The sequence below is a fragment of the Marvinbryantia formatexigens DSM 14469 genome, assembly GCF_025148285.1.
Taxonomy (GTDB): domain Bacteria; phylum Bacillota; class Clostridia; order Lachnospirales; family Lachnospiraceae; genus Marvinbryantia; species Marvinbryantia formatexigens.
Map to the genome: position 1 here is coordinate 4434900 of NZ_CP102268.1, position 115343 is coordinate 4550242.

The 115343-nt window shown below is 50.9% G+C and carries 106 protein-coding genes, 1 tRNA gene, 3 pseudogenes and 1 riboswitch (2 of these 111 cut by a window edge); of the genes and pseudogenes, 13 read left to right on the plus strand and 97 right to left on the minus strand.

Annotated features, from left to right (window positions below):
- The 3 genes from NQ534_RS20720 to NQ534_RS20730 all read right to left on the minus strand — a co-directional run.
- A protein-coding gene (locus NQ534_RS20720) for a DUF6462 family protein (protein ID WP_006861757.1) crosses the window boundary here: on the minus strand, positions 1 to 37 show its 5' end (the start). Its footprint begins 152 nt before the window's first position; the window shows 37 of its 189 coding nt (coding positions 1-37); it begins with the start codon at positions 35 to 37; the stop codon falls past the left edge of the window.
- 302 nt (positions 38 to 339) lie between these two features.
- Positions 340 to 585 carry a helix-turn-helix domain-containing protein gene (locus NQ534_RS20725; RefSeq protein WP_006861755.1) on the minus strand — a complete coding sequence of 82 codons (246 nt, stop codon included), beginning with the start codon at positions 583 to 585 and terminating at the stop codon, positions 340 to 342.
- The gene (locus tag NQ534_RS20730) at positions 569 to 1009 is read right to left on the minus strand and encodes a sigma-70 family RNA polymerase sigma factor (protein WP_006861754.1); all 441 of its coding nucleotides are present in this window, start codon (positions 1007 to 1009) and stop codon (positions 569 to 571) included. Before NQ534_RS20730 ends, NQ534_RS20725 begins: the two co-directional genes overlap by 17 nt.
- 516 nt (positions 1010 to 1525) lie before the next feature.
- Here NQ534_RS20730 and NQ534_RS20735 point away from each other — a divergent pair.
- Positions 1526 to 1897, plus strand: coding sequence for a helix-turn-helix domain-containing protein (locus tag NQ534_RS20735; RefSeq protein ID WP_006861751.1), 372 nt, complete (start codon positions 1526 to 1528; stop codon positions 1895 to 1897).
- A gap of 126 nt (positions 1898 to 2023) precedes the next feature.
- On the opposite strand, the gene NQ534_RS20740 is transcribed toward NQ534_RS20735, so the two are convergent.
- From NQ534_RS20740 to NQ534_RS20845, 22 genes are all read right to left on the minus strand, one after another.
- A complete protein-coding gene (locus NQ534_RS20740) occupies positions 2024 to 3025 on the minus strand; it encodes an MATE family efflux transporter (protein WP_006861750.1) in 1002 nt (333 codons plus the stop codon).
- Entirely contained in the window at positions 3022 to 3717 is a 696-nt protein-coding gene (locus NQ534_RS20745) for a DUF4405 domain-containing protein (protein WP_006861749.1), read from the minus strand. The genes NQ534_RS20740 and NQ534_RS20745 overlap by 4 nt, the downstream gene beginning before the upstream one ends.
- Before the next feature lie 18 nt (positions 3718 to 3735).
- Complete coding sequence (locus NQ534_RS20750; protein WP_006861748.1) at positions 3736 to 4470, minus strand: flavodoxin; 735 nt, start codon at positions 4468 to 4470, stop codon at positions 3736 to 3738.
- Between the two features lie 47 nt (positions 4471 to 4517).
- Complete coding sequence (locus NQ534_RS20755; RefSeq protein WP_006861747.1) at positions 4518 to 5297, minus strand: flavodoxin; 780 nt, start codon at positions 5295 to 5297, stop codon at positions 4518 to 4520.
- 264 nt (positions 5298 to 5561) lie between these two features.
- A complete protein-coding gene (locus NQ534_RS20760) occupies positions 5562 to 6413 on the minus strand; it encodes an aldo/keto reductase (RefSeq protein ID WP_006861745.1) in 852 nt (283 codons plus the stop codon).
- Positions 6414 to 6429: 16 nt separating this feature from the next.
- Entirely contained in the window at positions 6430 to 7179 is a 750-nt protein-coding gene (locus tag NQ534_RS20765; RefSeq protein WP_040783047.1) for a C39 family peptidase, read from the minus strand.
- Positions 7180 to 7192: 13 nt separating this feature from the next.
- Positions 7193 to 7951: a carboxymuconolactone decarboxylase family protein gene (locus tag NQ534_RS20770; protein WP_006861743.1), complete on the minus strand. Its 759-nt coding sequence runs from the start codon at positions 7949 to 7951 to the stop codon at positions 7193 to 7195.
- A gap of 34 nt (positions 7952 to 7985) precedes the next feature.
- On the minus strand, positions 7986 to 9593 hold the full coding sequence (gene ptsP, locus NQ534_RS20775; RefSeq protein WP_006861742.1) for a phosphoenolpyruvate--protein phosphotransferase: 1608 nt from the start codon (positions 9591 to 9593) through the stop codon (positions 7986 to 7988).
- Positions 9594 to 9628: 35 nt separating this feature from the next.
- Positions 9629 to 9886 carry an HPr family phosphocarrier protein gene (locus tag NQ534_RS20780; RefSeq protein ID WP_006861741.1) on the minus strand — a complete coding sequence of 86 codons (258 nt, stop codon included), beginning with the start codon at positions 9884 to 9886 and terminating at the stop codon, positions 9629 to 9631.
- A 34-nt stretch (positions 9887 to 9920) separates the two neighbouring features.
- The gene (locus NQ534_RS20785) at positions 9921 to 11357 is read right to left on the minus strand and encodes a 6-phospho-beta-glucosidase (protein WP_006861740.1); all 1437 of its coding nucleotides are present in this window, start codon (positions 11355 to 11357) and stop codon (positions 9921 to 9923) included.
- Between the two features lie 15 nt (positions 11358 to 11372).
- Positions 11373 to 13262 carry a beta-glucoside-specific PTS transporter subunit IIABC gene (locus NQ534_RS20790; protein WP_006861739.1) on the minus strand — a complete coding sequence of 630 codons (1890 nt, stop codon included), beginning with the start codon at positions 13260 to 13262 and terminating at the stop codon, positions 11373 to 11375.
- Between the two features lie 257 nt (positions 13263 to 13519).
- Positions 13520 to 14011 (minus strand): permease, encoded by a 492-nt coding sequence (locus NQ534_RS20795; RefSeq protein WP_006861738.1) that lies wholly within the window; start codon positions 14009 to 14011, stop codon positions 13520 to 13522.
- A complete protein-coding gene (locus tag NQ534_RS20800; protein ID WP_006861737.1) occupies positions 14005 to 14601 on the minus strand; it encodes a DUF362 domain-containing protein in 597 nt (198 codons plus the stop codon). The genes NQ534_RS20795 and NQ534_RS20800 overlap by 7 nt, the downstream gene beginning before the upstream one ends.
- 260 nt (positions 14602 to 14861) lie before the next feature.
- Positions 14862 to 15965 (minus strand): cyclophilin-like fold protein, encoded by a 1104-nt coding sequence (locus NQ534_RS20805; RefSeq protein WP_074679830.1) that lies wholly within the window; start codon positions 15963 to 15965, stop codon positions 14862 to 14864.
- Positions 15966 to 16001: 36 nt separating this feature from the next.
- Complete coding sequence (locus NQ534_RS20810; protein WP_006861734.1) at positions 16002 to 17006, minus strand: aldo/keto reductase; 1005 nt, start codon at positions 17004 to 17006, stop codon at positions 16002 to 16004.
- A gap of 36 nt (positions 17007 to 17042) precedes the next feature.
- Complete coding sequence (locus NQ534_RS20815; protein ID WP_006861733.1) at positions 17043 to 17789, minus strand: TraX family protein; 747 nt, start codon at positions 17787 to 17789, stop codon at positions 17043 to 17045.
- A gap of 58 nt (positions 17790 to 17847) precedes the next feature.
- Positions 17848 to 18849 carry an aldo/keto reductase gene (locus tag NQ534_RS20820; RefSeq protein WP_006861732.1) on the minus strand — a complete coding sequence of 334 codons (1002 nt, stop codon included), beginning with the start codon at positions 18847 to 18849 and terminating at the stop codon, positions 17848 to 17850.
- A 30-nt stretch (positions 18850 to 18879) separates the two neighbouring features.
- A complete protein-coding gene (locus NQ534_RS20825; protein ID WP_006861731.1) occupies positions 18880 to 19416 on the minus strand; it encodes a flavodoxin family protein in 537 nt (178 codons plus the stop codon).
- Positions 19417 to 19439: 23 nt separating this feature from the next.
- Entirely contained in the window at positions 19440 to 19739 is a 300-nt protein-coding gene (locus NQ534_RS20830; RefSeq protein WP_006861730.1) for an aldo/keto reductase, read from the minus strand.
- A gap of 3 nt (positions 19740 to 19742) precedes the next feature.
- The gene (locus NQ534_RS20835) at positions 19743 to 20318 is read right to left on the minus strand and encodes a flavin reductase family protein (protein ID WP_006861729.1); all 576 of its coding nucleotides are present in this window, start codon (positions 20316 to 20318) and stop codon (positions 19743 to 19745) included.
- Position 20319: 1 nt separating this feature from the next.
- The gene (locus NQ534_RS20840; protein WP_006861728.1) at positions 20320 to 20670 is read right to left on the minus strand and encodes a MerR family transcriptional regulator; all 351 of its coding nucleotides are present in this window, start codon (positions 20668 to 20670) and stop codon (positions 20320 to 20322) included.
- A 102-nt stretch (positions 20671 to 20772) separates the two neighbouring features.
- On the minus strand, positions 20773 to 21651 hold the full coding sequence (locus tag NQ534_RS20845; RefSeq protein WP_330371614.1) for a LysR family transcriptional regulator: 879 nt from the start codon (positions 21649 to 21651) through the stop codon (positions 20773 to 20775).
- A 184-nt stretch (positions 21652 to 21835) separates the two neighbouring features.
- Here NQ534_RS20845 and NQ534_RS20850 point away from each other — a divergent pair.
- Positions 21836 to 23207, plus strand: a pseudogene (locus NQ534_RS20850) (transposase).
- Positions 23208 to 23847: 640 nt separating this feature from the next.
- Positions 23848 to 24231: a plasmid mobilization protein gene (locus NQ534_RS20855; protein WP_006864506.1), complete on the plus strand. Its 384-nt coding sequence runs from the start codon at positions 23848 to 23850 to the stop codon at positions 24229 to 24231.
- A gap of 69 nt (positions 24232 to 24300) precedes the next feature.
- Here the strand turns inward: NQ534_RS20855 and NQ534_RS20860 are convergent, their stop codons facing one another.
- The 4 genes from NQ534_RS20860 to NQ534_RS20875 form a co-directional block, all read right to left on the minus strand.
- Positions 24301 to 24885, minus strand: a complete 585-nt coding sequence (locus tag NQ534_RS20860; RefSeq protein WP_006864505.1) for a hypothetical protein — start codon at positions 24883 to 24885, stop codon at positions 24301 to 24303.
- Positions 24882 to 25067 carry a hypothetical protein gene (locus NQ534_RS20865; protein ID WP_040785514.1) on the minus strand — a complete coding sequence of 62 codons (186 nt, stop codon included), beginning with the start codon at positions 25065 to 25067 and terminating at the stop codon, positions 24882 to 24884. Before NQ534_RS20865 ends, NQ534_RS20860 begins: the two co-directional genes overlap by 4 nt.
- A 344-nt stretch (positions 25068 to 25411) precedes the next feature.
- The gene (locus tag NQ534_RS20870) at positions 25412 to 26146 is read right to left on the minus strand and encodes a hypothetical protein (protein WP_040785511.1); all 735 of its coding nucleotides are present in this window, start codon (positions 26144 to 26146) and stop codon (positions 25412 to 25414) included.
- A gap of 155 nt (positions 26147 to 26301) precedes the next feature.
- On the minus strand, positions 26302 to 26793 hold the full coding sequence (locus tag NQ534_RS20875; RefSeq protein WP_040785508.1) for a GNAT family N-acetyltransferase: 492 nt from the start codon (positions 26791 to 26793) through the stop codon (positions 26302 to 26304).
- A gap of 259 nt (positions 26794 to 27052) precedes the next feature.
- Between NQ534_RS20875 and NQ534_RS20880 the strand changes: the two genes are divergently transcribed.
- The gene (locus NQ534_RS20880) at positions 27053 to 28417 is read left to right on the plus strand and encodes an MATE family efflux transporter (RefSeq protein WP_040785505.1); all 1365 of its coding nucleotides are present in this window, start codon (positions 27053 to 27055) and stop codon (positions 28415 to 28417) included.
- Here NQ534_RS20880 and NQ534_RS20885 read toward each other — a convergent pair.
- The 11 genes and pseudogenes from NQ534_RS20885 to aspS all read right to left on the minus strand — a co-directional run bounded on the left by NQ534_RS20885 (position 28387) and on the right by aspS (position 41733).
- Positions 28387 to 29073, minus strand: coding sequence for a winged helix-turn-helix transcriptional regulator (locus NQ534_RS20885; RefSeq protein ID WP_050778389.1), 687 nt, complete (start codon positions 29071 to 29073; stop codon positions 28387 to 28389). The genes NQ534_RS20880 and NQ534_RS20885 overlap by 31 nt on opposite strands.
- 358 nt (positions 29074 to 29431) lie before the next feature.
- On the minus strand, positions 29432 to 30448 hold the full coding sequence (locus tag NQ534_RS20890) for an ABC transporter permease (protein WP_006864497.1): 1017 nt from the start codon (positions 30446 to 30448) through the stop codon (positions 29432 to 29434).
- A gap of 52 nt (positions 30449 to 30500) precedes the next feature.
- A pseudogene (locus NQ534_RS20895) lies at positions 30501 to 31196 on the minus strand (ABC transporter ATP-binding protein); the annotation flags it as partial.
- A gap of 3 nt (positions 31197 to 31199) precedes the next feature.
- Positions 31200 to 32411 (minus strand): COG1470 family protein, encoded by a 1212-nt coding sequence (locus NQ534_RS20900; RefSeq protein WP_040785501.1) that lies wholly within the window; start codon positions 32409 to 32411, stop codon positions 31200 to 31202.
- Positions 32412 to 32758: 347 nt separating this feature from the next.
- The gene (gene nrdD, locus NQ534_RS20905) at positions 32759 to 34891 is read right to left on the minus strand and encodes an anaerobic ribonucleoside-triphosphate reductase (RefSeq protein ID WP_006864493.1); all 2133 of its coding nucleotides are present in this window, start codon (positions 34889 to 34891) and stop codon (positions 32759 to 32761) included.
- A 157-nt stretch (positions 34892 to 35048) separates the two neighbouring features.
- Positions 35049 to 35312, minus strand: a complete 264-nt coding sequence (locus NQ534_RS21940; RefSeq protein ID WP_074680149.1) for a hypothetical protein — start codon at positions 35310 to 35312, stop codon at positions 35049 to 35051.
- Positions 35287 to 36573: a hypothetical protein gene (locus tag NQ534_RS20910; protein WP_143115845.1), complete on the minus strand. Its 1287-nt coding sequence runs from the start codon at positions 36571 to 36573 to the stop codon at positions 35287 to 35289. Before NQ534_RS20910 ends, NQ534_RS21940 begins: the two co-directional genes overlap by 26 nt.
- Positions 36574 to 36748: 175 nt before the next feature.
- Positions 36749 to 38185 (minus strand): Asp-tRNA(Asn)/Glu-tRNA(Gln) amidotransferase subunit GatB, encoded by a 1437-nt coding sequence (gatB, locus tag NQ534_RS20915; RefSeq protein WP_006864491.1) that lies wholly within the window; start codon positions 38183 to 38185, stop codon positions 36749 to 36751.
- Positions 38186 to 39658, minus strand: a complete 1473-nt coding sequence (gene gatA, locus NQ534_RS20920) for an Asp-tRNA(Asn)/Glu-tRNA(Gln) amidotransferase subunit GatA (protein WP_176944207.1) — start codon at positions 39656 to 39658, stop codon at positions 38186 to 38188.
- 25 nt (positions 39659 to 39683) lie between these two features.
- Complete coding sequence (gatC, locus tag NQ534_RS20925; RefSeq protein WP_006864489.1) at positions 39684 to 39977, minus strand: Asp-tRNA(Asn)/Glu-tRNA(Gln) amidotransferase subunit GatC; 294 nt, start codon at positions 39975 to 39977, stop codon at positions 39684 to 39686.
- 10 nt (positions 39978 to 39987) lie between these two features.
- Positions 39988 to 41733 (minus strand): aspartate--tRNA ligase, encoded by a 1746-nt coding sequence (gene aspS / locus NQ534_RS20930; protein ID WP_006864488.1) that lies wholly within the window; start codon positions 41731 to 41733, stop codon positions 39988 to 39990.
- Between the two features lie 698 nt (positions 41734 to 42431).
- Here aspS and asnA point away from each other — a divergent pair.
- Positions 42432 to 43442, plus strand: coding sequence for an aspartate--ammonia ligase (asnA, locus tag NQ534_RS20935; protein WP_006864485.1), 1011 nt, complete (start codon positions 42432 to 42434; stop codon positions 43440 to 43442).
- A 132-nt stretch (positions 43443 to 43574) separates the two neighbouring features.
- Positions 43575 to 44543, plus strand: a complete 969-nt coding sequence (locus NQ534_RS20940) for an HAD family hydrolase (protein WP_074680146.1) — start codon at positions 43575 to 43577, stop codon at positions 44541 to 44543.
- 119 nt (positions 44544 to 44662) lie between these two features.
- Here NQ534_RS20940 and NQ534_RS20945 read toward each other — a convergent pair whose 3' ends face one another.
- The 6 genes from NQ534_RS20945 to NQ534_RS20970 form a co-directional block, all read right to left on the minus strand.
- Positions 44663 to 45733 carry a branched-chain amino acid aminotransferase gene (locus tag NQ534_RS20945; protein WP_006864565.1) on the minus strand — a complete coding sequence of 357 codons (1071 nt, stop codon included), beginning with the start codon at positions 45731 to 45733 and terminating at the stop codon, positions 44663 to 44665.
- Between the two features lie 317 nt (positions 45734 to 46050).
- Positions 46051 to 47385: an NADP-specific glutamate dehydrogenase gene (gdhA, locus tag NQ534_RS20950; RefSeq protein WP_006864567.1), complete on the minus strand. Its 1335-nt coding sequence runs from the start codon at positions 47383 to 47385 to the stop codon at positions 46051 to 46053.
- A 369-nt stretch (positions 47386 to 47754) separates the two neighbouring features.
- Complete coding sequence (locus tag NQ534_RS20955; protein ID WP_074680143.1) at positions 47755 to 48744, minus strand: SH3 domain-containing protein; 990 nt, start codon at positions 48742 to 48744, stop codon at positions 47755 to 47757.
- Between the two features lie 40 nt (positions 48745 to 48784).
- A tRNA-Arg gene (locus tag NQ534_RS20960) sits at positions 48785 to 48857 on the minus strand.
- Positions 48858 to 49217: 360 nt separating this feature from the next.
- Positions 49218 to 49394, minus strand: a complete 177-nt coding sequence (gene rpsU / locus NQ534_RS20965) for a 30S ribosomal protein S21 (protein ID WP_006864570.1) — start codon at positions 49392 to 49394, stop codon at positions 49218 to 49220.
- 142 nt (positions 49395 to 49536) lie between these two features.
- Positions 49537 to 50574 carry a zinc-dependent alcohol dehydrogenase family protein gene (locus NQ534_RS20970; RefSeq protein ID WP_040785608.1) on the minus strand — a complete coding sequence of 346 codons (1038 nt, stop codon included), beginning with the start codon at positions 50572 to 50574 and terminating at the stop codon, positions 49537 to 49539.
- Between the two features lie 460 nt (positions 50575 to 51034).
- On the opposite strand from NQ534_RS20970, the gene NQ534_RS20975 reads away from it, so the two are divergent.
- Positions 51035 to 52168 (plus strand): ROK family protein, encoded by a 1134-nt coding sequence (locus NQ534_RS20975; RefSeq protein ID WP_006864572.1) that lies wholly within the window; start codon positions 51035 to 51037, stop codon positions 52166 to 52168.
- An 80-nt stretch (positions 52169 to 52248) separates the two neighbouring features.
- On the opposite strand, the gene NQ534_RS20980 is transcribed toward NQ534_RS20975, so the two are convergent.
- The 32 genes and pseudogenes from NQ534_RS20980 to NQ534_RS21135 all read right to left on the minus strand — a co-directional run bounded on the left by NQ534_RS20980 (position 52249) and on the right by NQ534_RS21135 (position 81431).
- Complete coding sequence (locus NQ534_RS20980; RefSeq protein WP_040785606.1) at positions 52249 to 52605, minus strand: SpoVA/SpoVAEb family sporulation membrane protein; 357 nt, start codon at positions 52603 to 52605, stop codon at positions 52249 to 52251.
- Positions 52606 to 52670: 65 nt separating this feature from the next.
- The gene (gene spoVAD / locus NQ534_RS20985; protein ID WP_040785613.1) at positions 52671 to 53681 is read right to left on the minus strand and encodes a stage V sporulation protein AD; all 1011 of its coding nucleotides are present in this window, start codon (positions 53679 to 53681) and stop codon (positions 52671 to 52673) included.
- A gap of 232 nt (positions 53682 to 53913) precedes the next feature.
- Complete coding sequence (locus NQ534_RS20990; RefSeq protein WP_006864575.1) at positions 53914 to 54855, minus strand: ABC transporter permease; 942 nt, start codon at positions 54853 to 54855, stop codon at positions 53914 to 53916.
- Entirely contained in the window at positions 54855 to 55988 is a 1134-nt protein-coding gene (locus NQ534_RS20995; RefSeq protein WP_006864576.1) for an ABC transporter permease, read from the minus strand. The genes NQ534_RS20990 and NQ534_RS20995 overlap by 1 nt, the downstream gene beginning before the upstream one ends.
- Positions 55981 to 57549: an ABC transporter ATP-binding protein gene (locus NQ534_RS21000; protein WP_006864578.1), complete on the minus strand. Its 1569-nt coding sequence runs from the start codon at positions 57547 to 57549 to the stop codon at positions 55981 to 55983. Before NQ534_RS21000 ends, NQ534_RS20995 begins: the two co-directional genes overlap by 8 nt.
- A gap of 186 nt (positions 57550 to 57735) precedes the next feature.
- Positions 57736 to 58929 (minus strand): BMP family lipoprotein, encoded by a 1194-nt coding sequence (locus NQ534_RS21005; protein ID WP_006864579.1) that lies wholly within the window; start codon positions 58927 to 58929, stop codon positions 57736 to 57738.
- Positions 58930 to 59143: 214 nt separating this feature from the next.
- On the minus strand, positions 59144 to 60232 hold the full coding sequence (locus tag NQ534_RS21010; protein ID WP_006864581.1) for a PDDEXK nuclease domain-containing protein: 1089 nt from the start codon (positions 60230 to 60232) through the stop codon (positions 59144 to 59146).
- A 95-nt stretch (positions 60233 to 60327) separates the two neighbouring features.
- A pseudogene (locus NQ534_RS21015) lies at positions 60328 to 60453 on the minus strand (type I restriction-modification system subunit M N-terminal domain-containing protein); the annotation flags it as partial.
- A gap of 357 nt (positions 60454 to 60810) precedes the next feature.
- A complete protein-coding gene (locus tag NQ534_RS21020; RefSeq protein WP_074680141.1) occupies positions 60811 to 62973 on the minus strand; it encodes a complex I subunit 5 family protein in 2163 nt (720 codons plus the stop codon).
- 18 nt (positions 62974 to 62991) lie between these two features.
- Positions 62992 to 64467: a complex I subunit 5 family protein gene (locus tag NQ534_RS21025; RefSeq protein WP_006864668.1), complete on the minus strand. Its 1476-nt coding sequence runs from the start codon at positions 64465 to 64467 to the stop codon at positions 62992 to 62994.
- A 15-nt stretch (positions 64468 to 64482) separates the two neighbouring features.
- Positions 64483 to 65961: a complex I subunit 5 family protein gene (locus NQ534_RS21030; protein ID WP_006864669.1), complete on the minus strand. Its 1479-nt coding sequence runs from the start codon at positions 65959 to 65961 to the stop codon at positions 64483 to 64485.
- An 18-nt stretch (positions 65962 to 65979) separates the two neighbouring features.
- A complete protein-coding gene (locus NQ534_RS21035; protein ID WP_006864670.1) occupies positions 65980 to 67491 on the minus strand; it encodes a complex I subunit 5 family protein in 1512 nt (503 codons plus the stop codon).
- A complete protein-coding gene (locus tag NQ534_RS21040; protein WP_006864671.1) occupies positions 67491 to 67868 on the minus strand; it encodes a sodium:proton antiporter in 378 nt (125 codons plus the stop codon). The genes NQ534_RS21035 and NQ534_RS21040 overlap by 1 nt, the downstream gene beginning before the upstream one ends.
- A gap of 3 nt (positions 67869 to 67871) precedes the next feature.
- Complete coding sequence (gene mbhE, locus NQ534_RS21045; RefSeq protein ID WP_006864672.1) at positions 67872 to 68843, minus strand: hydrogen gas-evolving membrane-bound hydrogenase subunit E; 972 nt, start codon at positions 68841 to 68843, stop codon at positions 67872 to 67874.
- A complete protein-coding gene (locus tag NQ534_RS21050) occupies positions 68836 to 69093 on the minus strand; it encodes a hydrogenase subunit MbhD domain-containing protein (RefSeq protein WP_006864673.1) in 258 nt (85 codons plus the stop codon). The genes mbhE and NQ534_RS21050 overlap by 8 nt, the downstream gene beginning before the upstream one ends.
- A complete protein-coding gene (locus tag NQ534_RS21055) occupies positions 69093 to 69470 on the minus strand; it encodes a cation:proton antiporter (protein ID WP_006864674.1) in 378 nt (125 codons plus the stop codon). Before NQ534_RS21055 ends, NQ534_RS21050 begins: the two co-directional genes overlap by 1 nt.
- The gene (locus NQ534_RS21060; RefSeq protein WP_006864675.1) at positions 69457 to 69822 is read right to left on the minus strand and encodes an MrpF/PhaF family protein; all 366 of its coding nucleotides are present in this window, start codon (positions 69820 to 69822) and stop codon (positions 69457 to 69459) included. The genes NQ534_RS21055 and NQ534_RS21060 overlap by 14 nt, the downstream gene beginning before the upstream one ends.
- A 1-nt stretch (position 69823) precedes the next feature.
- Positions 69824 to 70291 carry a Na+/H+ antiporter subunit E gene (locus NQ534_RS21065; RefSeq protein WP_006864676.1) on the minus strand — a complete coding sequence of 156 codons (468 nt, stop codon included), beginning with the start codon at positions 70289 to 70291 and terminating at the stop codon, positions 69824 to 69826.
- 162 nt (positions 70292 to 70453) lie between these two features.
- Complete coding sequence (locus NQ534_RS21070; protein ID WP_074680138.1) at positions 70454 to 70906, minus strand: SpoVA/SpoVAEb family sporulation membrane protein; 453 nt, start codon at positions 70904 to 70906, stop codon at positions 70454 to 70456.
- A gap of 1 nt (position 70907) precedes the next feature.
- Entirely contained in the window at positions 70908 to 71321 is a 414-nt protein-coding gene (locus tag NQ534_RS21075) for a stage V sporulation protein AB (RefSeq protein ID WP_006864258.1), read from the minus strand.
- The gene (locus NQ534_RS21080; protein ID WP_006864257.1) at positions 71318 to 71971 is read right to left on the minus strand and encodes a stage V sporulation protein AA; all 654 of its coding nucleotides are present in this window, start codon (positions 71969 to 71971) and stop codon (positions 71318 to 71320) included. Before NQ534_RS21080 ends, NQ534_RS21075 begins: the two co-directional genes overlap by 4 nt.
- Positions 71972 to 72043: 72 nt before the next feature.
- On the minus strand, positions 72044 to 72760 hold the full coding sequence (sigF, locus tag NQ534_RS21085; protein WP_006864256.1) for an RNA polymerase sporulation sigma factor SigF: 717 nt from the start codon (positions 72758 to 72760) through the stop codon (positions 72044 to 72046).
- Positions 72761 to 72773: 13 nt separating this feature from the next.
- Positions 72774 to 73220, minus strand: coding sequence for an anti-sigma F factor (gene spoIIAB, locus NQ534_RS21090; protein WP_006864255.1), 447 nt, complete (start codon positions 73218 to 73220; stop codon positions 72774 to 72776).
- 11 nt (positions 73221 to 73231) lie between these two features.
- Positions 73232 to 73567 carry an STAS domain-containing protein gene (locus NQ534_RS21095; RefSeq protein ID WP_040785302.1) on the minus strand — a complete coding sequence of 112 codons (336 nt, stop codon included), beginning with the start codon at positions 73565 to 73567 and terminating at the stop codon, positions 73232 to 73234.
- A gap of 333 nt (positions 73568 to 73900) precedes the next feature.
- Positions 73901 to 75466: a tetratricopeptide repeat protein gene (locus NQ534_RS21100; RefSeq protein WP_050778383.1), complete on the minus strand. Its 1566-nt coding sequence runs from the start codon at positions 75464 to 75466 to the stop codon at positions 73901 to 73903.
- A gap of 12 nt (positions 75467 to 75478) precedes the next feature.
- Positions 75479 to 75625, minus strand: a complete 147-nt coding sequence (locus tag NQ534_RS21105; protein ID WP_006864251.1) for a hypothetical protein — start codon at positions 75623 to 75625, stop codon at positions 75479 to 75481.
- Entirely contained in the window at positions 75622 to 77001 is a 1380-nt protein-coding gene (locus NQ534_RS21110; RefSeq protein ID WP_322790981.1) for a bifunctional folylpolyglutamate synthase/dihydrofolate synthase, read from the minus strand. Before NQ534_RS21110 ends, NQ534_RS21105 begins: the two co-directional genes overlap by 4 nt.
- A 145-nt stretch (positions 77002 to 77146) precedes the next feature.
- A complete protein-coding gene (locus tag NQ534_RS21115) occupies positions 77147 to 77791 on the minus strand; it encodes a CatA-like O-acetyltransferase (RefSeq protein ID WP_040785300.1) in 645 nt (214 codons plus the stop codon).
- A gap of 123 nt (positions 77792 to 77914) precedes the next feature.
- Positions 77915 to 78655 (minus strand): amino acid ABC transporter ATP-binding protein, encoded by a 741-nt coding sequence (locus NQ534_RS21120; RefSeq protein WP_006864248.1) that lies wholly within the window; start codon positions 78653 to 78655, stop codon positions 77915 to 77917.
- A complete protein-coding gene (locus NQ534_RS21125; RefSeq protein ID WP_006864247.1) occupies positions 78645 to 79337 on the minus strand; it encodes an amino acid ABC transporter permease in 693 nt (230 codons plus the stop codon). Before NQ534_RS21125 ends, NQ534_RS21120 begins: the two co-directional genes overlap by 11 nt.
- The gene (locus NQ534_RS21130) at positions 79337 to 80125 is read right to left on the minus strand and encodes a basic amino acid ABC transporter substrate-binding protein (protein WP_242655419.1); all 789 of its coding nucleotides are present in this window, start codon (positions 80123 to 80125) and stop codon (positions 79337 to 79339) included. The genes NQ534_RS21125 and NQ534_RS21130 overlap by 1 nt, the downstream gene beginning before the upstream one ends.
- Before the next feature lie 280 nt (positions 80126 to 80405).
- Positions 80406 to 81431: a M15 family metallopeptidase gene (locus tag NQ534_RS21135; protein ID WP_050778382.1), complete on the minus strand. Its 1026-nt coding sequence runs from the start codon at positions 81429 to 81431 to the stop codon at positions 80406 to 80408.
- Positions 81432 to 81745: 314 nt separating this feature from the next.
- Between NQ534_RS21135 and NQ534_RS21140 the strand changes: the two genes are divergently transcribed.
- Entirely contained in the window at positions 81746 to 83206 is a 1461-nt protein-coding gene (locus tag NQ534_RS21140) for a lipopolysaccharide biosynthesis protein (RefSeq protein ID WP_006864243.1), read from the plus strand.
- A gap of 316 nt (positions 83207 to 83522) precedes the next feature.
- Here NQ534_RS21140 and NQ534_RS21145 read toward each other — a convergent pair whose 3' ends face one another.
- From NQ534_RS21145 to NQ534_RS21205, 13 genes are all read right to left on the minus strand, one after another.
- Positions 83523 to 84707: an ATP-grasp domain-containing protein gene (locus NQ534_RS21145; RefSeq protein ID WP_040785298.1), complete on the minus strand. Its 1185-nt coding sequence runs from the start codon at positions 84705 to 84707 to the stop codon at positions 83523 to 83525.
- The gene (locus NQ534_RS21150; protein WP_006864240.1) at positions 84604 to 85647 is read right to left on the minus strand and encodes a glycosyltransferase; all 1044 of its coding nucleotides are present in this window, start codon (positions 85645 to 85647) and stop codon (positions 84604 to 84606) included. The genes NQ534_RS21145 and NQ534_RS21150 overlap by 104 nt, the downstream gene beginning before the upstream one ends.
- 76 nt (positions 85648 to 85723) lie before the next feature.
- On the minus strand, positions 85724 to 88804 hold the full coding sequence (locus NQ534_RS21155; RefSeq protein ID WP_006864239.1) for a YfhO family protein: 3081 nt from the start codon (positions 88802 to 88804) through the stop codon (positions 85724 to 85726).
- A 3-nt stretch (positions 88805 to 88807) separates the two neighbouring features.
- The gene (locus tag NQ534_RS21160) at positions 88808 to 90946 is read right to left on the minus strand and encodes an RNA degradosome polyphosphate kinase (RefSeq protein WP_006864238.1); all 2139 of its coding nucleotides are present in this window, start codon (positions 90944 to 90946) and stop codon (positions 88808 to 88810) included.
- 12 nt (positions 90947 to 90958) lie between these two features.
- The gene (locus NQ534_RS21165) at positions 90959 to 92476 is read right to left on the minus strand and encodes a Ppx/GppA phosphatase family protein (RefSeq protein WP_006864237.1); all 1518 of its coding nucleotides are present in this window, start codon (positions 92474 to 92476) and stop codon (positions 90959 to 90961) included.
- A 37-nt stretch (positions 92477 to 92513) separates the two neighbouring features.
- Positions 92514 to 93827, minus strand: a complete 1314-nt coding sequence (locus NQ534_RS21170; RefSeq protein ID WP_006864236.1) for an ATP-binding protein — start codon at positions 93825 to 93827, stop codon at positions 92514 to 92516.
- Positions 93824 to 94969, minus strand: a complete 1146-nt coding sequence (gene pheA, locus NQ534_RS21175) for a prephenate dehydratase (protein ID WP_006864235.1) — start codon at positions 94967 to 94969, stop codon at positions 93824 to 93826. Before pheA ends, NQ534_RS21170 begins: the two co-directional genes overlap by 4 nt.
- Positions 94966 to 95781 carry a 2-amino-4-hydroxy-6-hydroxymethyldihydropteridine diphosphokinase gene (gene folK / locus NQ534_RS21180; RefSeq protein WP_006864234.1) on the minus strand — a complete coding sequence of 272 codons (816 nt, stop codon included), beginning with the start codon at positions 95779 to 95781 and terminating at the stop codon, positions 94966 to 94968. Before folK ends, pheA begins: the two co-directional genes overlap by 4 nt.
- Positions 95774 to 96580 (minus strand): dihydropteroate synthase, encoded by an 807-nt coding sequence (folP, locus tag NQ534_RS21185; RefSeq protein WP_006864233.1) that lies wholly within the window; start codon positions 96578 to 96580, stop codon positions 95774 to 95776. The genes folK and folP overlap by 8 nt, the downstream gene beginning before the upstream one ends.
- Entirely contained in the window at positions 96577 to 97059 is a 483-nt protein-coding gene (locus NQ534_RS21190; RefSeq protein ID WP_006864232.1) for an HD domain-containing protein, read from the minus strand. Before NQ534_RS21190 ends, folP begins: the two co-directional genes overlap by 4 nt.
- A 2-nt stretch (positions 97060 to 97061) precedes the next feature.
- Entirely contained in the window at positions 97062 to 97616 is a 555-nt protein-coding gene (folE, locus tag NQ534_RS21195; protein WP_040785307.1) for a GTP cyclohydrolase I FolE, read from the minus strand.
- A complete protein-coding gene (locus NQ534_RS21200) occupies positions 97598 to 98902 on the minus strand; it encodes a bifunctional folylpolyglutamate synthase/dihydrofolate synthase (protein WP_040785306.1) in 1305 nt (434 codons plus the stop codon). The genes folE and NQ534_RS21200 overlap by 19 nt, the downstream gene beginning before the upstream one ends.
- A 5-nt stretch (positions 98903 to 98907) precedes the next feature.
- Positions 98908 to 99456 (minus strand): folate family ECF transporter S component, encoded by a 549-nt coding sequence (locus NQ534_RS21205; RefSeq protein WP_040785296.1) that lies wholly within the window; start codon positions 99454 to 99456, stop codon positions 98908 to 98910.
- 139 nt (positions 99457 to 99595) lie between these two features.
- A riboswitch (THF riboswitch) is annotated at positions 99596 to 99696 on the minus strand.
- Between the two features lie 89 nt (positions 99697 to 99785).
- Between NQ534_RS21205 and NQ534_RS21210 the strand changes: the two genes are divergently transcribed.
- The 3 genes from NQ534_RS21210 to NQ534_RS21220 all read left to right on the plus strand — a co-directional run bounded on the left by NQ534_RS21210 (position 99786) and on the right by NQ534_RS21220 (position 101626).
- Positions 99786 to 100166, plus strand: coding sequence for a putative ABC transporter permease (locus NQ534_RS21210; RefSeq protein WP_006864228.1), 381 nt, complete (start codon positions 99786 to 99788; stop codon positions 100164 to 100166).
- Between the two features lie 111 nt (positions 100167 to 100277).
- Positions 100278 to 101204 (plus strand): aspartate carbamoyltransferase, encoded by a 927-nt coding sequence (gene pyrB / locus NQ534_RS21215; protein ID WP_040785294.1) that lies wholly within the window; start codon positions 100278 to 100280, stop codon positions 101202 to 101204.
- Positions 101198 to 101626: an aspartate carbamoyltransferase regulatory subunit gene (locus tag NQ534_RS21220; protein WP_006864226.1), complete on the plus strand. Its 429-nt coding sequence runs from the start codon at positions 101198 to 101200 to the stop codon at positions 101624 to 101626. Before pyrB ends, NQ534_RS21220 begins: the two co-directional genes overlap by 7 nt.
- A gap of 127 nt (positions 101627 to 101753) precedes the next feature.
- On the opposite strand, the gene NQ534_RS21225 is transcribed toward NQ534_RS21220, so the two are convergent.
- From NQ534_RS21225 to NQ534_RS21250, 6 genes are read right to left on the minus strand one after another with little or no spacing between them, the layout of a single operon-like run.
- Positions 101754 to 102569 carry a hypothetical protein gene (locus tag NQ534_RS21225; protein WP_006864225.1) on the minus strand — a complete coding sequence of 272 codons (816 nt, stop codon included), beginning with the start codon at positions 102567 to 102569 and terminating at the stop codon, positions 101754 to 101756.
- A gap of 30 nt (positions 102570 to 102599) precedes the next feature.
- A complete protein-coding gene (locus tag NQ534_RS21230) occupies positions 102600 to 103091 on the minus strand; it encodes a hypothetical protein (RefSeq protein ID WP_006864224.1) in 492 nt (163 codons plus the stop codon).
- Between the two features lie 22 nt (positions 103092 to 103113).
- Entirely contained in the window at positions 103114 to 103623 is a 510-nt protein-coding gene (locus NQ534_RS21235) for a hypothetical protein (protein WP_006864223.1), read from the minus strand.
- 12 nt (positions 103624 to 103635) lie between these two features.
- Positions 103636 to 104160, minus strand: coding sequence for a hypothetical protein (locus tag NQ534_RS21240; RefSeq protein WP_006864222.1), 525 nt, complete (start codon positions 104158 to 104160; stop codon positions 103636 to 103638).
- Entirely contained in the window at positions 104157 to 110150 is a 5994-nt protein-coding gene (locus NQ534_RS21245; RefSeq protein WP_143115843.1) for a YDG domain-containing protein, read from the minus strand. Before NQ534_RS21245 ends, NQ534_RS21240 begins: the two co-directional genes overlap by 4 nt.
- Positions 110151 to 110194: 44 nt before the next feature.
- Positions 110195 to 112378 (minus strand): LuxR C-terminal-related transcriptional regulator, encoded by a 2184-nt coding sequence (locus tag NQ534_RS21250; protein WP_242655418.1) that lies wholly within the window; start codon positions 112376 to 112378, stop codon positions 110195 to 110197.
- A 557-nt stretch (positions 112379 to 112935) separates the two neighbouring features.
- Here NQ534_RS21250 and NQ534_RS21255 point away from each other — a divergent pair.
- The gene (locus NQ534_RS21255) at positions 112936 to 114663 is read left to right on the plus strand and encodes an IS1634 family transposase (protein ID WP_040785292.1); all 1728 of its coding nucleotides are present in this window, start codon (positions 112936 to 112938) and stop codon (positions 114661 to 114663) included.
- A 624-nt stretch (positions 114664 to 115287) separates the two neighbouring features.
- On the plus strand, positions 115288 to 115343 hold the start of the coding sequence (locus NQ534_RS21260) for an Rpn family recombination-promoting nuclease/putative transposase (RefSeq protein ID WP_006864296.1). The gene runs 799 nt beyond the window's last position; only the first 56 of its 855 coding nucleotides appear in the window; the start codon lies at positions 115288 to 115290; its stop codon lies off the right edge, out of view.

Sequence of the window (115343 nt, forward strand, 5' to 3'; positions counted from 1 at the left end):
AACGAACAAATCTTTTTTTATTTATTTTTTGTTTCACTTCTATATCCTCTCTTTGATTGTTTTGTCAGTTTTCTCCAAATCTCCTGCAGGCGACTGCCGGGCGCAGCCTCATTGGTATCACACCATCCTCTCGGACCGGAGCAGCTTATCTCCGGAAGTCTCATTATCAGAAAACAGTATCCTCGCGCAAAGTGCCGGACACAGGCAGTCATGGCGTATCTGTCACATAGCTCCACTGTTTTCTGCGTCCTGCAGGATAAAATATGAAGTTGTCAAGGTACACCTGCCCTGTTATGAACAGCAGAAACAGAAAGGGATATTTCTGCTGTTCAATCCGGGCTAAATTTCAAATGCTAAAATCTTAGTGATTAACTTTGTTTCAAGCCGTCTCCGCAATGTTTCGTCCACACAGTAATGAACCTGTCTGTTTTCGTCATACATCTTTCTGGTAGACAGTACCGCTATGTAACCTTCATAGTGTTTCAGCACTGCATTGATTGCTCCAATGTCCCCGTTTGAAGCTGCCCTAATTGTCTGGAAAGAAGGCAGATCAAACGCTTCGTCATTTTTACTTTTCCTGCTCATTTTGATATTCCTCCATCATTTCTTTCATCAGTTCCAGCGAGCGTCTACGATGCTCATGGACTGTGCTTCGCACAAGATTCATTGCCCTTGCAATCTCCGCATCGCTCATATCCATGAAATAAGACAGCAGCACTACCTTCTGTTTGCTTTCAGAAAGCGACTGTATTGCCTCCGCAAGTAATGTGTCTTTCACTTCAATGTCATATCCAAGTACCCGGAAACACTTGTTTTCTACTTTGTACCTGTCCACAGTGAAAATACTGTCCAGTTCCTTCTCCGAAAGCTCCGAAAACAATACTTCATGTTTCTGCAGATAGGTAATATGCCGATAATAGTCAGCAGCCTCGCCTTTCAGCGCCAGCTTGCATATCCGGTCAAACTGATTCCGAATCGTCAGTTCATCATTGGAAGAAGATTTCCCCATAAGAGTTCACCTCCTTCCCCTTCCACCAGCACATGGATGAAGTTTCTATCTCCCTTTCATCCATAGTCCCGAATGGGTGATGCCCGATGTTCGGTTCGGGAAGAAAATTTTTTAAAAAATTTTCATATATATAAAATGCGCCCGGACAGGCTAACGAAGCCCATCGGACGCACTTTATAACTGATTCAATTATTACCCCTGCTCTGATATAGGTTTTTACCATAGGTACAAGGGTGTTTGACAGAGCGGCAATCATTAAGATTTTTTTAGCTGTATACCTGACAAACGGCATAACTGCCGCTCATATTTCTTTCTTAAAACCACTCTGCGCTCCGGCAAAATCCCGGAAACAGAAAAAGAGTATTCAAATAACCCTTTCCGGAATTTTGTTTTTTTTAATCCGAAAAAGGACTTGAATGCTCTTTCTAGGTTTTAACCCCCATAAAATACTAAGCTCACACCCTTTTCACTTTTCAAATACGGGTTAATACACTATATTTATGGAGGTGAATAAACATGGATATTCCCAAGACACTCTTTGCAACAATGGTAAAAAATGCCCGGATGGATCGGCACTGGACACAGGAAGAACTTGCGGAAAAGCTCGGCATATCTCTCACTTATCTGGGAGATTTGGAACGCCACAAAGGTACTCCAAGCCTGCCCTTGTTTTGTAAAGCTATGCGGCTATTGAATCTTTCCGCAGATGATTACGTCTATCCAAACGGAAACAGCGATAATTCTACATATAAGCAGTTGCTTCGTCTGCTGACGCACTGCAGCGAACATCAACTTCAAGTTCTTCTGGCAACAGCCACCGCCCTGCTGCAGCCCGACCCATCAGGAAAAGCATTGAACGGTATTAAATACCCCTTTGCATTAAAATAATTCAGCATCTCATTTAAAACAGCCTCCTCATTTTCCTCAAACGATATCAGCAATACCTTTCCCACCAAATCACTCCTTTTATTCTTTAAATGCCCTCCTATTTCTAATATGAAGAATCAATAAATACTATATTACTTCAAAAGCTTTCCATTTTCCTGATTTTTGCCGCCAAATGAAAATAATCGCCCTAATTACCCAATCACATACCATTGCAATCGCATTAAATATATTGTGAATCAGCACAAGCCATACTACAAGTTCCTTTGTTTCCTCTTCCAATGAATAAAATTTCAAAAAAAGAGGAAGCAGTAAAAAAATCAGGATATTCCATATCGTTGAGCTAATCAACGTAATCTTTGTCAGTTTATTAAAATAATAATCAGCACTTTCCGTATCGTGGCTTCCCATACATTGACCGATTACTGTAATAAATACCGGTCCCATTGATAACCCCGCCAAAGCCGCCAGCGACCAGATACTCTGTGCAACTCCGTTTGCCGCAATCTGATAGGTTCCAAAAAGCGCCACAATACTGCTCAAAGCTACCTTAACCAGTTGAAAAATCCCGTTTTCTACGCCGTTCGGTACTGCCACCTTCAAAATACATTTCAACAGCCCTCGATTCCAGTGAAAAATCCACTTCCTTCGATAATGTACTTCGTTTTTTCTTTGAAAACATAAGTATGTAATCATTACCGCCGACACGATACGGGCAATCAGCGACGGCCATGCTACCCCTGCCACCCCCGCTTTCAAAGCAAAAACTCCTACCATATTTCCAATCACATTTATCGCATTGGAAATGAACGATATATACATTGTCGCACTGGTCTTTCCAAGACTTCGATAAACTGCCGCACCGGAATTATATACCGCATGATCCGTCTCCTTTTTTCCAATGTACTGGCTAATCACAACTGCCCCTCCGGAAGCAAGCGCAGTAAAAAGATATATGAATATCGTATTAAACTGATTTACCAGAGAAACTCCCGAAACGGCAGCTTCCCCGGCATAGCTTACCACTAATGTATCCGCAATCCCTACAAGCATAACCAAAAGCTGTTCTAAGAATAATGGCACAATCATTTTTTTCAGATCTTCATTAGTAAACAGATTGTCCTTTTTCATTTCTTCATTTCCTTATGTTTATGCTTTGATACAGATAATTCTCGTAATATTTTTGATGCGTAATAAGCGATAAATACCCAAAATCCCATCATGGACAAATACTCTGCAAAAATCACAGCCGGACTCTTCATATAATCAAGAAAAGCGAACTCCACTCGAAGAAGCATATAGGATAAAATATCTGCCTGATAAAAACAAATCGCTCCATAGCCTGAAATCAGAACGGCAATCAGCCGAAGTAACCATATCCGAAACACAGACTTGCTCTCCCCGCACACTTTTCGGAACATACTGACCACCATTCCCCAATGAAATCCCAGATGGAGGCTCATCAATACAAAACCCCAGTAAGAACCTGCAAGATGCAGCACTCTCGCCAATGCCATCCCCCCGTTAATCGGGAGGAAGGAAAACACATGGCGGGACATTACAATGCCACTGTAACCAAGTACAAGCATTGACACAAGTACGGCAATATTTATCCCCGTCTGAAGGATTCGTAAAAGCGTGTATCTTCCTTTCAGCAAATGTCCATACCACCGTCTGTTCATAAGATTATGCAACAGAAACATCACAAGCATGCCTGCTCCAATCCATTCATGGAGCGTTTCGCCCGTAACCTGATATGCCATCAGCATAAGAAGGCACACTGTCATCAGAAGATCGACAAGCATCTTTATTCTTTTCTTCATAATCGCCTCACCTGTCGCTTATTCTGCACTTACCTCTGCCAGTCCAAAGCTATTTACCCATTCTACAATTTCAGCGTGTGAACTGTCTCCAGACAGCCGTGTTCCCTCAAGCCACTCACCGCCGCTTGTAAGCTGCTCCAGATTTGCAGCACTGGAACCAATGCCGCTTCCACCGGAAGTGCAGAACGGAACTACCGTCTTTCCGGAAAAATCATAGCTTTCCACAAAGGTACTGACAATTCTCGGAGCTTCTCCCCACCAGATAGGATAACCAAGAAATACAACGCGATAGCGCTCCATGTTTTCTACCGAGCCGGAAATTGCAGGACGTGCAGAAGGGTCATTCATCTCAATCGTGCTGCGGCTGTTGTCATTACTATAATCCAGGTCAGCGTCCGTATAAGGATCTTCCGGTACAATTTCGTAAAGATCGGCCCCTGTCGCATCAGATATTACTTCTGCTACACCTTCCGTTGTATTGGTAGCGGAAAAATACGCAACTAACACATCGCTGCTTTCTTCCTCTGTTTCATTTTCCGTTTCTTCTGGCACAAATACATCCGTATTGCTTTCCTGCTCCGGCATTTCCTCTGATATGGGTTCGTCCGTACTGTTTTCCTGCTCTGACGCTTCTTCTGATATGCTGTTTTCCGTATCCACAGGGCTTGTTTCAGCCGTCTCCTTATTACCGGCGCAAGCCATAAGCGATACTGCCATTAAAAGAGTAAGTAAAAGAGCTGCAAATTTTTTCATGATCTTACCTCCGTTTTTTGATAATTGTTCATTATAATTTTAAAATTCTAAATACCATTTGAATCCAGCCAGCTTTCCACTGTCATTTCTGCTGTCGGCACATCAGCCGAATTGAGAGCCAGTCCTTCCAGCAATTCATCCGCATGGCTGGCCTCACGTATCGTGTTATAACTGCTGCCTTCTCCATATCCATCATGAGTACAAAATGGAATTACTGTCTTTCCCGACAAATCATACTCATCCAGAAATGATAGCACAGCCTGTGGAACATCCGTTGCCCAAATCGGATAGCCAATAAACACGATATCATATTGTAAAATATCCAGATCACTCTCCACCAGCGGCGGCAAATATTCTTCATCCATTTCATTATGGTTTAATTCTCGAAGTTCATCAAAATCCACAGGATATGGCTCCCTTGTCCGAATTAAATGCAGATCTCCGCCAACATTTTTCTGAATCATGCGGGCAATGTATTCTGTCGTTCCATATTTTTCTTCATCCACTACAATACTGGCAGAGGTAGTTGCATCCACATCCTCCGGATACTCCGTATTGCCCCAGCGTGAAAAATACACAATTAAAATGCCGCTTTCACTTCCTTCGGCAGAATTCGTATCGACATTTTCTGTTTGTTCCACAGTTGAATCCTCCGTAGATTCCTGTAGCTTCGGTTCCTCTTTTTCACTTTCCTCCGCCAGACTGTTACCACATCCGGTAAAGGAAAAAATGAATACCATTGAAAACAGGGCCACTAAAAATTTTTTCATCGCCAACCTTCCTTTCGTATGTCCTTGCTTACCCGGAATAATATACTGCCCCATCATAATATGCCTCCAGATAGCCGTACATAATAATCTTCATCACCGCTGACTTCCATTTGCCTGTTACTGTAAAATCCGTATATGTTCTCCCCCATAGGTATGTATTTCTATTACTGCGTCCTGTACTGAATTTTCTGTCAATTTAACCATAGTATTCTCTGGATTTTCATTTCCGGCATATGTTCTATTGCAGCACAACAATATGATAGCCACTGCGTATATAATAAATTTTCTATTCATTCTTACTTCTCATTTTATATGGCGATGCTATTGGGTAAATCGAATCTGAAACAGCCGATATACTTCTTCTAATTTTCGTACCTCCAGAATATGATTTTTCTCTGCATCCATCTGCTCAATTATTGTCATTTCTTTATCGCTCAGTTGAAAATCACTGATTTTCCAGTTTTCTCTGATTCTATCTTCATGTATAGATTTCGGAATTGCTATAATTCCATTTTGCCTCATCCACCGAAGAATAACCTGCGCCGGACTTTTGTCATATATTCTGCCAATTTCATGCAGAATACTGTTTGTAAAAATTCCGTTCAGTCCCTCTGCAAATGGCGCCCATGCCATAGCCTTCACATTATAACGGTCCATGATTTCCCGCAACTTTTTCTGCTGGCAAAACGGATGGAGTTCAATCTGATTTACCGCTGGTACGATCTGATTATTTAAAATCAGATCCACCAGCCTGTCCTCTTCAAAATTGCAGACGCCGATTGCTCTTATTTTCCCATCACTGTACAATTCCTCCATTGCCCGCCAGCTTCCATAATAATCTCCGTATGGCATATGAATCAAATATAAATCCAGGTAATCCGTCTGGAGATTTTCCAGTGTCTTAGCGAAAGACTTTTTCGTTTTTTCATACCCGGTGTCCTGAATCCAGACTTTCGATGTGATAAATATTTCGCTCCGCTTAATGCCGCTTTTCCGGACAGCCTCTCCAACTGCTTTTTCATTTCCATAGCAGGCTGCGGTATCAATTAAACGGTATCCCGTTTTTAACGCACACCGTACACTATTTTCGCACTCGTCCAAATCTGTAATCTGGAAAACCCCAAATCCCAACTGTGGCATTTCTACCTTATTATTTAGCTGAATTGTCTCCAACTGACTTCCCTTCTTTCTAATATATAGTTATTGCATTTTTTCCTGTTTTCTCATAAAGACTTTCCATCGTTTGAATGCTCATCTCTAATTTCCCCTGCAGTGGGTCAAAAACGGTCACTTTCTCTTCTGCCAGATTATAACCTCCCAGCAATACACAGTGTTCATTGGCATACCACTGATATTCTTTTCCATCATACTCAGAGTATATCTCCAAAAAAACAGGTTCTTCGTAATACATGGTTGTCCAAATCAATACCGGATTCCCCGCAGCAAGATACTCAAATAATTCTTCAAATGCCGCACCGCTTATGTCATATGCTGACATTTCGCTTTTCTGTTCATCCAAAAATTTATTTGCCGTAGTCACAAGCCCCGGTGGAAAAATACCCGCTCCGTTAGCAGAGTACGGATTTCCCATATATCCCTTTGCAAAATTTTCCGCATCATATACGAGATAATTATCTGCGATTGTTGTTTTATCTATCTCATACCCCAGAAAGCGTAATGCCATCGTAAGTGCTACGCTCTCACATCCGGTCGGCAATTCCGGCGTTTGTATCATTTCTTCTACATCTAGTTGAATTGACTGTGGAAGTTTCTCCTCAGTATCAGAAATTTCCTCTGAATTTATCAGAGCCGACTGCGGATAAAGTTTCTCTGAATAATATGTTTCTTCTGCAACTACACGATTTACGCACTTCGTCCATACCGTTCCTGTGATGCAGAATACGCCAAAGAGGAATAGCAGCATAGGTAGTCTCTTCATTTGTTTCAAAAATTCATTCTCCTTCCAGAATCTCCCCAACCGCATTTAAAGCATCTAATAATCGTGGAAATCCCATATATGGCATAGCGTGAAGCAAAGCTCCAGTAATCGTATCCGGCGTGTTGCCTGCCTTCATCGCTCCTTTCGTATGGCTTTTTATTTGATCTCCTGCGCAGCCTAATGCTGCATGAATTACCAGAATCAGTAATTCCCTCCGCTTTGCATCCAGTCCGGTTCGTGTGGCAAAATCCCCGAAACAGAATTCCGTCAGGAAACGTGGAACTGCCTCTGCATATTCTTCCGTCAGCCATTCATATCTGCCTTTCCATTCGTTTCCGTAGAACTGCTCCTGCACTGCCAGTCCTGCCTGATAGCGCTGGTCATCGGGAATCGTTTCCTGGCTCTGAATCGGCAGCGCAATTTTCTGTTCTGTAAACACCTCGTTGATAACGGCAATGGCATTTAATGTCTTAGGAAAACCGATAAACGGAGCGCACTGGTAAATCGCTTCACGAATTTCTACCGGTGTACAGCCCACATTCAGCGATGCCTGCGTATGTGCTTTTAACTGCGGAAGCGTCTGATTGACAGCAAGAACCACAATCGTAATCAATTCTCTGATCTGATTGTCCAGATCACCTGTATAACATATTTCTCCGAAAATAAACCGCTGTAGGATCCGCATAAATTCCGGATCGGTTCCTTCGTTTTTTACAGGCTCCCCTCCAAATAATTCTTTGAATTTTTCTCTGCATAATTCAATTCGATCCATATTATCCACCTTTTACTTTCCGGCATTTCACTCCTTATGCCCTATCCATCTCTCTTACAATCTTTCTGATTGGCAAAATACATCCCGGAGCAACGGACAACTCGTCAATTCCCATATTGACAAACCGTTCTGTTAATTCTGTATCGGCTCCAAGTTCCCCACAGATTCCAGCCCATATGCCTGCTTTATGGGCATTTGCTACCGTCATCTCAATCAGCCTTAAAACTGCCTCATGATGAGCGTCATAAAACACATCCAGTTTTGCATTCTGCCTGTCAATCGCCAGCGTATACTGCGTCAGGTCATTTGTCCCTATGCTGAAAAAGTCTACTTCCTTTGCAAGTTCATCACTTATGACCGCCGCCGCAGGCGTTTCAATCATGATTCCCTGCTCTACCTTACCATACGGTACTCCAAGCTCTTCCAGATCCGCTTTTACTTCTTCGACAATCTGACGGATTTTTTTGATTTCTTCTTTTGAAATAATCATCGGATACATAATGGAAATATTGCCATAGGCGCTTGCCCGGAAAATCGCACGGAGCTGTGTTTTAAAAATTTCCGGCTGTTCCAGGCAGATACGGATAGCCCGGTAACCCATTGCAGGATTCTCCTCTTTTTCAAGCTGAAAATAATCTGCCTGCTTATCCGCCCCAATATCCAGTGTACGGATGATTACCCGTTTCCCCGCCATTGTTTCCGCTACATTTTTATAAATCTGAAACTGTTCCTCCTCTGTAGGAAATCGGTCTTTTTCCAGATACAGGAACTCACTCCGGAATAATCCGATTCCCTCCGCATCATTCTGCAGCACGGCGGCAAGGTCAGAAACATTGCCCATGTTTGCATACAATTTAATTTTTCTGCCATCTGCTGTAATTGTTTCTTTTCCTTTCAGTGCGGTAAGCAGCGCCTTATTTTCCTGTTCCTGCGTCAGAATCTCCTGATACCTTTCCAGCACTTCCGGCTCCGGCTCCACAATAAATCTGCCGTTTTTCCCGTCCACGATTCCCACTTTTCCATCCCACTCAGGAGATATATTTACCCCCGCAAGTGAGGGAATGTTCATTGTCCTTGCCAGAATAGCTGTGTGGGAATTTGCGGAACCGTGACGGGTAACAAAAGCCAGAAGTTTGTTTTTATCCATCTGGACGGTTTCACTGGGTGCAAGATCCTCCGCTACGAGAATGACCGGTTCTTCTCCCAGTCCATGCTCTTCCCCTGAACCGCTCAGAACAGAAATGACACGTTCTGAAATATCCTTTACATCCGCCGCCCTCGCTTTAAAGTATTCATCCTCCATATCTGCAAATATTCTGGAAAAATTGTCTCCCGTAGTTCCTACCGCATATTCGGCATTTACGCTTTGGGTGTATATCATATTTTTGATGGAATCCAGATAATCTTCATCTTCCAGCATCATTGCATGTACCTCGAAAATTTCCGCATTCACTTCACCAACTTCTTTTAACGCTTTTTGATACAGTCCGGATATTTCCTGAATAGCCTGTTCCTTTGCCTCTTCAAATCTTTTCCATTCTGCATCGGGATCATCAATTCGATACCTTTCAACCTGGCTTTCTTTTTTACCGTAAAAATGGATCTTCCCGATTGCTGTCCCAAGAAATATTTTTTTTCCCATTTAATATTTCCATGACCGATTCCCCCTTTTCGGCTTTATAAATTATTTTCAAAAAAGGTCCGCACTCCTGCCAAAGCGTTCTCTTCATCTTCGCCTTCTACGGAAACCGTCACTTCATCATTCTTTTTGATTCCCATTGCCATCAAAGCCATCAGTTTTCTGGCATCAGCCTTTTTCCCGTTAAAAGAAACTGTAACAGCAGACTGATATTTTTTTGCCTCTTTTACCAACAGTCCTGCCGGTCTTGCGTGAATCCCCACTTCATCGGTAATTACATAATTGAACTCTTTCATTTTGTTTTTCTCCTTTTTGCTTTTTCTTTTTTATTTAGTCATCCAGGTCCATTCCATTGCTCCGGATTACCTTCTGATACCAGTAAAAACTTTTCTTGCGTCTGCGTTTCAGGCTTCCATTTCCCTGATCGTCTTTATCAACATAGATAAAGCCATACCGTTTGCTCATCTCTCCTGTTGACGCACTGACCAGATCAATGGGGCTCCACATGGTATATCCCATCAAAGGAACTCCGTCCTCCGTAACCGCCTCAATCATGGAGCGGATATGTTCCCTCAGATAAGCAATCCGGTAATCATCCTCGATGGTTCCGTCCTCTTTTATCGTATCTTTTGCGCCAAGTCCGTTTTCCACGATAAACAGTGGCTTCTGATACCTGTCATACAAATCGTTCATAGTAACACGAAGTCCCAACGGATCAATCTGCCATCCCCACTCGCTCGCCTCCAGATGCGGGTTTCTCACCGTCCGGAACGCATTGGCTGCCATCCGGTTGGCGGACACTTCCGGATCAGCCGTATCACAACGGCTGCAGTAATAGCTGAACCCGATAAAATCTACTGTTCCGGCCGCCAAGGTTTCCTTGTCTCCCGCCTCCCAATCAAGGGTAATGCCATCCCTTTCCATCCATTTCAGGGCATAATTGGGATATGCGCCTCTGCTCTGCACATCAATGAAGAAATAATTCCCCCGCTCCGTCTGCTTCGCCTGCCATACATCCTTCGGATTGCAGGTATAAGGGTAAAAGCTCCCCCCGGCAAGCATACAGCCTATCATGCAGTCTTCCATCATTTCATGCGCCAGCCGGACAGCTCTGGCACTGGCAAGCAGTTCATGATGGGCGCAGATATATTTCAGATTTTTTATATCCTCCCCCTCCTCTGCCACTAAACCGCAGCTTGTAAAAGGAAGGTGGTTCAGCATATTAATTTCATTGAAGGTAATCCAATATTTTACCTTCTTCCCATACCGCTGGAATATCGTGCGGCAAAACTTCATAAAGCATTCAATCATCCTCCTGTCCTTCCATCCTCCGAACTCTTTTACCAGAGCAATCGGCAGGTCGAAATGGCAGATTGTAACCAGAGGCTCTATCCCGTATTTTTTACATTCATCAAAAACCTCGTCATAAAACCGCAGCCCCTCTTCGTTTGGTTCTTCTTCCAGCCCGGTAGGATATATACGTGTCCAGCTAAGGGACAGGCGGAAACATTTAAATCCCATCTCCGCAAAGAGTGCAATATCCTCTTTATAATGATGGTAAAAATCAACCGCTTCGTGGCTCGGATAAAGATGCTCTTCATCACAATCAAGCATAATCTTTTCTCCCTTTGCCACTGGCATCCGGTCAACTCCATACGGTACAACATCAATCAGGCTTACGCCTTTTCCTGACTCGTTCCATCCACCTTCGCACTGGTTCGCCGCCGTAGCGCCGCCCCACAAAAAATCTTCCGGTAAACCTTTCATTTCTTTTCCTCCTCTTTACCTGACATTAAGCACTGTATCTTCCGGTGACACAGTTCCCGGTGAACCTGCTGTCACCGTTTCATAATCATCACTGTTTGTCACAATTACTGCTGTTACAACAGGGTATTTCTCCGCTATTTTTTCCAGTTCAAAATCCATGAGTTTCTGTCCGCAGGTCACTTTATCTCCTTCTTTCACACAAGGGGAAAAGCCTTCTCCCTGCAATGCCACCGTATCCAGTCCCACATGAATCAGCAGTTGGATTCCCTCCTCACTTTCAATTCCGATTGCATGCCCTGTATCGGCTACCGAAACAACTGTCCCTTCAAACGGGGCATATACCTTTCCTTCTTCCGGAAAGATACCACATCCCTGGCCCAAAACGCCTTCTGAAAATACGCCGTCTCCAATCTGTTCCAATGTCATCAATTTCCCTTTGAGGGGAGCTTTCACTTCTCCATGTTCCCTGCGAATTTCTTTTCCCGTTTCTATCTGCAAAAATTCCGGCATCTCTTCTCCTTTTTCTGCGGAAATTCCTGTTTCAAATTTCAGGCTGAGAAGATACGTTACAACTGCAGTAACAACAGCCGAAATCACCAGCGCAATACAGATGTTAATCAGACATTCGATGGAATCATCCCCGATATACAGCAGCACTGCCGGAAGTCCGGAAGAACCTGTCGCAAATCTGTGGGTATGTGTCAATCCGGCAAACAGTCCGCCGCATCCGCCTCCGATCATTGCGGCAACCAACGGATATTTTTTCGGAAGATTTACACCGTATAAAACCGGCTCTGTAATTCCCATCAAAGCGGTAATTCCGCCTGATACGGAAAGCTGTTTGATTTTTGCTTCTTTTGTTCTTATAGCTACGACCAGCGCCGCCGTACCCTGTGCAATGTTAGAGCACACGCAGCCCGGTCCAAAGATACTGTCATATCCCAAATCCGCCATCTGCATCACGCCCAGCGGTGCAACTCCGTTATGCAGTCCAAACATTACCATAATCGGCAGGAAAGCTCCTACAAGCACTGCCGGCGCCCAGCTTGCGTTTTCACTGAGGAAGTTGAAGAACACACCCAAATATTCGCCTACCACACTTCCAATCGGTCCCAATACAGCAAGTCCAAGCGTTCCCATCACTAAGAATGTAAGCATTGGTACAAATACCAGCTTTACAGCATTCGGAATATGCTTTTCTAGCCATCGTTCTACATAGGACTGTACCAGAATAACCAGAATAATCGGAATGACTGATGATGTATACAATGTCAGTCTTAACGGAACCACTCCAAATAAATGTACTGCTTCCCCGGCCGCTACCAGTGTTCCCCAGTTTGGATGAAGCATAATCGCTGCAACCGAAGCCGCCAGAATCGGGTTGCATTTTAATTTCTGCGCTTCCGTAAACGCCAGCATGATTGGCAGGAAGTAAAATACACCATCCGCAAAAAAGTTTAATATGTAATAGGTTTGCGATTCTGTGGAAATCAGTCCGAAGACCACCAGCAAAGCCAGTAAAGCCTTTACCATTCCGGCTCCGGACAGCGCCGGGATTACCGGCTGGAACGTGCCGGAAACAAAATCAATAATGACTCCCATCACACTCTTTTTTTCACTTTTTTCCTGTCTGTCTCCCGCCTCTGCTTTCCTCGGTCCAATCAGCTTTTCTATCTCTTCAAAAACATATTTTACGTGTGTTCCGATAATAACCTGGTATACACCGCCGCTGATCATAACTTTTGAGACCCCATCCAGATCTTCCAGCTTCTTCTGATCCGCTTTTTCCTCATCTGCCAGCTTAAAACGCAGTCTTGTCTGGCAGTGATAAACATCATTTACGTTGTCCTTTCCACCCACATATTCCACGATTTTGCAGGCAAGGCTCTCATACTCTTTGCTCATGGTTTTTCCCCTTCACTTTCCTGTAAATTTCTCTTTGCAACACCGATTCAGTACTGATAGTGTTATCATACACAACCTTTCCCGTAATGTCTAATACCTATTATTCATTTTCAGAAATGTGTTTTGAGCATTTCTTGTTTATTCCGTATGGGTAAAAAAGCAGCAGAACCATGAGTTGTCATTTCTGATAATTCATAGCTCTGCTGCTTAGAATCTACGCTTCCTATTGACTTTTACAGGTTACGGTAACATGTACATCATATCATCAGGTTTACTATCAGCCCTGTTGTAAAAGAAAAGAGCATCACAAACGCCAGATATATCCAAAACCGCTTAATACCAAGCACAATTTTCAATGCTCCCAGATTGGTAATTTTAGTAGAAGGACCGGTCAGCATAAAAGCCGCCGCACTCCCCATACTCATCCCATCAAGCAGCCACGCCTGCAAAAGCGGAATTGTTCCTCCACCGCAGGCATAAAGCGGTACGCCGATGGTTGCAGCTATCAGAACGCCCCACGCTTCATTACCTCCAAACAAGTCCGTCATCACATCCTGCGGCACATATCGTTGGAACACTGCTGACAGAATGATTCCAAACAGGAAATACAATCCGGTTGCCCTAATATTTCTTCCGAGGTTTTTCAGAAAACGCAGCATAATATTCGGATCAGTATCCCGGCTTTTCGGTTCCTCGAAACCAGAAAAATCAAAAAATGCTTTATTGTGATAACAAATCCGTATCAGCACCCCTGCGGCAATGTCATGGAGCCGTTTTCATCCTGAATCTGAACATCGGCAATCGCAGTAAATCCATGATCCTTCGCCACCTGATAATGAGCGGCGGTAGATGCCCTCGAACCGCCGTAGGCAGTATTGCACTCTACAATCGTGCCATCCACCGTCTGTACCAAATCAGCAATCAGTTCAGGGCGCAGATAATTGGAGGACGGCGGTTCGCCTGTTGAGAGTTTTACCGCTACTTTTCCAACAGGAGACCATTCCAGTGCCTCATAAATCTCCACCATGGCCTCTGCACTGATGTCGGAAAGATAATACACTGCCGGGGCATCCTCCGAATCTGTATAGTAAGGTAAATCTGCCAGAAATATCTGCGAATCTCCATTCGTTACAATACTGATATTTTCTGATGTTCCCATTTTCTCCGTTTCCTTTTCTCCGTGATTTTCCTCCGGCATATTCCCCTGTGTCTCAAAAGAGCTTTCCGGCTCCAATAAAACAATATTTTCCGACTCTTCTGCCTGCACATTTCCACAGCCAATCAGCGCCCCGGACAGCAGAACCGTCATTGCAGGTATGATTATGCTCCTTCTTTTCATAAAATCCGCCCTCCATTCTGTCAAATGAACAATAAAATTTGCTTTTCCTCAATACATCGCTTCAACATCAGCCAATTTATGATTTCTAACTATTTCACTAATGTACTTTATACCCGGATTCTATATACAAATAAATCAATTCCCACATTTCTTTGCGGCTGGACGATTTTACTTCCTCATAATTGGGATACGCATGAAAACACAGGCTTTTCTTGCTTTTTGACACCCAAAATTCAAGTTGCTCCCTCTTCTGGTCCATACTAATCAGCGCACCTCTCTATGGTCACTTCCGTATAACTGTCCAGATTTTCCAGATATTCTCCGCCTGTTTCTATCCTTCCCAGCGGAATAAGCTGCGGAGAGTTGCGGAAATCCTGATAGAAAAACGCAAGGTTCCCCCAGGGGGCGTAATAGGTCAGATCCCCTGCCTGCGGCGTACACTCTCCCGGCGCATTGCTTAAATCCAGTTCTGAATCCAGATAACTGATTTTTTCCGTACCATTATAGTCCTCAAATCCAATCGTCATTGGCAACCGCTCCAACAAATCATCACTGGCTGAATTTTCATACAGCTCGACAATCATTTCTCCCTCATCCAGAACAAGTCTGATTTTTCTGCTGTCTTCCATTTCTGTTTCCTCCGTATTCTGTGCTGCGGGTAATTCTATCCCCAGGCTGTCAATCCAGTTATCTATTTCCGCCTGCGCCGTATCCATATCCCCACGGTATATACCAATCGGTTCCAATACTTCCGCCGAATCCGGAAGTGCTTCTGTAATATCCCTTACGCCTGCTGCAATTCCCCCGGTTCCATGAGCACAAAACGGTATGACGGTTTTCCCCGAAAAATCATATTCCTCAATAAAGGAAAATACTGCCATCGGTGCAGTATACCACCAGTTAGGGAAGCCCAGAAAAACAACATCGTAATCATCCATATTGTCAACATGCTCTGCCAGCTCCGGACGGGCATTCTCCGCTTTTTCGTCAGAAGCTCTGTCCATACACGCATCATAATCACTGGGATAAGGTTCCGCAGCAACGATGGAAAACAAATCCCCGCCGACACGCTGCTGTATCCACTCCGCTATCTGCGCAGTGTTCCCGGGTGGAAGTACACTGGCGGAAGAGGTTGCGTCCACCCCGCTATAGTCCGCCGTATCCCCGACAGATTCATAATGGGAAAGCGCAGACTGGATTGCCGCTTCCTCATCCTCCACTACCGTATTGTCCGCCCACGTAAAATAAGCAATCAGAATATTCCCCTGCTCCGTTTCATTTTCCGCCCCTTCTGTCTTAGTGCCGCAGGCTGCAAGGGAAAAAAGCATACCTGCCATACAAACCATTGCAACTAATTTTTTCACTTCTGTCACCTCTTTGAATTTATTTATGCCATATCATTATTTCTTTTCATCCAGCAGCATCACCCCGTCTGCAGGATTATGGTCAATCGCCCCTACAATGCGGTGCGGAAGATAAGGTTCTTCCAGATAAGCAATATCCTCCGCAGTCAGTTTTACTGCAAGCGCATCCGCGGCATCGTCAAAATGGCTCGCTTTCGTTGCGCCGATAATCGGAGCGGCAACGCCCTTCGCCCAATGCCATGCAAGAGCAATCTGCTGCATCTTTACCCCGTAACGCCCGGCAAGCTCCTGTACACGCCTGACAATCTGCATATCCTGTTCCTCAGTACGGTCATATTTTCCCATAGCAACCCGGTCTGTTCTGCTGCGCAATGTATCCGTATTCCATTCCGGGCGGGTCAGATGTCCTGCTGCCAGCGGACTGTAAGGCATCAGTGATACTCCCATCTGCCTGCACACCGGAATCAGTTCTCTCTCATCCTCACGGTAAAGAAGGTTATAATGATTTTCCATCGCCTGGAACTGCGCCCAGCCATGATCACGGGCGGCAAGCTGCATATTATAAAACTGATAACCGTACATGGCGGATGCCCCCAGTGCCCGCACCTTGCCGCAAAGAACCAGGTCATCCAGTGCTTCCATTGTTTCCTCCACAGGCGTTTCATAATCAAACCGGTGAATGATATATAAATCCAGATAGTCTGTCCCCAGACGCTTCAGCGTCCCGTCAATCTCCCTGTGGATTGCCTCAGCAGACAGCCTGCCGGGATTAAAATAAACCTTTGAAGCAATTACCACCTTGTCACGGGCAATATTCTTTTTCAGTGCCCGTCCAAGATATTCCTCGCTGGTTCCGCCAGAATAGCCGTTCGCCGTATCAAAAAAATTGATCCCAAGGGAAAGTGCGTGTTTCACAATCTCCTCTGTCCCTGCTTCATCCAGCGTCCAGTCGTGCATAGTTCCAGCTTTACCGAAACTCATGCAGCCAACGCACAATTTCGAGATCTGAATATCTGTCTTTCCTATCGTCGTGTATTCCATCTTGTTGCCCCTTTCTTTTTGTTAATTATATAGGATCTATATCTGCCGCATCAAAAATAAAAGTACAAGATGCAGCGGATAAAACCAGTAATATCCCCACTTTATTATTTTGCTTTTTCTTCCCATTTCCCCGTTATACATGAGAAAGAACGGGATTGCCAGAAAAACTCCCAACCGGCAGGACAACGGCGTATCCACCTGGTACACAGCCAACTGCAGCAGATAACCGCATGCTACTACGGTAAATGAGAGTATTTGCATTCGGATATTCTTATGAAAAATCCCAAAACCCAGAATCCAGAAAACCGCAATATAATTCCAGTCAGCGGAATACGCCAGCAAACAGCAGACGGTAATAATCAGGCATTTTAAACCTTTCGGAAGCCCTTCTTTCTGATATGCAGAAAGCGCTATCAATCCCATAAGCAGGGAAACCATAACGTCTGTTGATTCCCATACGGCAAAAATGTTATGCCCAAAACAAAGGTTGTAAGGAATATGGGATATGACGGCAAACAGTAACAGCCTTCTTATATACCGTTTCAAATCCGATGTATAATGGTAACCTTCAGCAATAAAAAAACACATAATGGGCGATGCGATCCTTCCTGCCATACGGATATACCAGAACCCTGTTGAATTTGCCGGCAAAAATACGGTTGCCCAGTGATCCAATGCCATAGCGCACACTGCAATCAATTTTAATGAATTTGCATTCAAGGATACCCTGTACTGTACCGTTTCCATTTTTGTAAACTCTGCCATTTCATACATTGCATTCATTTGTCAATCTGTCTCTTTCCATTTTCTTCTATTTTCAAAAGTGTGGCTTGAAACCTTCCTAATACCAGTCGTGCTTTTCTCCCCTGTCAAGCGCACGAATCTGCTCCATCTCATCATCTGTCAAAGCGAAGTGATACAGTTCCGTATTTTCCCGAATGTGATCCGGATTACTGGAACCTGGGATTACCACAACGCCTTTCTGCAGATTCCAACGCAGAATTACCTGTGCGGAAGATACATTATGATTCGCTGCGATTTTTGTAATTACCGGATCGCCCAGCAATTCAGCGGTATGTCCCCTGCCTCCCAACGGATACCACCCCTGCATTACAATCCCCATATTCTGAACAAATGGAATAACCTCATTTTCCTGATAGTAGGGATGAATCTCGTTTTGTACGAGCGCAGGCACTATGTCCACCTGGGGGATGAAATCGGTCAGCTCCTCTATATACCAATTAGATAACCCAATGGAACGGATTTTCCCTTCCTCCACAAACTGCTCCATCACTTTATAGGCTTTTACATCGTTGTCATCCGGATGATGCAGAAGCATCATATCCACATACCCAATATCCAGCCTGTCCAGACACGCCTGAATAGATCGCTCCGGATTTTCCATTTCACTGCCGGGATAAAGTTTTGTAATTACAAAAACGTCCTCCCGCTGCACAATGCCTTCGCTGATCGACTCCCGTATCGCCTGCCCTACTGCCTCCTCATTGCCATATGCGGAAGCAGTATCAATTAGGCATACTCCATTAGCCAGGGCGGTTTTTACCGAATCAACACATTCGTCCTCCTGAAGGCTATAAGTTCCCAATCCATTGATAGGCATTTCATAACCGCTGTTAAGCGTCACTGTCTTTGTATCAAAATCAAACTCTGCTTTCATATTGTCCTGGTCATCTGCGAATAATCTTTCTTCTTTTTCCTGTGAACCTCCCGCTTTTTGTTCACTACTGTCTTTCATCTCGTCTGCGCTTATTCTATCTTTTCCATATACAGCCAGACCAAACAGTAACAATACAGCAAGTACCGTTCCAAATATTTTCTTCATTATCCAACCTCCTCGCTGTACGGCCTTTCCCTACAGTAACTTTCTTCCCAGCTCATATGCTTTTTCCGGAAATTCTGACTGCTGTGTCATAAACAGCGTCCCGCATCCTCTTCCGGAAATGATTCCCATATCCTGCAGGTTCAGATACCTGACCAGTGTTTTATAATGTTCTTCCAGTGCGTCAAATGTCCATCCATCGTTATTCCAGGCTGCTGCAAGCAATGCCGATTTCATATGCTTTCTTTGTATGCTTCCGTTAAAAGCACAAAACCTGTCAATCAGAATTTTAAGCTGTGCGGACATTCCATAATAGTAGAGCGGTGTGACAAATACAAGCATATCGGCGCTCAGTATCTCCTTTTTTATCCATTCCATATCATCCTTCTGCACACATGGACCATCGTATCCGCAGGCAATGCACCCTTTGCATGGGTTGATATGACAGTGTGCGGCATCAATGATAACCACTTCATTTCCTGCTTCCTTTGCGCCTTTCGCAAATCTTTCCGCAAGCATATTTGACGACCCTCTTTTATTCGGGCTTCCTTCCAATATTACAATCTTCATTTCCTTCCCCTTCTGTTACAGGTTTACTCCATTATCTTTTCCCAATACCGGACACTTGAAAGTTCCAGCTTATCTGCAGCATTTTCCATACAGAAGATTGTAGAAAGAATCAATTTCTTCCGTTCCGTATCCTTTGTCAGTTCTCCCAGAATGTTTTCAGATACGCCCATCCCATAAACAACTGCCGTATCCCACAGATTCAGTCCATTATCCATTGCTGCCTCATATACTTCCTTTAAGTCTGATGCAGTGTAATGGTTCCCGAATGTCCCATCATTGCCCCATGCCCATGCTCCCAATGCCGCTTTCGGTAAATACTTCATAAATCATTCCTCCTCATCCGTCACGATATTACTTTTGTTTTTTCCCCATCCCATGCAGTTTCCGATCACTTCTCCCGTTCTCAGGTATTCATAGGTTGGCATTTCAAAAAGTACCGGTTTCAAAACACGATAATCAATTTTTCCTTCATCTGTGAGAGCCTCTTCATTCACATATGTATTTGTTATTCCACAGATAAAACTTTCAAATCCCTCTGTACGGTAAACATCTTCTACAAAGCACTCCATAACAACAGGAGATTGTTCAATCATCGGTGTTCCTGTTTCTCCCATACAAAAATCAAACAGTCCCGATTTATCCGCTTTGGCTCCGCTGATACACCCGGCATAATCAGCAAGCGGCAGCAATGCTTCATCTACAATATTGATACTCAGCTTTTGGTTTTCCCGAATCCCTTTATTCGTATAATGGTTCTTTGCAAGGCTGACCATCACACGGTCATGTCCGATAATCCCTACATGCCCTGCCAGTACCCAGTTTGGCTTTCCTTCCACCATTGCCCCTACCACTACCAGCGGCGTGGGATACAGGCCAATGAGTGCTCCTATATTTTTCTTCATATCATTCTTTTCCTTTCTGTGTTTTGTAGCGAAGATAGTCCAGATCTTCCAGCCGTTTTTCCTGGAAATGAATTTCATCCAATGTCTGATCCCGCTTCTGCTTCAGAATCCTCATTCTTTCAGCCGTTGTAACATCCCCACGAAGGTATAATTTCATATACTGTTCGATTTCCTTCTCCTGAAATCCTATATTGTGGAGTGTCATAATCATTCCAAGACGCTGCAGATCCTCGTCATCATACTGCCAGTTCCCCATTACTTTTTTTACCTGGTCGCACAGATTCCACTTTTCATATTCTTTCAGAATTTCCATTGGAATCTGGTACCGCTCGCTTGCTTCCTGAATTGTCATAGACGATTTATCACCCCTGTCTGTAAAATAATTTTATTAAAAAAATAGATGCCCTTCCGGACATCTACAATATAACATTCTTCCTTTCTTCATGTCTAATACCTATTCTAAATTTTCAGAAATGCTCATTTTGTATTTCTTTAAAAAATCAATAAATTTATATACCGCCTGCGACGCAATCTGATTTTTCTTCCACACAATGACTGCCCCTGTTTCTACCGCAGGCGACAGCGGCACAAACCGCAGATTATCATACTCTATCCCAAGATGGAAACAAACAGCGCAGCCTATCCCTCTCTCTACCATCACAGCAGCATTGTTAATCAGGTTATAGGTTCCCGCTATCTGTATCTGGTCAAAATAATGGTCAAACCAGCTCGCCAGTTCGTTCTGAACCATCGGACGTTTTACCATGAGCAGGGGAACCTGCAGCAGATCCTCTGGTCTGATATACTTTTTATCTGCCAGCGCCGAATCCTTCCGAACCAGTATTCCCCATCTTTCACGCCCATCCAAGCGGACAAAATTGTATTTTGATATGTCTACCGGTTCTGTCAAAAGTCCAATATCCAACAAGCCCTTATCCAGACGTTCCTTAATATCGTCTGCATTTGCCGTATAAAAATCATACGAAACCGCAGGGTATTCTTCCCGAAACAGTGAAAGAATCTCTGCCAATTCATGCACGCCTTTTGTCTCGCCGCTCCCGATCACAATCTCGCCGGATATACTTTCTTCTTTATGTTGAAATTCCTTTTCTGTTTTATCCGCCAGCGCAACAATCTCCTGCGCCCTTCTTTTTAAAAGCATACCATCTTCCGTTAAACGGATACTATGATTACTTCTCTGGAACAGTTTAACATCCAGTTCCTGCTCCAGTTGCTGAAGCTGGCGGGAAAGCGTTGGCTGCGTAATATGAAGCAGGTCTGCCGCTTTTGTAATGTTTTCTTCTCTGGCAGCCATTAAAAAATATCTTAACACTCTTATCTCCATGAACGTATCACCTCACTGTGTTAAATATATTAGGCGTTTGCGAAACGCCACAGCCCGCATAAAATCGGGCTTTTTTCTTTGATAAAATAGAACAACTCCTCACAGGTTTGTGGTAAAATTTAAGTGACCAAACAAAAATCAACCATATCCACCTGAAAGGAGTTGTACCTATATGATACCATACAATCAGCTTTCTTTGGCAGATATTTTTTCAGATTGCCAGGAAATTTTTGAATCTGACAGACCTCAGTTTCTGTCCCTCTTACAACAGCACATTGACCTTGATGAAATTGTTCCTGCTTCCTTCCGGAAGCATTTCTATGCATCAACGGGCAGATCCCGTAAATACCCTCTGAACGCTTTTTTATGGGCGCTTATCATCCAGCGGATTTTTTCTGTCCCTACTGACTCCCTGCTCCTTGTTTTCCTTCAGTATTCCCGGCATCTCCGTGAATTCTGTGGTTTCAACAAGGTTCCAGATGCTTCTAAAATCACCCGGTTCAAGCAGGATTTCCTTGAAGATCTGCAGCTCCTTTTTTACCACCTGGTTGATCTTACTGAACCAGTCTGCCAGGCAATCGATTCTGCCAGAGCAGACATAACCATCTTTGATTCCTCTGGCATAGAGGCCTGGGTTACGGAAAACAATCCCAAATATGCCAACCGTATTATCAAACAGCTCAAAGCATATGCAAAGACCATGCATTTTGATCAGAACTATGACCCTTACAAGGCTGCTTACGGCTCCATGCCTTCCCATGCCGCCGCAAATCCCGATATTAAGCAGCTTTACATTGACGGGCATTTCTGTTATGCCTACAAATTTGGCATTGTCCGGCATATCGACCTCTACAATAAGGATTTTTTTGATATGCATCCTGAAATTGTTCTTGAAAAGAAGTCCGGTTCTCCGGATGAGGATAAATCGGTCCATGATGCCAGGCTGCTTATCCCTACTTTACAGGACCTTTTTGCTGCCCATCCCCTCATCAGCCCGGATATTTTTTTAGGAGATGCCGCCTTTGACTCCGCCAGACTTTATAAAGAGCTTCTTTTAGGAGACACCTTTAGCATGGATGCTGACGGTAATGGCATTCACTTTCAAAAAGCCTACATCCCATTAAATTCCCGTTCCGAACTGGAAAACAGTGACTGTTCCGTAAATGAAAATGGGATCCCCTGTTGTCCGGATGACCCATCCCTTCCCATGAAATATGAAGGGACCAGTAAGCGGAAGAACGGCATTGTGCGCTATAAATTCAGCTGTCCAAAAGTCAGATGGGAAAAGAATCCTTCCACAGGAAAATATCACCGTGTCTGTCACTGTGACACTCCCTGCACATCTTCACCATGCGGAAGAATGGTATACCTTTACCCGGAAAAAGACTTCCGTACTTATCCCGGCACTGTGCGTGGGACTGAAGAATGGAACGATACATACAGGATCAGAACCACTGTGGAACGCTCCATCAGCCACTTCAAAGACAGCTTTGGGATCGCCGGCCGCAAGACGCAAAATGAGAAAACGCTTCATGCTGATCTGATCCTGGCCGGCATCACACAGCTTATCGGAGTGATTCTGGCTGATAAGATCGAACAGCATCAGTACATCCGAAGCCTTAAACCCCTAATTGCATAGAAGTTACTATTTTTAAAACAAGTTTTTTCATTTCCCTCAATAAATGCGCCCATTTCCTGTTCAATTCCAACTTATATCATGATCCACCATGTTTTTCCGTTCTTTTCAATCTCAGATATTCTAAACTCCCAAGCTTCGGCACTCATTAGAGCTATATCCGGAACCTGTTTCGCAATTACCTATTAAATATATCATTGCCACTTAAAAGAAACAATTACTTTTTCCCATTTATGTACTCTATTGGTTTTTTTGCAGAAAAACTTCTACACCTCGAAGAGCAAGATTCGCCGCGTATTACAGAAACCCCATTCGGGGATTTCTGCATACCGACAATCTTGATGGGGATTCCGGTCCCCATACCCTCGGATAATGCACATTTTATAAAAATGTGCAAGTTGGCTCCTGTTAAAAACAGTCGCAGCGTGATTCTATCTATCACGAAAATCTCATGATTTTGTTAAAAATATTTTTCTCTACTATCCATATGCTCTTCCCAATCGGCTTATATATGAATACAATTTTACGGAAAGGAAACATGAAATTTTATGGCAAGACCGAGAAAAGAACCAGAAATAACTTACACGCACCACATCAACCTCCGGCTTACAGATGTTCAATATGAAATTATATCTGAGAATGCCCGGCGAGCCGAGCTATCACTCTCCGAATATATACGCCGCCAGTTAATGAAAGGGAAAGTCATTGCAAAATACGAACTTGTGGCAGATCTGCCGGAACTAAAGAAACTGATTTTTGAATTTGGAAAGATTGGGAATAACCTGAATCAGATTGCCCGCCACTTTAATACTGGCGGCATCCATTCACTGGAAATGCGTAAGACAATCGGACAAGGACTTTCTGATATTTTTAAAATGAAAGAAGAAGTGTTGAAAATGGCAGGAGATTTTCAACAGGTCAGAAAAATTTAGTCCTACCTTCTGATAGTATCAAACGTTAAAAAGCCAGAAAGTTCCATTACTCACTTTCTGGCTTAAATGCTAAAAGAAATTAAATAGCTGAATGTACTTTGTATGGTCATTTACGGAATATCTTTCGTTAAATGGCATAAAGCCATTCTTTTCACTCTGGTAGAAATTCAATAGCTTTATCTTATCCTCACATTCCAGAAACACGATTCCCCCGCCAATATCGTGCTGAACCTTCTCCAGAATTTCAAATGTCAGATCCATCAATTCATTTCCATTGATTCCCTTTCCTTCATCCACAGCATAATTTTTCCCAAACTGCGCGATCAGAAAGGCGGATACCGTATAGCTGTCTGATTCCGAATCCAGTATTGCATATCTGCTTATTTTCTTCCGCTTAGAATTGGACAGATTTGCACTGCCAATCTCAACCGCTTTATGGGCCAGTGTAAAAACCGCCGCTATCTTACCATGTTCATTTACCACAAAATATGTAACGGACAGTTTCTTCCTTGCAAACTCAATCGCATTATTTACTACGAATTGTTCAATTTCCGGATTAATCGGACAGGAAAAATCGGAAAGACACTTTTTCAGTTCTGCCTCTCCGATTGCTCCCAGCATATCTAAAATATTTATCGTATCGAACTGTCTCATTTGCCTGTTTCTCCCTTTGCCATCAGCCGCCGGATCGCATCATAATCTGTCAACGGCGGTTTTACTGGTGCAGACGGCTTTCTCTTAGGCTTATTCTCTGAAGCTGCCAGCGCATCAATAAAGGCTTCCGCCTGCTTCGGATCGTCAATACGAACTTTTGCAAAAATACTCGATGTAGCCATAATCGCACCTCCTTCTCCAAATGGCTTATAATAGTATATGCTGAAAAGACAATCAACCATATCATTTGCTTTACTGCCTTTTCTTTAGTTTTATTCTAAATCAGATTTTTCCGGACGTCAACCACCATATTTTTTATTATTTTATGGAATAATGGCATGTCCCGGTTTCATGAATTTCATGCGGATACCAGGAGTGCGTCCCGGTTTAAATATAAAAAACCTTACCGCCGCACCCGGCAGTCTCTGGTCCCTGCACAGGTTCGGCGGTAAGGTACACACACAAAAAGGAGAAAAGGTATTCTATATGAAAAAATTAGTATGCATCTTTATACTCTATGTATATTCTATGACTGCTGCACGACCATAATCTGTACGGCGTTTCCGTCCTCATCCAGCTGAATCGCCAGGATGTCGCCTTCCAGTATATCCGTCAGTGCAAGCTCTTCTGCTTCCGACAGCTCTTCCGTTCCTTCGTCTGCAGTATCCGTCAGCTCCGTGTTTTCTGCGGTTTCTGCTTCTGTTGTATCTTCCGCTGCCGTGCTGTCACTGTCTGTCAGTGTTTCTGTATCATCCGCTTCCTCTGCGGTTCCGTCCTCCTGGGAATCTTCAAGGTCCTTGAGGCTTTCTTTTGCCGTTTCCCAGTCTACCTGCAGAATTGTAACATCCTCCGCTACTGTCACGGTTTTTTCCTCGCCCGTCAGCTCAAGCTCTGGTTCCTGGGCTGTCCCGGAGGTATCGGATGTATCTGCTGATGTGTCGTCTGCCGTCGCGGTATCCGTGGTGTCCTCCGATGCCGCCTCCGTGTCGTCCTCTGCTAAAACGTCCCCGGAAGCGCCGCTCTCTCCGGCATCCGTATCGTCCTCAGGCAATGTTCCGACTGCAATCGTAATACTGTCTTCACCGACCTCCTTTACTTCCCCGATAATTATGTCAGATTTCTCCTGCTCCCCGGTCTCTTCTGACGAAAGAACCGTTTCACTTACTGCTTCTGTATCTTCCTCAGCAAAAGCGCTCACTCCGGATACAGCAAGAGCCAATCCCAAAATTACCGCTATCTGTTTTCTTCTCAATGTTATCAAATCCTTTCCTGCTCCCCCTGCGGGGATTCTTCGTAGCTACTATTTCCTGTCGACACTGATAATATAACAAATAAATATGTCCGGTTTGTGGAGACGAAGTGACTCTTTTGTGGTGATTTTGTTATCTGATTATTAACAAAATATAAATCAGAAAATTACAGTTTTTCGTATGCGATCCGCGGGGAACCGTCCCCGGTGTAAATGATGCCGCATTCCCGGAAACCGTTCTTTTTTATAAGATGCTGCATCACTTTATTGTCCTTGTGGGTATCTATCCGCAAATGCCGGATCTGCTGTTCTGCAAACGTCACAGCCGCACCAAGGATTCCATGTACCGTCCCGTCCCCCGCAACACGGTGTATTGTACCGTAAACCTCATCAGACAGCCATCTGCCCTGCTCTATCCTTGCATAAGTCGGATCTTCTCCAATAAAAAAAGTAAAAACGCCATGAATCACAGCTTTCTCTTTTATCACGTATAGCTGTCCGGCTCTGATATCCTCCGCAACCAGCTCTTCCGGCGGATAACTGTCCTTCCATTGGAACGCATTTCCCGTCTTTTTCATAAATCCGCGCGCATACGCATAAATCTCCAGTATTCCCGGCAGATCCTGCTCTTCTGCCTTAATTATCTCAAATTTCTGCATCTTTTCCCTCCTTATGATATAGCCCCCAATATGATGCCTACGGAATGTTTCTGTGAACGAAGTAAACAATACTGGAATTATAGCATAAATTTCCTCTTCCGTCACCTCTCATTGACCGGATGCTTCTGCTGTGATATAATCCATTTGCTGTGAACGGATTGAACAGTAACATCATCCACGATGTCAGGATTCCGTGAGCGCACAGAGCGCAAAAATCGTGACATCATGGGTATCATTTCAAAAGATAAAGGTGAGGATTATGAAGAAACGCAACTATGAAATCGATATGTGCAGCGGCACCATCATGGATAAGCTGATTACATTTTCACTGCCGCTGATGCTTTCCGGCGTTCTGCAGCTTATGTTTAATGCTGTGGATATTGTGATTGTGGGAAGATTTACCGGAAGCGAGGCGCTTGCCGCTGTCGGCTCCACTTCCGCCCTGATTAATGTATTTACCAATCTGTTTATGGGAGTTTCGCTTGGCAGCAATGTGCTGGCTGCCCGCTTTTATGCGTCCGGAAGGACAAAAGAAATGTCGGAGACGGTACATACCTCGATTCTGTTCGCTCTGATAAGCGGAATTGTCATGGCTGTTATCGGGCTGATTTTTTCCCGCGCCGCCCTGGAGCTGATGGGAACGCCCGCCGATGTCATCGACCATTCCACGCTCTATATGCGGATTTATTTTCTGGGGATGCCCTTTTTTATGCTTTATAACTATGGCGCTTCCATCCTGCGCGCCGTCGGCGATACCAGAAGACCGCTGATTTTTCTGATAATTTCCGGGCTGCTGAACGCCGGGCTGAATATGTTTCTTGTTATCGTGTTCCATCTGGGCGTTGCCGGTGTCGCCATCGCGACCGTTATTTCCCAGATGGTCTCCTGCGTCCTGGTGCTGCGCTGTCTGTGCCGCTCGGAAGGCAGCTATCAGCTCCGCCTGTCAGATCTGACGCTGAAATGGCAGTATCTGAGGCAGATTTTCCAGGTAGGCATTCCCGCCGGCATCCAGAGCACCGTCATCAATTTTTCCAACGTGCTCCTGCAGTCCTCCGTCAATTCCTTCGGCTCCACCGCGATGGCGGGATATACGGCGGCAAATAATATCTTAAGCTTTCTGTATGTGACGGTCAATTCCATCACGCAGGCGTGCATGAGCTTCACCAGCCAGAATTACGGCGTCGGCAATTACCGGCGCATGGACAAGATTCTTGCCGACTGTGTGGTGTTATCCGTCGGCGCCTCGACGGTGCTCGGCTGCGTCGCCTATTTCTTCGGACCGGAGATTTTAACGGTTTATACATCCGACCCGGAGGTCGTGAAATGCGGCACGGAGGTGCTCGCCTTCACCACAACCACCTATTTTCTGTGCGGTCTGATGGACCTGTTTCCGGGACCGATGCGCGGAATGGGCTATTCCGCCGTTCCGATGCTGCTGTCCATCATCGGGACCGTCGGCACCAGAATCGTCTGGATATTCGGCTTTTTCCCGCACAACCGGTCGCTTTCCTTCCTGTTTCTCTCCTACCCGGCGTCCTGGATTTTTTCTATCATTCTGCAGATCATCTGCCTTTATTTTGTCCGCAGAAGGGTTTATCCGGCGTCCGAAAGAAAGCTGCGGTAAAGCGCCTCCCCGGAAATGCTGTAGCCGACTGAGCGCACACAGCGTATCACGCTGCCCAGCCCGCTCTGCTGCCGGATGCTGCTGATATGCGTGTCAATATTGCGCTGGCTGCTGCGCATTCTCGACGGCAGCCGGTCGTTTATGTACTGGCGCGAAACCACGCGGTCCAGGTTTTCCAGCAAAATCAGCAGAATATCAAAATCCACCTGCCTCATCCGCAGCTCGGCGCCATTTCGGCACACGGTTCTGCTGGCGGGGCAGATTTCAATATTCCCGAACACCCAGGTGCGCTCCTGCCAGACTTTCGGGCTGACGCATTCCCGGACTGCCTTGCAGAAGGAAGCGTATTGAAAGGGATACAGTACCCGGCAGCCGGCATTCTCCAGGTCCCGTCCTGCCGTACTCCATTCCCCGGTGGAATCCGGCAGAAAGATTACCGGGAAACGAATGGAAATCACCAGAAATACATCCTTTTTCATCTTCTTCAGCGCTTCCCCGTCCGCCAGAATCAGTATTATACAGTCGTCCCTGCCGCCGTTTTCCCGCAGAAAGCATTCCAGGCTGCGAGTGCGCAGTCCTTCCCGGAAAGCGTATCTCTCAGCCTGTTCTCTCATTTCTTCATCCTGTATTCCATTTATAATTGTCAGTGCGCTCATGGTGCAACCTCCTGCAGATATAAATATATGATGCTTCCGGATTGCAGCGCACAGGCAGTCCTTCCAGGCTTTGCACCATGCATTCCTGCAATCCTGGCATCCAGTATAAAGCAGAAAGCTAAACCCAATTTAAACGCAGACTGTAAATTTGTGGATTCTTTGTGAACCGGTAACCGTTCCGCCAAAGAACCCTGTATGGCACCGTTGATTTCGCACGGCGCGTTACCTGTGAACGTAACCGTTCCGCCGCAGAGCGCCTGTATGGCACCGTTGATTTCGCACGGCGCGTTACCTGTGAATGTAACCGTTCCGCCACAGAACGCCTGTATGGCACAGCAGCGGGACGGTTATGCGGACATTAGCTCGAACGGATTTCCTGCCGCATAAATCCCACGTAGGAGCCGCCGAAGGCTATCAGCATCATCGCAACCAGCGCAACCAGATGCGGCCACACCAGCAGCAGGCTCTGTCCGAGGGACAGATAGCCCGAAATCGCCCCATCAAGCTGACTTACCGTCACCACGTTCACCGTGCGCACACTTGGGCTCATAATCGTCGACACCGCCTCGCTGTAAAGATAATACGGCGATATCCTGTTCAGATTCAGCGTCAGCGTATAGTTGCTCACGGAATTTACCATTGAATTATAGTAATCATCCACCGGATAAATCACGTTTGCAATGATGCTGGCAATCAGGCTCATAAACAGCGCGAAGAAAATCCACAGGGAGATCACCGCCAGCGCCGAGGTCGCCGAATGCCGGCAGAACACGGAAAATAAGATGGACAGTGCCAGCCAGAAAGCGATATACACCACCGTAAACAGAAGGAAAAAGAATATCCTGCCGATTTCCTCCGCCTGCGGCACCAGCCCGGTACTGAGCATTCCGACTGCCCCGATCAGAATCCCCATCGAAAATACCATAATCGTGATAACCGCACTGCCGGCAAGAAATTTTCCGATAATAATGGAATCCCGGTAAATCGGCTGCGCCACCAGCCGGTTCAAGGTTCCGGAGCTGCGCTCGCTGTTGATTGCGTCAAAACCCAGCGTCAGTCCCACAAAGGGACCGAGCAGCGCAATAAAGGTCATAAATGAGGGAATCGATTCCCCGCTTGTGCTGTACAGCTTTAAAAACAGAAAATTGCTGTCGTTCTCCACCGCCTCCGAGAATCCGGACAGCGCCCCGTAGAGGCTGGCAATACAGGTCGCGTAAATCAGTACGAGAATAATAAGGAAGCGCCTGCTCCGCAGATGGTCCGCCAGCTCCTTCCTGAAAAGTGCTTTCAGCCCGGTGCCGCCGCTCACATGTACGGTCTTTTCCGCCGTGCGGGGCATCTTTTTTGTTTTACTTTTTATTGCGATTGTTTTCATCACTCTGCCCTGCCTTTTCAAAATATAGTCTGTAAATCTCATCCAGGTCGGCGCCCTCCTGGTTCACCTGTCTGCCCAGCTCGGCAATCTTTCCGCACGCAATCAGCCTGCCGTTTACGAAAATACCCACCCGGTCGCATATCTGCTGAATCTGGTAAAGCTGATGGGAGGAAATGAGCAGCGTCCGCCCATCCTCGCTGGCAAGCTCGCGCATCAGTGTCAGCAGCTCCCGCATTCCCTCCGGGTCGATGCCGAGCGTCGGCTCATCCATGATGATGACGCGCGGGTCCTTCATCAGTACGTCCGCGATGCCGAGCCTCTGTTTCATACCCTTTGAGTAGGTTCCTGTTTTCTGGTCGCCGTATTCCTTCATACCGACCCGCACCAGCAGGCGCTCGATCCGCTCTTCTATTACTTCCTCCCCAATTCCGTTCAGCCTGCCGGTAAAGCGCAGATTCTGCCTGCCGGTCATATCCGGATAGAATCCGATGTTGTCCGGCATGTATCCGGCAATGCTTTTCACCGCCACCGGGTTGCGCGTGCAGTCAATCCCTTCGATGAACGCCCTGCCGGCGGTCGGCTCCGTCAGTCCGAGCAGCATCAGAATGGTCGTCGTTTTTCCGGCTCCGTTCGGACCGAGCAGACCGAAAATTTCACCTTTGTTGATGGAGAGATTGAGCCCGTTCACCGCAATTTTGCTCCCGTAGTGTTTGGTGAGCCCCTGCATCTCAATCATTTTCTGTTCCATATGCTACCTTCTCCCGTATTTTTTAAATAAAAAGCCAAGTCCGGCGAGCAGTACCACAATAATCGCCACCGCGACGATTCCCCACAGGGTCTGCGTCTTTACCGATACCCGGAACTCCGCCGTCGAGGTCGTCTCATCGTTGCTGACGGTAAGCGAGGTCACATAGTCTCCGGTAATCGCATCGGAGGACGGTTTGATGTAAGCGGTCAGCTCTTTTGTCGCGCCTGCTTCCAGCAGCTCGATATCCGATTCGTCGAAGCGCACTTCCCAGTCGGTCGGTGCCGAGGAGGTCAGATTCAGATTCGTCAGATCCACATTTCCGTTATTGGTGATGCTGATGGTCACCGCCTTCTCCTCGTTCGCGTAAGCATCCAGGCTTAAATTTCCGGTCGGCGTGGACAGCTCCACATCATAGGAGCCGGTAATCGTTACCTTCAGCTCTGTGGACAGTGTCTCGTTTGCGGAAATCGCCGTGCACGGGATGGTATATTCGCCCTCCGTGATGGTCTCTGGCGGCATTACATCCACCGTCAGCCCCTGGCTGGAGCCCGCCTCCACCGTAATGCTCGCCACATGGCTGCTCTCACCGGACGGTGTAAACGATACCTGCCAGCCGCTTTCTGCTTCCGCCGCCAGGCTGTAGGTCTGATCGGTTCCCCGGTTATTCACCAGCGTTGTATCAAAACTGAAGCTCGTTCCGGAAGCCCCCTGCTGCTCCGGATATTCCGAAGTAAAGCTGCTCTGCCCGTTATCCGTCTCCGATACATTCACCTCCAGCTCCAGTGTATCCGAGATACCGCCGCCCGCATCCGCCTTCAGGGTAATGCTGTAGGCGCCCTCCTCCGCCTCATCGGGAAGCGTCAGATTGAAGGTGGCAAGCTCTGAGGAGGCGTCCTCCGATTTATCGTCTATATGTACCTTCGAAATTTCACTGCTGTTGCTCTTAAAATACCCTTCCCAGCCCTCCGGGATTTCTTCCACGGAAAGCGCGGCATCGTAGCTCTCCCCGGAGAGACTTGCAAAATCCAGCCCGAAGCTGACGCTCTCTCCCGCCTTCACCGTAATGCCCGGATAGTCCGTGCTCATGTCGATGCCCGCGCTGTCCTCCTCTGTCTCCGCAGCAAACGCCGTCTGACAGCCTCCCGCTGCCAGCACCCCTGCCAGCATCGCTGCCGCCAGCCTGGCGCAGCCCCTTCTTCTCCATCCGTTTTCCATATCATTTTCCTGCCTTTCTGTAGTTTTATTTAGCCACCCAGCCATGCGGCAGATATCAGAAACAGATATATCATGCCTGCCATCTGAGCAGTTACATTTTTCAGTCCGCGGCGCGCCGCCGGAACCATCCGTAATCCGGCAGCATCCGCAGACCTTTATGAAAAATATTTTAGGGGGATGATATGGAGAATCATTGATAACTACGTAAGACAAGTATAAAAGAAACGCAAACTTTCTAAAAAATATATAAAATTGTCAAAAAATTGCGCGGTAAAAATGCAAAGGACTCCGGCGTCATATATCGTTCCGGAGTCCCTGGCTATATTTTTCTGCAGGAGTCTGCGTGCCTACATGGAGACGCGCTCTGCGATTTCCGCCATTTTTGCGGAGTTGAGCCGGGTATCGCCGTGTACGCGGCTATAGGAGAGATAGCCGTTCATGCGGTCGATTTTGGTGAGATTTTTGGAGCCGCATTTCGGGCACACGTCCATTTCCAGCTCCTGGTGCCCGCAGTCGTCGCAGTAAGCGAGGGAGAGATTGACGCCCTCATAATAACCCAGCTTCATGGCGCGCAGGATAAGACTTTTGATTGCTTCTTTGTTGTAGTCAATCGGGTAGCGCACATACTGAATCTTGCCGCCGTTGCACAGATCCCAGAAGCGCCCCTCCAGATCCTGCTTCTCTATCGGGGAAATATCCTCTGTCACATGGCAGTGGAAGCTGTTGCTCACATACGGACGGTCGGAAACGTTTTCCACGATGCCGTACTGTCTGCGGAACTGCTCCACCTGAAGACCGCAGAGGCTCTCCGCCGGAGTGCCGTAGATGGCGTACAGCCAGCCGTCCTCCTCCTTGAACTCGTTGACCTTTTTGTTGATGTACTGCATGACCTCCAGCGCAAACTGTCCGTCCTCGGCGATGGATTTGCCGTTGTAAAGCTCCTGCAGCTCATTGAGCGCCGTAATGCCGAAGGAGGAGGTCATCGGTTTTAAGAGCGGCTTGATTTTGGCTCCGGGGTCGAGGTGTCCGCCGTAAAAGCCGCCCTCGCAGTAGGCGAGCGGATTTGTCGAAGCGCGCATTTCTCCCAGATATTCGTAGGTGCGGATGTGGATATTCCGTATCATTTCCAGATAATAATCCAGCACCTCATAGAAATCGCGGCTCTCCTGGCGGGATTTCGCCAGGATCATCGGCAGATGCAGGCTGACCGCGCCCACATTGAAGCGTCCGACAAAGACCGGCTTGTCGTCCTTATCCGCCGGATGCATTCCGCCGCGCTCGTACCACGGGCTTAAAAACGCCCGGCAGCCCATCGGACTGATCACGCGGCCATACTGCTTGTACATGCTCGCCACATAGCCCTTGCCGGAGAGGGAAAGCCAGTCCGGATACATGGTCTTTGCGGAGCATTCCAGTCCCGCCTCAAATACATCCGCGCACGGCTTGCCGTCGCCGTGCAGGTTTTCGTCAAACAGAAATACGATCTTCGGGAACAGCACCGGCTTTTTATTGCCCGGCTTTCCCTGTCCTTCCTTATGCACATTCAGCAGGGAAATGCTGCACATCCGCTCAAAATCAGACTGTCCCAGACCTAACGTCATGGTGACAAACGGATAATCCCCGCGGGAGGAGCCGACCGTGTTCAGCTTATACTCGATTCCCTGCCAGCCCTGGTCGTAATCGCGCTTCACCTTATCGAGCGCATAGCGCTTCGCCCGCTCCTGTATGCCCTCCCAGGAGGCATCCGTGTATTTCAGAAATTCCTCCACGTATTTTTTATAGCTTTTCTCCGCGTAGGGCGCCAGAATCTTATCGACCTCCGGCACCGTAAAGCCGCCGTACTGCTGCGCCGCCGTGCTGAGCACGATATCGCCCATCACGTCAAAGGCGGTATCCAGCGTCTTCGGTTCGTTGTACCAGACATTGCCCATCTCAAAGCCGCCCTTTAACACCGAGCCGACATCGAACAGACAGCAGTTCATCGTATCCAGACGCGCGGACTGGTCGTGTATGTAGATATAACCATCCTTGCACGCCTGGCGCTCGTCGCGGGTCATAAAAAACTTCTGGTAAAGATTTTTGTTCAGCTCGTTGAAAATAAGACTGCGCTTTGTCGCCACCAGCGCGCTGTCCGTGTTGGCGTTGCTCTTATCGCCGATGTAGCGAATGGACTGGCTCTTTGTATATACGTCGTCCATCATGTGGATAAAATCCACTTTATAATTGCGATAATCGCGATAGCTCTTCGCGACCGCCGGGCTTACCTTCTCCAGGGCGCTCTCCACGATATTATGCATTTCCTGGATAGTAATGCCCTCTTTCCCCATCTCCTGCGCGCGTCTGGTCGCAAACTCACAAAGCTCCTCTATCTCCTGAGGCGTGAATTTATATAAAGCGCGGGCGGCAGATTTGTTCACTGCGACTACGATTTTCTCTACGTTAAACTCTTCCTCGGTCCCGTCCTTTTTGATTACATACATGTTATTTCCTCCCGTGTAACTATATCTGGTGTATTTTTTCTTACTAGTTTACAAGATGTAGTTCCAGTATAGAGGAAATTCCCTCTTTTGTAAAGAGGGAATTTAAGAAGATTTTATGATGCCAGGGTCAAAAGGTCTGAGCCCACATGAGCTTGCTCTATAGTGGGCGTAAGACCTTGGGACCCGCCCCGATATGAGCATAAAAGTGGGATGTATATCCCACGATATGCGAATAGCGGGTAGGGCGCTGGATGTCCGGTGGACATCCGTTTAGCGCGGACCGGAGCGAAGCGGAGATGTGGAAGTGCGAAGCACGTAACCCTAAAGGACTAGCTACGCGTCGCAATCCGCAGGCATCATATCGGGGGCTTTTGACCTCAATATCATTAAATACTTCATTCAAATGCCGGTCTGGTGTCATCCAGAATTTCATCCGCATCAAAGAAGTCCGTCAGATAGTCGGCGTACATGTATAAATCGTAGCCGTCCAGGGTCCGCCGCGTCTGCCGGACGTAATCCGGCTGCACCTCGATAAAGTCCGCCGTGGTCCAGATGCTGAAAAAGAACTGATAGCCCTTCTCCAGCAGCAGCGCCTGCCGGTCGGTGCCCGCCGTCACCTCTTCGCCGTATGGATAAATCAGCAGATCGGTATCGCCCACCAGAGAGCCGATTTTGTTACTCCACGCATCCAGGTCGTCCTCCAGCTCGCTGACATCCATATCGCTCTCCATCGTGTTGTCGGAAAAACCCTGGCAGGCGATCTGCCACCCGGTTTCCTTCAGCCGGTCCGCTATCGCCGCTATCGTGCTGCCTCCCGTCTCGATGCCATAGCCGAATACGCCCTCATAGCCGGTGACAGAGATAATCCCCTTCGCGCCGCGCAGTGAAAAGTCCGGATGCTCCTCCACAAATTCATCCACGATCGGCACGACGTCGTATGCCCCGACCAGCGTCTGCCCGGAGGCATCCGTGTACTCATTCATCACATTGCCGTTATCGTCCAGCACCATCCGTCCGGAGAAGCCGTCGCCCTCCTGGTAATCATAATAATTTGCCTCCGTAAAGGAAAGCACCATCGGAATCTTTCCCTCCGGAACAGCCGGCGTATTGACGGCAAAGCTGGTTGTCCCGTCCTCATTCTGCACCTCGACCACGCTCTCATGAACATCCATCAGCACATAACCGCGGTCGTAGAGCGACTGCAGAATCGCCTTAAATTCCTCCGTCGTCAGCGCCCAGTAATTATAATAATAGGCCATGTCGTCGTCATCAAACGCGCGCTCCGTGTCCACAATCAGTGACTTCACCGAAAGATGGGCGATATCGCCGCCGTATCCCTCCATCTGTCCGGAAAGGCGCTGATATTCAATCCTGGCACTGATCACGCGGTCGTCCTCCGCATGCTCCTCACTGATTTCGTTCAGCTCCGCCAGCGCCGCCTCGTAATCATAGGATGCGGCAAGCCGCGCCGCCCGCTCCAGATGCCCGGTCAGTTCTTCCTCCGCCGCTTCCTTCTGTTCCTGTATCTCACGCTGTGCCTTCATCTTCGGCGTTTCCACCGGTTCGTTATTTTCATACATGCCAAGCGTGCCGATGCTCTCCGCGATCTGCGCGTTCATCGTCGCGCGGCTGCACCCGGTCAGAACAGACAGAAGGATTATCATCAGTAAAACCGCCTGCACGCTGCGTCTCCCGCAAGGCGGTTCCTTTTTCGCAGGAAAATCCCTCCCGCAAAGCGGTTCCTTTTTCGCTGGAAAATGTTTCCCGTGAAAGAAAACAGATATACGTCTCTTCATGAAAGCTCCCCTTTCTCACAAGATAGTATATCTGCTCTTTGGCAAAAAAACAAGCCCCGGATTATCTGGATAAAATTTCCTTCAGCATTTTATTCACGGCGCCGGGATCCGCCTTGCCCTTCATCGCCTTCATCGTCTGCCCGACAAGGAACCCGATTGCCTTCTCCTTGCCGCCCTTATAGTCCGCAACCGACTGCGGATTTGCAGCGATGACCGCTTCCACCGTGCTGCGCAGCGCGCCCTCGTCATTGACGGTCTTCAGACCGTGCTCCTCCACGTATACCTCCGGGTCGATATCATCCGTAAAGATTTTCTCGAAGACCTCTTTCGCCACGCGGTTGTTCACCGTGCCGGCATCCGCAAGATTTACCAGCTTTGCCAGGTTTTCCGGAGAGAAGCGCAAATCCTCCGGCTCCTGCCCGTTCTCCTTTAAAAGACGCAGCGTCTCGCCCATCAGCCAGTTGGAGACTTTCTTCGGCTTTTTGCAGATGGCGGTCGCCTCCTCGAAGAGATCCGCCAGCCGCTTGGAGGATGTGAGGATACCGGCATCGTACTCCGGAATGGAAAATTCTTCCTTATAGCGCTGCAGCTTTTCCGTGCGCAGCTCCGGCTGTGCGGCGCGCACGCGCGCGATCCACTCGTCGCTGATATACACCGGCGTCAGATCGGGATCCGGGAAATAGCGGTAATCCTGCGCGTCCTCCTTGGAGCGCATCGCGTAGGAGTATTCTTTTGTGTCGTCCCACCGGCGCGTCTCCTGCACCACCGCTTCTCCCGCCTCCAGCAAATCTATCTGACGCTCCCGCTCGTTTTCGATGGCATGGGCGATCGCCTTAAAGGAATTCAGGTTTTTCATCTCGGTGCGGGTACCGAATTTTTCCGCTCCCGCCTCGCGCACGGAAAGGTTGACGTCCGCGCGCATGGAGCCCTCCTGCAGCTTGCAGTCGGAGGCGCCGAGATACTGGATAATCAGACGCAGCTTATCGAGGTAGGCAATTACCTCCTCCGCGCTGCGCATATCCGGCTCTGACACGATTTCAATCAGCGGCACGCCGCTGCGGTTAAAGTCCACCAGAGAGCAGTCCTCCCATTCATCGTGAATGAGCTTTCCGGCGTCCTCCTCCATATGGATTTCGTGAATGCCAATCGTCTTTTTGCCCTTCTCTGTCTCTATCTCGACGCCGCCGTCGTGACAGATTGGCAGATAAAGCTGCGAAATCTGGTAATTCTGCGGATTGTCCGGATAGAAATAATTCTTGCGGTCAAATTTGCAATGCTGGTTGATCTGGCAGTTGGTCGCCAGACCGACAGCGAGCGCATACTCTACCACCTGTTTATTTAAGACCGGAAGCGAGCCGGGCATTCCGGTGCAGACCGGGCAGGTGTGTGTATTGGGCGCTCCGCCGAACTGCGTGGAGCAGCCGCAGAAGATTTTCGTCTTTGTCGCCAGCTCTACGTGGACCTCCAGTCCGATGACTGTCTCATATTGCTTTGCCATTTACTCCACCGCCTTTCCCGCCAGCGCCGGCGCCTCGTAGGTGCGGCTGCACTCAAAGCTGTATGCCGCCCGGATGATTTTTTTCTCCTGGAAGCAGTCGCCAAGAAGCTGCAGCCCAATCGGCAGCCCTTTGCTGTCTCTTCCGCAGGGCACGCTGATGCCCGGAATCCCGGCGAGATTTGCCGAGATCGTATAAATATCGCCAAGGTACATCTGCAGCGGATTGGACAGGCTCTCGCCAAGCTTTGGCGCCGTGGCGGGTGCCGCCGGTCCCAGTATCACATCGTATTTTGCAAATGCCCTGTCAAATGCCTGCTTAATCAGCGCCTTTGTGCGCAGCGCCTTTAAATAATATGCGTCATAATAGCCGGAGCTGAGCACGAAGGAGCCCAGCATAATGCGGCGCTTTACCTCCGGTCCGAAGCCCTCTGATCGACTCTTTTTATACATCTGATGCAGCCCCTCGTATTCCTTTGCCCGGTAGCCGTATTTAATGCCGTCAAAGCGGGAAAGATTGGAGCTTGCCTCCGCCGAGGCGATAGTGTAATATGCCGGAATTGCGTATTCCACAAGGCTTAAATCAAATTCTTCCACCTCTGCGCCCTTCTCCCGCAGTACCTCAGCCGCTGCCAGAATCGCCTGCTTTACCTCCACATCCAGACCGCTGCCCAGATAATCGCGCGGGATCCCGATTTTCATGCCCTTCACATCGTCCGTCAGCGCCGATGTGAAATCACAGTCGTCGCGTTTTATGGAGGTGCTGTCCTTCCTATCCCAGGAAGCGATTACCTCCAGAATCGCCGCGCAGTCGCTCACGTCCTTTGCAACCGGACCAATCTGGTCGAGCGAGGAGCCGTAGGCGATCAGCCCGTAGCGCGATACAGTGCCGTAGGTCGGCTTGATGCCGGTGACACCGCAGAAGGAGCTCGGCTGGCGGATGGAGCCGCCGGTGTCCGAGCCGAGCGCGAAGGAGCATTCGTTTGCCGCCACCGCCGCGCAGGAGCCGCCCGACGAACCGCCCGGCACATGCTCCGGATTCCAGGGGTTCCGCGTCACTCCGTATGCGGAGGTCTCCGTCGTGCTTCCCATCGCAAACTCATCCATATTTGTCTTCCCCAGTACCACGACGCCCGCCGCCTCCAGATTTTCCACCGCCTGCGCCGTGTAGGTCGGCACAAAATTTTCCAGAATGCGGGAGCTGCAGGTGGTCAGCAGACCTTTTGTGCACATATTGTCCTTAATTGCCGCCGGAACCCCGGCAAGCGGACCGGTCAGCTCGCCCGCCTCAATTTTTTTCTGCACCTCTTCCGCCTGCTTCAGCGCGCCCTCCTCGTCGACGGTCACGTAGGCGTGAACAGTGCCCTCTAATCTTTTTATCTGCTCCAGCGCCGCCCGCGCCGCCTCCGGCGCGCTCACCTCGCCCGCCCGGATTTTCTTCGCAAGCGCAAGCGCCGTCATATCCATCAAATTCACATCGGTTCCCCCCTTCTGCATCATACTATTCTACCGTTCTTGGCACCACAAACGCTCCGTCCTTTTCCTCCGGCGCATTTTTCAGCATTGCTTCCCGGTCGTCCCCGTTTGTGACCATGTCCTCGCGGAACACGTTCTGCACCGGGAATACGTGCGACATCGGCTCAATTCCCGTGGTATCCAGCTCGTTTAATTTATCAATATAATCCAGCATTTTTCCCATGTCCGCCTTCGCCTGCTCTTTTTCCTCGTCAGACAGCTCCAGCTTCGCCAGGATACCGACATACTCTATCGTCTCGTCCGAAATGATATTTGCCATAGCTTCTCTCCTAATCTCTCACTTTAATGTGTACCTCGCGAAGCTGCTGCTCCGTGACCGTGCCCGGCGCGCCACACATCAGGTCTTCGGCGTTGCCGTTCATCGGGAAAGCAATGACCTCGCGGATGTTTTCTTCGTTCTTTAAGAGCATCAGCATACGGTCGATGCCCGGCGCCATACCGGCATGCGGCGGCGCTCCGAAGCAGAAGGCATTGTAGAGCGCCCCGAATTTGCTCTTTAAGACTTCTTCATCGTACCCGGCAATCTCGAAGGCTTTTTTCATAATCCGCATGTCGTGGTTGCGCACCGCACCGGACGACAGCTCCACGCCGTTGCAGACGATATCGTACTGATACGCCAGAACATCCAGCGGATTCATGGTTTCCAGCGCCTCCAGACCGCCCTGCGGCATGGAGAACGGATTGTGCGTGAATCCGATCTGCTTTGTCTGCGGTTCCTTCTCAAACATCGGGAAATCGTTCACATAACAGAACCGATAGGCGTTTTTCTCAAGGAGATCCAGCTTTTCGCCCAGCTCTGTACGGATCATACCGGCATAGTAGGCGGCGCGCTCCTCCTTATCCGCCATGAAGAAAATGGTGTCGCCCACGGAAAGCCCTGCAAGCTGCGCAAATTCTTCCTTCAGCTCCTCCGGAATAAATTTGTCGATCGGACCCTTGTAGGATTTATCCTCCAGCACCTCCAGATAGCCGAGCCCGCCCATGCCGATGCCGGTGGCGAATTTCAGCAGCCGCTCGTGGAAGCCCTTGGACATCTTTTCATGTACGCGGATAGCGCGCACAGTCCTGCCAAGAAACGGCTTAAAGGTGCATTTCTGGAAAAAGTCTGTCACATCGATGATGCGCAGCGGATTGCGCAGATCCGGCTTGTCGGTGCCGAATTCCAGCATCGCCTGCTTATAGCTGATGACCGGATACGGCGCTTTCGTGACCGCGTATCCCTCCGGCGCAAATTTTTCAAAGGTCGCCGTCAGCACCTCTTCGCCCACTTTGAATACTTCCTCCTGGGTGGCGAAGCTCATCTCGAAATCAAGCTGGTAAAACTCGCCCGGCGAGCGGTCCGCACGCGCATCCTCGTCGCGGAAGCAGGGCGCGATCTGGAAATATTTATCAAAGCCGGATACCATCAGAAGCTGCTTATACTGCTGCGGCGCCTGCGGCAGCGCGTAAAATTTCCCTTTGAATTTGCGCGACGGAACGATGTAGTCCCGCGCTCCCTCCGGGGAGGACGCGCACAGAATCGGCGTCTGGATTTCCAGAAAGCCCAGCTCTGTCATCTTCTGGCGCAGGAAGGAAATCACCTGCGAGCGGAAAATGATGTTGTCCTTTACTTTTTTGTTGCGCAGGTCCAGATAGCGGTATTTCAGGCGGACATCCTCGCGCACCTCGCGGCTGATCTGCACCTCAAACGGAAGATTTTTGTAAACACCGCCCAGAACGGTGATTTCGTGCGCCTCCAGCTCGATGGTTCCGGTGGGAATTTTCGGATTATAAGTCTCCTCATCGCGCTTTTCCACGATTCCTTTGATGGAGACCGCCTGCTCCCTGCGGATGCCATCCAGCAGCGCGCCGTCCCGCAGAACCACCTGCATCACGGCGTACATATCGCGCACATCCACAAACGAAACGCCGCCGTGGTCACGGATATTCTCCACCCAGCCTGCGATGCGCAGCTCCTTTCCGATATCCGCCTCACTCACCTGGTTCAATGTCACATCTCTGTAAATATTGCTCATAATCTGCACTCCTCCTATTCTTTCCGCCGTGCACCTCCATTTCGCTTCGCTCCATGTCGGTCGCGGGGCTGATGCCCTATAAATCCGCCTTTTTCTGCGTTTGCCTGCATACCAGCATGCGCAAACTCCGAAACACCGGATTTGCACGGCTACATTCTTTCCCGCAAAAAACCCCGGAATACAAACGTATTCCGGGGCGAATAAATCTCTTTATCCGCGGTACCACCCGCATTCACAGAATCCGCGGATTCTGTCTCAAAAGCATATAACGTCTGCTTTACGTACCGACCTACTGCAGCCTGAAAAGCGTTCCCCGCAGAAAATTCCCGCGTTTTCCCGCATCAGAAAAGCCGCCCGTTCAACCGGTCTGCTCCGGAGTGTTCCCTGTATGCCCCTTCCCTTAAACAGCGCTCTCAGTCGGTGACGCCGTATTCCTGTCAAGTTCCCTGGCAAGAGTCTCCTTCATCGCATTTATCATGTTCTCAATCATAACATACCATTTTTTTAATTACAAGACCCGTTTTAATGAAATATATTTATCAATATAATGTAAAATTCTCATGAATCACCGCTGCCCTGTCTGCGGAAAATTTGTTTTTCTTGTATTTTCCCGGAAATCTGTTATACTGTGTAAGAAATGAAATTCACATACCGGCTTCCGTATCAGCCGGTACGGCAAGGGAGGATTTTAACAGGATATGGAACATTTGATTATTCCCGAACATTACGAATCGGCACTGAATCTTCACGATACGCAGGTCGCCATCAAAACGGTAAAGGATTTTTTCCAGCAGACGCTGGCGTCCCGGCTGAATCTGCTGCGTGTATCCGCGCCGCTGTTTGTCACCCCGGATTCCGGGCTGAACGACAATTTAAACGGCATAGAACGCCCCGTTTCCTTCGGCATCCGCGAACAGAATGAGAATACCGCAGAAATCGTGCATTCCCTGGCAAAGTGGAAGCGCTATGCGTTGAAGGAGTACGGCTTTGCCCACGGTGAGGGACTGTACACCGATATGAACGCCATCCGCCGGGATGAGGATACCGACAACATCCACTCCATCTACGTGGATCAGTGGGACTGGGAAAAAATCATTTCCCGCGAGGAGCGCACCGTGGACACATTAAAGGAAGTGGTGCGCACCATTTATAAGGTACTGAAAAAGACAGAAAAGTACATGGCGATCCAGTACGATTACATTGAAGAAATTCTTCCGAAGGAAATCTTCTTTATCACCTCGCAGGAACTGGAGGATCTCTATCCGGACTGCACGCCGAAAGAGCGTGAATACCGCATTGTGAAGGAAAAGGGCGCTGTATTTATCATGCAGATCGGCGGTGTACTCGCCTCCGGAGAGCGTCATGACGGCAGAGCGCCGGATTACGATGACTGGGCGTTAAACGGCGATATCATCGTATACTATCCTGTGCTGGATATCGCGCTGGAGCTCTCTTCTATGGGAATCCGTGTAGATGAGGAAAGCCTGCTGCGTCAGCTTGAAATTGCCGGATGCCCGGAGCGCGCGTCGCTCCCCTTCCAGAAGGCAATTCTGGAAAAGGATCTGCCCTATACCATTGGCGGCGGTATCGGACAGTCGCGTATCTGTATGTTCTATCTGCGCAAGGCGCATATCGGCGAAGTACAGGTGTCGCTGTGGCCGGATGATATCGCGGCAAAAGCCAGACAAAACGGCATCCAGCTTTTATAAATACCACTTTTTCCGGTCTTTGCATCGAAATGCAAAGACCGGACTGCTGCACACAACCACCACTGACCTGCAGGGCCTGCCACCGGCAGCTCCCTTCGGATGCATGACAACTAAAAAGAAATGAGGGATTTTATGGACAAAAAAATATACCGGGAGGCATTTGGCTTTCCGGCATTCGTATTGCTTCTGATAGTGCTCGCCGTCCTTATCGACGAGGTTTTTGCCCTGCCGCTGCCCGCTCCGGCGGCGCTGGTCCCGCTCGCTGTCGGCGGCGGTCGTATCTGCTATGATACGCTGCGGGACGTCTGGCGCACACGCACAGTCACGACCGGTATTCTCGTTGTACTTGCGCTGATTGGCTCCATATTCACCGGTGAATTTATGGAGGGCGCGGAGGTTTCCTTTATGATGCTTCTCGGCGAGGCGCTGGAGGATTTCACGATGGAAAAAACAAGGCTGACAGCGGACGCCCTGTTATCCTCCCTTCCCGCCTCGTCGAAAACGGGCGGGCATGCCTCCGGGGAGGGCGGAAATGTGCACCGCCTGGCCGACCGTTTTTCCAGGTATTTTCTGCCTGTGATCCTCGGAATCTGCGCTGTCGTCTTCATCTTTACCCGCGATATTTCGCGCGTGATGTCCATCCTGGTGATTGCCTGCCCCTGCTCCCTGGTGCTCTCCAGTCCGGCGGCGGTATTATCCTGCGTAATCAACGCGGCAAGGCGCGGCATCCTCCTTCCGGACGGCGAGACCGTGGAGCGTCTGGGCGCCGCAAAATCTGTGCAGCCCCTGCCGGAGGGCGGGCTTTACCGCACGGATAACGGTCTGACGCTCGGCTGCTCAGTGGATGCTGACGTCATCTTTTCGGAAAAATGCACCACCGCCAGCCTGTCCTGCGCACTTGCCCTCGCCCACAAAGCGCGCACCATCATTCTGGAGAACATTATCCTGTTCGCCTGCCTTATGAATTTTGCAGGCATCACGCTTTCCAGTCTGGGACTGCTGCCAATGGTGCCCGGTGCTCTTCTTCACAACGCCGCCACCATCTGCGTATTGCTCAATTCCATCCGGCTCGTCCGCTGGGAACCGCAGGCAAAGCGCTGAAATCTGCCGGGCACACCGGCAGCTCCCTTCAAATGCCTGGCAATTAAAAATGACACCCCGCGGGGTGCCATTTTTTTACGTACCGGATATTTTCTTTCCACGGGATATTTTCCCGCAGGTTATTTTACTTCAACTGTCCAGCCGTGCTTGTCCTCCAGCTTTCCGAGCTGGATACCGGTTACGGTGTCATACAGCTTCTGGCTGACTTCTCCGATGCCGCCGTCAGCAATCTGGAATACGTCGTTCTCATAGCGCAGATGTCCAACCGGGGAGATAACGGCTGCCGTACCGGAACCCCATACCTCTTCCAGCGTTCCGTTCTTTGCCGCTTCTACCAGCTCGTCCACCGAAATGCGGCGCTCCTCCACCGGAAGCCCCCACTCTTTGCAGAGCTGGATGCAGGTATTTCTGGTAACACCCGGAAGAATACTTCCGTTCAGCATCGGTGTCACCACAGTGCCGTTAATCTTAAAAAAGATGTTCATCGCGCCCACTTCTTCGATGTATTTTCTTTCCACGCCGTCCAGCCAGAGCACCTGAGAATAGCCCTCATCATGTGCCTTGATCTGCGCCGCCAGGGAAGCCACATAGTTTCCGCCGGTCTTTGCCTCGCCGATGCCGCCTCTTACGGCTCTTACATACTCATCCTCGATCCAGATTTTCACAGGATTCAGTCCCTCCGGATAGTACGCGCCTACCGGTGAGAGAATGATGATGAATTTATAGGTATCTGACGGACGTACGCCGAGGAACGGATCCGTCGCGATAACAAACGGGCGGATGTAAAGAGAAGTGCCCGGCTTTGTCGGAATCCATGCCGCATCCACCTTTACCAGTGTTTTTATGGCATTCAGGAAGTCGTCCTCCGGAATCTTCGGGATTTCCAGACGCTTATTGGAATTATTTGCACGCTCAATGTTTTTGTCCGGGCGGAACAGCAGGATTCTTCCGTCCTCTGTCTTATATGCCTTCAGACCTTCAAACATTTCCTGCCCATAGTGAAACACCATTGCGGACGGATCAAGAGAAATCGGCTGATACGGCATAATCTCCGGGTCATGCCATCCCTGTCCCTTTGTATACTCCATTACATACATATGGTCCGTAAAAATAGTACCAAATACCAGCGGATTATCCTCCGTCGGAAGAGGCTTCGGGTTTGTTGTTTTTGTGATTTTGATATCTAACATAATTTTTCCTCCTCATCGCATGGCAGCTTTTTCTGCAGGCGTACCGTGCATTTTCTTATTTCTAATTATTCTCTCTTTGCCGGATAATGTCAAGCGCTTTCTGCGACAAATACCGGGAACCATAACAGTCCATTACTGCTCACTCCATTCACAGCAGATGCAAAACGTCCCGCATGACAGACACCGTCGTCTGGCAGGCGGGAACATTTCACTGAACCTTTTTCTGTTACTGTTCACGTCGTTCACAGTAACCTTTTTCTCTCTCTTCTGCGGACTTGCAGGTATCTGCTCCGTCCGCATCACAAAAGACATGTCTTTTATACGATACCCTGTGCTGTCATAGCATTTACAACCTTCTCAAAGCCCGCGATGTTAGCACCTGCCACATAGTTGCCCGGCATTCCGTATCTCTCGGCTGCGTCTGCGATATTATGTGTGATATTGATCATAATCTGCTGCAGCTTCGCATCTACTTCCTCGAAGGACCAGCTCAGCCTCTCGCTGTTCTGGGACATTTCCAGAGCGGAGGTAGCAACGCCGCCCGCATTTGCCGCCTTGCCCGGTGCAAAGATTACGCCGTTTGCCTGCAGATACTCGGTCGCTTCCAGCGTGGTCGGCATGTTCGCGCCCTCGCATACTGCGGTAACGCCGTTTGCCACAAGCTGTTTTGCATCGTCAAGAAGCAGCTCGTTCTGGGTTGCGCACGGAAGAGCAAGGTCTACCTTAATGGTCCATACGCCTCTGCCCTCGTGATACTCGGAATTCGGACGATAGTTTTTGTACTCTGTCAGACGAGCACGCTTTACTTCCTTGATTTCCTTCAAAGCCGCCACATCGATGCCTTCCGGATCGTATACCCAGCCGGTGGAATCGGAGCAGGTGAGCACCTTCACGCCAAGCTCCTGCGCCTTCTGAATCGCGTAGATCGCCACGTTTCCGGAACCGGAAACTGCCGCCGTCATACCGCTGATTTCCTTACCGTTAATCTTCAGAATCTCCTGTGTCAGATACAGAAGACCATAGCCGGTCGCCTCTGTTCTTGCAAGAGAGCCGCCGTAGGAAAGACCTTTTCCGGTCAGCACACCCTCATACAGTCCTTTAATTCTCTTGTACTGTCCGAACATATAGCCAATCTCACGCGCGCCGGTACCGATATCGCCCGCCGGTACGTCGGTGTCCGCACCGATATATTTGCAGAGCTCTGTCATAAAGCTCTGGCAGAATGCCATAACCTCTCTGTCTGATTTGCCCTTCGGATCGAAATCAGAACCGCCCTTGCCGCCGCCGATCGGCAGACCTGTGAGGGAATTTTTGAAAATCTGCTCGAAGCCAAGGAATTTGATGATACCAAGGTTTACGGACGGATGGAGACGGAGACCTCCCTTGTACGGTCCGATCGCGCTGTTAAACTGTACACGGTAACCGGTGTTTACCTGAACCTGTCCTTTATCATCTACCCACGGAACGCGGAATTTAATCTGTCTCTCCGGCTCGACCAGACGCTCCAGCAGGGCATCCTTTCTGAATTTCTCTTCATTTGCTTCCACAACAACTCTCAGGGATTCCAGAACCTCTTTCACTGCCTGGTGGAATTCCGGCTCTGCAGGATTTTTCTTCACAACCTGCTCAATTACCTCATCAACGTATGACATTTCATTCTCCTCCTTAAATCGTTTCTGGGATGTCTCTCTTCAGCCGCCGCTGTCCGTGCAGGCGCAGTCTTCTTAAAACGGCAGAACAGAAAAATGCAGGCGGAACAGGTCCGTCTGCATTTTGTGACATCTTTGTCCATCTATTTTATTATATACTGACTTCTTTTTCATGACAAGATTTTTTTCATGATTGTCACTTTGAATAAAATAGATAATGTCTATTCATTTTTTTGATTAAACTCCGGATAATCATCCTCTGATCCGGAAACAGAATCCTAACAGTTTGCCGTAGTCTCTTCAGCCAAAAGCACCCGCCGGACTGTCATAGCCTCTCCAGCCGAAAGCAACGCCCCTGCCGGTTTGCCGCCGTCAAGCTGCATTTCCGGGAGCAAAATCATCCGACAGATCTGTCGTCTCCGTGCTTTCTGTCTCCTGCTGGACAGAAAGGAACTCGCTCTTGATATAAGCCGTCTGCCCGTTGTAATCGACCTGCGTCCAGCCATCCTCCGTCTCACCCGTCTTTGTGATGGTCTCACCGATATACAGCACACCAAGCACATCGCATTCCGTATTCGGCTCCGTGCGGATATTGCACTCGTCAATCGCCACCATCACGCTGCCGTCTGCGGCGGATTCCCCGTCAGCCGTCGTCTCATCCGTGCTGCCCTCCTGCGAACTTCCATACTGGCTCATAAATTCCTTCAGCGCCGGGTCGGAATTCTCCGCCTCATCACACTCCTGGCGCACAGAAGCAATCAGATCCTGCACCTCGGTGGTTTTGCGCGTTTCCTCCAGAAATGCCTCGGTATCCGCATCGCCGGCATAATCGTAAATATACAGACTTCCCTGGTCGTCGCTCTTTAAGTAATACTGTGTCAGACTCGGCACCAGCGTATCGATGTCCTGCACCTTTCCGTTGTAACAGACATACACCACATACTCCCCGTCTGCAAGCCCCTGCCGGGAGTAGGTCCGGATGTCCTCATAGCGCTCCACATATCCGCCGGTCAGCTCCTCCAGCTCCTGTTCCGTCAGAGAAGGGTCCAGCTTCTGCAGTGTCTCGGTATCTCCGTTCGTCCGTGCGGAGTAATAGGAGGTCATCGCTGTCAGCACCTTGCCGTCATTCTCCTGCAGCACACCCGTCTGCGCAGCCGGCTCAGTCTCCACAATCACATCTTTTGTGGTTTCCGCCTGCGTCTCAGACTCTGTCTGCTGCAGATCCGCCACCGGACTTTTTCCCGATGCAATATTGCTGATTGCCCGGATGCCGACCACCGCAACCGCCAGGACAAGAATCAGTGCCAGACCGAGCAGTATATAGCGCAGATTATCGGAAATCCACTCTCTGATATCATCCATATTCCCTTCCTCCCGTTTTATATTTTTTTCCAATTTAAAACGCACCTGGAGGGATTCGAACCCCCGACACGTGGTACCGGAAACCACTGCTCTATCCCCTGAGCTACAGGTGCATAATACGGTACATCTGTACCTTTAGATACAATACTACAAAATGCACAAAAAGTCAAGAAATTTCCCGCACGATGATAAAATTCCGCAGAATTTCAGTTATTGTTCAAGTAAGGACTTTGCATTCACTGCGACGCGCAGCTAGTCCTGTGGGCAAAGTCCGTAAGAAAGTGATACAGGTGTGAGCAAATCCCATTCGCGGAGCGAATTTCAAATGGATTTGCGAATGTTACTGTGAACGACGTGAACAGTAACGAATATCAGCCATGCGGGAAAACGGGAAAGCAGGCTGTGCAGGTTTTCCTGCCTGCTGGACAGCTACAAAATTCCCGGTCCACAGACCGGGAATTCATTTTTGCACATTAGTTAAATTTACGTTTGCGAGCTGCTTCGGATTTCTTTTTGCGTCTTACACTCGGCTTCTCGTAATGCTCTCTCTTACGAATCTCCTGCTGAATGCCAGCTTTCGCGCAGTTTCTTTTGAAACGGCGTAATGCGCTGTCCAAAGTCTCGTTTTCTTTAACGATTACATTTGACATAGTCTCACACCTAACCTCCCTCCAGTTGCAGATTGTGCATAATACAACTGTGGGTATTTTTTATTGCACTGAAATTATTATACCCAGTTTCCGTCCATACGTCAAGAGCTTTTAAAAAAAATGACGTTTTCTTATCCGTGACTTATCCGTGCGGATGCACCACCACTTTGATGGACTCGCTGCTCATCTGCATATGGATGGCGTCCTCCAGATGATAGAGGTCGTAGGTGTGCGTAATCAGCTTCTCTATTTCCAGCCGCTGCGCATTAATCAGATTGACCGCTCTCTGGTGCGTATCTGGATTAATCCGGGAACCTCTGACAGTCAGTTCCTTTCTGTACATCTCAAACAGCGGCAGCGGAATCGTCGCATCGACCGCCGGTACGCTGAACAGCATTATCATGGCGCCAGGACCGGCGGCTTCAACTGCCTGCTCTGCCGCAAACGGTCTGCCCACGCATTCAATCACGACATCGGCGCCGTCCTCACCGGTGAGGCTTCTCACCGTTTCCGCCACATTCTCATGAAGCGGATCAATCACCGCATCTGCCCCGACGGAAAGTCCGATATGACGGCGCATTTCCATCGGTTCACTTAAAATGACCGGCGAAGCTCCTTTTAATCTGGCAAGCTGTACGACCAGAAGACCAATGGGACCTCCGCCTATCACAAGCACGCTCTGCCCCTGCTGGATATCGCAGAGGTCAACGCCGTGAATGGCGCAGGCAAGCGGCTCTGCCATCGCACCCACGTCAAATGGAATTTCCTTCTTCAGCAGGAAGCACTGTGTATCCGGCACCACGGAATACTCCGCAAAGCCTCCGTTTACGTTCACGCCCAGGGCAAACAGATGCTCGCAGTTCTGCTTCTTTCCCATTTTACAGGGTCTGCACTTTCCGCAGTAAATATTCGGGTCGACCGTCACATGGTCGCCCGCCTGCACCTCTGTCACCGCAGCGCCTGTCTCCACCACGATGCCCGCATATTCATGTCCCAGGACCACCGGCGGCTTCACCTCCGCCGAGCCCTTCTCCCCGTGATAAATATGCACGTCCGTCCCGCATATTCCGGCGGACATATTTTTCACCAGCACCTCATGCGGCTGCAGCGGCGCAAAGCTCATATCCCTTACTTCAAATTTCTGAGGCTGGTCCGCCCCGGTAAAAAATGTTCCCTTCATCTTCCTGTCCCCTTTATCTTTCTTTACTTTTATAAAAATCTTTTCTATAATATATACTATATCACAGACGTTTTTCATTGCAACTGGCAAAACGACGCTTTTCTTTGGACACTATCGCCAATATTTTCCCCTGTTTTGTAAAAATCCCCGCCTCCGTTTTGTCAATATACTTGTTATATCTCCTCTTCTATATTATAATGATACCAGGGTCAAAAGGTCGAAAATCCGATGCGAGCTTGCTCGCAAGAGGATTTTTGAACTTGGGACCCGCCAAAAACATGAATAAGTAGCCATTTTTCGAAGAAAAATGAGCGGATTATGAATGTTTTTGAGGATTGCGAGAGTACGAAGTACGGAGCAATCCGGTATCACAGGGGCCAAAATACCTTTTGACCCCAACATCTTATAATATCATTATCATAATATCGTTATCCGCCATCCGGATGACAGGGAGGATTGCATGAGTATTACTACCACGGAAATCAGAAAATTAAACTGCAATATGGTCTACCGGATGATTTATGAAAATGACGGCGTCTCAAAGGACATGATGTCCCGCACTCTTCATTTCAGCCTGCCTACAATATCCCAGAATCTGAAAACGCTGCTGGCGGAAAATAAAATCTGCCGCAGCTCCGACCGGACGATTACCGGCGGACGTCCCGCCGTTCTCTATAAATTCAATGCCAGCGCCCGCATCGCCATCGGAGTGGAGGTGCTCGCGGAACGTCTCCACATCGCAGCTGTCAATCTGCGCGGGGAAATTCTCCGGGAGGATACGCTCGATATCAGCTTTCTGGCGGACGCGACCTACTTTTCCATCTTCGGCGCCTGGGCGGACCGTTTTATCCGCTCCCTCGCCTGCAGTCCGTCAGACATTCTCGGCATTACCGTCGCGCTCCAGGGAATCATCGCGGCGGACGGGGAGCACATCATGTACGGAAAAATCTTAAACAGCAGTTCCTTTTCCCGCTCCGATTTTGCCCGCCATTTTTCCCTGCCGCTGTCCCTGATACACGACGCGGAAGCGGCGGCGATCGCGGAGCACTGGTACAATCCCGCCCTGGAAAATGCCGTCTATCTGTCTCTCAATCCGTTTTTGGGCTCCGCCATAATCAGCCGGGGCAGCGTGCTGCATCTGCCGCAGCTCAGCAGCGGGACCATCGAGCATATGACGCTCCACCCGGACGGCAGGCTCTGCTACTGTGGAAAACGCGGCTGCGCAGACGCTTACTGCTCCGCAAACAGCCTTCTCGGCAGCGCCGCGGAAAATCTGCCCGGCTTTTTCCAGCATGTCTGCGAAGGAAATATCCGCGCCGTGCAGATCTGGCACAATTATCTGCGGGAGCTCGCACTGCTGATTGACAATCTGCGGATGGTCATGGGGTCTGATATCGTGATTGGCGGTCTGCTGGCAAAATACTTTACAGCGGAGGACCTGCAGTACCTCAAAAACAGCGTACTAGCCTACACCACCTTCAAAACGGTCGATTTCCAGCTCTGCACGGGGTATCACGCAGAAAAAGCGGCGCTGATCGGCGCCGCCATCACACGGATATACAGTTATCTGAAAGAAGAAGCCCTCATCCCCTGAGACCGCCTCTTTTCCCTGGAGCCCGTCACTTCCCTGCTCCTGCACTTTTGACCCGGCCGCCCAGGGAAAACGCCTCTCAATCACTTCTTCATTTTGGGCTGGCAGAGCAGGCTTGCAATATAGGAAAAAATCAGCGCCGCCCCGATTCCGGCGGCTCCGGCTGTAAATCCGCCCTTAAACAGCCCGATAAAGCCTTCCTTATCGACTGCTTCTCTCATACCTTCCCAGATCGTGTTTCCAAAGCCGAGCAGGGGAACGCTTGCTCCCGCACCCGCAAACTCCTGGAATGGTTTATAGATGCCAAGTGCGCCGAGAATCGTTCCTGTCACTACCAGCATTACCATAACACGCCCCGGCAGCAATTTCGTTTTATCAAGCAGAATCTGCACCAGTGCGCAGACCAGTCCTCCTACCCAGAAAGCGGTAATATAATCCATCATGATTCCTCCAAGTTATTTTTTGATGCCGTCCGTCAAAGCACAGCCTCCGCAGCGCCGACGCCTCAGCAGTGCTCAATGACGACCGCATGAGCGATTCCCGGCACGCTCTGCCCTTCGTTGAAGCTCACCGTGGAGAGCAGCGCACCGGTCGGCACAAACAGCACCCGCTTCCAGACGCCCTTACAGATTTTCGGCAGAATCAGCGCCGCAAGCGTCACCGCCGAGCAGCCGCAGCCGCTTCCGCCGGAATGCGTATCCTGCGTCTCGCGGTCATAAATCTCGATGCCACAGTCCATATGCACTCCGGCAATATCAAAGCCCTTTTCCTTTAACAGGTCATGCAAAATCGTCTGTCCCACATATCCGAGGTCTCCGGTGATAATTTTATCATAATCCGATGGCTGCCGGTTAAAATCCATCAGATTCTGATAAATGGTGTCACATGCCGCCGGAGCCATGCAGGCGCCCATATTCAGAGAATCCTTTACGCCGAAATCCACCACCTTTCCCGTGGTAATCCCGGTGATACGCGCATGTCCGCCCTTCTGTCCCAGAATAAAGGCTCCGCTGCCTGTGACGGTCCAGGTCGCCGCCAGCGGACGCTGGTTTCCGTATCCCAGCGGAAAGCGGAACTGCTTCTCCGCACTCGCAAAGTGGCTGGAGGTGATCGCCGCCGCGTAATCAGAAAAGCCTCCCGCCACCGCCATCGCGGCAAGCGAAAGTGCTTCCCCGCAGGTGGAGCAGGCGCCGTACAGTCCGAACAGCGGAATATCCAGGTTTTCCATACCAAAGGAGGTGGCAATCAGCTGTCCCAGGAGATCGCCGCCAAACAGATAGCGCACCTGCGACGGAAAGAGCCCGGAATGCTGCAGCGCCAGCTTCATCGCCTCATTCTGCATCGTGCTCTCCGATTTTTCCCAGTTGTCCTCGCCAAAGCGGTCATCGCTGCAGATTAAATCAAATGCGTCCGCCAGCGGTCCCTCCCCCTCTTTCTTCCCTGCCACAGAGGAAGAACCGATGATGTGCGGCGCCCTGTCAAACTGTATACTCTGTTTTCCCGTCATCTGCTTCATCATTTCCACACCCTTTCCGCATTGTCCCCTTCCATGCTTATCATCCCTGCAGGACCTGCCACCGACAGCTTCCTGCGGATGCATGGCTGCTAAAGTCGTATGCATGGCAGCAAAAAAGGAGACACCCTGTTTCCGTTAGTGTCTCCTCTTCTCTCTCTTTTATACATAAACTTTCATTTTGAAAGCGTATGATGCAAAAAAGCCGAAATAGCCTGAAGTAAGTGTCTTATGGCTACCGCTGCCCCTTATCGTAGGGAATACCCTCCGCTTTCGGCGCCCTGGATTTTCCGGAAGTGAAGGCAAGCACTACCAGAGAAATAATGTAGGGCAGCATATTGTAAATGGTGCTCGGAAGCTTCAACGCAACCAGCGCCGGAAATCCGGTGTACACGTTGGACAGCGCGCGGAACAGTCCGAACAAAAGCGCCGCAAAACCGATGTTTACCGGCTTCCACTGTCCGAAAATCATAACGGCAAGCGCCAGGAAGCCAAAGCCCGCCACGCCGTTCTCAAATTTCCATTCGCTCACGCCCGCCGTGATATACACGATGCCGCCAAGACCGCCGAGCATACCGGAAATCAGCACGCCCGCATAGCGCATCTTGTAAACATTGATGCCGACCGAATCCGCCGCCTGCGGATGCTCGCCGCACGCCCGCAGACGAAGCCCGAATTTTGTTTTATAAAGCACAATGTAGGACACCACCAGCGCAACCGCCGCAATCAGCATGAACCAGTTAAATTCAAACCCGCCGATGCGCACCAGGAACGCCTTTTTGCTTTCAATGTAGGTGATGGTGGAGGACACGTTGTCCTTGCTCTCCGCCATATTGATTGCTCTTACGATTACGACTGCCGCCGCCGTACCGAGCAGGTTCAGCGCGGTTCCCGCCAGCGTCTGGTCGGCTTTGAAATTGATTGCCGCCACCGCCAGCAGAAGCGAGTAGAGCATCCCGACAAGCACCGCCGCCGCGATAACCAGCACGATCATGACGATTGCCGGTACCGTCGCCGGCACAAATTTCAGCATCAGCGCCCCGCCGAGCGCTCCCATAACCATAATGCCCTCTAATCCGATATTAATAACGCCGCTGTGCTCGGAGAAGCACCCGCCCAGCGCTACCAGAATCAGAACGGAAGCAAATATTAATGTGTATTGAATTAAAAGCAGCATTATGCTTCGCCTCCTTTCTGTCCCTGCGCCGCGCGCTTTTCATCCCGTTTGTCCAGAACCCGGTTCAGCCAGAGCTTAAAGAAGAACACAAAGCCGCACAGGTAAATAATCAGCGCGGAAATCAGATCTGAGATCTGCGCACAGTACATCGACTTGTCCACGTACGCACCGCCGCTGGTAATGTGCTGGATAAAGTAAGAAGAAAAAATCGCGCCAATCGGATGCAGACCGCCTAAAAACGCTGCCGCAATTCCGTTAAAGCCCATGCCCGGAACGCTTGTCTGCGTAACCGCCCACTGCTCCACGCCGGTCAGGTAGAAAAATGCCGCACCCATCCCGGCAAGCGCACCGGAAATCGCCATTGTGAGAATGATGTTGTACTTCTCGCGCATACCGCAGTATTTCGCCGCCTGCTTGTTCAGACCGGTCGCCTTCAGCTCGTAGCCCAGCTTCGTCTTCTCCAGAAGCACCCACACCAGTATCGCCACCACGACCGCCAGCGGAAGCGCGATCGTCACATACTTATTGTTGGCAAAAAGAGCCGACAGCCCTGCGGACGGAATCAGCGCGCCCGGATTTTTCGCTGTCAGAGACTCCGAATACGGGCTGGAAGCATCCTTCACCGTGGAGAGCAGCATATTTACCACATACAGGGCGATCCAGTTCAGCATGATGCAGGAGATTACTTCGTTTACATTGCAGTATGCCTTTAAAAGACCGGAGATAGCCGCCAGCGCTGCACCCACGACCACCGCCGCCAGAATGCAGACATACCACGGAAGATTCCATGCCAGTGCACAGTAAAGACATGCGCCCGCGCCCGCCACATACTGTCCTGCCGCGCCGATGTTGAAAAGACCCACCTTATAGGCAAACAACACCGACAGCGAGCACAGAAGCAGCGGAGCTGTTTTTACCAGCGTGCTTCCGAAATACTGCAGCGCCTTCACCTTCGTCGGATAATACATAAAGTTTTTCAGAATCGAGATAATCGCCTTGCCCGCGCCCGCCGGATTGATGAGCAGCAGAACAATATAGCCGACCAGAAGACCTATCAGGATACATGCCAGCGATGCGATCAGCGACTGGAACGCGCCGTTGCGCAGGAGACTTTTCTTTTCTTTTTTATTCATTTTTGCCGCCTCCCTTCTTTGCGCCCGCCATATACAGTCCCAGCTCTTCCACCGTGACCTTCTTCGGGTCAAATTCTCCGACGATCTCTCCCTCGTACATCACGAGGATACGGTCGGATACGTTCATTACCTCGTCCAGCTCCAGACTGATGAGCAGCACGCCCTTTCCGGCGTCGCGCTGCGCCACAAGCTGGCTGTGGATATATTCGATTGCGCCGACATCCAGACCTCTCGTCGGCTGTACAGCGATCAGCAGCTCCGGATTTTTGTCAATCTCGCGGGCAATAATCGCCTTCTGCTGGTTTCCGCCCGACATGGAGCGCGCCAGCGTGACCGGTCCCTGCCCGGAGCGCACATCGTACTGCTCAATCAGCCGCTCCGCGTAAGAGTGGATTTCTTTTTTCTTTAAAAAGCCCGCCTTATTGGTGAACTGCGGCTCAAAATACCGCTGCAGCACCATATTGTTTTCCAGCGTATAGTCCAGCACCAGACCATGTTTGTGACGGTCCTCCGGGATATGGCTCATCCCCATCATGGAACGCTTCCGGATAGGCGCATGGGTGATATCCTCGCCGTTCAGCTTTATGGTACCGGATTTAAGCGGCTCCAGCCCGGAAAGTCCGTAAACAAATTCTGTCTGTCCGTTGCCGTCGATGCCCGCAATGCAGACGATCTCGCCACGGCGCACCTGCATACTGACATTGTTCACCGCATTGTTTTTGTGCCGCTTTGACGCCACCGTCATTCCCTGGATATCCAGCACGACCTCGCCCGGCTTTGCGTCCTTTTTCTCCACGGCAAAGCTTACGTTCCTTCCGACCATCATGGCGGACAGTTTTTCCGGCGTTGTGTCCTTCGTCTCCACCGTCCCCACGTATTTTCCTTTTCTGAGCACGGTACAGCGGTCAGAAACCTGCATGATCTCCGCAAGCTTGTGCGTGATAAACAGAATACTCTTTCCCTCCGCCGCCAGATTCTTCATAATCGACATCAGCTCCTGAATCTCCTGCGGAGTGAGCACTGCCGTCGGCTCGTCAAAAATCAGGATCTCGTTATCCCGGTACAGCATCTTCAGAATCTCTGTGCGCTGCTGCATACCGACTGTGATATCCTCGATAAGGGCGTCCGGCTCCACCTGCAGACCGTATTTTTCCGACAGCGCCATTACCTTTTTCCGCGCCTCATCCTTCTGCAGGAAGCCTCCCTTCGTCGTCTCCACACCAAGGATGATATTATCCAGGACACTGAAGCATTCTACCAGCTTAAAATGCTGATGCACCATGCCGATGCCAAGGTCGTTCGCATCGTTCGGGTCTTTGATTTCCACCTTTTTCCCGTCCTTGCGGATTTCTCCCTCCTCCGGCTGGTACAGCCCGAAAAGAACGCTCATCAGCGTGGATTTTCCCGCACCGTTCTCTCCAAGAAGCGCATGGATCTCACCTTTCTTTAACTGCAGGGTGATATTATCATTTGCTACAATGCCCGGAAACCGTTTTGTAATGCCAAGCATTTCGATAGCATAATTTTCCAATGTCACCTTCCCCCTTCCTCTCTCGCACATGTCTTTATTCTATCATAGATTTTACAGAATTTAAAGAAAAAATAATAAAACTTTTATGCAAATTAACAACTAAAAAACGTCCACCGGACGTTTTTGTCGTATGCATGGCAACGAAAAAGCACCGCTCTGCGGCGGTATTCCGCCGCTTTGCGATGCCTGCATTCCCGGTTACGGAAAATTTCTGATTTATTTAATGTTTCCGAGGTCGTTTACCGTGATCGCTGTCTCCGGCATGGTCTCGATGTTGTTGTCAACCGTAATGTCGCCTGCTACCATAGAAGCTACCAGTGCTTTGTAGTCGTCCTGCGTGAAGGTGTCGCACCACTGTGTGCTCTCAAGCGGGAGCTGTACATAGTTCTCTTCCGGATTCTCAGATACCAGACCCAGGTTGTCGATCTTTCCTACGTAATCTGCCCAGGTATCTTCCAGAACGATTGCGGAAAGCAGTGTGTTTACGGTCGGAGCAAGACCCTTCATTGCGGAGGTGATTGTCATGCCCTCAGCGTATGCATCAATAACCGGAGCCTGATCAGAGTCAACACCGATTACTTTTCCGCCAACCTTAGCTGCTGCTTCTGCTGCAGAGGTGTAGATACCGCCGCCGCATGCGAATACAACTTCTACGCCGTTCGTAGAATACCAGGTATCCATCGCCGCTGTAATATCAGCATCGCCGTAGAACTGTCCGCCGTATGCGTATTCTACCGTTACCTCATCCTCGATACCAAGCTCTACAGCCGCTGCGTTTGCACCCTGCACATAACCGAAGCCATAGCGGATAACTGCCGGTACGGACATACCACCCAGGAAGCCGAGGTGCTTATAGCCCATCTTTACTGCCGCATAGCCTGCCATGTAGCCCGGAAGCTCTTCCTGATAGATTGCGCAGTAGGTATTTTCTACATTATAAACCTCAGAGAGATCAACATCCGTCTGATCGCCGCGAAGATCTGCCTCAGACATATCCAGCGCGATGAATTTTACATCCGGGTAAGCCGGGGATTCTTCTCTGAGGGTAGCGCCGAACAGATAACCCGGAAGTACGATGATATTGTACCCTTCCGCACATGCCTGGTCTACCGCTGCGATACGCGCTTCGTCGGAGTCGCTGTCCGGTTTGTAGTAGTTGAAATCTACGCCGTTTGCCTCTGCGAATGCCTTGCAGGCTTCGTAGGTCGTCTGGTTGAAAGACTGGTCCGTGATATCACCGGAGTCTGTAACCATTGCGATCTTGTAGGTCTCGCCGGAAGTGGTTGTCTCTGTTTCATTCTGAATAACGCTGGAGGTATCTGCCTCTGTAGCTGTCTCCTTCGCGCTGCATGCTGTAGCAGACAATAACATTGCACCTGCAAGTACCGCTGCCATAAGTTTCTTTTTCATGAATCTTTCCCTCCTTTAGTGATTAACAATAGTAGTATTATAGTACCATTTTTTCAGAATATTAGCAAGCAATATTTCCCTGCCTGTAAAATTTTTCGCAAAGCAAAGCCTGTTTCTCTGGATAAGCAGCCTTTCCACAAATATCCGGTAATGTCAAGGCTGAACTCAGCGCTATAAAATACAATATTTCCAATGCCTTTCTTATCCCATCTACTCATTCCTGCAGCGCAGGATGCTGCATATAAAATATCTCTTTCTGCCGCTCAATCTCAGTCCTAAGTTGCTCTTTTGTTGGCAGGTAGGTCAAATACTTTGACATAAACAGCCTATCGTTATCATGCAGCACAGAATATCGGGCAATGTCCTCATCTGTTTCTGTACAAAGCAGGATTCCAAGAGTAGGATTATCTCCCTCTTTGCACTTTAACTCATCGTACATACGGACATACATATCAATCTGACCCACATCCTGATGCGTAATTTTCCCCATTTTCAAATCAATCAGCACATAACACTTCAGCTCAATATTATAAAACACCAGATCAATGAAATAATCCTCTGTTTCTGTGACGATATGCTGCTGTCTCGCAACAAAGGCAAAGCCTCTTCCCATTTCCATAAGGAAGTCACGGATATGGGACAGGATTGCGGTCTCAAGATCATTTTCAAGATAAGTGTCTTCATTCTTAAATCCGAGAAATTCCGCAATCACCGGACTTTTCAGCAATTCAAAATTATTTCTTTGATATTTGTTTGTCTTCTGCTTCATTTCTGAAATTACTTCTTCCTTCTTAGGAGCCTGAAGAAGCCGATAGTAGTATTGTGTTCCGATATTTCTATCCAGTGTCCTAACACCCCAACCTTCGTGAGCTGCCTCATTCATGTACCATAATCTTGCTTTTTCATCCGGCACACGAAGGAGTGTTCTGAAATGAGACCAACTTAAATTGTGAACACACGTGTTCACAATCTCTTCATCTGGAAACAACAAATAAAATTTTCTATAATATTGAAGATTTCTTTTTGAATAACTGGTACCATATTCTGCTGTAAGTTCATAAGCCAGCGTATCCATAAGCGCCTTGCCATATTCCGCCCTGTTTTCTCCATTCTGTTCCTGTTCTACAATCCGCTTCCCGATCTGCCAATAGGTTAGAACCGATGCCTTATTTACAGCGTTATATGCCTGTTTCCTGCCGACCGATATAATATCTTTTATATCGGAAATCATCGTCTGAAACCTGTCATCAACACAATTTTTCTGTACTAATCTGCCTGATTCGTTCAACAACTCTTTCTCCATATTACCCCTCTATTTCTGCAATAATCTTGTCAATCTCATCCCGAAGTATCTGTTCACGCGCCACTATTTCTTTTATATGGTCTATATTCGCAGGAGAACATCGTTCCAAGAACATAATTCTTAAAGTCCCATCCGTCAACTGCTCCCCGCAGCTCGTCCGCAATAGCCCAGATAGCACGATGCAGTTCGTCACGCTCCTGTTCCTTTTTTGTATCAACCATTCTCTTTTCCTCCGTTAAATATAAGAAAAGTATATCTCGAAAAAGTGAATTTTTCAATGAAAAACGCCCACCATCTTTGATGAGCGTTATTGTTGCAATATTAAAATTCTCATAAAATCTGCGCCCAAACTCCAGAATAGGTTTTGCCCACCTGCCTTGCTCCCTGCAAAAAATCAACTAATTCGCCTTAATAATCATGCAAAAATACACGAATATTTTTAAAGTTTTTGCATTTTTCGACGTGAATACAGTTTTCCCTTCCTGCACTTTACCAGATCTCCACACGCAAAGTCCGTGGCAGTCCAGCAGGAAGCTGAACTGCCACACGACCTGCTACAGCAGCAGGGAAACGCTCCACTACAGCAGCAGGGAAATGAGCAGATAAATCAGTGTGCCGCACAATCCCAGGCAAAACAGGATCAGCCCGTAGGAGAGGCTTCTGCCGATGATGCCGGTGTTTTCTTTGAAGCTTTCGTAGGCGAGGGCGAAGGTGTGCTCGTAGTCCTTCTTTTTCGGATGGCGGCGCCAGATGGTCAGGTTGAGCAGCGCCACAGCCCGATTTACAATACGCCCGCAGACATGGGTGAGCGCGTTTCCCTCCTCCAGTTCGTGCGGCTGGGGGCTGTCCTGGTAGATGGTTTTCCGCAGAAACACAATCACGCTGTCCGTTATCGTATCGAAGAAGCCCGCCTCCACGCTTCCGGCAATCGGAAGCAGCTTTGCAAGCAAATCAACCGCGTTATCGAGCACCATGCAGACGCCGCCGCACACTGCCGGGACCGCCGTCAGCAGGATCGGGCGGTATACATAATCCTCCAGGTCCAGCACACGCGGCCAGCGGTTTACGTAAACGGTGGTGCCGTCCGGCTGCTTTTTCAGCATCCAGGTCCGCACAAGCAGCAGATAAATCAGCGCGCCAATAGCAATCGAAATCAGACTGCCTTTCAGGTTCGTCAGGCTGAAGTATGCCACCGTGTGCGGATTTTCAGCTAATCCGCAGAAGCCCTGCCCCATATCGGCAAGCTTATCCATCGTCTGATGCGGCAGGATACCCATCAGCGGAAACAATGCCGCCGGGACTGCCAGCGCCGCCGCGCTCACCGGCTTCATATAGCTGCCGGACATGCCGTCGTATTTTTTCTGCACCTTTGCATCGTTATTTTTCTCCACAAAAACGGCAAAGAACAGCTTGCACATATACGCCACCGTCAGACCGCCGCTGATGAGGAACAGCCACTCGATAATCTTCATGTCGCTGACGCCGAAGACGCCCTGCGCCAGAGCGCCCGTCTCCAGCGCCTCTGTATACTCCACGATGCTCTCGTGTAGCAGCGTCTTGCTTATATAGCCGGAAAACAGCGGAATACCGCCGATGCCCAGCGCTCCCGCCAGATAAATGGCGGCGAGCAGCGGCTTCTTTCTGCCAAAGCCGCGGATTTCGTTCAGATCCAGCTTATGCACATTCATGAAAATAACCCCAGCCACCAGGAAGAGCACCAGCTTGAACAGCGAGTGATTCACCATATGCAGCAGACTTCCGCGCACCGCAAGGGCGTTTTCCTCTGCGAGCAGCCCCTGCATCCCGATTCCGACCAGAATAAATCCAATCTGTGATACGGACGAGCACGCCAGCGTGCGCTTAAAGTCGACGGAAAACAGCGCCAGCACCGCGCCCGCCACCATTGTGAGCGTCCCCAGAACCAGCACGAAGGTGCCCCATTTCCAGTCATGCAGCAATATCTTGCAGCTAATTACCAGAATGCCGAAGATACCGGTCTTCGTCAGAATACCGGAGAGCAGGGCGCTCGCCGGAGCCGGAGCGACCGGATGCGCCTTCGGCAGCCAGATATGCAGCGGGAAAGCGCCCGCCTTCGCCGCAAAGCCGAAGAACAGACAGCCCGCCGCCACATACACATTTTTGCCCGCGCAGGCGTCGTGCAGCTCGCTGATTGTTAAGGTGCCCGCCTGGTTATAAAGCAGAAACAGCCCCATCAGCATCACAAGTCCCCCGATGACCGCCACGGCGAGATAGGTCGCCGCCGCCCGCAGCGACGGAGCATGCTCATCCTGCGCCACCCACACATAGGAAGCCAGCGACATTACCTCGAAAAACACAAAGGTCGTATACAGATCCGCCGAGAAGAAAATTCCTTCGGTAGCGCCCAGCGTCACCAGCAGAAACAGATAATAGCGGTTCCGGTTGCGGTAGTGCGCAAAATATTCTGCGCTGAACAGCGTCGCCGCCATCCACATAAACGCCGCGATGGCGCCGTACATTGCCCGGAAGCCCTCCGTCTCAAAGGAAAGCCCCATGCCGCAGACGCCCGGCAGCACAAAGGAAGCCTCCTTCGCCCCTTTTGTTATAAGAAGAAGTATCAGCAGCAGAAATTCCACGATTGTGACGCAGCCCGCCACACGGTCGCGCAGCGTTTTATCCTTTCTGCCCGCCAGGTAGGATATGCCCGCTCCCAGCATCGGAAAAAACACAATCGCCGCCAGTAAAAGAAAGTTCTGTTCCATATTCGCCGTCCCTCCTCTCTAATATACGCCCGCCGCGACGTCCTGGAAAAAGGCAATCAGCGGCGCGGAAAACAGACCAAGCGCAACAACGGCGGCGGCAAAGAGAACCAGCGGCAGACACATCTTCCAGGTCGGGTCCTTTGCGGAGGCTATCGTCGCATAATCAAAATCCTTTCCGGGGAAAAACGCCCGGATAACAATGGACATCATATAAATTGCCGTCAGCAGCGCGGATATCAGCAGGCAGCCGATACCAAAATACGCCTGCACATTGCCGCTCTCCACCGCTGCCCCCGCCAGATTCCACTTACTGATAAAGCCCGCCAGTCCCGGCACGCCCATCAGTCCGAGCGCCGCCACGGTAAAGCAGCCAAAGACCACCGGCATTTTTCTGCCCATCCCGTTCATTTCGTAGATATAGCTCTTTCCGGTCTGATGCATAAAAGCGCCCGCGCACAAAAAGGAGCAGATTTTCATGAAGGCATGGCAGACCATATGCGCCAGCGCGCCCGTCATCCCCCACGGCGTCATGATAGTGGCGCCGAAAATGATGTAGGACAGATTGCTGACCGTCGAATAAGCAAGCCGCCGCTTGATATGCGTCTCTTTGACGGCACGGCTGCAGCCGTACACAATCGATATCATGGCGAAGCCCATCGCCACCGCCTGCACCCAGGTGCCGCGCAGAAATTCCGTGCCGAAGCTGTAATAGGTCAATCGGATGATGGCGAACACACCCGCCTTTACAACGGCAACAGCATGAAGCAGAGCCGTCACCGGCGTGGGCGCAACGCCCGCCTGCGGCAGCCAGGAGCTAAGCGGCCAGATCGCCGCCTTCACGCCGAATCCCATAAACGCCAGCAGATAGACAAGCAGCAGCGTGTTTGTCTTATCGCCGATTTTCTCTAAATTCAGCACGCCGCCCATCACAAATTCCACCGTGTCCCCGTATACCAGAAGGAACACCAGTCCGAGAAGCGCGAACGCCGCGCCGCCCAGCGAATAGTAAAGATATTTGCGGCTTGCCAGAATCGCCTCACGCTTTAACGTGTGCATCACCAGCGGCACCGTCACCAGCGTCAGCAGCTCGTAAAAGAAATACATACTGAGCATGTCGGACGCAAAGGCAATGCCGAGCGTCACGCCGTATGTGATGCTGTAAAATGTGAAAAAGACCCTCTCGTGCCCCTCATGCTCCATATACTCAAAGGAATACAGCATCGCCAGCGGCCACAGCACCGCCACCAGAGCACCGAATACCATTGTCATACCGTCAATCTTGAAGGAAATGGACAGCCCGTGCACAAAATAAATGACCTCAAAAATCTCCGTCGGACCGTGCGCCACCAGCGCAAGCACGATTGCGGAGGTCGCGAGCATAAGGCATTCCAGATACACCATCATCTGGCTCCGCTTTTTAAACGGAAGGAGCATCGTCAGCGCGCCGCCGATAACCGGAAGCAGAATCGCCGCCAAAATCCAGTATTTACTCATAACCCGCCGCCTCCCTTACAGCACCGCGCCGGCAATTCCGGAAACATACGCCGTCAGCGGGTTCGGGAACACGCCCAGAAGCACTGCCAGCGCGGCCAGGATTGCCAGCGGAATCGTCATTGTCTTTGCCGGTTCCAGTTTTTTCAGCGATTTGTAATCATAATCCGCCCCCGGCAGAAAACCTTTGATGGTAATCGGAAGCAGATAGCCCGCCGTCAGAAGCGCACTGATAAGCAGCACCACCGGTCCCAGCCAGGAAAACACGGAGATACCCGATTCCAGGGAACCGGTCGCCAGGTACCACTTGCTGATAAAGCCGCTTGCGGGCGGAATGCCAATCAGCGCCAGGGACGCGAAAGTATAGCACCAGATGGTCACCGGCATTTCCTTGCCGATGCCGGTCAGCTCGTCCACCTGCGTTTTCCCGGTGCGGTAAATAATGGCGCCGGCGCTTAAAAACAGGCAGGATTTGATGATGGCATGGAACACGATGTGCAGAAGCGATCCCGTCATCGCCTGCGGCTGCAGCAGCGCCAGACCGAACAGAATGTACGACGCCTGGCTGACCGTCGAGTAGGCGAGCCGCTTCTTTAAAAGCTTCTCGCGGTAAGCGAGCATGGAACCCATAAACACCGTAATCAGCGTCAGCACCAGCCAGGTGGTCTGCACCCAGGTGCCGCGGAGGAAATCGGGACCAATCACATAGAAAACCGTGCGGATAACGCCGATAACACCCGCCTTTACAATCAGACCGGACAGCACGGCGCTCGCCGGGGCCGGAGCGACCGGATGCGCCGTCGGCAGCCAGGCGTGCATCGGAAACATACCCGCCTTTACGCCGAAGCCGAGAATCATAAAGAACGCAATGACCAGCAGCACACCCTCGTTGCCGGATACCCGCGCCATATCAAGGGAACCTCCGGCGGTAAAATCCAGTGTCGCCGCATACTGATTCATAAAATAGATGCCGAGCAGCACCATGTACGCGCCGCAGAGGGAATAAAACAGATATTTCATCCCCGCCATCAACGCCTCCCGCGTCCGCGTGTGAAGCACCAGAGGAAGAGACGTCAATGTCATAATCTCATAAAATACATAGAAGGTGACCAGATTTCCGGAAAAGGCGAGCGCAAGCAGCACGCCGTACACGATCAGATAAAACCCGAAATAACGCTTTTCCTCCTGCTCATGCTTCATGTATTCAAAGGAAAACACACCGGCGAGCACCCACACCAGCGACACCAGCACAGCGTACAGTCTGCCGAGCGCATCCACCCGGAAGTAAAGCTTCAGATTTTCCCCGAACTGCCAGAGCAGCAGCTCCTGCTCCCCGCCGGTCACCACAAGCAGCGCCAGAACCGCCGTCACAGCCAGTGAAATGCCCGTCATACGGAGAAGTCTTGTCCGCTCCCGGAAAACGGGCAGAATCAGAACCGCCGCGCCGCAGAGGATCGGAAAAAATATTGCCGGAATAATCCAGATAGAATAATTCATTTGTCCTCTCCTTTTCTCTTACGCAAAATTTGAAAGCCCGGTCTGCATGATATGCAGAATCGGCTCCGACATCATGCCGAGCGCCATGTTCAGCAGCACAAACATCACAATGGTAAAGGTGTACAGCTTCTGCTTATCCATCGTCACGGTCGTATAGCCCTTTTCGGCAATCACACTCTTCTTCTCCGGCACGTAAATGCGGATAACCGTTTTCAGAAAATAAATAGCATTTAAAATCGTACTGATTGCCAGGACGATCAGCGTCGGCAGCATTTTCATGGTCGGATGCAGCACCGCCGCCTCCGCAAACAGCAGCTTGCTGACAAACCCGGCAAAAATGGGCACGCCGACCATCGAGAGCGAACCGACGGTAAAGCCGACGCCGGCAATCTTGTTGCGGTAGCCAGCTCCCGTCAGTGCAAAGAAGCTGCGGCTGCCCGCCGATACGTCCGTCAAACCGATCGCCGAGATAAACAGAAGCGACTTGGTAGCGGAGTGCGCCAGGATATGGAAGATGCTGGCAACCACGCCCTCGGTCGTTCCCAGACCGAAGCCCATATAGATGTAACCGATCTGCGCCACCGAGGAGAAGGAAATCATCCTGCGGACGTCCTTTTCCATAATCGCGCTCACCGAGCCGAAAATCATACCGCACAGACCGAACACAAACAGCACATTGATGATTTTGCTGGCGCAGATGATATCAAAGCCGATTACGCGGTAAAAAATCTTAATCAGCAGGAATATATAACCCTTGGATACCAGGCTGGACAGCATCGCCGCCGAGGAGACCGTCGAGTATCCGTAGGCGTCCGGCAGCCAGGAATGAAACGGAAACAGTGCGCTCTTGATGGAAAGACCGACCGTAATCAGACCGATGGTGATAATCATCGGGATGCGGTAGGTGCCCGCCTCCATAATCTTCTCCACCTGCTCCCTGATATTGGACATCAGCAGATGCCCGGTCAGGTCGTAGAGCATACAGATACCCATGAGCAGCAGACCGGAGCCTAAAAGGCTCATAATCATATAGCGCACCGCCGCCTCGATCGTTCTTCCGTTCTGGCGTATCATGATCAGACCGCAGGCGGAAATCGTATTGATTTCCACGAAAACATAGGCGGTAAACAGATCGTTCGTGTAGATGAGCGCCAGCAGGGAGCTGAGCAGCAGATCCGTCAGGATATAGTAGATATTGTGCTTGCTCTTTTCCACCTCGTCATCCAGCTTTTTCCGTCCGCCGAGCATCGAGAGCAGCATGACGATGCAGAAAGCAAGCGCCATCGCCGCCTCCAGGGCGCCCGCACGGATCTCGTTGCCCCAGGGAGCCGGGAAATGTCCCATCATATATGTGTAGCTCCCGCCCGTCTCCAGCATGTAGCCCAGAAGCCACGCCGACATCACGCCGACAACGGTGATTGCCGCCGTGTTCAGCCACTTTGCCGCCTTTCCCGGCAGCACCGAGGATACGATGCCGGAAAACATGGAAATCATGATGGAAAAGAACGGGACATTCTGTACAAACGCCATCACAGCCCCTCCTTTTTCAGCCTGGAGGAAATCTCATCCAGGTCCAGCGTGTGATACCGCCTGTACAGCCGCACCGTCAGCGACAGCATCAGCGCCGTGACGGAAACAGAAACCACAATGCCCGTCAGCACCAGACCGCTGGGAATCGGGTTTATGTACGCCTCCACATCCTGCACGCCGTTCACCACGATTGGCGCCGCTCTTCCGCTGATATAGCCTTTTTCCGCCAGAAAGAGGTACACCGCCGTGTCCATGATATTCAGACCGATAATCTTCTTTATCAGATTTTTCTGGAGCAGCAGATTGGCAAACCCGATTCCAAACAGAATCATGGCAATCTCCTCTCCCATATTCGCCACAAAATTTGACCCGAACATACCCTAAAAGCCCCCTTTCCGGAACAGTGCAAAGAATGCGTACATCGTGCAGGCAACCACCAGCCCCACACAGATGTTGAGCGGCAGAATCAGACCGCTGCTTAAAATCGCTCCCGGCGTGCCCAGCGGAATGCCGCTCTCCAGATGGTTTGCGCCGGTGAAAAAGGAATAACTCTTTGCCAGACAGTAAAATGTCAGTGCAGAAAAGCTCACCCATTTATAAGTTTTCTCCGTGAAGAACCGCTCCGTCTTCTTAAAGCCGAAGGCGTTCAGATAAAGAATCAGCCCGGCGCCGATGATCGCGCCGCCGGAAAAGCCGCCGCCCGGAGAGAGGTGACCGTTCAGAATTACGTAAATGCCGAAAATAAAGATGATGGGCACCAGCACAGAAGCAATTCCCTGCAGAATCGTGTCGTTCTTCGGCTCGTAGAAGCTGTCGCGCTTCTCTTCCTCCTCCGCGCTCTCCTTCCCCTTTTTCTTGTCGTTGCGCAGCAGAATCAGCACTGTGCAGGTGGCGATAAACAGCACATTTGATTCCCCGAAGGTATCAAACGCACGATAGTCGAGAATCATGCCGGTGACAATATTCACCGCCCCGGTATCCTGCAGCCCATCCTCGATATATTTTTCCGCCACCTCATTGTTGGTGGGATTGTGGTCGCTTCCGACCGGCGGAAGATACGACACCTCGACCAGCAGAATGGTAATCAGCAGCAGACAGCAGATGAGCGCCGCCGCCCTGTAAAAGCGCTGGAAAAAGCGGTAGATTGGGTTGTGCCCGGTATCGTATACTCTGCCCCGCACCCGGTCGTGGTCCCGCTGGTAGCGCTGTAATTTCTTCTCATTGGGCACATACTCCCGCTGCGGCACGACCTCCATATTGCCAAGGTAGGGGTCCTTCTCCCCGCTTATCCACTGGCGCATACGGACCAGGAGCCGCTTTTTATATTCTTCCTCGGAAATCTGCTTACTCATCGTCCTTGTCCTCCTCTCCCATCGCGTGTATCTTCTTTAAGGTCACAAAAAACAGAATACTGGTGACACCGGCTCCCACCGCCGCCTCGGTGATGGCAAGGTCCGGCGATTCCAGAAGTATCCAGATGATCGACATAATCAGACTGTAGGACATAAAAATGAGGATGGAATTCAGCAGGCTTTTGGAAAAGCTCACAGAAATCGCACATACCACCAGAAAGCCGAGTAAAATATACTGAAAAATCTGCATCACGCTTCCTCCTTCTGCATATTATTTTCTTCCTCCAGCTTTTCCTTCACCTCGCCGGACACCTCGCAGTAATTGTCCAGATGCGGATTCGTCGTCGCCTCCAGCCTGGAAATCAGATGTGAAGACACCGGGGAGGCGCACCAGAGAAACACGACCACCAGCCCCATTTTCAGCGTCGTAAAGTTAAATCCCGACAAAATCATCAGACCAATCAGCGAAATACCGATTCCGAGCGTATCGCCCATCGCCGCCGCGTGCATCCGGTTTAGTACGTACTTGAACTTAAATACGCCGAGAAGCTGCACAACGAATGTCAGCAGACCGAGAAACAACATCCCGGTGCCAAGAATAAACTGTGTCCATTTAAGAATCTGCATGTTCTTCCTCCCTTTCCGTCTCCTGTCCGTTTTTCTCCTCCATCTCCTGCAGTTTTCTGCCGTGGTCGCGGTGCTCCAGATAAACGCCGGTGTAGACCTTTGTCAGCACGACCACCGCCAGAAAGCTGATCATCGCATAAATCAGACAGATATCCACCAGATATCCCTCATTCATGCGTAGAGCAAGGATGGAAATGATGACCATGACCATCGTCCCCATCATGTTCACCGCCACAAGACGGTCTGCGATCGTCGGTCCAATAATTGCGCGTATCAGACAGAGCACCGCCATGACGGCAAGAACAATCAGCGCAATGGTAAATACCCATGCCTGTGCCTGTATTAAAGCCATATCACTCACCCGTCCTTTCTAATTTTTCCAGCATTTTCACGAAAACGGAATCCTCCATTCCTTCTGCCAGGCTCTTGTCCAGGCAATGGACCACCAGCCGGTCTCCCTGCAGCGACACGGTAATCGTCCCCGGCGTCAGCGTGATGGAATTTGCCAGGATGACCCGCGCCACCCGTGACCTGAGGCTGGTCCGGAATGTGACCATCACAGGTTCCGCAATTTCCCGCTGCGACAGAATCAGATGAATGACGGCGATGTTTGCGCGGACGATCTCAATAATCAGCGTGAGCACGTACCATAGAAAATACACGCTCTTTTTATAGAGAATGATCTCCTTGTGTATACTGTAGTCCATGAATTTGCAGATAAAAGCAAACACGAAAAGAGCAATTACTACGCCAAAAGCAAGAATCTCGGCGGTAATCGCTCCATTAAAAATAATCCAGACCAGAAAAAACAATAATAACATTTTCTTATCACTCCCTCATCTGTCCGTCACGGATAAGCAGCCTTTTGTGCGGATTGTATCCTCACAGCAGAAGAACCCATGACATTTCCTATCATTATAGCAGATATAGGGCAAGAAATACAACCTTCTTTTTATAAAAATTTAACAATTAGTAATGAACGGTTACGCAATCATCCAATATATCAGCCCCAGCACCCACCCGGAAAAGATGCCGTAAAGGATGACCGGACCGGCAATGGTAAAAATCTTGCAGCCAATACCGAATACCTGTCCCTCCTTCTGAAATTCGATTGCCGGAGCCGCCACGGAATTTGCAAAGCCGGTAATCGGCACAAGCGTTCCGGCGCCGCCGAATTTCGCCAGCCGCTGGTAGATGCCGCAGCCCGTCAGAATGACGCTGATGAGCACCAGCAGCACGGAACACCAGGTGCCCGCCAGCTTTTTATCCGCGCCCAGATTCATCGCCATATTGATAATAAACTGTCCGAGCGTGCAGATGGCTCCACCCGTCACAAAGGCATGCCACATATTGCTCCAGAGACTGTGCGTCGGCGTCACCTGCTTTACGTATTCGTTGTACGCTTTGTTTTTCTTTTCTTTTAAGATATCTGCCATGCTACCACCCCATATAAAAGAATAATACGCTTCCAATCGTTTTCCCCAGCGCCAGGGAGATCACGATGAAGCTGATGCCTTTCGCAAGCCCGATGCGCCGCGCCGCAATCGGAAAAATGTTGATGACTTCCGCCAGCGCCATGATCCAGGCTCCCACGTACATCCCCGCCACAAGCCCCACGACCGCCAGCATAAATCTGCCCGTAAACGGTGTTATGCCATATACCGTGAGCAGATTGCCGTACAGCGCGCCGAGCAGAATGGCGCTCTCATAGAGCCTTGTATGCACGGCTGTGCGGGAGATTCCTGCAAACCGCGTGATAATGCCAAGCCCGACCAGCAGTGCGACCACGCCAGCCGCCACCAGAACACCGCCGCCGGCTCCGATAATGATAAGCAGTCCCGTCTTCATCATCCCGTGATTCCCTTTCCGCTTCCCTGCGTCGTCCTCCGCTCCTTTTTGGGCACATGACGGCTCGCCTCGATAATGGTATCGTTTACGTCGTTTTCATAGGTGCGCATCTGCACCTCCAGCGGCGTCGGGTCCGCCGTCAGCTTTTTACCGGCAAAGTGGTTGAAAAATACAATAATGCCAGCCCCCAGCCCGACAGAGTACGACAGCTCCAGTACCGTAAACCCATCCGAAGTCTGCCCGGTAAAGAGCTCGTACACCTGGGCAAACAGACCGGTGATGTCCACGTCGTTGTTGAACGTCATAATGGAGAAGGCAGCTCCAAAAAAGCACAGCACACAGACCGCCGCCGTCTTCAGCCAGCTCAGGATTTCCGGCGGCTGCTGCGGCTTTTCGTAGGTAATAATAAAATCGGGCACGCCGATATTGTTGATTTCAAGATTCGGAAATTCCTTCTGGATGCAGGTGATCACCTCCATTACGGATTTCACATACCGCCCCGGCTGCTTCCCGACTGCCTCCGGAATAACCATCGTCTTTACCCGCGCCTCAATCTCCTTGCTGCTGCAGGATATCTGTGCGATGTCCTTTAGAAAAACCCGTTGGTCGTGTACCCCGACGTTTGTATCAATTTTCAGATATAGCGTATCCACGTTTGTTCCTCCTGCAGGATGGTTTCTGTCACTTTTTCCTTAGTATCCGCAAAACGACGGCAAATATACCGTTTATTGCAGAGCGTCGCGCATTTTTTTCAAAATTTTCTTTTCCATGCGTGATACCTGCACCTGCGTCCTGCCAAGCAGCTCCGCCACCTGCGACTGCGTTTTGTCTTTAAAATAGCGCATGATAATGAGAAACTGTTCTTCCGGCTCCAGCTTCTCCATTACTTCCGTCAGCACCATGTTGTCCAGCACTTTTTCGTTCATGCTCTCTTTTTCCTCAATCCTGTCCTCCAGATAAATCGCCGTGCCGTCCCCCTGATAGACCGGGCGGTGCAGCGATTCCACCTCCGCCGCAGCCTCCATCGCCAGCACAATTTCCTCGCGCGTGATTCCCACCTCCCCAGACAATTCCTCCATCGTCGGCTCACGCCCCAGCTTCTTTTCCAGCTGCTCACGCGCCGCTGCCGCCCTGCCCGCCGTCTCCTTCAGAGAACGGCTGACCTTCAGCATTCCGTCATCCCGCAGAAACCGTCTGATTTCCCCGGCAATCATCGGGACGGCGTAGGTGGAAAATTTCACATCATAGGAAAGATTGAAATTGTCGATTGCCTTTAACAGCCCGATGCTGCCGATCTGAAAGAGGTCCTCGACGTCCGTTCCGCGTCCGGTGAAGCGCTTTGCGATGGTAAAAACAAGTCCCAGATTTTCCTCCACTAATTGTTCTCTTGCAGCTTTATCCCCCTGGTGTGCTCTCTCAATTAACCAATGGGTGTGCTCCATCTAAGACTTCCTTTCAATCATGATATTCGCCCGCGATCCTGCCGATGCGCTTCTTCATCGTCACCGCCGTTCCCTGCCCGACGGCGGACTTTACCTGCACATCGTCCATGAAGGCTTCCATAAAGGCAAATCCCATGCCGCAGCGCTCGGTATCCGGCTTCGTCGTAAACAGCGGCTCCATCGCCCTGGCGATATCGGCGATGCCGACTCCCTTATCGGAGACGGTGAGCGTCAGCACCTGTCCGGAAATGCTGCACGAGACTGTCACCTTTTTTATTTCGTTTTCGTAGCCGTGGACGATGGCGTTCGTCACCGCCTCGGAAAGCGCCGTCTTTACATCCGCCACCTCCTCCAGCGTGGGATTTAACTGTGTCATAAATGCCGCCACCGCCACGCGCGCAAAGCTCTCATTGCAGGAGCGGCTGTCAAATTCAATCATCATTTCATTCGTCTGTTCCATATGCTTCCCCCTCAAAACATCTGCGACTGCTCCGGCAGTCCCTCATAGATATCGATTACCTTGTAAATACCGGATAAGGTCAGAATCCGCAGTATCCGGTCATTTACATGGACCGCCGCCACCGCGCCGCCCATAAAGCGTATATTCTTGTACCGCCCCATGATCATTCCGATTCCGGAGCTGTCCATAAAGCTTGTCCGCCGGAAATCAAAAATAATCCGCCGGATGTTGTTGCTCTGTATCAGCCTGTCCGACCCCCGCTTAATCATTTCTGCATTGTGATGGTCCAGCTCCGCCGGAAGAAGCACCGTCAGATCCGTTCCGTTAATCTTGAAAAAATCCTCCATCTCTGTCCTCCCCTTTGAATCATTTTCCTGTCGGAATCCCTCTGCCATATGTCCGGCGCAGCCACGTTGCTTTTTTGATTTTGCTGCGCCGCCTATTGACAGCTTTCTTCGCTAACTCGCCTGCCCTGCAGGCTCAGACACGCTCCGAAAGCTGTCGCTATGCTCGCAAAATCTGCAAAATCTGCCTATTGTCTGCGCCGGACATATGGCAGAGGGATTCCTTCATGAAATACATTAGCGCAAAATGGGACCCGGAAGGAATTTCCTTCCGGGCCCCGCTCCGGGCTTTCTCTTTTGTTGTTATGCCTTTTTCTTTTCCTCTGGCTGAACGCGTCAGCCCTGGGTACCGTCCACCGGTGTGCCGTCTGCGTTTGTCTCTGCCATTGTCCCGTCGGCATTTGTCTCCACCGGCGTACCGTCCGCGTTTGTCTCCGCCGTCTGCGTACCGTCGGCATTGGTTTCCGCCGTGCCGGCATTGCCGGTACTGGTCAGCACGGACTGGTCCGAGACGTACTGCGACAGATTTGCCGCCTGCGCCTGTGCCGGGAATTTTTGTATCGTCTGTTCGAACGCCTTGTCCGCATTCTCTGTATCTCCGAGGTTGTAATAAGCAAAGCTCAGATAATACCAGGCGTCATACTGGTTATCGTCCGTCTCCACCGCCTGTGCAAGCTTTTCTGCCGCCGTGGCGTAATCGCCCTGCGCATATGCCGTTGCGCCCTCGTTATACTGCGTCGTATAAATCGTTGATTTTACGCTCGCCATAATCGTATCGTAAAGCGTCTTTCCGTTGCCGTCCAGGCTGTCGGCGTTCACCTCCGCCAGCTCTGTCGCGGCGCCGCTCTCATCGCCGCCCAGGAATTTCACCGCAGCAGACAGAAGCTGATCGTACCCGTCCGCCTTGTTCTGCGCTTCCTCCATTGTCTGGGTCGCCTCGTCGATCTGCGCCTGATAACCCTCGATTTCCGCCTCCAGCGCATCCACCTGGGCGCTCTCCGCCGCCAGCTTCGTGTTGGCGTCCGTCACCTGCTGGTTGGCGCTCTGATTAATCTTTCTGGTATTCGATGGAATTGCCAAAAACCAGATCAGCGCCGCTCCCAGAACAAATCCCAGGAAAATATTTAAAAATGTCGCCACGGAGGAGCTGTCGCGGAACGTGGTCGGCTGGATAATCGTGTCGTTGCCGCTCATGTAGGTGACCGGACCCAGAAATTTCTTTTCTGTGTGCGGCTCCGCCGGTGTGACCTGCCGCCGGTATTTCTTTCTGCCGAGGTTCGTGGCAACGCCCGTCGCCTCCTCCACCTCGTTCAGATACCTAAGCGTCGTGGTATTGGTGGCGTCGATCTGCGCCGCCTTTTTCAGAAGCCGTCTGGCTTTTTCGTATTCCTGCTGCTTCAGATAGACCAGCGCCAGCAGATGGTAGCCCTTTATCAGATTCGGATTCTGCGTCAGCACCCGCTTTAACTGCATGACCGCCATATCATCGTCGCCCTGGCGGCAGTATTGCAGCGCCTGGTTGTATTTGCGGATAGTCTGGTTGATGACGTCCAGCTTGTTTTTGTTGGACTGCAGCCTGCTTATGTAAAGGTTCGCCGCATTATTCTCCGGCATGATATTTTTGCTGATTACCCATTCGCTCAGCGCGGAAACTACCTCGCCGGTCTCGTAATAAACCAGACCGAGCAGGTTTCTGGCGTCAATATTTTCTTTATTGAATTTCAAGCTTCGCTTCAGACAGGAGACCGCTCCCGAAAGGTCGCGGACAGTTGCCTTCTCCAGCCCCTCGTTGTACAGCAGATTGGAAATGCGCACCACCCGTTTGAGGATGGAGACATCCGCTCCGCAGCCGCTGCAGTAATCTATGGAAGATAACGGCGTGCCGCAGTAAATACATCTCATACGACCGCCCCCTTATCTGTGCTTATTTTTTTCTTCCTGCAGCATTTCCTTCAGAATATCGGTAATATCCGTAAAGTCGCGCTTGTAAATAGCATCCTCCGCCTCGTTGACATCCAGGCTCGGATGAAATTTCTTCAGTTCCTCTTCGTAATTAATCATATATTCCTCTCCTCTATGAGTGCTTTGATTTCCCCTACCAGATACAGCGAACCGACGCAGAACAAAAGCCCGTCTCCCCGCTTCGCAAGCGCCGTCTCAAAGGCTTTGCCGATATCCGGTACCGCCGTCACCTCTGCGTCTGTATATTTGCGGAAAATCCCGGCGAGCTCCTCCGCCGGAACGATGCGCTTTCCCTCAATCTGGGTGGCTATCACCTCTGACAGCCTGCCGGTGTCGCAGATAGTTTTGATCATCTGTTCGTAGTTTTTCTCAACCACCGCGGAGAAAAGCAGGACGATTCTTCTTCCTTCCTGCACGCCGACAAGCGTCCGCACAAACTGCCGCACTCCGTCCTCGTTGTGCGCTCCGTCCACGATCACACCCGGCAGCACAGTCTCCATGCGCCCCTGCCAGTGAGTGTCCGCCATTGCCTGCAGACGCACATCGCAGGAAATTTCGTGCGACGGATCAATCTTCTCCATAGCCAGCAGCGCCAGCGACGCATTTTCCGCCTGATATGGCGCCGGATAGGGCACGGTGATTTTCCTCTTTTCATAATACAGGGCATTCAGCTTAAAATCAATGCTTTTATCTGTTTTATCCAGAATTTCATACATATCGGCGTGCAGTCCTATCGCCGGAGCGTGCTGCTCCTGTGCTCTTTTCCGGATGACCTCCTCCGCCTCCGGACTGCGGCAGCCGTCATAGATTACCGGCACGCCCTCCTTGATGATACCCGCCTTCTCCCAGGCAATCTGCCCGATGGTGTCGCCGAGAATCTCAGTGTGGTCCAGGCTGATGCTCGTAATCACGCACGCCAGCGGGTGCTCCACGATATTGGTGGCGTCCAGCCGTCCACCCAGTCCGGTCTCCAGCACGGCGTATTCCACCTCATGCCGCTCAAACAGCACCAGGCAGACCGCAAAAAGAATCTCAAAATACGCCGGATGTGCGAAACCGTCCGCCAGCATTTCCCGGATGACCTTAAAAACTTTTTCATACGCCTCCAGAAATTCTCCGTCCGTGACAGGCACATTATTAATCTGAAAACGCTCGTTTATCTTCACCAGATGCGGAGATATAAAAAGTCCTGTTTTCTTTCCCCCCGCCGTCAGCATGGAGGACAGAAACGCACAGACAGAACCTTTGCCGTTCGTCCCCGCCACATGGATTACTTTCATTTTCCGCTCCGGCCGCCCAAGACGCTCTATCATCTCGATGGTATTCTCCGGCTTGTTTTTCGTCGTAAACTTCGGAACGCTCTCTATATAGCTTACCGCTTCCTCGTATGTCATAACAAATGTCACTTCTTTCTTTTCAAACTTCCTGCTCTCCGGATGCGGACCACTTTTTCCGCGCTGCAGCAGCGCCTTCATGTCCGTCCTCATCTATCATATATATTTCGCCCCGGCATTGCAAGTAATTTTTTTCGCGTGATTCGACATCCTGCACGTTACCGTTCAGGCATACAGGAAAAATGGGAAGGCAGACCGTGCAGATTTATCAGCTAATGGCTGGTGCCTAAACAGTAATCCCTGCCGCGACTGCGCCAAGCTGCTCCTGCAGTTTCTCATAAAACGCCGCCAGATGAATCCCGTCCACAAGGGCATGATGGCAGAGCACCGTCACCGGCAGCAGCGTGCGTCCCTCACTGGAAAAATATTTTCCCCAGGTGATACGCGGATTGCTGTCCGCAGGAACCGGTACCGGCTGGATCAGCGATGTGTAGGAAAGCCAGGGAAGCGTGGAAATGAAAAACTCGCCCAGAACATCCTCCTCTTCCTCAATGGAATGTCTCTGCCGGGCAGCCTCCTGCTCGCGCTCTGCATATGGCAGGAACTCCTTTAGCGGCATATTTCCATCCAGCGCGCAGTAACAGTAGGTGCCGTCCTCCAGCGCCACCGTGTGCGAGGTTTTGCACCAGTCAAATTCCACAATACCCTCTTCTTTGATGCGCTGCCGGAATTCCGGAATACTGTTCGCAGCCTGCGCGACGCAATAGCATACCGTCAGAAAAAAGGGCAGACGCTCCCTCTTCATTCTGACCAGCGCGTCCGTAATATCCACATTTACCGTCACTCCGACATAAGGGTACGCCAGACTGCGAAAATATGTAAAATGACTTTTTCTCTTATAAGTATCCATGTCCAGATACCGATAATTCATAGGTTTCCTCCTTTTTATGCAAAAAGAGCCGGGAAGCTCTGTAAGCCCCGGCTCCAAATCTGCATCCTCATTCCCGCCGCTCTGTGCTCTGCGCACCCGAAGCATGGGAATGCTTATCTGTGTTCAGATTACTTTACTTAAAAATGCTTTCAACCGCTCATTTTTCGGGTTTTCGAAGAATTCCGCCGGAGCGGCCTCCTCCAGGATATGCCCGTCCGCCATAAAAAGAATGCGGTCCGCAACCTCGCGTGCGAAGCCCATCTCATGGGTAACAACAATCATGGTCATGTGCTCCCTGGCAAGCTCTCCCATAACCTGCAGCACCTCGCCGACCATTTCCGGGTCGAGCGCCGAAGTCGGCTCGTCGAACAGGAGCACCTCCGGTTTCATGCAGAGCGCGCGCACAATGGCGACACGCTGCTTCTGTCCACCGGAAAGCTGGCTCGGATAAGCATTGGCACGGTCTGCAAGCCCGACGCGCGTCAGAAGCTTCATTGCCTCACGCTCCGCATCCTCTTTGCTGACGCCCTGCAGCTTCATCGGAGCAATCGTCATGTTTTTGAGGATCGTCATATGCGGAAACAGATTAAAGTGCTGGAAAACCATGCCCATTTTCTGGCGGTGCTGGTTGATGTTTACCTTTTTGTCCATTAAATCAACGCCGTTAAAATAAATGTGTCCGTCCGTCGGATCCTCCAGACGGTTCAGGCAGCGCAGGAAAGTGCTTTTTCCGGACCCGGACGGTCCGACCACAAATACAACTTCCCCTCTGCGGATTTCCGTCGTCACGCCGTTTAAAGCATGTACGCCGACAAACTCTTTTTTCAGATTTTCCACGCGGATCAAAGGTTCGTTACCGTTCACTGTTACGCAGCCTCCTCTCCAGAATACTCAGAAGCTTGCTGAAAGCAAGCACCATTACCAGATAGATAAGCGCTACCGCAATCAGCGGCATAAACGCATCGTAGGTACGGCTACGGATGATGTCTCCGCCCTTTGTGAGGTCCTCCAGCGCGATATAACCGGCAACCGACGTCTCCTTCAGAAGAACGATAAACTCATTGCCGAGCGCCGGGAGAACATTTTTCAGCGCCTGCGGCAGCACAATATAAATCATCGTCTGCACATAGTTAAAGCCAAGGCTTCTGCCCGCCTCAAACTGTCCGTTGTCGATGGACATGATACCGCTGCGGATAATTTCCGCCACATATGCGCCGGAATTCAGTCCAAACGCCAGTATCGCCACAATCGTCTTGTCGATTCTCACAGAGCCGAAAATAACGAAATAAATGATCAGAAGCTGCACAACCACCGGCGTTCCGCGGATAACGGTAAGATACAGCTTACACAGCGCATTCAGCACCTTCAGCTTTTTTGTCTTATCATAAGTGGAGCGCACGACCGCCACCAGAAATCCGATTGCAATACCGATCAGGACGGCAAAAACCGTCACTATCAGCGTGGTTTTCAGACCGTTTGTCAGATATTTCCAGCGGTCGTCCGCTATAAAGTTTAAATAAAATTTATCGGTAAAATTCTGCAGCATTATTCTGTAACAGCCTCAGTCTCTGCCTCTGCCGCCTCCGTTGCCGCTTCGGTCGTCTCTTCCTCCGCTGCAGCTTCTGTTTCTTCTTCGCTGCCGTCATTGATGTATTTGTCAACAACTTCCTGGAATGCGCCGTTCTCCTTCAGCGTATTAAGCGCAGTGTTTACCTTTTCCAGCAGCTCGTCATTATCCTTTGCAATGGCAATCGCATATTCTTCATCAGCATATGCCTCGTCGATAATCTTAATGCCTTCGTTCTCAGATACGAATACCTTTGCCGGCTCGTTATCGATGACAACGGCGTCAATCTTGCCCTGGGTAAGCGCCTGTACTGCTTCAAAGCCCTTGTTGTAGCGCTCTACTGTAACGCCCTCCTCGTCGCTCACATAAATGTCTCCGGTCGTTCCGGTCTGTACGCCAACGATTTTTCCGCTGAGGTCATCCGGACCTGCGATATCGCTGTCCTCTTTTACAATAATTACCTGCTTTGCGGTTGCATAGGTATCCGTAAAGTTTACAGACTGCATACGGTCTTCTGTAACGGTAAGACCAGCCATTGCAATGTCCGCTTTTCCGGACTGAACCGCTGCCAGAACGGAATCAAATGCCATATCTTCAATCTCCAGAGTCATGCCAAGCTCTTCTGCAATCAGAGCTGCAACCTCCGCATCAATTCCGACGATCTCGTCGCCCTCATGATACTCATACGGCGGGAACTCCGCGTTGGTCGCCATCACCAGGACATTGTCCTCCTCCGCCATAGCGCCAAACCCGAATGAAAGAACCATCGTGCCTGCAAGTAAAGCTGCTGTTAATTTTTTCATAATACTCATCCTCCTGCATAATCTTGAATAAATATACTTGAATATTCATGATTAATACGCTACCACCAATCAAAATTTTTGTCAATCGTTTTTTACGGCTTTATTAGCAATTTGCGCACCGTGTGCCATCTCGCACGCTCTGCGCGCCGGGTGGCGGCGCGCCCTATAAATCGTCAAAAAAAGCACCGGGATTCCAAGCTTTCGCTTGCCTCCCGGTGTTTTTTTGACGATTTGCACGGCTTGGCTAGGTACCAAAGTACGAGAAATGCATATAATCCTTGCTGTCGCCCCAGTCTCCCTGGCTGAAGCCGTATTTTTTGAATATTTTTGCAACTACGCCGTCTTTTGGAATGGAATAGGGGTCAGTGCCGGGCTTCCAGTATTTTCCGGCGGTGATGGCGCCGGTCCTTACATTAACCATGTAGTTTTCCGTCCAGTTTATATCGATAGCGGTGCCGGTGTTGTGCTCGGAATGACCGCCCCGCCATTCGTACCCGCCCAGCTCGTGAATCGGGAATTTTGACGGGTCTTTGTATATTTCATTAAAAATCTGCTGGACCGTCGCCGCGAGATTTTTGTGCACCATGATGGTCCACGTACGGGTATATTTTTCGCCGCTCTTCCCGTTTTTGAAATCCCAGGTCTTCACCGTAATGGACTTCATGTTTTTCTTCGCCTGCGACGCGGAGGTGTAATAGCCGCCCGGATAACGCATACTTAAACTGGCGTCGCCGAACACCTTCTGATATTTCTGCTTTTTCGTCGGATTCTGAAGAGTCCCCGCAGAGCCTCCCGAACTGCCGCCGGTTCCTGCAGAGCTGTTATTGCCGGTGCTTCCATTCTTATCTGTCTGCGAAGTTTTCTTCGCAATATAGCCATAGGCAATGCCGGACAGCTTTCCGAAAGAAGTGCCCGCTTTATTTTTCTTATAGGCGCGCACCACATAAGCGTAAGCCTTTCCCTGCTTTCTTCCGCTGATGGTACAGCTCGTTTTTGATGCGCCGCTGATGGTTTTCACCCGCTTATACAGCGTGCTGCCAGATGAATAATCCCGGCAGAAAATCTGATAGCCGGTCGCCCCGCTCACCTTTTTCCAGGTAACCTTATGCTTCGTAGTACCGGATGCCGTTACTTTAACACTTTTCACCTGCGCCGGCGCCGCCGGTTTTTTCGCCGCCTGCGCGAATGCCGCAAGCCCCGCCCAGAGCATCAGCGCCGCAAGCATCGTCATCATAACCCGGACAATAGAATTTTTCCTGCTGCAAACCATGTCTGTTTCCTCCCAATCTGCATTTTCCCTCATAATACTTTTTCATGCCAGACTGCCCGGCACTGCGTCCTCCGGCAGTCTTTTCTGTATCATAACATATTTTTTAACAGATTGGAAGTATTTATTTCAAAATTGTTACATTTTTATTACCGTTTTTCACAGTGATTTAACGGTTGGCAGGCGCGCTTTTTTCTGTTATACTCATAAAAAAGGTCTTTACCCGCCCTCTTATAACCGCGGCGGATTCCGGCCACCGACTCCCGGCATCGTAAAAAGCTTTGCCCGGACACGACAAAAAAGGAAGTGTACTGCAGATGAATGCACAGAAACCCTCTGTTTCACAAAAGAACCAAAACGCGCTCAACCAGCTTGCCCTGAAGGCAGGCTTATTCTATATTTTCGCACAGCTTCTTGTGCGCGGCATCACCTTTCTGACAACGCCCATCCTCACCCGGCTTTTGTCGAAGGCGCAGTACAGCGATGTGCGGCTCTACGAATCCTGGCTGCTGATTATCGGTCCCGTTTTTTCACTGAATCTGTACCGCAGCGTGGAGCGCGCGAAATACGAAAATGGAAAAAATTTCAATGAATTTGTCTCCTGTACGCAGACGCTTTCTTATTTATCCATCGGCTTCTGTTTTCTGGTCTGTCTGATTTTTAAAGAACCGCTGAAGATTTTCTGCGATATGAATGATCTGATGTTTTACATGGCGTTTCTCTACACCTTCGCCCACACTGCGATTATGTTCCTGCAGCGGCGTGAAAAACAGATGATGCGCTATAAAGCAAGCACCGCCGTAACGGCGCTGACAGTAATTCCCGCCACACTGCTGTCCATTCTTCTTATCTGGATCGGGAAAGAGACCGGACACAGCGATGCCCTTGTCTCCCTGCGCGTCATCGGCTACTATGTGCCATTCGTGCTCGCCGGAACCATCATCGCCATCGTGCTGCTCGTCCAGGGAAAAAAAGCCGTCTCCCGTGCGCACTGGAAATATGCGCTGCTGTTTTCGCTCCCGCTGATTCCGGAAGCGATATCCATCCAGATCATGAACCAGGCAGACCGGATTATGGTCCGCCATCTGATCGGCAAAGAAGAGGCAGCCATCCTCGCGCTCGGCACTACCGTTTCCTATATTATCTGGATTCTGGAAGATTCGGTGTGGAACGCCTGGCTGCCCTGGCTTTATGAAAAAATTTCCCGGAAGGAAACCGCCGACGTGGAAAAGCCGTGGACAATTCTCATGCACGGCTTCGGCATCCTCTCCTGGTTTCTTGTTCTGCTCTCCCCGGAAATCGTGGCAATCCTCGGAAGCAGCGAATACCGCGACTGTATCTACCTGACGGCGCCCATGCTGACAGGCACGCTCTTCCGCTTCTACAGCTACAGCTACACGGCGGTCGGAAACTACCACAAAAAGACCGGCTATGTAGCGGCCTCCACCGTCGGTACCATGCTGCTTAACGTGATTCTGAATTACATCTGCATCCGCAGCTTCGGCTACCGGGCAGCCGCTTACACCACCGCTTTCAGCTATTTTGTGCTGCTGCTCGTGCAGAGCTTTATGGAATACCGTCTGACCGGCACGCTCATCATCCCCATCAGGAAAACCGTCGCTGTGTCACTCGCTTATTTTGTGCTCTGCTGCGCCAGTATGCTGCTCTTCTCCTGCCCGGCGCTCCTGCGCTACGGTGTGCTGCTCGCAGGTGCGCTGGCGGCAGTCAGATTTCTGCTGCCGCAGTGCCTTGGTATTCTGAAGCTTCTGAAAAAATAAAAAACACCCATCTTTCTTTTATAAGAAAATGAGTGTAACTAAAAAACGTCCACTGGACGTTTTTGTCGTATACATGGCAACAAAAAGCAGACCGCTGCAGGGAATCCGCCTGCCTGGTATCCGAAGCAGACGATAGGCAGCCGCTGCAGATTTTGCGAGCACAGCGACAGCTTTCGGAGCGTGTCTGAGCCTGCAGAGCAGGCGAGTCAGCGAAGAAAGCTGTCAATAAGCGGCGCAGCAAAATCAAAAGCGGCAACGTGTCTGCGGCGGATACCAGGCAGGCGGATTCCGGCATGAGCCGGCACTTTTTATCTCTTTAACCTTCTACTTCTATTTCAATATTATCCATCGTCTCGTGCAGCAAAGCGACTGCTTTTTCCAGCGTCTCGCCCTTTGTGACCACATGCCCGATGCGATGCGGTCCGATGCGGAATTTTTCCACCTTCTCCCCCACCCCGTGGTCGAACAGAATCTCGTAGATGTCCGGGTTTTCCCCGTTGCGGTTGGTAATCGAGCGGATAACGCCGTCCCGGTCGCTCATCAGCAGATGACTGGCGTTTGGCACCTGCGCGTGACCGGTAAAGTCCAGATTCTTCTCGCCGAGCGCCGCCAGAAGAATCTTCTCATAATAATCAAAGCCGTAGTAAATGGAAACCGATTCCGCCAGGCAGGTCGCACCGGAGCGTCCGCCGATTTCCAGGACATACGTCTTGTTATCCTTCAGAATAAAGTCAGCATTGATGGCGCAGTTATCCAGCTCCATCGCCGCAATCGCCAGACGGAGCTGCTCCTTGGCGTCCTCGATGACCGCGTCGTCCAGCTCGTAGGGCACAAAATGCCCGATGGGCACGCCGGTATCCCCGTGGAACACGTAATCGCCGTGCGGCATGATAAACTGCACCTTCCCCTGGTAAACAAACGCCTGCGCGCCGAATTCCTCTCCCTCGATAAACTCTTCGACAATAAAATAATCCTTCCTGGTATATTTCTTCGCCAGCGCGATCGCCTCCGCGAAATCCTCCCGGCGGTCCACCCGCGTGATTCCGCGGCTTCCGGAAGAATCCACCGCCTTAAAAATCAGCGGCAGGGAAAGCTCGTCAATCTTCTCATACACATCCGGCGCGTCAAAGGCAATCTTGCGGTACTTCGCCGTCCGCACGCCGTTTTTCTCATAGACCTCTTTCATCAGCAGCTTATTGGTCGCAATGGTCGCGCCACGGCAGGAAAGCCCGCACAGCCCCAGCGCGTCACAGACTTTGCCAATCGTGATAACGGCAACGTCTGTCCCCGCTGTCACAATCCCGTCGATTTTCTCTTCCTTTGCAATCTCCAGAATCTTTTCCCAGTCCGTCGTATTTTCGTAATATACCTTGTCCGCCAGTGCAAAGCCCGGATAATTACCGGGAATGCTCACCGCGATCGCATAAATCCCCAGACGCTTTGCCGTCCGGATCAGCGGAACCTGATAAATCCCCGCACCCAGAATCATGATTTTCTTCATCGTTTGTTTTCCCTTTCCTTCCATAAACCTTTCGTACAACAAATTGCGGCGAGCGCTGCACCACCAGGAACATCCTGCCGATGTACTCCCCGATAAGTCCCATAAACAGCAGAATCACACCGGAGAAAAAGCACACAGCGGCCACCATCGTAGACCAGCCGATCGGAACTGCCGGATGTGTCATTTTATTAATAATGACCGCAATCACGCCGATCAGCCCGATTACGGAAAACAGGCAGCCAAGCCTCGTCGCCAGCCGCAGCGGCACAACTGAGAAGCCCATGATATTCGACCAGAGCTGAAGCAGCTTTTTCATCGTATAATTTGACTGTCCGACCTCGCGCTTAAAATGCTGGATAGGCACGCTGCTGATATTCTTTGTCGTGCGCAGAAACAGCCCCTGCAGATGCGTAAACGGGCTCTCGTAGCGGATGACCGCATCCCGCACAAACCGGCGTATCACCCAGTAGCTCGACGTTTTCATATCTTTCGGCTTTCCAATCAGCCAGCGCACCGTCATATAATTGACATAGCTTCCGAAGTTACGGAACGGGCTCTGCTTTTTCTGCTCGTAATATCCGTAAACGATGTCATAGCCCTTGTCAAACTCCGCAAACAGATACTGAAGCTGGGAGGGATGCGTCTGCCCGTCATCATCCATCGCAATCAGAATATCCCCCTCCGCATAATTCAGCCCCGCCATCACAGCGTTATGCTGTCCGCTGTTAAAAGCAAGCTCGATTACCCGCACACAGTCGTATTCCTCCGCCAGTGCGCGCAGCTCGTTGATGGTCTTCGGATTGTTGGGGGAATAATCATCCACCAGCACAAATTCATATTCGTTTCTGCCAAGACGCTCCATTTCCTTCATGGTCATCTCAACAACCCTGCGGATTGTCCTGTCTGAATTATAACACGGAATAATGATGCTGTGCAGCATTTTTTCTCTTCCTCCTCAAAATATTCCTCATCCGCGTTACTGTTCACTCCGTTCACAGTAACCTTTTCGATTGGCGCTAAACAGATCCCTCCGATACCTGGCGCCGCCTCCGTGCCTTAAGAAGCAGCAGAATGAAAATCAGAAACGCGGCGATGGAGACGCCCACACCGATGCGCATTCCCGGCATCCGGTAGCGCAGCTCAATGGTGTGCCCGCCCGGCTCCAGCCAGATTCCCATGTACATAAGGTTCGCCTTCTCTATTTCCGTCTTCTGCCCGTCCACATAAGCGGTCCAGCCGTTCTGGTACGGGATGGAAAGCACCAGAAGCTTTTCCTCTTCCAGCGAGATATCTCCCTTCACACAATTTGTCTGTATCTCCACATTTTCCAGCACATTTTCCTTCAGCGCATCCGTGTAGTCCTTCATATTGTCCATCGGCTGACAGTAAATCTGAATGTCGTCAAACCGCAGGCTTTTTCCCTCTGTGAAGGTAATCCGGCAGGTACCGTCCGCCTCCTCGTGATAACCGAGGTTGAACAGATAGTCCTTCTGCCCCGAATAATAGGGATTTTCCACGCCGTGCAGACTGTAGGTATTGCTGTACTTTCCACATTCGTACTCAAAGGAGGCGCTGTAGCCGTCTTCATATTGAAGTCCCCGGATATACAGATAGACCTCGGAATTTTCCGTCCCACTGTAATCCAGCGTGAGCGTGGCTTCCTCTCCCTTTTTATACTGTATCGTAAGCACACCGTCCCCGACGGTCACATTTTCGCAGGTCTCTCCCGTAATCTCCGCCATCTGCCCGGTAATCTGCACGGCGCCGTCCGCAGACTTTATATCCGCCGTATCTGCAGATTCCGCCTGTGCGGACGCGCTCCTGGCGCCTTTTATGTCCGACATATCTGCAGATTCTGCCTGCGCACCCGCGTCACTGGCGCCTTTTATGTTCACCGTGTCCGCAGATTCTGCCTGCGCGCCCGCGTCACTGGCGCCTTTTATGTCCGACGTGTCCGCAGATTCTGCCTGCGTGCCCGCAGCGCTCTCCAGCGACGCCGCCTGCATCAGCACCTCCTGACGCTCCGGCACTTCGTAGGCGAGCAGCTCCTCCTCACTGATTACCGTGTCGTATGTATAACCGATGGGCAGCGCCATTTCATTTTCAAAGACCTCGTAGGTTTTGCCGTTTTTCTCTGTCTCCAGCACTTTTTTATAGCCGTAGGGCAAATCGTACTCCGTCTCCTTATCAAGCGCATAATACTTCACGCACGCCAGCGTATCCAGAAACGTCCTGCCGTCAAAACCCTTCAGGCGCACGCCGCTCCAGGTGCTCACACCCATCTGCAGATAATAGTCCTGCATGATTCTGCTCGTGGTGCTGGAATACCAGACTGTGCCGTTATAATCCAAAAACTGCGCCGCTCCCTGAATCTTGCGGTTTACCTTTTTTGTCGCCGCGCGGTAAAACGAATCGTCCTCCACGTCCTCCAGCGCCGCGAGCGGCATTTGCGTGATGCCCTCCACCACCGTCCCCGCTTTTGGAAATTCCGAGGCGTAATTCTCCATCCGCGGCGCAAAGGTCTCCAGTCCGTAACACCAGAGAGAAACGACCGTCAGCGCCACCAGAGCTCCTCCGGCAAGCCGGTCCGTCCCCGGTATCCTCCACCTGCGAAGCCGCCGGCTCTGCAGGCGCTCCTGCTGTGCTTCCATATTTCCGGAAAAAACGCCTGCTGCATTTCCGAAAAAGCCTGCCGGACCTCCTGAAGAGCCGCCTGCTGCATTTCCGGAAAAGCCCGCCGGACCTCCGGAAGAGCCGCCTGCCGCATTTTCAGAAGAATCTGCCAGTTCGTCCGCCGGACAAAAAAGCAGCACGACAACCAGCGTCAGCACCAGCACCACCCCGGACACCAGCGCAATATAGCGGTTCTTTCCATGCGAGAAAAGTACCTCCGCCGCAAACAGCACCAGAAAGGGCAGGGACGCCAGAACCACTATCCGCCGCTCTTTTTTTGTCAGCTCCCGGATATCCTTTATCACAAACGCCAGTGCCGCCGACAGCGCAAACGAATAGACGTAGCTCCAGCGGTTGTTAATATTGCTGAAGCCGCTGAACACAAACGCCACCGCCGGAATCATCAGGAACACCGTTCCCGTGAGCACGGTAGATTTCAGAAGCTTCCTGCCTTTGCGCAGAAACAGCACCACCAGCCCGACATAAATCAGCGGAATATAGCCCAGCCGCAGCCAGTTGCCCGGTCCGCGGCCCGCCGTCAGAAAATCACGGAAAAAACTCAGCGGCCACTTCCAGCCGTAAAAGAGGAAGTTTGCGCTGCTGCCGTAATCCACCGCCTCCGTGCGCCCGCTCGTCAGATAGGAAGCGAAGGAATCTATCAGCGTGCCGTTTCCGATCGCCACGCCCAGCAGATAGGAGCCGGCAATCATGCCAAGCTTCTTCCAGAATTCCCGGAAGGTGCGGTGCTCCTTATCGTGGAAAAAGCGCAGCAGAAAATACACCGCCGTGGCGAGGGTATTGATATACAGAAAATAATATCCGCACCAGAGGTGGATCCACACCACCAGCGTGCACAGATACCAGCGCTTATGACGATAAAGCTCCTCCAGCGCCAGAATGCACAGCGGCAGCATAATCAGCCCGTACAGAAAATGCGCGTGCCGCATACATGCCCACAGCCCGTAGCCGCAGTAAATATAAGAAAAACTGCCGATCAATGCCGCCGTCCATCCGTTCCGGAAATAAAACAGAAACACCGACATGGACAGTCCGGCGAAATAAAACCGCAGAAGGAGCACAACGCCGTAGGCAAGCTCCGCCTGCGACGCGTCAAACAGCAGGAACACCCAGTACAGCGGCTCAAAGTGCAGAGGGATAGTATTTCCCATGCCAAGCGTGAAATCATAGGTGGGGATGGAAAAATCCCCCTCCAGGAACCCGGCGAGCACCTCCCGCGTTTTCGTCCCGAAATACGCCGCCCGCGGCACATACTGCGACACCGCGTCGGAATACCAGACAAAGCTTCTTCCCTGCAGAATCAGCACCAGAAATACGCCCGCCGTCACCACGGCAAACAGCACGCTGTACAGCAGCCAGTATTTCAGATAATATTTCGCACCGCGCGGCGCGTGATTATCCAGCATACCCTATTCCTCCACTGCCGGCTCCGCCGGGATAAAGACGCGGTCGTGCACGGAATCCTCCGGTCTTTTCGCCCGCTCCACCGCTTCTTTACAGAAATAATCCTGCGCGCACAAAAGTACCTTGCCGCGCTTGTCAATCTTCTCATAGGTGCCGTCCGGCTGCAGGATATGCGCCTTGACGTTATCCGCAAGCTGAATCTGCAGGATGTGGTACGCTTCCTCCTTAATCTCGTCGTTCTCCAGCGGGAAGAGGATTTCCACACGCTTATCGAGGTTGCGCGGCATCCAGTCCGCACTGCCCATAAAGATTTCCGGCTGTCCGTTATTGTAAAAATAGAAAATGCGCGCATGCTCCAGGAAATTGCCCACGATCGAGCGCACGGTAATATTTTCGCTGACGCCCGGAATGCCCGTCTTCAGACAGCAGATGCCGCGGATGATCAGCTCGATCTTCACACCCGCCGCCGACGCCTCATAGAGCCGGGCGATGATTTCCTTGTCGCATAAGGAATTCATCTTTGCGATGATGTGCGCCGGTTCACCCGCCAGAGCGTGCTCCGTCTCCCGGCTTATCAGCTCCGCAAAGCGATTGCGCAGCCAGATGGGCGCAAGCGCCAGACGGTTCCAGTGTCTCGGCTCCGAATAGCCTGACAGCATATTAAACACCGCTGTCGCATCCTCCCCGATTGCCTCCGAGCACGTCAGCAGTCCGCAGTCCGTGTAAAGCTTTGCCGTGGAATCGTTGTAATTTCCGGTGCCGAGGTGCACATACCGGCGGATGCCGTCCTCCTCCCGGCGCACCACCAGCGTAATCTTGCAGTGCGTTTTCAGACCCACCAGACCATAAATGACATGGCAGCCCGCTTTCTCCAGCATCTTTGCCCAGACAATGTTGTTTTCCTCATCGAAGCGCGCCTTCAGCTCCACCAGAACGGAAACCTGCTTGCCGTTCTCCGCCGCCTGCGCAAGCGCCGCGATAATCGGCGAATTGCCGCTGACGCGGTAGAGCGTCTGCTTGATGGCGAGCACATCCGGGTCCTTCGCCGCCTGGCGCACAAAATCCACCACCGGGTCAAACGTCATATACGGATGATGCAGCAGGATATTGCCCTCGCGGATGGCGGAAAAAATATCGCTGCAGTCCATCAGCGCCGGAACCGGCTGCGGGACATACGGCTTATTCTTCAGATGGTCGAAGCCCTCCAGACCATACATCTTCATCAGGAATGTCAGGTCCAGCGGTCCGCTGATGTGGAACACATCGTCCCCCTTTATGTTAAATTCCTTTTTCAGAATCTTAAGGAGCTGCTTATCCATACCGTCCTCCACCTCCAGACGGATGACCTCGCCCCACTGACGCTTTTTCAGCTGCCTCTGGATTTCCTTCAGAAGATCCGCCGCCTCGTCCTCATCAATGGTCAAATCGGCGTTGCGCATGATGCGGTAGGGGTGTGCGCAGACAACGTCGTAGCTTAAAAACAGCTTTCCGATGTTGCGCTCGATGATCTCCTCCAGCAGAATGACAGTGCGCACCCCGCTTTTTCCTCCCGGCAGCTCGATGATGCGCGGAAGCACAGAAGGCACCTGTACCGTCGCAAACTGCGTGGAAGCCTCCTTCTGCCCCTCCTCCTTCTTAGAGATCAACGCGCCGATATTCAGAGTCTTGTTGCGGATAAGCGGGAACGGCCGCGAGGAATCCATCGCCATCGGCGTGAGGACCGGATATACATTTTCCTCAAAATAGCGGTCCACATACGCCTTCTGCTCGCGGTTTAAATCCTCGTGCTTCGTGATGACCTCCAGCCCCTGCTGCTTCAGCGCCGGCAGCAGCGAACGGTTGTAGGTGGAATACTGCAGCGCCACCACCTCCTGCACGCGCTTTAAGATCACCTCAAGCTGCTCGGAAGCCGTCATCCCAGCGATATCGCGCTTGCTGTAGCCCGCATGTACCATATCCTTCAGGGAAGCGACGCGGATCATAAAAAATTCATCGAAATTTGAGGCGGTAATACTCAGGAATTTCAGACGCTCAAAAAGAGGGATGCTTTTATCGCGCGCCTCGCTTAAAACACGCTCGTTAAAGCTGATCCAGCTATCCTCCCGGTTCCGGTAATATTCCGGTTTCGTGAAATCCATTTCCATTGCAATTCCCTCCTACATCGTCTTTTTCTGCCGGATAACCGGCCGGATATGAAATACCTCTTCAAAATAATCCGCCTTCGGCGGAAACAGTCCCTTCTCCAGCGTGATATCCTCCGTGGTCTCCACGTGAATCAGGAGCTCCTCCTCCTTCAGGGTAAAACGCACCTGGCTGAATTTCTGCTTGTGGCTGCGGTCCAGGGCGTTCGCCACGCGCAGGATCGCCGTCAGCTTCATGATAAGCAGATACTCCTTCTCACCCAGCCCCGGCTGCATCATAATATCCCCGTATGTAAAATCAAGCGTATTGTATTTTACCACATTGGCAATCACCCGGCGCTCCTTGCTGGACAGTCCGATAATTTCCGTCGCCATGATGATGCTGTAGGAGCACTCCGCCCCGTCGGATAAATTGATATACTTTCCGCAGCTGTGCAGAATCACCGCAATCTGCAGAAGCAGCCGCTGTCTGGCGTCCAGCCCGGAGAATTTTTTTATCTTATCAAAAATCGGCAGCGCCAGGCTTTCCAGATTTTTGATGTGGCTCTTATTGCACTGGTAGCGCTTCGCAATAATCCGCGCCGCGGCAATGATATCGTCGTCAAAATTATGCTCCGCCCTTATAAGCCGGTTTCTCTGCGCGTAATCATATGCAATGCCGTCGCTCAGGCTAAGCCCCGGCATCCAGATGGTCTGCGCTCCCGTCTCTTCGATCAGACGCTTATAAATGATGACAGACGGCAGAATCAGGGAAGCGCTCTCGGACGGAATCCCGTACTGGTGCGCAATCTCCTCCGGGCGCATTTCAATCACCCTCTGGTACATTTCCATGTACTGCGATGCATCCACGACCGGTCTGCCCAGAAGCTGCAGGATATAATCGCCCGCCACAATCAGATTTTTAATCTCGCGGTCCTTTAAGTACATCTTTTTAAAGCTGGCAAGCTCGTTGTTGATCAGCTCCTCCGCCATTTCCTCCATGTGCAGGGTCTGGCGCACAAAATCCGCCATTTTTTCACGGATACGCAGATATCCCATGCGGATGTTCTGCGTGGTCACCAGCTTGTCATTGTCAAAAAGACTGATCTGGATACTTCCGCCGCTCACATCCACGATTGCCGTTCCGTTCTGGATGATTCTGGGAAATTCCTTTTCCCCGAACGCGATGGACTTATAGTCCAGAAAGCGCTGCTCGGAGTTGTCGAGAATCTCCAGGTTAAGCCCCGTCACCCGCTTCACCTGCTCCAGAACCAGCATACGGTTATCCGCCTCCCGCACGGAGCTGGTCGCGCAGGCGCGGTAGGACGTCACCCTGTAGCCGTTCATGATCCGCACAAAATCGTTCAGAACGCGGCAGAGCTCCTCCAGCTTCCGGACGCTGATTTTCCCGGTATTAAAGGTGTCTTTTCCAAGCTCCAGGCGGCAGCGCACACAGTCGATCTCCTTCATTTCGTGCCGCGCCGGAAACTCAAAGATTTTCATTCCTATCTCGTAGGAACCCACATCGATGGATGCAAACATTTTCACTGCCATGTCACATTTTCTCCTTGCTTCTTTGTAATGCAGAAAATCAGCATACCTGTCCGAGCAGATAGTCGATAAACTGCTGCGCCGTTCTGCCGGAAAGCCCGCCGTGGGACAGCTCCCACTTGTTTGCCTCCTCCAGCAGCTCCTCCTCCGGCATCCGGATGCCGTTTTTCTCCGCCAGTATCCGGACAATATTCTGGAATTCCTTTTTATCCGGCGCGCAGAAGAAAATCTGGACGCCGAACCGGTTGACCAGCGAGAGCTTTTCCTGCACAGTATCGGAGGAATGCAGGTCGTCCCTGCGCTCTTCCTTGTCGCTGAATTTTTCCCTTACCAGATGGCGGCGGTTGGACGTCGCGTAGATCAGCACGTTGTCCGGCTTTTTCTCCAGACCGCCCTCGATCACCGCCTTCAGATACTTATATTCTATCTCAAAATCCTCAAAAGACAAGTCATCCATGTAAATAATAAACTTATAATTGCGATTTTTTATCTGGGCAATCACGTCGTTCAGGTCCTGGAACTGATGCTTGTAGATTTCAATGATGCGCAGCCCCCGCTCGTAATACTGGTTCAGGATGCCCTTGATGCTGGAGGACTTGCCGGTGCCCGCGTCTCCAAAGAGCAGACAGTTGTTTGCCTTTCGCCCGCTCACAAAAGCTTCCGTGTTCGCGAGCAGCTTTTTCTTCGCAATCTCATAGCCCACCAGGTCGTCCAGGCGCACATGGGCGATATTTTTGATTGGCAGGATCTCCACTCCCTCCTCTGTGTGCTCTATCCGGAACGCCTTGTGCAGACCAAGCTTGCCGACGCCGAAATCGCGGTAAAACTCTACCATATGTTCCATAAATTCATCCACATCCCGCGACTGCTCCAGCGCCACCGTCAGACTGCAGATGCGGTCCCGGATGCGCCTGTTAAAGGTTTTGCTGCAGCGCTCCGTATTGCGGTAGCGCATCAGATAGCGCATTGCGTATACGCCGGTCTTTTCCTCAATCTCATTTAAATCAAATGCGTACAGACCGCGGAAAATTTCAAAATCATGCTTCGCGATATCGTTGATGCTGCCCTCCACAGCCCCCACGATCTCACAGGCGGTGCTGAACACATTCTCATGATTTACCAGCAGGTAAGTCAGATAGGTGTGCCAGAGGTTTCCCTCAAAGCCATAGCTGCCTGCCATTTCTACCAGAGCGCTGATGCAGTCATAGTAGGACGCGCGCAGCGTATCCATTCCATACTTCTCTTTGCCGTCATAATCCAGGTTTTCTATTACCCAGACCATATCGTCAAAGATTTTGGCGTCCTTAAATCTGCGGTATAACAGCAGTTCTTCCACTCTTGTACTTCCGGTCATACATTCCCTCCATAATAATTTCCGAGGATTTTCACGTTTGCCGCTTCCTCCGTAATGCCGCGCAGCGCGTTTTTCACTGCGCTGTCGTTTAAATTGCCCTCCACGTCCACGAAAAACCGGTATTCCCAGTTCCGCTCCGGTATCGGGCGCGATTCAATCTTACTCATGTTCAGATTGTTGTAAATAAAATGCGATAAGATATTGTACAGCGCCCCGCTCCTGTGCGGCGCTTCAAAGCAGATACTGATTTTGTTGGCGTCCTTCTGGAAAATGCGCTGGTTCGAGACGATAATAAACCGCGTGGAATTGCCAGCGCTGGTGCTGATATGCTCTTTTAAGATCTCCAGCCCGAACACCTCTCCCGCAAAGGCGCTTGCAATCGCCGCCTGCGACGCGTCCTGCTCCTTTGCGACCTTCTTTGCCGCCATCGCCGTATTGTCCACCGCCTCCTGCTGCCAGTCGCGGTGTCCGTTTAAAAATTCCTCGCACTGCATCAGCCCCTGCTCATGCGAATACACGGTCCGGATACCGGAAAGCTTCGCCCCCGGCAGTCCCAGAAGCACATGCTCGACGCGGATGATCTGCTCCCCGACAATATAGTCGTCGTATTTCATCAGAAGGTCGTAGATTTCGCTGACGAAACCCGCCGTGGAATTTTCTATCGGCAGCACGGCGAAATCCGCCATGCCCTCCGCGATTGCCTCCAGCGCATCGCGCCACTTTGCCACCGCAAAGGAGCTGACCTTATCCCCGAAATATGCCTTCATCGCCGCCTGGGCGTAGGCGCCCTCCACGCCCTGGAAAACGACGCGGACATTCTCCCGTTCAATCTCTTCCACCTGCGTGAACGACAGCCTGCCGATCACGCCCTCGCGCGTGAGAAGCTGGTACTGTCTTTTTCTGCTGATGGACATAATCTGCCGGAACAGCTCCTCAACCGCATGTCCGTTAAAGGAGCTGTGCGTCATCGCCGTAAGAGTAGCGATCTTGGCGTCCTCCCGCTCCTTGTCAAAGACCTTTTTTCCGGTCTGTATCTTATACTCCGCCACCTCCTCGCAGACCGCCATCCTCTTTTCATAGAGTGTGACGATCTGCTGGTCAATCGCGTCTATTTCCTCCCGCAAAGCTGATAAATCTGTCATCTGACCACCTCCGTCTTCAGTTCCTCTATCGTCTTTTTCAGCAGCGGATGCCGCACATGCGGCGCGATCTGCGCCAGCGGGACCAGCACAAACTCCCGCAGGTGCAGCTCTTTATGCGGAACCGTCAGCTCCTCCGTGTCGATTACCTGGTCATCATAGAGGAGAATGTCCAGATCGAGCGTGCGCGGTCCCCAGCGGACGATGCGCTCCCGCCCTGCCGCCGCCTCGATCTCATGGAGACGCGCAAGCAGCTCCTGCGGCGTAAGCAGCGTCTGCAGCGCAAGTGCGCCGTTCAGAAAATCGTCCTGCTCCACACCGCCGTAGGGCGCTGTGACAATATAATCCGCCACCGCCGTTACCCGGCAGCCCTTTGTATCCCGCAGCGCCTGCACCGCACCGTCCAGATAAGCTTTCTTATCTCCCATATTGGAGCCGAGCGCGATATACGCCGTATGCCAGCCGCGCATGATCTCCACACTCACCGTCTCCAGCGGCAGATGGATGGGCGCCCACGGCTTCTTTATCTCCAGCCGCACCGCCTGCAGGCGGGGAAATGCAAGAAGCAGCGCCTCCGCAAGCTGCTCCGCCGCCGCCTCAATCAGCCTGAAGGTATGCTCCTGCATAAATTTAGTCATATATTGACTAAAACTGCCATAATCAATGGAATATTCCAGTTCATCCGTCCTGCCCGCCAGGCGCGTGTCAGTGAAAAGCTCCGCGGAAAGCACAAATTTCTGTCCGAGCGCGTTCTCCTCCGGGAAAACCCCGTGCCGGGCAAACACCTCCAGATTTTTTATGGTAATCTTATCCATGAAGAATAGCCTCCGTCATTTTTATTGCCCTGGCGTTTTCTTTTACATCATGGACGCGCACAAACATCGCCTGCTTCATCACGCCGAACACGGTCGTCACCAGCGTGCCCTCCACGCGCTCCGCCGCCGGAAGGTCCAGCGTCAGCCCGATCACCGACTTGCGCGAGGTGCCGAGCAGCACCGGATAGCCGAGCGCCTGCAGCTCCTCCAGATGGTTGATTGCCGTCAGGTTATGCTCATAGGTTTTGCCAAAGCCGACGCCGGGATCCAGTATGATCTTATCGTCCGCGATGCCCGCCGCCTTCGCAAGGGCAACCGTCTCCCGCAGGTCCGCTAAAAGCTCTGCCCGGAAATCTGTATAATCCGCCGCCTGCCGGTTATGCATCAGACAGCAGGGTACGCCCGCCTCTGCGATGACACCCGCCAGTGCCGGATCATATTTCAGCCCCCAGATATCGTTTACCAGGTCCGCTCCCGCCGCCAGCGCCGCCTTCGCCACCGCGCTTTTGTAGGTATCGACCGAAACGGGGATGTCAAATTTTTCCTTTACCAGCTCTATCATGGGTACCACCCTGGCGATTTCCTCCTCGTCAGAGAGCATCGTGTAGCCCGGTCTGGTGGATTCCCCGCCGATGTCGATAATATCCGCGCCGTCCGCGATCATCTGCTCCGTGTGCGCCAGCGCCGCCTCCGGATTATTCCAGCGCCCGCCGTCCGAGAAGGAATCCGGCGTCACATTCAGAATCCCCATAATATAAGTATGTCCCGTCTCCTGGAATTTGCGGTTTCCGATTTTCATAGCACAATCCTCCGATTTTTCTTTTCTTCCTTCCAGTCGCACTGCGGCTCTGCCGGGCAGGCAAAGCAGCTTCTGGAAAGCTTATCCGCCCGGTAAATCAGCCCGGCAAGATTCTTTTCCCCGCGCACGGACGCATCCCGGTGCCGCCTTATCGCCTCCAGGATCTCCTCCGTCTCCGTCTCCGAAAAGCCGCTCTCCCGCAGAATTTCCGGCGCCAGATGCGCGCTCGCCTGCTCGTGCGGGATTTTTTCCCGGTACTGCAGATGCCTGCCGATATCGTGCAGAAGCGCCGCCGCATAAATCAGCTCTTTTGGCACTCCCACCGCCTCCTCCAGATTCAGAAGCTGCGCGATCCGCGCCACATCCAGAAAATGCCCCATATTGTGACGGCAGAAAATCCGCGTTTCCTCGCACACCGCAATTTCCCGCAGATACGACTGGTACGTCTCATTTTTCAGTATCGCATTTACACGCTCCATCGCTATCGCCCCAGCATCCGGTAGAACTGGTTCTGCAGCGCTTCATTGTTCTCGAAAACGCCGCGGGTGACCACCGTGACCGTCTTTGTGCCCGGCTTTTTCACGCCGCGCATCGTCATGCACATATGCTCCGCTTCCACCATGACCATGACGCCCTGCGGCGCCAGGTGCTCCATGAAGGCGTCCGCCACCTGCGCGGTGAGCTGCTCCTGGAGCTGCAGCCTGCGGGCGAACACATTGACCGTGCGGGCGATCTTGCTTAATCCCACCACGCAGCCGTCCGGCACGTACGCCACATGCGCCTTACCCCAGAACGGCAGCATATGATGCTCGCACATGGAATAAAATGTGATATCTTTTTCCATCACCATATCATTATTGTCTACATGGAAGCGCTTCTCCAAATGCTTCCCGGCGTCCTCGTACATGCCGCCCGCGATCTCCGTGTACATGCGCGCAATGCGGTCCGGCGTCTCAATCAGCCCCTCGCGGCCAGTATCCTCGCCGATTCCTTCCAGAATCAGCCTCACGCCTTCCTTTATTTTTTCCTGGTCCATCGCCATTTTTCTGTCTCCTTTATCATTTCTCCCAGATAAGACAGCGAACCGAACGCCAGTATCACGTCCCCTTCCCTGTCCGCCGCCGAAAAGCTCCGGTCAACCGCCTGCGCGAGGCTCTCTGCCGCCTCCACATGCGGAATGTATTTCTGTGCCGTCCGCGCCAGCTCCTCTGCCGGCAGCGCCCGCGGATTGTCCGGCGTCTCTATCGTAATCATCCTGTCTATGTACGGCGCCGTTATCTGCAGCACAGCCTCATATTCTTTATCCTTCAGCACTCCGCAGACGGCAATGATCCGCCTGCCCGCCAGATACGTCTTTATCGATTCCCGCAGCTGCTCTGCCGCGCCGCGGTTGTGCGCCCCGTCGACAATGAAAAGCGGTTCGTCGCATATCACGGTAAAGCGTCCGCGCCAGACGGTCTTTGCAAGGCCCTGCCTGAGCTGCTCTTCCGTAATCCGAAAGCCCAGCTCCTGCAGCGCCCGCACCGCTTCCACGGCGACAACGGCGTTTGCGATCTGATAGGTGCCCGCCAGGCGAATCTCCAGATTTTTATATCCGCCGCAGGAAAAGCGCTGGGCAAAAAGCCCGTAAGCGACCTCCTCTGCCCTGCCGGCGTCCGCGATGCGAAGCTGCGCACGCTGCCCTGCGGCAATCTCCTCTATCACCCGCATGGCTTCCGGCTCCTGCGCGGCGCTCACCACCACCGTGTCCGGCTTGATGATGCCCGCCTTGTGCGCGGCGATCTCCGCCAGAGAATTGCCCAGGAACTGCATATGATCCATGCTGATGGAAGTCAGAATCTCCAGCACCGTCGTCTGTACCGCGTTTGTAGCGTCCGTGTCGCCGCCCATGCCGGTCTCCAACACAACAATATCGCAGTCCTCCTGCACAAAATATAAAAACGCAATGGCTGTCTCTATCTCAAATACGGTCGGCAGCGGATTCCCCGCCGCCTTCATGCGCCCGACTGCCTCCCGGACGCGGAAGGTATGCTCTGTGAGCGCTTCTTTCGTAATATATATCTCATTTACCTGGATGCGCTCCCGGTAGGAAAACAGCGTCGGGGAAATATACCTGCCCACACGATAGCCCGCCTCCTTCAGAATGGTGGAAACATACGCCAGCACGGAGCCCTTGCCGTTTGTCCCTGCGATATGAATGAATTTCAGCTTATCCTGCGGATCGCCAAGCTCCGACAGCAGCGCCCGCATGGCTTCCAGCCCCAGCACGCTCCCGGATTTTGCCGCCTCCGCCAGATAAGCCCTCGCTTCTGTATAGTCCATCGCCGTCACACCGTCCTGTGCGCCGCGCTGCCGCGGACAACCTCTGTCAGCGGGCTGAAATACAGAAGATTGGCAAGCACGCTGTAAACCGGTATCATTACCGCACACTGGATCAGTCTGCCGGGAAGAATCGCGTACAGATCATAGCCATTCATCAGCACCAGCCCGCAGGTGGTCAGAACCAGCGTCCCGCTGATCGCGCAGCATACGATGGAGAGGCATAAATACAGGGTTCTGTGCAGCTTCGTACCTCTCATCAGCGGATGCATCAGCGCCGGGATGACGCCCCAGGTCATCGTGGAGAGCGTGATCAGCGGATTGACCGCATAGCCCTTCAGCAGACAGCCGAGAATATCCGCCGCCATTCCGCATAAGCCGCCCGCCACCGGACCGAACCACAGTCCGGCAAGAATGGTCGGCAGACTGCTGATAGTCACCCGCGCAAAGCCCAGGTCCACCGAGACCACCTTGCTGAGGATAATCTGCATGGCGACCAGCAGCGCCATAAAGACCAGTGTACGTGTGTCGATTGTCGTTTTGTTATTTCTTTCCATAAAAATAACACCTCCATGATGTGATTTCAACGGACAAACTTCATCCGCCCTGAAAACACCGCCATCCGACGACATACAGACGCGGTATTTAGAGTAGATAAATAATATTCCCTCCACATTATGAGGCGTTCTCATATGTAGCAACGGGTGCGGAAAAAGCATCGCAAACCCCTGCGGGCTTTTCGGTTCAGGGCGACTCCCCAGCCGCTGACAACTTAACGCGCTTATTCCTACTTCGCTATTATTTATTTATCGTCATTATACCACAGAACCCGCGATTTTCAACACTAACTTGCATAAATCCCGCTGTATCTGCGCATACTCACACTATGAAAAATTTTTTGAAGTGCGGCGTATGCGGCTGGTGCCTGGAAATCCTCTGGACCAGTCTCGATTCCCTCCGCCGCGGGGAATTTAAGCTGATGGGGCAGTCCTCCATCTGGATGTTTCCCATCTACGGCATGGCGGCCATCATCCGCCCGGTTTCCGTGCTCCTGCGTCCGCTCGGCGTCCTGAAGCGCGGGCTGCTCTATATGGGCGGCATTTTCAGCATGGAATATCTGACCGGCTCCTTCCTGCAGAAAAGGGGCATCTGTCCCTGGGATTACAGCGACGCAAAGCTCAACTATCACGGGCTTATCCGGCTGGATTATGCGCCCCTGTGGTTCCTCACCGGACTGTTTTATGAAAAGCTCCTGAAAAATTCATAAAAAACATTTTTTCTTCTTTTCTTCCGGGGAATTATAGTGTATACTATGAAGCTAAGAGGTCTGCGCAGGGAATGCGCAGACCTGTAAGAAAGAGAAAAGGAGATGCAATTTATGAGACATTTAATGAGCCCTCTGGACCTCTCCGTCGGGGAGCTGAACGACATTCTGGATCTGGCGTGTGATATTGAAGCCAATCCAAAAGCCTACGCTCACAAATGCGATGGTTTGAAATTAGCTACTTTGTTTTACGAACCAAGTACAAGAACGCGACTCAGTTTCGAAGCTGCAATGATGAATCTGGGTGGCAATGTACTTGGTTTTTCTTCGGCCGCCAGCTCCTCCGCCTCCAAGGGCGAAAGCGTTTCCGATACCATCCGCATGGTATCCTGCTACGCCGATATCTGCGCGATGCGCCACCCGAAGGAGGGCGCGCCGCTGGTTGCTTCCATGAAATCCTCCATCCCGGTCATCAACGCCGGCGACGGCGGACATCAGCATCCCACGCAGACGCTCACCGATCTGATGACCATCCGCTCCCTGAAGGGACGGCTTGACAACCTCACCATCGGTCTCTGCGGCGACCTGAAATTCGGACGCACCGTCCATTCGCTGATTCACGCAATGATTCGCTATCCGAATGTAAGATTTATCCTTATCTCCCCGGAGGAGCTGCGCATTCCCAGCTACATCCGCGAGGACGTCCTTCAGAAAAATAATATCCCGTTTGAGGAGGTAGTCCGCCTGGAGGAGGCTCTGCCAAAGCTCGACCTTCTCTACATGACACGCGTGCAGCGCGAGCGCTTCTTCAACGAGGAAGATTATGTGCGCATGAAGGATTTCTACATTCTGGACAAAAAGAAAATGGCGCTTGCCGGACCGGATATGCTGGTGCTCCACCCGCTCCCGCGCGTCAACGAAATATCTGTGGAGGTGGACGACGACCCGCGCGCCGTTTACTTTAAACAGGTACAGTACGGTGTTTATGTAAGAATGGCACTGATTCTCACACTGCTGAAATGGAGGGATACCACATGTTAAACGTAGGCGCACTGAACGAGGGCTTTGTGCTCGACCACATCGAAGCCGGCAAGAGCATGACGATTTACCACTATCTGCGGCTGGACAAGCTGGACTGCACCGTGGCAATCATCAAAAACGCCGTCAGCAACAAGATGGGCAGAAAGGACATTATCAAAGTGGAATGCCCGATCGATATGCTGAACCTGGACATCCTCGGCTTCATCGACCACAACATCACCGTCAACATCATTAAGGATGGCAGAATCGTGGAGAAAAAAGAACTTTCTCTCCCGAAAAAGATTGTAAATGTCATCAAATGCAAAAACCCGCGCTGCATCACCTCCATCGAGCAGGAGCTGGACCATGTCTTTCTCCTGACTGACCCGGAAAAAGAGGTCTACCGCTGCAAATACTGCGAAGAGAAATACCGCGGAAAATAAATGATGCCGGGGTCCAAAGCCCCTAAATTTTCACAGCCCTTTGGCAGTACGTTTTATCATGCTGCCAAAGGGCTTTTTTACATAAGCGGCTTAGCAGAAGATTGTATCCGTTCCCGCTTTTTTATTTTTAATCTGCTTTTCTTCTGTTTCTTCCTGCCGCGTAGACCAGCAGAACCATTACCGAGCCTCCGCAGAGCAGTATCCACAGCATCGGGTCTGTTTCATCCCCGGTCTTTGCTGCAGTTCCTTTCGCATCGCTTCCGGAGGAGCTGCCCGGCGTTTTCCCGGATGTTCCCGTGTCCCCCGTCTGTTTTCCGCCCGTTTTTTCGGTTTCTGTTTCCGTTTCTGTCTCCGTCTCTGTTCCGCCCGGTGTTTCCGTTTCGTTTCCGCCCTCCGGCTGCTCCGCCAGCACATAATAGCTGTTGTGTGTGGTAACAAAGGAAATCTTACCGCCGGATACGCTGCTCTCCATCCGGGTCACGCTGCCCTGTCCGGACACATAATAGACGGATGGATTTCTATATGCACCATTCAGGCTGATTGTAACTGTAATCTGCCCGTCCACCTCATAACGCTGTCCGTTGCTGTCCACAAAATAAATATCGTAGACATGCAGGTTCGTCCCAAGCCCTTCCATGCATTTCTCGATCCAGTCGTGGGTTTCCCCGTTTTCTTCCTCCAGTATGTGCTCCACCACGAAGAGCAGCCCGTCCGGCAGGCTGTCCCCTTCCACGGTCACAGCCGTCCCGTCGTCAAGCGTCACTTCCCCGCTGCCTTTTTCCACAGTATCCGGATGTCCGTCCACCTTTGTAGTCAATACGGTCTGGCTGTCCTGCCCGGTCTGCGCCTCCTGCGCCTGCACAGGCGCCGGGAGCGCAGTGAGCAGGAGGCACAGTGCCGCCGCTTCCGCCAGTGTCCGGATCCCTTTCTTTAAAAATCCCACTTTCCCGCCTCCTCTCTGAAATCTCCGGTCTTACTGTGTATCAGCAAGCTCTGCCGCAAAGGTGATCACTGCCCGGTAGGTGCCCGGACTGGTTTTCCCCCATATTTCGCTGGGGATGTGGACGGTCAGAGGGACGGATGTCCCGCCGTCTTCCAGTTCCTTACTGCTCCAGGTCTTCCCGGTAAATACCCCGCTTCCCTGCCAGAGTGCAAACGGGAAATGGTTCCCGGCATCCGCAGTGTCCGTAAATTCCGTGGTATCCACGCTGACACGGACCTCCTGCTTTGTTCCGATCTCTCCCGTCACGGACAGGCTGCCGATTTCTGTGTCCACCGTTCCAAAAACGATATTCTGGCTCTTCGGGATGGACATTGTGTAGGACGCATCCTTCTGGATGGTAAGCTGCATGGACTGCGACTGGCTGCCGTCAGCGGCATACGCTGTGCAGACGGACATTGCCAGGACAGCCGCTGCAAGACCCGCGCCCACAGCTCTTTTTTTCCGTTTTTTCCCTGTTTCCATGCCTATGCCGCCTCCCGGAGATTTATTTGTCTACAATCGACGCTTCAAAGGTGATCGTGCCGGTATAATTTCCCACTTCTGCATCGATGCCGACTGCGGAGAAATGCAGTGTGCCTCCGGTTGTCGGTGTGGTGGAGGTACCGCTAAATTCAGCTACTACCGCGTTATTCCCGATTGCCGTCGTGCCGTCCAGGCTTACCGTCGAGGAAACACTCCTGCTGATATCGTTGTCCGTAAGGGTTACCTGTCCGTTTGTGATTCCGGATGCCACCCTGATCTGCACCTTCTCCGTATCCGCTACGCTGATAGCGGAAAGTCCTACTTTCTCCGTTACTTCCTTATCCTCCAGCAGTGTCACACTGCTCGGAATGCTGAGTGTGAATGTTGAATCAGGTGCCGTTTTCGTGAATGTCACGCTCATGGAACCGGTCTGCGGATCCGCTGCGAAAGCGGTCAGTGCCCCTCCTGCGATCATTCCTGCTGCAAGCACTCCTGCAAGTCCTTTTGTAAGATACTTTCTGTTTTTCATCATGGTGATCCTCCTTTAATTGATTACATTTAATGTTAATTTTATTTCAGAGCCGTTTAACGGCGTCTGTGCGTCATCCATCGCGAAGCATTCATATTTCAGCACCGCATCCTCATAGGTTCCTGTGACAAGCGTCTGCTCCAGCGTGATATCATAGATTCCCTTTCCCGGCTCTATGAGGCCGGACTGCCATAACTGCGTGCCGTCTGACAGCAGCAGCGTCATGCGGAAGTAGCAGGTATTCTGCTCCGGGTTGTACAGGTTCACGGACTGCTCTGCGGAATCCGCCTTCAGGGTGATGCTCCCGTATCCGGGGATATCAATGGTGTCCGTGTTTTTCTCCCCTTCATACACATCCTGCTCGCCGGTCCAGTCCTCGGCATTTTCATCCGTTGTCAGACCGCCGCCCTGCGGGGTATCCTCCCCGAACCAGGTATTCCAGTTCAGCCCCACAAATACCCCGGCTCCCACAAGCAGGATTACCAGCACGATCAGAAGAAGGATTTTTCCTGTCTTCCCTTTCGGGTTGTTACTGCTCATTCTGTCGTCCCTCCTTCCGCTGCTGTATAATCAATCGAAAATGTGACGGTTCCCTCGTAGGTTCCTGCCAGGATGTCTGTTTCTGTCGGTGCCTTAAAGGATAAGGATACCGGGGAATCATCGGGGGATTCAAATACTGCAAAAATCCGGTCCGTAAATGACGTGATCGGCGTTTCACCCACATACATCGCAGATGTCACACTGCTTCCGGAACCATCTGTATTCGTTAAAGTCAGTTTCCCGTTTTCATCAATTCCATCGCTGACAGAAACGCTGACTGTTCCGCCATTTAAGTTGAATGGTTCTTCTTTATTGATTCCAACGCTGACGGCATCTCCGCCCGCAACGGCAGTTTTCGGAATGGTAATGGTATAGGCTGTTGCATCCGGGTCTGTTACCACTTCCAACGTGACAGTACCGGTTACTTCATTGTAGTTGTCGGTATCCTGCGGAATAAAAGTCCAGTCATACTCTCCGGTACCTGCAATCAGTGTCTGGCCTGCCTTTAGCGCCAGAGTGCCGGGTACAGTGTCATCGGTCCGGGTCAGCACAACATCCGCCAGCGCCGTGTCAGGATAAATGGTACCGGTATAGCCCACAGTACCAAGATTGGGAGTAGCCTTTTCAATCTTAAACTCGACTGTCCGGGTGCCATAGTAATTACCGTTTTCCACTGCCGTGATGGTCACAGAGGCAGTTCCGGCATCCACGTTCTTCTCATAGGTCACGGTGTAGTCCGTGCCTTCCGTAAGGGTGTTCCCGTTCTTAACCACAGTAACAGTGGGCTTGTGCTCGGTGCCATCGTAGATGAAGCTGTCCTGCTCAAGCGTCACGGTGGCAGTGGCAAGGTCGGACCTGGTAATCTGGAAATCCACAGCTTCCAGTATTACATCATAGTTTCCTGCAACATCGTTACCGTCTTCATCCACGATCGTAAATGTATTGATAGCATAGCTTCCCTCGGATTCGCCTTCTGCACGCCCAAGGGTCAGGGTATGCCCGGCAAGCAGTGAACCGCTGGTAAGCTGGTAAGTCAGTTCAGGATCATCTGCTCCGTATTCTTTGGTCAGGCTATCCGGCGTAACGGTAATCTTCCGCTGTGTAATGGTTCCGGTAAGGGAAGCAGGCATTTCTTTCAGAATATAATTGCCTGCATCCTTGCCGGTCAGGGTAAACTCTCCGGTATAGGTGATGTCTTTTCCTTCGCCGGCCGAAGCGTCCGAAAACTGTGCGGTGACGCCGCTGGCATCCAGCTTTATATCATCATCCTGACCGTACCAGGGATAGCCGCCATCAAGCTGAAACTCTGTGCCGTTCAGGACGATGTCTGTCATACCGTCATAAATCTTCTCAATCGTCCAGTCTTTTACGTTCAATTCCCTCGGATAAATCTCCCATGTAGCTGTGGCGGTGCCAGTGTAGTTCCCTTTTCCCTCCACTTTAACGGTGTAAGTGTCAGCGTCCTTTCCGGTGTAGCCGCTATATGTGTAATCTGTTCCATAGTTCAGCTTGGTACCGTTCAGTTCAACCGACTGAACGCCAATCTCCAGTGTCCCGCCAAGATACTCAAAACGGGTGCCTTTCAGCGTTACCACTGCATTCTCAATATCCGCCCTGTTCACAGTAACAGCGGCTGCTGTTCCGGACAGGGAATACCCGTCTACAGTGGCGGTGCAGATGTATGCGTACTCTCCTGCATCCAGCTTATCGGGAGTGTAGGTTTCCCCTGTTGCCCCGGCAATCTCTTCACCGTTTAAGTACCACTGATAAGTAACGGCATTGGCACTGTCATCCGGCTGTGTTACAGTAGCTGTCAGTGTGGTTGCAGTGTCGCCGTAGGTAATCGTAGTCGTGGCTGGTGAAATGCTCACGCTCTGGATCGGGACTTTTGCCACTGTGACCGTACCTTTTAATTCACTGATACTGGTATCACTTACCCATGAATCGTTCTGCTTAAAGGCGTAGCCCTCGACAAGAAGGTTGCTGACCGCGACGCCTTGAAGCCCACTATCCATATTTATAATAGCCGCGCTTTCCCCATAATAAGTGCCGCCGGTAAGCTCTATCCTGCCTCCAATCGCATTGATTCCATATCCGCCCTCACTGGTACCACCCTTCACACTTCCGCCGGAAATGTAAACCTCTCCGTTTTGTATGTCTAATGCCATATATCCGGAAACACTGCCGTCTTCCATGTAAAAGCTGCCACCGGTAATCGTCACGCCGGAAGAAGAATACATCTCCCGCCCTGCCACAGTTCCTGCTTCGAGGGTCAGACTTCCGCCGCTAATGCTGATGACAGCGGACCCGTTCCCGCTGATTGTATATGTGTCATTCCCATCGTTTTTTACTTCACTGGTCAAGGTGATGTTGTCATTCCCATCCACGGTCAGAGCCGAAGCTACCGTCACATCGGAAAACAGGGTAACAGTTGCGCCTCCGGCGTTGCCTTTCGCCGCCTGCCATGCTTTTTCAATCGTAGCATAATATGCCGATTTCTCACCATTCACGGTCACGCTGGCTGCCGCCTGCGCAGTACAGCCAACCGCCGTACACTTTCCATTTTCATCCCAGTCATGGGGTTCCGACATGGGAGCTTTGCAGACCACGCATATTCCGCTGTGATTTTCTCCGCCCCCGTCATCCGTCCAGCTTTCGCAGCTATGGGTACAGTCCTCTACTGTTACCGTACCGTACAGCCTTGTGTCAGTCATGTCAGTGATCAGAGTTTTCGTGTCATCTTTCACTTCATAGTAAGCTTTTTTTTCTTCCAGTATTGTCTGCAGCGTTCCGCTCACATTCCTTAGTAGTACCGCAGCCGAATTATCAGCAACCAGATAGGTTCCCGTAAAGGTTCCGCCGGAAACAGTTCCGGAACCGCCGTCTACGATTGCCAGTCCATTATATCCGCTGGCGCTTCCTCCATTGATTTCCGCCGTTCCCCCGCTGTATACGCAGATACCGGAATGTCCGTCCGCCTGCGCGACTGCCGAACCGCCGTTCATGATAAATTTACCGCCGCCACTTACTGCAATGGCATTGCTTCCATTTTCGCCATTTTTGACAGTTCCGCTCGCCAGTGTAAACGTACCGCCTGTGATATTGATCAGACCGCCGTCTGTTTCGTTTGTATCGCCGAACAGGGTATGATCCGTCCCCTCCGCACTGGCAAAGATGATGTCGTCGCCGCTTTCCACGGTCAGCGTGGTGCTGACTGTAACATTCTGGAGCAGCGTCAGTGTTGTCTGCGTATCCCCATTGCTTAACTCTTTTGCCGCTGCCCACGCTTCCTCTATGGAAACATAATAATCTGCCGTCCTGCCGCCGTCCCTGCTCACGCTGGCCACTGCCTGCGCATCACACTTTGTACAGGTAAGGATATAGTTTCCGGAGCTGTCCGTTTCTCCTGTGCCCCATTCATGCGCTTCCCCCTCCGATGCTCCGCAGACCTCGCAGATATGCACATGCCTGCCGGAAGCCGTATCATTGGACCAGCTGCCCCAGTTATGGCTTTCTGCATTCTCTTTCCCGCAGTATTCACAGGCATGGGTGTGGGTGCCGTCGCCTGCGTCAGACCATGCGCCCCAGCTATGGTTCTCGCACTTGACCACCGTATAGGTGCCGGAACCCAAGCTGTTGCTATCACCAGCCGCGTAAGAGCCATCCTTGTAATAGATATACCCAGTTTCCAGCAGATTGCTAACTTTGCCCGAAATAACATACACCGCCGAGGAACTGCCAGTGAATGTGCCGCTGGCGAGCTTCGCATTGCCGTTACTATTGTCATAAATGCCGTAGCCACTGTAATAACCGGAGACTGTTCCGGTGAACGTACCTCCGCTGATCTCGGCTGAGCCGCTATTAACCCATACGGCAGCCGCATCACCATTGCTGCCTGTGGCTGTAATCGTCCCGCCGCCGATGACCAGTGTGCCGCCATTGACGTACACAGTATAAATTTTGGAATAAGCCAAACTTGAATTCACAAATATGCCGCTCGTGATAGTCAGTTTTGCACCAGTTGGAATATTGAGCAGACCGCTTATTCCATAGTCTGTATATGTCCCGGAAAGGGTGTGTCCATCGCCCACCAGCGTAACGTCGCCGCTGACGGTGATTTTCTTTCCTGCCTCAATTTCCACATCTTTCAGAAGTGTGACCGTCGCCGTCTGCCCGTCCTGTATGGAACCAAACGCTTCCATAATATCCGCATACTCTGCGGTCACCCCGTCTGCCTCCACACTGGCAGCCGCCGTCTCGCCGTATCCCATGTCCGCCAGTGACAGGATACCGCTACCATATAGGGCTTTCGTGTCCCCGTCATAGGTATAGGACACACCCTGTCCGTTTGCCGTAAAGCTGTAGCCGCCGTCCACGCTGCCGCTGGTTCCAGCCAGAAACAGTCCGCCGTTCTGCCCGACGGTTCCCTCATCGCTGTTTGTCACATCCACAAGGTAGTTTTTGCCGTCCAGTGTGACGATATTCCACATATGAGCGCCCGCACCGGTTCCGCCGGTCATAGTGCCGGTCACTGTATAGCAGGTCAGACCGCCAAGGTCGCACAGATACTGGAATGCCTTTGCGTAACCCTCGCAGACCACATTGGTGGAGCTGTCCCCGTCAAACACATAGATAAGCTGCCACGGGTTGCCGCCCTCTGACATGCTTCCGCCTGCCGCCGCGCTGTTATAGGAAACCGCACTGCAGATGTAATCTTTGTATGCGGTCAGCTTCTCAACATCTGTTTTCCCTGCGTTGTCATTTACCACCTGCTGCGCGGTGGCTGCCGCCCTGGATGCCGCGCCTGTTTTTGATGTATCGGTTGTGTATGTCCCGTCCCCTGCATAATCACCGGCGACGGAGAAGCTGATGGTTATCCCTTTATCCAGGAAATAAATTGAACTATTTCCTTTGATGTAACTTGCCCCCATCACGGGTATCTGCGTATATTCTGTCCCGGCAGATTTGTCATACCAGTACAGCTCATACGGGCAGTCCGCCAGCAGGGCGGAAATGATAGCGGGGACACGGCCTGCATCATAACCGATTCCTTTCAGGACTGCCGCTTCGGCTTCTTCTGCAAGACCGTTCATAGGCTTATTCTCGTCCTTCCATATTGGAACGCCGAGTTCTTCCTCCGTCCAGGTCGTCTGCGTGATCCCCAGTTCCTCCCACGTAAGTGTGAAGGATGTTGAAGATGCCGTGCCGCTGGCAACCGCCGTAATTCTTTCTTTCAGTAACCGGTATATCTTCAGGTCCAGCCCCGTCAGGGTGCTTTCCCCGTAGCTGCTGCTGTAAAGGGAGATCCCGCCATACAGGATCCGCTGCGCATAGCCGGCATATAAGGTGTCATTGTCCGGCAGGCTTCCTGCATCCGGGGCGCAGACCGCTGTGGTCCCGGCAGACTGCAGTTCCATGTCCGCGATTTCTTCTGTTTCCGTCTCTGTTTCTGTTTCCGTTTCGCTTTCCGTCTCTGTTTCCGGTCCGCTTTCTGCCTCCGTGCCGTCCCCCGGCATTCCTGCTTCCGTGTTTTCTGTCCCGGTTTCTGTTTCCTGCCCCTGTGTACCAGGGCTTTCCGTGCCGGTCTGCGCTTCCGTGTCCGCCGTTATTTCCGTCTGTGTCCCTTCCTGCGTTTCCGTCACTGTTTCCACCGGTGCCTCTGTTACCGTTTCCGTAACCGGTGCCTCCGTGACCGTTTCCGTAACCGGTACTGGCGGTGTTTCTTCGGTCTGATCCTGCGGTGTCTCCGCCACAGCCTCCACAGACATCTGCGCGGATGTTTCCGCTCCCGTTTCTTCCGCCGTTTCCCCGGACGCTTCTGCTGCCAGCACTGCAGTCTGCTCTGCCTGCGCCCCTGTTTCTTCTATGATGATGGCTTCCTCCCCGGCATACGCCGGTACTGCTGTCTGCATCACCAGCATCCCTGCCAGCAGTACCGCCAGTGCCGCGGGGCGCCTCTTCCTTCTTTTTTTTCTGGTTACCTGTCCCATCCTGCATTCCTCCAAAACTGCCTTTTCCGGCTCCGCCGGCATGTCTATATCAGTTTCCGTTTCCTCGCCTCATTGACTGCGGCGGTCCGGGTGTTCACACCCAGCTTCCGGTATGTTTCCTTATTATGGTATTTCACAGTGTTTTCCTTTACCCCCATGCGCTCCGCGATCGCCCGCGTGGAAAGGCCTTCCGCCTGCATCCTGAGCACCTTCAATGCCTGCTCCGGCAGCCGCACCTCGGCGTCCGTCCCCTGCTCCATATAGCGGGGATAGAATTTCTCCATCCTGCGGCACTCATCCAGCACCTCTGTCCGGAAGTCCCCATCCTGCCAGGTGAGATCCGCTGTTTCCAGGAGGTCCAGCGCAGTGCCGCACTCACGGGAGAACAGCCGCACGAAATGGTAGCTTTCCGCCTGTGTGACGCAGCCCTGCAGGGTCTCCCTCCATTCCTCCCGCCCCGCGCGGTACAGCGCGATGGCAAGGAGCAGGGATGCTTCCATGTGGATATAGGTGCGCTTCATCTTTTCCGCATAATACAGGAGCTGCTCCAGGAGCGCCAGGGCTTCCCCGGTCTTCCCTGCCATCAGGCAGACGCGCGCTTTCGTCAGGTACCGGAACCTCTCCAGCGTACAGAACGTCCCGTTCTCGTCCGGTGCCTTCTCCATCCACTCCGCTGCCCTGGCGGGCTGCCTCCGGTACAGGTATATCCTGCACAGGAAGGCATCCGCGTTGGGCAGCGTCCGGGGTGCTTCCTTTTCCGCGCGCTCCCGGTAGGCTGTCATGATATCCTCCGCGAATTCCGCGTTCCCGTTCAGGACTGCCACCCACGCAAGCAGCGCCGCCGCCACAAAGCACAGCTCCGTCTTCCCGCCGCCTTCCGCGGCAATCCTTCCTTTTTCCGCCAGCCGCATGACCTCGAAGCTGTCCATGCCTTTCTCCAGGCCGCTCTCCGCGAGGGCAAGGGGCACCAGCCCTTTCCCGTACTTCCCAAGGACGATGGACGCCGCCTTCCCGATGGAAGCCGCCAGCTCCCGGTCATGCCTGCTCCACTCACAGAAGTCCTTCCCGCCGTTCATCAGGGAGGGGAGGTTCGTGGTCACGGAAAACTCCGGCAGCGCCGTCCTCTGCCCCGGAAGCAGGCTCCCCGCGTTCTTTATGAGTGATGCAATGTCCGCGCTCCCCCTGTGGGGCAGGGCGATGTCCAGGTAGAACAGCCTGCGCCTCGCCTCCCGGCGTTCGCCGCCGCTGTGTTTCTTTGCATATTCCTCCAGTTCCCGGTACCAGCGCTCGCTCTCCTCCGTGTCCATTAAAATGGAATGCAGCATGCTCATGTAGCACATCAGCACCGGGTCGCCCAGTATCATCTCTTCCGGAAGCGACAGGTAGTAGCCACGCAGCTCGAAGTAGGAGCCTGCCGCCGGGTTCCTCCGGGCATTGGCGGAAAGCACCCGCCGGATGTCCTCCGCATCCCCGTATTCCCCGTACATTTCCAGCGCGTCCACGTCATCCCTGCCGGTGATCATCGCCGCCAGCTCCTTTGTGTAATTCTCCACGATGGACGTTTCCATCAGGAACTCGGAAAGCTCCTTTTCCCACTGGTCGAAGATATGGTTCTCCAGCCAGAGCCACATGTTCTTTACCGCCAGGTCCACGTCCCCGTTTTCCAGCGCCAGCAGCTTCAGAGATACCGGGTGGCCTTTCCCCAGCTCCCATGCCCGGTCCGCCGCCTCCGGCTCCAGCCGGATGCCGGACAGTTCCAGGTACGCGTCCTGTCCCCTCCTGGTAAGGCAGAGGTCCTTCTCCCCGATCTCCGCGAACCGGTATTCCACCTGGAGCGGGAGCAGCCATCCGGGGACGGGCGCGCGGGAAACGAGTACCAGGCGGACACCCTCCTGCCCGGCAAGCTTCCGGAAAAGGGCTGCCCAGCATTCCTTTATTTCCTGCAGGGTGACGGTGTAAAGGTCGTCAACCACCACAATGCGCTCCTGGCCGTCCGGCTTCACGCCCACCTCTTCCGGCTGTGTTTCCCGTGCGGAATAATACTCGTACTGTTTCCGTGCGAGCACCTCCCTCGCCAGCCTGGTCTTGCCGGTGCCGGTGACGCCGTACAGGTACGCCACCATCCCCAGCTCCAGTGCTGCTTTCAGTTTCCGTTCTGCTGCTTTCGGTCTTATGTATACGTCATTGTCTGCTGTGTTTTTTCCTCTTTTCCTGCTTTCATCCTGCACCGCCGTCACCTCCTGTATCCCTGTATGTGTCCCTTAACATTCCTGTAAGCTCCTGCCGGATTTCCGGCAGGAACAGAAGTGTGCCTGCACACTTCTGCCGTGCCACGCGTGGTCAGCTTCTGCTGACATCTTCCATTCACGCGGGTGCACATCCTGCCAGAGTTTTTTGCGTCATCTGGATGACACCTGCCACCGGCAGCTTCCTCCGGATGCATGGCAGCAAAAAACCGCCAGAAGCCGGGCGGCATTCCTGCCACCCGTCTCCTGACGGTTTCCCTGTATCCTGTATGGAAGACACCACAAAAAATCAGAACATCAGTCTGCTCTGCTCTCAGATTATCGCTTACTTTGCTCATGGTGTCAACTCCTGTCCCGGTAAAAAATGTTATTTCGTTTGCATTATATCACGGAAAATAGCACGGGAGTTTGACAATTGAATAATCGAAAAATCCTCTGCAGGCCGCATAAAGCCTGCGTTTTTTGTGTCAACTTTTTTGTTTTATTATATTGTATTTTATTGCAATGTATTGTATAATAAGGGCCAGGAGGGTTTTTATATGAGAGTTACAACATCAAAATCAAAAAATTCGGAATCATTTTATATTACGAAAGGTTACGTCAATAACAAAGGTGTTAGCACTTCTGTTATTATTCGAAAACTCGGAACCTTGAAAGAACTTCTTCCAGAACACGGTCCTACCCGCGATGATGTCATGAAATGGGCCAGAGAGGAAGCCAGACTGGAAACACTCAGATACAAAGAAGAACAGCAGGCCAAGTCGGTTCAGATAACTTTTCACTCTGACCAGAAGCTGGATTATAGTCAGCAGGTCTTTTACCGCGGAGGATATCTTTTTCCACAAGCCTTTTACTATCGTATCCAGCTTGATAAGACTTGCCGAAAGCTCAGAGATAAATATAAATTTAAGTATGATATCAATGCCATCCTTTCCGATCTGATCTATGCCAGGGTTCTGGAACCAGCAAGTAAGCGTTCTTCTTTTAAGATAGCTTCTGAATTCCTGGAAAAACCTTCTTATCAATTACATGATATATACCGGGCTCTTGATGTCCTGGGAAATGAATGCGATTTCATCCAGTCTGAAGTTTATAAAAACAGTCATCTTCTCGGAAAACGAGATGATAAGATACTTTATTATGACTGTACAAACTATTTCTTTGAGATCGAGCAGGAAGATGGGGAGAGAAAATACGGGAAAGGAAAAGAACACCGGCCTAATCCAATCATTCAAATGGGGATGTTTATGGACGGAGCTGGAATTCCTCTTGCTTTTTCCCTTTTTCCCGGAAATGCGAATGAACAAACATCACTAAAACCTCTGGAAGAAAAAGTCCTCCAGGACTTTGGTTGTACAAAATTTATTTACTGCAGTGATGCCGGACTTGGTTCAGAAGCCATTAAAAGAATAAACCATGCAGGCCAGAGAGCTTTTATTGTTACCCAGTCCATCAAAAAGCTGAATAAAGATGACAGGAAATGGGCACTGGACAAAACTGGCTTTAAACGTGTTTCCGATGATTCTCCGGCAGATCTTTCCAGACTTACAGAGGATGATGCCGGCCTGTATTATAAGGATGAACCATATACCCCTCATTCACTGCACCAGCGTCTCATTGTCACTTACTCTCCTAAATATGCAAAATATCAGAAAGCAATACGTGACGCACAGGTAGAGCGTGCCGAAAAAATGCTCCATTCCGGGAAAGTAAAAAAAGAACGCAGAAACCCGAACGATCCCGCACGATTTATAGGTAAGATTGCAGTTACAGAAGAAGGAGAAGCTGCTAAAATCAAGAATTATCTGGATACAGATAAAATAGAAACCGAAGCGCTCTATGATGGAATGTACGCTGTAACTACAGATTTGTTAGATGATGACGTAAAAGATATTTTAAAAGTAAGCGAGGGCCGTTGGGAAATCGAAGAATGTTTCCGCATCATGAAAACAGATTTTGAAGCAAGACCTGTATTTCTTCATGACGATGTGCGTATCAAAGCACATTTCCTGATCTGTTTTCTTGCATTAGTCATATACCGTTACCTTGAAAAAAGTTTGGGAAATGCCTATACCTGTGAAACAATCCTGGACAAACTGAAATCCATGAATTTTGCTGATGTACAGGAACAGGGGTTCATGCCACTTTATACACGGGACAAACTAACCGATGCCTTACACGAAGCATGTGGTTTTGAAACAGACTTTCAATTCATTACAAAAAGCCAAATGAAAACAATCCAGAAAAAAAGTAAAGGGAGAAAATAAAATACCATACTTCAAAACAAGAGCAAAACACCTTGCAACCAGCATAAACACTGGGTTTGCGAGGTGTTTTAGCCTTCTCAACTGTCAAAGATGGGATTATCGCTTACTTTGCTCATGGTGTCAACTCCTGTCCCGGTAAAAAATGTTATTTCGTTTGCATTATATCACGGAAAATAGCAAAAATCCACTATCCGAAAGTGTAGTTAGGGTGTTTTTTTGGCACTTTTTAAAAATTTTCATTGTTGTGCATAATTTTATTCTTTTTATTTCCCTTGAATTTGTTAATTTTTAACAATCACATATCTTCATGCATTGTTAATATCTTACATGGTCTGTCCGGAAGCAAGAGGGAATATCCGCATTTCTTCGTCCGCTGCTGTTCAATATTTTCAGCTTTTCCATTTCTGAAAATTCTATGACAAAGCAAGCTCCATTATATTCCCATATTGAATAATTCAATCACAAATTATATTTTATACATACATTTTTCATAATTTTGTTGTATATTATTAAATATGATTATATGTCTGACTCACACTGGCAGACTCTGCTACCAGGGATTTCGTAAAATGGCTCTTATCGGAAAATATCAGACAATGTACGCAAAAAAGGAGATGATTCAACATGAAAAACGGGCAGCCCGCAGATAATACTTTACATGCACGCTACGAAAAATATGA

Bases quoted from the DNA above. Each gene is read 5' to 3' on its own strand.
- NQ534_RS20740 (WP_006861750.1), bottom strand. From the start codon at position 3,025: ATGAAAAAGGACAATCTGTTTACTAATGAAGATCTGAAAAAAATGATT.
- NQ534_RS20800 (WP_006861737.1), bottom strand. From the start codon at position 14,601: ATGAAAAGAAGGAGCATAATCATACCTGCAATGACGGTTCTGCTGTCC.
- gatB (WP_006864491.1), bottom strand. From the start codon at position 38,185: ATGGCAAAGCAATATGAGACAGTCATCGGACTGGAGGTCCACGTAGAG.
- NQ534_RS21145 (WP_040785298.1), bottom strand. From the start codon at position 84,707: ATGAAGAAAATCATGATTCTGGGTGCGGGGATTTATCAGGTTCCGCTG.
- gdhA (WP_006864567.1), bottom strand. From the start codon at position 47,385: ATGTCATACGTTGATGAGGTAATTGAGCAGGTTGTGAAGAAAAATCCT.
- NQ534_RS20995 (WP_006864576.1), bottom strand. From the start codon at position 55,988: ATGAATAAAAAAGAAAAGAAAAGTCTCCTGCGCAACGGCGCGTTCCAG.
- NQ534_RS20955 (WP_074680143.1), bottom strand. From the start codon at position 48,744: ATGGATGATATCAGAGAGTGGATTTCCGATAATCTGCGCTATATACTG.
- NQ534_RS21065 (WP_006864676.1), bottom strand. From the start codon at position 70,291: ATGTTATTATTGTTTTTTCTGGTCTGGATTATTTTTAATGGAGCGATT.
- NQ534_RS21200 (WP_040785306.1), bottom strand. From the start codon at position 98,902: ATGGACTATACAGAAGCGAGGGCTTATCTGGCGGAGGCGGCAAAATCC.
- folP (WP_006864233.1), bottom strand. From the start codon at position 96,580: ATGAAAATCGGAAACCGCAAATTCCAGGAGACGGGACATACTTATATT.
- NQ534_RS20840 (WP_006861728.1), bottom strand. From the start codon at position 20,670: ATGACAATTCAGGAAGCAAGCGAGCGGTACCAGATTCCAATGGAAATT.
- NQ534_RS20860 (WP_006864505.1), bottom strand. From the start codon at position 24,885: ATGAGACAGTTCGATACGATAAATATTTTAGATATGCTGGGAGCAATC.
- NQ534_RS21150 (WP_006864240.1), bottom strand. From the start codon at position 85,647: ATGCTGCACAGCATCATTATTCCGTGTTATAATTCAGACAGGACAATC.
- NQ534_RS20835 (WP_006861729.1), bottom strand. From the start codon at position 20,318: ATGAAGAAAAATATAGGAGCACTCATTGGCCTGTATCCCACGCCGCTG.
- NQ534_RS20790 (WP_006861739.1), bottom strand. From the start codon at position 13,262: ATGAGCAAAGAGTATGAGAGCCTTGCCTGCAAAATCGTGGAATATGTG.
- NQ534_RS21190 (WP_006864232.1), bottom strand. From the start codon at position 97,059: ATGGAGCGTGTAAATGCGATACTGAAAAATGAGACGTACCAGTCGTAT.
- NQ534_RS21135 (WP_050778382.1), bottom strand. From the start codon at position 81,431: ATGGTTTGCAGCAGGAAAAATTCTATTGTCCGGGTTATGATGACGATG.
- NQ534_RS20810 (WP_006861734.1), bottom strand. From the start codon at position 17,006: ATGGAATACACGACGATAGGAAAGACAGATATTCAGATCTCGAAATTG.
- ptsP (WP_006861742.1), bottom strand. From the start codon at position 9,593: ATGGGAAAAAAAATATTTCTTGGGACAGCAATCGGGAAGATCCATTTT.
- NQ534_RS20730 (WP_006861754.1), bottom strand. From the start codon at position 1,009: ATGGGGAAATCTTCTTCCAATGATGAACTGACGATTCGGAATCAGTTT.
- NQ534_RS21160 (WP_006864238.1), bottom strand. From the start codon at position 90,946: ATGGAAATGGATTTCACGAAACCGGAATATTACCGGAACCGGGAGGAT.
- NQ534_RS21170 (WP_006864236.1), bottom strand. From the start codon at position 93,827: ATGACCGGAAGTACAAGAGTGGAAGAACTGCTGTTATACCGCAGATTT.
- NQ534_RS21230 (WP_006864224.1), bottom strand. From the start codon at position 103,091: ATGGAAACAGGGAAAAAACGGAAAAAAAGAGCTGTGGGCGCGGGTCTT.
- NQ534_RS21060 (WP_006864675.1), bottom strand. From the start codon at position 69,822: ATGGCTTTAATACAGGCACAGGCATGGGTATTTACCATTGCGCTGATT.
- NQ534_RS20885 (WP_050778389.1), bottom strand. From the start codon at position 29,073: ATGAGCGCACTGACAATTATAAATGGAATACAGGATGAAGAAATGAGA.
- nrdD (WP_006864493.1), bottom strand. From the start codon at position 34,891: ATGTATGTAATCAAAAAGGACGGGACCGAGGAAGAGTTTAACGTAGAG.
- NQ534_RS20865 (WP_040785514.1), bottom strand. From the start codon at position 25,067: ATGGCTACATCGAGTATTTTTGCAAAAGTTCGTATTGACGATCCGAAG.
- NQ534_RS21035 (WP_006864670.1), bottom strand. From the start codon at position 67,491: ATGGCGTTTGTACAGAATGTCCCGTTCTTTTCCATCATGATTTCCATG.
- NQ534_RS21240 (WP_006864222.1), bottom strand. From the start codon at position 104,160: ATGAGCAGTAACAACCCGAAAGGGAAGACAGGAAAAATCCTTCTTCTG.
- spoIIAB (WP_006864255.1), bottom strand. From the start codon at position 73,220: ATGGAACAGACGAATGAAATGATGATTGAATTTGACAGCCGCTCCTGC.
- NQ534_RS20815 (WP_006861733.1), bottom strand. From the start codon at position 17,789: ATGAATGCAATGTATGAAATGGCAGAGTTTACAAAAATGGAAACGGTA.
- NQ534_RS21210 (WP_006864228.1), top strand. From the start codon at position 99,786: ATGAAAAATTTTTTGAAGTGCGGCGTATGCGGCTGGTGCCTGGAAATC.
- NQ534_RS20980 (WP_040785606.1), bottom strand. From the start codon at position 52,605: ATGGATTATATTACCGCTTTCTGGGTAGGAGGACTGGTCTGCGCACTG.
- aspS (WP_006864488.1), bottom strand. From the start codon at position 41,733: ATGAGCAATATTTACAGAGATGTGACATTGAACCAGGTGAGTGAGGCG.
- NQ534_RS21005 (WP_006864579.1), bottom strand. From the start codon at position 58,929: ATGAAAAAGAAACTTATGGCAGCGGTACTTGCAGGTGCAATGTTATTG.
- NQ534_RS21255 (WP_040785292.1), top strand. From the start codon at position 112,936: ATGAGAGTTACAACATCAAAATCAAAAAATTCGGAATCATTTTATATT.
- NQ534_RS21105 (WP_006864251.1), bottom strand. From the start codon at position 75,625: ATGATTAATTACGAAGAGGAACTGAAGAAATTTCATCCGAGCCTGGAT.
- NQ534_RS20890 (WP_006864497.1), bottom strand. From the start codon at position 30,448: ATGAAAACAATCGCAATAAAAAGTAAAACAAAAAAGATGCCCCGCACG.
- sigF (WP_006864256.1), bottom strand. From the start codon at position 72,760: ATGGAGCACACCCATTGGTTAATTGAGAGAGCACACCAGGGGGATAAA.
- NQ534_RS20745 (WP_006861749.1), bottom strand. From the start codon at position 3,717: ATGAAGAAAAGAATAAAGATGCTTGTCGATCTTCTGATGACAGTGTGC.
- NQ534_RS21100 (WP_050778383.1), bottom strand. From the start codon at position 75,466: ATGAGATGTATTTACTGCGGCACGCCGTTATCTTCCATAGATTACTGC.
- NQ534_RS21155 (WP_006864239.1), bottom strand. From the start codon at position 88,804: ATGCTGGATAATCACGCGCCGCGCGGTGCGAAATATTATCTGAAATAC.
- NQ534_RS21040 (WP_006864671.1), bottom strand. From the start codon at position 67,868: ATGTTCGGGTCAAATTTTGTGGCGAATATGGGAGAGGAGATTGCCATG.
- NQ534_RS20780 (WP_006861741.1), bottom strand. From the start codon at position 9,886: ATGAAAGAGTTCAATTATGTAATTACCGATGAAGTGGGGATTCACGCA.
- folK (WP_006864234.1), bottom strand. From the start codon at position 95,781: ATGGATAAGATTACCATAAAAAATCTGGAGGTGTTTGCCCGGCACGGG.
- NQ534_RS20785 (WP_006861740.1), bottom strand. From the start codon at position 11,357: ATGAAAGGTTTACCGGAAGATTTTTTGTGGGGCGGCGCTACGGCGGCG.
- NQ534_RS21220 (WP_006864226.1), top strand. From the start codon at position 101,198: ATGTTAAACGTAGGCGCACTGAACGAGGGCTTTGTGCTCGACCACATC.
- NQ534_RS21075 (WP_006864258.1), bottom strand. From the start codon at position 71,321: ATGATGAAGACGGGACTGCTTATCATTATCGGAGCCGGCGGCGGTGTT.
- rpsU (WP_006864570.1), bottom strand. From the start codon at position 49,394: ATGTCAAATGTAATCGTTAAAGAAAACGAGACTTTGGACAGCGCATTA.
- NQ534_RS20940 (WP_074680146.1), top strand. From the start codon at position 43,575: ATGGACAAAAAAATATACCGGGAGGCATTTGGCTTTCCGGCATTCGTA.
- NQ534_RS20770 (WP_006861743.1), bottom strand. From the start codon at position 7,951: ATGGATCGAATTGAATTATGCAGAGAAAAATTCAAAGAATTATTTGGA.
- NQ534_RS20725 (WP_006861755.1), bottom strand. From the start codon at position 585: ATGAGCAGGAAAAGTAAAAATGACGAAGCGTTTGATCTGCCTTCTTTC.
- NQ534_RS21235 (WP_006864223.1), bottom strand. From the start codon at position 103,623: ATGATGAAAAACAGAAAGTATCTTACAAAAGGACTTGCAGGAGTGCTT.
- NQ534_RS21030 (WP_006864669.1), bottom strand. From the start codon at position 65,961: ATGAATTATTCTATCTGGATTATTCCGGCAATATTTTTTCCGATCCTC.
- NQ534_RS21050 (WP_006864673.1), bottom strand. From the start codon at position 69,093: ATGCAGATTTTTCAGTATATTTTACTCGGCTTTCTGGTGGTATGTGCG.
- NQ534_RS21130 (WP_242655419.1), bottom strand. From the start codon at position 80,125: ATGGTTCTTTCATTCGGGTTTGGCGCTATGGCGGAGGAGGACAATGTC.
- NQ534_RS20975 (WP_006864572.1), top strand. From the start codon at position 51,035: ATGAGTATTACTACCACGGAAATCAGAAAATTAAACTGCAATATGGTC.
- NQ534_RS20990 (WP_006864575.1), bottom strand. From the start codon at position 54,855: ATGCTGCTTTTAATTCAATACACATTAATATTTGCTTCCGTTCTGATT.
- NQ534_RS21205 (WP_040785296.1), bottom strand. From the start codon at position 99,456: ATGGAAAGAAATAACAAAACGACAATCGACACACGTACACTGGTCTTT.
- NQ534_RS20880 (WP_040785505.1), top strand. From the start codon at position 27,053: ATGAAGAAACGCAACTATGAAATCGATATGTGCAGCGGCACCATCATG.
- NQ534_RS21000 (WP_006864578.1), bottom strand. From the start codon at position 57,549: ATGTGCGAGAGAGGAAGGGGGAAGGTGACATTGGAAAATTATGCTATC.
- NQ534_RS21095 (WP_040785302.1), bottom strand. From the start codon at position 73,567: ATGGAGGATTTTTTCAAGATTAACGGAACGGATCTGACGGTGCTTCTT.
- NQ534_RS20750 (WP_006861748.1), bottom strand. From the start codon at position 4,470: ATGAAAAAATTTGCAGCTCTTTTACTTACTCTTTTAATGGCAGTATCG.
- pheA (WP_006864235.1), bottom strand. From the start codon at position 94,969: ATGACAGATTTATCAGCTTTGCGGGAGGAAATAGACGCGATTGACCAG.
- asnA (WP_006864485.1), top strand. From the start codon at position 42,432: ATGGAACATTTGATTATTCCCGAACATTACGAATCGGCACTGAATCTT.
- NQ534_RS21115 (WP_040785300.1), bottom strand. From the start codon at position 77,791: ATGAATTATCGGTATCTGGACATGGATACTTATAAGAGAAAAAGTCAT.
- NQ534_RS20830 (WP_006861730.1), bottom strand. From the start codon at position 19,739: ATGAAGTATTTACCGAAAGCGGCATTGGGAGCATGGGCATGGGGCAAT.
- NQ534_RS21020 (WP_074680141.1), bottom strand. From the start codon at position 62,973: ATGGAACAGAACTTTCTTTTACTGGCGGCGATTGTGTTTTTTCCGATG.
- NQ534_RS20945 (WP_006864565.1), bottom strand. From the start codon at position 45,733: ATGTTAGATATCAAAATCACAAAAACAACAAACCCGAAGCCTCTTCCG.
- NQ534_RS20855 (WP_006864506.1), top strand. From the start codon at position 23,848: ATGGCAAGACCGAGAAAAGAACCAGAAATAACTTACACGCACCACATC.
- NQ534_RS21010 (WP_006864581.1), bottom strand. From the start codon at position 60,232: ATGGAGAAAGAGTTGTTGAACGAATCAGGCAGATTAGTACAGAAAAAT.
- NQ534_RS20735 (WP_006861751.1), top strand. From the start codon at position 1,526: ATGGATATTCCCAAGACACTCTTTGCAACAATGGTAAAAAATGCCCGG.
- NQ534_RS21070 (WP_074680138.1), bottom strand. From the start codon at position 70,906: ATGGCAGATATCTTAAAAGAAAAGAAAAACAAAGCGTACAACGAATAC.
- NQ534_RS20970 (WP_040785608.1), bottom strand. From the start codon at position 50,574: ATGAAGGGAACATTTTTTACCGGGGCGGACCAGCCTCAGAAATTTGAA.
- NQ534_RS21245 (WP_143115843.1), bottom strand. From the start codon at position 110,150: ATGGGACAGGTAACCAGAAAAAAAAGAAGGAAGAGGCGCCCCGCGGCA.
- mbhE (WP_006864672.1), bottom strand. From the start codon at position 68,843: ATGAGTAAGCAGATTTCCGAGGAAGAATATAAAAAGCGGCTCCTGGTC.
- NQ534_RS21125 (WP_006864247.1), bottom strand. From the start codon at position 79,337: ATGCTGCAGAATTTTACCGATAAATTTTATTTAAACTTTATAGCGGAC.
- NQ534_RS21110 (WP_322790981.1), bottom strand. From the start codon at position 77,001: ATGAAGGCGCTGCTGCAGCGCGGAAAAAGTGGTCCGCATCCGGAGAGC.
- NQ534_RS20765 (WP_040783047.1), bottom strand. From the start codon at position 7,179: ATGAAGAGACTACCTATGCTGCTATTCCTCTTTGGCGTATTCTGCATC.
- NQ534_RS20875 (WP_040785508.1), bottom strand. From the start codon at position 26,793: ATGCAGAAATTTGAGATAATTAAGGCAGAAGAGCAGGATCTGCCGGGA.
- gatC (WP_006864489.1), bottom strand. From the start codon at position 39,977: ATGGCAAATATCATTTCGGACGAGACGATAGAGTATGTCGGTATCCTG.
- folE (WP_040785307.1), bottom strand. From the start codon at position 97,616: ATGGACCAGGAAAAAATAAAGGAAGGCGTGAGGCTGATTCTGGAAGGA.
- NQ534_RS20900 (WP_040785501.1), bottom strand. From the start codon at position 32,411: ATGGAAAACGGATGGAGAAGAAGGGGCTGCGCCAGGCTGGCGGCAGCG.
- NQ534_RS21140 (WP_006864243.1), top strand. From the start codon at position 81,746: ATGAATGCACAGAAACCCTCTGTTTCACAAAAGAACCAAAACGCGCTC.
- NQ534_RS21055 (WP_006864674.1), bottom strand. From the start codon at position 69,470: ATGCAGATTCTTAAATGGACACAGTTTATTCTTGGCACCGGGATGTTG.
- NQ534_RS21165 (WP_006864237.1), bottom strand. From the start codon at position 92,476: ATGGCAGTGAAAATGTTTGCATCCATCGATGTGGGTTCCTACGAGATA.
- NQ534_RS21940 (WP_074680149.1), bottom strand. From the start codon at position 35,312: ATGACACCAGACCGGCATTTGAATGAAGTATTTAATGATATTGAGGTC.
- spoVAD (WP_040785613.1), bottom strand. From the start codon at position 53,681: ATGAAGCAGATGACGGGAAAACAGAGTATACAGTTTGACAGGGCGCCG.
- NQ534_RS20825 (WP_006861731.1), bottom strand. From the start codon at position 19,416: ATGAAGATTGTAATATTGGAAGGAAGCCCGAATAAAAGAGGGTCGTCA.
- NQ534_RS20755 (WP_006861747.1), bottom strand. From the start codon at position 5,297: ATGATGGGGCAGTATATTATTCCGGGTAAGCAAGGACATACGAAAGGA.
- NQ534_RS20820 (WP_006861732.1), bottom strand. From the start codon at position 18,849: ATGAAGAAAATATTTGGAACGGTACTTGCTGTATTGTTACTGTTTGGT.
- NQ534_RS21025 (WP_006864668.1), bottom strand. From the start codon at position 64,467: ATGAGTAAATACTGGATTTTGGCGGCGATTCTGCTTCCGGTTATCGGC.
- pyrB (WP_040785294.1), top strand. From the start codon at position 100,278: ATGAGACATTTAATGAGCCCTCTGGACCTCTCCGTCGGGGAGCTGAAC.